The organism is Streptomyces sp. NPDC054842 (genome assembly GCF_053611025.1).
In genome coordinates, this window is the sequence record NZ_JBSGZN010000005.1 from 57,672 (window position 1) to 171,828 (window position 114,157).

Consider the following 114,157-nt stretch of genomic DNA (forward strand, 5'->3'; position numbering starts at 1 on the left):
AGTAATGAGCTACAACCAGCCGGGCCCGTACGGCGGGCAGCCTCAGCAGCCCGGACCGTACGGTCAGCAGCCCCAGCAGCCCGGGCCCTACGGTCAGCAGCCGCAGGCGCCGCAGCCCGGCTACGGCTACCCGCAGCAGGCTCCCCAGCAGCCCGGCTACGGCTATCCGCAGCAGGCTCCTCCTGGCGTTCCGCCCCAGCAGCCGTACGGCCAGCAGCCCTACGGCGCGCCGCAGCCGCCCGCCCCGGCCGGGGGCAAGAAGAAGACCGGCCTGGTCATCGGCGCGGTGGCGGTCGTGGCGGCGATAGCCGTCGGCGCGTACTTCGTGCTCGGGTCGGGCGGCGGCTCCTCGTCCGTCGCGGACGACGGCCCCCACAAGCTGACGACGCCGGCCAAGGTGCTCGACGGCTCGTACAAGAAGAGCAAGGGATCGTCCAGCCCGACGTCCGAGGAAGACCTCAAGGACTTCGAGAAGTGGGGCGTGAAGGACGCCAAGGACGTCAGCGCCGGCTACTCCAGCGGCAGCGGTCTGACCGGTAAGAACCTCTCGTTCAGTGGCGTGTACGGCACCATCGACGACCCGGAGGGGGTCGTCGACGCCATGTTCGCCAAGGCCAAGTCCGAGTCGGAGAAGGACCAGAGCGGCGACGCCAGCACGGGCAAGCTCCTCGGCAGCCCGCAGGAGTTCACCCCGGACGGTTTCAAGAACGGCATCCTGAAGTGCCAGGAGACCGAGATCACCAACAACGAGAAGTCGAGCACGAGCAGTACCCCGAAGACAGTGAAGATGCCGCTGTGCATCTGGGCCGACCACAGCACGGTCGCCTCCGTGTTCGCGCTCGACCTGAGCACGTTCGCCACCGGCAAGGGCGGCTCGATGGAGAACACGGCGGACCTCGCCGCGAAGCTCCGCAACGACGTGCGCGTCAAGATCTGACGCGCTCACCGCAGTGAAGAGGCCCCGGTCGTCCGACCGGGGCCTCTTCACTGCGCGTACCGCGGCGGACTACGCCGTCTTCTGCTCTCCCGGGCCGCGGCCGTTGCGCGCGTCCCTCGGGATCAGCGTCGGGTTCACGTTCGAGTGAACGACGTCCGCGGTGATGACGACTCGGGCCACGTCCTTGCGGGACGGGACCTCGTACATCACCGACATCAGGACCTCTTCCATGATGGCGCGCAGTCCGCGCGCGCCGGTCTGGCGGAGGATGGCCTGGTCGGCGATGGCCTCCAGGGCCTCGCGCTCGAACTCCAGCTCCACACCGTCGAGTTCGAAGAGGCGCTGGTACTGCTTCATCAGCGCGTTGCGCGGCTCCACCAGGATCTGGAGGAGCGCCTCGCGGTCGAGGTTGTGGACCGAGGTGATGACGGGGAGCCGGCCGATGAACTCGGGGATCATCCCGAACTTCACCAGGTCCTCCGGCATGACGGCCTCGAACTGGTCCTTGGACTCGATCTCGCGCTTGGAGCGGATCGTCGCGCCGAAGCCGATGCCCTTGGCGCCGGCCCGGGACTCGATGATCTTCTCCAGGCCCGCGAAGGCACCGCCCACGATGAACAGCACGTTCGTCGTGTCGATCTGGATGAACTCCTGGTGGGGGTGCTTGCGGCCGCCCTGCGGCGGGACCGAGGCGGTGGTGCCCTCCAGGATCTTCAGCAGGGCCTGCTGCACGCCCTCGCCGCTGACATCGCGGGTGATCGACGGGTTCTCGCTCTTGCGGGCGACCTTGTCGATCTCGTCGATGTAGATGATGCCGGTCTCGGCCTTCTTGACGTCGTAGTCCGCCGCCTGGATCAGCTTCAGCAGGATGTTCTCGACGTCCTCGCCGACGTACCCGGCCTCCGTCAGCGCCGTCGCGTCGGCGATGGCGAACGGGACGTTCAGCATGCGGGCCAGGGTCTGGGCGAGCAAGGTCTTGCCGGAGCCCGTCGGGCCCAGCAGCAGGATGTTCGACTTCGCCAGCTCGATGGCGTCGTCACGGCCCTGCGCCCCGCCGTTCTCCCCGGCCTGGACCCGCTTGTAGTGGTTGTACACCGCGACCGAGAGCGCCTTCTTGGCGGCCTCCTGGCCCACGACGTACCCCTCGAGGAACTCGTAGATCTCCCGCGGTTTGGGGAGCTCCTCCCAGCGGACCTCGCTCGTCTCCGCGAGTTCTTCCTCGATGATCTCGTTGCAGAGGTCGATGCACTCGTCGCAGATGTACACACCGGGGCCTGCGATGAGCTTCTTGACCTGCTTCTGGCTCTTGCCACAGAACGAGCACTTGAGCAGATCGCCGCCGTCACCGATGCGTGCCACGGTGTGCTTCCCCTTCGCCTGGGAGTCGCCTGGGTTCGACGGCTCCTGGTGCTGCCTTATGTCCGACGGTACCTTGCCGGGACCCCCGTTCGGGCCCCCCTTGGCACGGTTCACTTTGACGTGCTCCGTGCCAAGGAGCGGCAGACGATACAGCGTCGCGTCAGGCAACCGCCGAGTTGTTCATCTTCCGGGTGGAGATGATCTGGTCGATCAGGCCGTACGAGAGCGCGTCCTCGGCCGTGAGGATCTTGTCGCGCTCGATGTCCTCGCGGATCTTGTCGATCGGCGTGGTGGAGTGCTTGGCCAGCATGTCCTCCAGCTGACCGCGCATCCGGAGGATCTCGTTGGCGGCGATCTCCAGGTCCGAGACCTGGCCGCGGCCCGTCTCGCTGTACGGCTGGTGGATCAGCACGCGGGCGTTCGGCAGGGCCATGCGCTTGCCCGGCGTACCGGCGGCCAGCAGGATGGCGGCCGCGGAGGCGGCCTGGCCCATGCAGACCGTCTGGATGTCCGGCTTCACGAACTGCATCGTGTCGTAGATGGCCGTGAGCGCCGTGAAGGAGCCGCCGGGGCTGTTGATGTAGACCGAGATGTCGCGGTCGGGGTCCATCGACTCCAGGCACAGCAGCTGCGCCATGACGTCGTTGGCGGAGGCGTCGTCGATCTGCACGCCGAGGAAGATCACGCGCTCCTCGAAGAGCTTCGCGTACGGGTCGTACTCACGCACGCCCTGCGAGGTGCGCTCGACGAAGCGCGGGATGACGTAGCGGGACTCAGCACGAGGACCGGTGTACTCGGCCTGCGTGCGGGCGTAGATGCCGCTGCCGGGGAAGTCGTTCACTCTGTGTCTCCTGGAAGCCTGAAAGGGGCTGAGGCGTCGACTGGGGGGCTCGAGGGGCTCACGCGCCGGCGTACGGCGGCGGGTGCCGCGTACGTCGGCCCGCACCGGCCCGAGCCTGTTACGCCGCCCCGGTGCCGCCGCCGCCCGGCATGCCGGCTGCGGTGGGCATGATGTCGTCGATGAGGCCGTACTCCTTGGCCTCGATCGGGTCGAACCAGCGGTCACGGTCGGAGTCGCGGGTGATCTGCTCCACGCTCTGGCCGGTGTGGAAGGCGGTCAGCTCCGCCATCCGCTTCTTGGTGTGCAGCAGCCGCTCGGCGTGGATCTTGATGTCCGACGCGGAGCCCGCGAGGCCGGCGGAGGGCTGGTGGATCAGGATCTCGGCGTTCGGCAGGGCGAAGCGCTTGCCGGGGGTGCCGGCGCTGAGCAGGAACTGGCCCATCGAGGCCGCCATGCCCATGGCGATCGTCACCACGTCGTTCTTGATGTACTGCATGGTGTCGTAGATCGCCATGCCGGCCGTGATCGAGCCGCCGGGGCTGTTGATGTAGAGGTAGATGTCCTTGTCCGGGTCGGAGGCAAGGAGCAGCAGCTGCGCCGTGATCTTGTTGGCGATGTCATCGTCGACCGCCTGGCCGAGGAAGATGATTCGCTCGCCGAGCAGTCGGTTGTAGACCTGGTCGCCGAGGCCACCACCGATGGGGTCGCCGGCAGCTGTGGGCATCAGATTCGTCACGTATCCACCTGCTCGTCTTGCGACGGCGCCGGGCCGTCTCACGTCTTCTGCTCAGGCCTGGGGCCCCACCCGCACCGCCCCGGGGCGGCTTCGGGGACTCCCCTGCCCTCGTATTCATGGACCCTAACGCGCGGGTCCCTCCGGAGAATCCCGCAGACGGAACTGTTCGCTGTGAGCGCATGCGCTGCGCTGGCTTGATCGGGGGTTCGGTGGCCCTGGGGTGGGGGAACCGTCGGCCCCCTTCGGCGTCGCGGGGGTGTGTGCCGTGTGCCGGGTCGTCGGCGGGTGCGGGGTGTCCTGGGCGGGCGCCCAGTTTCTCTCCCGCGTGCCTGGAGGGGCCCTGCGGGTCCCCGCGGGGGCGTCTGCCGGGTCCGGTTCGTCGGCGAGTCCCGGCCGGACTGGGCTGGGCGCGCAGTTCCTCGCGCCCCTGGACGGCCCTGTGGGCCCTGCGGGCCCTCGGGCGCGCGTCTGCCGGGCTCGGGGCGTCGGCGGGTGCCGGCTGTACTGGGCTGAGCGCGCAGTTCCTCGCGCCCCTGAACGGGCCCTGCGGGCCCTCGGGCGCGTGTGTCGTGCCCTTTATGCCGCGACGGGCCCCCGGGACGTGGATGTCCTGGGGGCCCGGCTTGGTGTGCTGGTGAGGGTCAGGCCTCGGGCTTGTCCTCGGCGGGGGTCTCCGTGGACTCGGCGGGGGCCTCGACGGTCTCGGCCGTCTCGTCCTCGTCGTCCAGGTCGACGATCTCGCCGTTGGTGTCCTTGACCGTGGCGGCCTCGACGACGACCGCGAGGGCCTTGCCGCGGGCGACCTCGCCGACCAGCATCGGGACCTGGCCGCCCTCGACGACGGCCTGGGCGAACTGGTCGGGGGACATGCCGGAGGAGGCGGCGCGCCGCATGAGGTGCTCGGTGAGCTCCTCCTGGTTGACGTTCAGCTTCTCCTTGTTGACGAGCTCGTCGAGGACGAACTGCGTCTTGATGCCCTTGACCGCGGCTTCCTCGGTCTCGGCGTCGAACTCTTCCTCGGTCTTGCCCTGGATCTCCAGGTACTTCGCGAGGTCGAGGCCCATCTGGCCGAGCTGGTGGTGCTCGAGGTTGTGCTTGCGGGTCTGGATCTCGTCCGCGAGGAGCTTCTCGGGGACCGGGACCTCGACCAGCTCGAGCAGCTTCTCCAGGACACGCTCCTGGGCCTGCGTGGCCTGGTCGTACTGCTTCATGTTCTCGAGGCGCTTGCGGCTGTCGGCCTTGAGCTCGTCGAGGTTGTCGAACTCGGACGCGAGCTGCGCGAAGTCGTCGTCCAGCTCGGGCAGTTCGCGGGCGGCGACCTGAGTGACCTTGACGGTGACCTCGGCCTCCTTGCCGGCCGCCGAGCCGCCCTTGAGCTCGGAGGTGAAGGTGGCCTCGCCACCGGCCTCCACGCCCGTCACGGCCTCGTCGATGCCGTCGAGCAGCTCGCCGGAGCCGATGGTGTAGGAGACGCCGGACGCGACGCCGTCCTCCAGGATCTCTCCGTCGACCTTGGCCTCCAGGTCGAGGGTGACGACGTCACCCTCCTGGGCGGCGCGCTCGACCGGGGAGGTCGAGGCGAAGCGCTCGCGCAGCTCGGTGACGGCCTTCTCGACGTCCTCGTCGCTGACCTCGACGGCGTCGACCTCGACCTCGATGCCGGAGTAGTCCGGGATCTCGATGGTCGGGCGGACGTCGACCTCGGCGGTGAAGTTCAGCGTCTCGCCGTCCTTCAGCTCGGTGATGTCGACCTCGGGCTGGCCGAGGACGTTCAGCTCAGCCTCGTTGACCGCTTCGGTGTAGAACTTCGGGAGCGCGTCGTTGACGGCTTCCTCGAGCACGGCGCCACGACCGAACCGCTGGTCGATGACGCGCGCCGGGATCTTGCCCTTCCGGAACCCCTTCACCGTGACCTGCTGGTTGATCTTCTTGTACGCCGCGTCGAGGCTGTCCTTGAGCTCCTCGAAGGGCACCTCGACAGTGAGCCGAACCCGAGTCGGGTTCAGGGTCTCCACGGCGCTCTTCACGGTTCGGTCTCCTTGTGGCTGACTTCTTGGGGGTTCTGCGTGCCTCTGCCGGTCGGGCAGAGCCTCTGGGGATTCGCGGCCCTTGCGAGACATGACAGTGCAGACATACGGGCGCGCAGTTTGCATACTAGCCGCAGGCGGTACACGCCCCAAAAGGAGATCGCGGGATCCCCGGCGTTCCCTGCCGGAACCAGCCGTCCTGACGAAGATCCAGGTGGTCGGGGTGGCGGGATTTGAACCCACGGCCTTCCGCTCCCAAAGCGGACGCGCTACCAAGCTGCGCCACACCCCGTCGGTGCGACACGTAGGGTACATGCCCGCAGGCCCGGCGGCGGGCCCCTTTCCGCCGCGTGCGCGGCGCCGGCGGGAGAAGTGCGTGACGGGTGTGCCACGAGTGGGTGCGACCCGCTACGATGCCTTCTGTGCCGCGGTCACTGACCTGCGGCGCGAGCCGTGCGGGCGTAGCTCAATGGTAGAGCCCTAGTCTTCCAAACTAGCTACGCGGGTTCGATTCCCGTCGCCCGCTCCACATGACGCAGGGCCAGGCAGAGGATCACTCCTCGGCCTGGCCCTCTGTCGTGTTCCGGGTACCGTCCGTCGCCGCAGGGGGCTGCCGGGCGCGCGGATGCGTGAGCGGTGGTGCGGGACCGCGCCGGGAGCGGTGGCTCGGCGGCGGTCCCTTGGTTCGCGGGGGCTCCCGTGGTGTGGGGTCGCGGAGGGGGCGCTCGGCGTGACCCGCGCGGCGGTCACGGTGGGCGCGCGCCGCTCACCGGGGGTCCGGTCAGAAGCTGATCGAGTTGATGGTCTCCGCTATCGAGTTCAGGAACCGGTTGATGGACGGAGCCATCCCGGTCGAGGCGAGGAAGAAGCCGAAGAGCACCGCCACGATGGCGGGCCCCGCCTTGATCGATCCCCCCCGGATCAACACCACCAGGATGATCGCCAACAGCAGCACCACTGACAGCGAAATGGCCACAACTGATCACACCCTACGGTCGGTTCCGCTCTCCCGGCCCGGGAGCGCCAGCCCCGCGCACCCCCGCCAGGTCCATCGTGCCACCAACAGGCCCACGGTATGCGGCTGGTGAGGCAACGTCGGTCGAGGAGACCTGGAGGCCGCGTCGCCGCACGGGCCCCACGGGACCCGGCGCAGGCTGCCCGTACGGCAATTCGAGGATGACTCCGCATCAGGAATTGAGCGTGATCGTTTCCATGCCCACACATCCTGTTCGCAGGTAATTCGAATTGTCGGAGCGGGCACACCCGGAGCGCCGAACGCGGGCAAGGGAAGCAACCGGAAACGGACATTCCACAGGAGTCGGCCGCGAGTGTTATGCACCATTTAGTCAGGATGAAGCGGGACACAACGGGCGGACAGGTTCTGCCGATCGATGATCGGACTGTGTTCGGATTCGTATGTTGGCTTCGCCGAATCGGGGGTATGCGCAGGCGAAAGCAGTAATCACACCCAGGGGTTTTACGTAATCCCGCAGACAACGCTAGGGTGCCTCAGATGTTCCACGCTGCCTCGTCCCCCGCAAGTGCAGCGAGGTCACGGACCGACCCGCCGAGTTCCTGGTGGGAGGGCCTGTGACGAACTCGTTGCGTCCGCACGGCCACGACAGAGCGCCGCTCCCCCCGGCACAGCCGCCGGTGGACGGAGTGCCGAGTCCGCGCTCGCCCCACCCGGCACCGCCGGCCGCCCGTACCGCCTCCCCCGGCGGCCCGCCGGCCAAACAGCGCGACGCCTTCTTCGACAACGCCAAGTACCTGGCGATCGTCCTCGTCGCGATGGGTCACGCCTGGGAGCCGCTCACCGACCACAGCCGCGCCGCGGAGGCGCTGTACATGGTCGTGTACACCTTCCACATGCCGGCGTTCATCCTCATCTCCGGCTACTTCTCGCGCAGTTTCGACATGCGCGCCGACCGGCTCCGTCGGCTGGTCACGGGCGTCGCCGTGCCGTACGTGCTCTTCGAGGTCGCGTACTCCCTCTTCAAGCGGTACGCGGACGACGACCCGACGCACCCGATCAGTCTGCTCGACCCCTGGTACCTGACCTGGTTCCTGGTCGCCCTGTTCGTGTGGCGGCTGACCACCCCGCTGTGGAAGGTCGTGCGCTGGCCCGTACCGCTCGCGCTCGCCGTCGCCGTCCTGGCCTCGGTCTCGCCCGACATCGGTGACGACCTCGACCTGCAACGGGTGCTCCAGTTCCTGCCGTTCTTCGTCATGGGCCTGTTCATGAAGCCCGAGTACTTCCAGCTGATGCGGCGCCGCGAGGTCCGGCTGCTGTCGCTGCCCCTCTTCGCGGGCGCGCTGGCGGTGGCCTACTGGGTCGGGCCGAAGATGAACTCGGCCTGGTTCTACCACCGGGACAGCGCTCAGGAGCTGGGTGCGCCGTGGTGGGCCGGGGTCGTCATGACGCTCGCGCTCTTCGGCTGCTCGATGGTGCTCACCTCGTGCTTCTTCGCCTGGGTGCCGCGCCGGCAGACGTGGTTCACGGTGCTGGGCGCGGGCACGCTGTACGGCTACCTGCTGCACGGCTTCCTCGCCAAGGGCTCCCGCTTCTGGGGCTGGTACGACAGCTACGCCTGGCTGCAGAAGCCCTACGGCGAGATCTTCGCGACGCTCTTCGCGGCCGCGGTCATCACGGTGCTGTGCACGCCGCCGGTCCAGCGCATGTTCCGATGGGCGATGGAGCCGAAGATGGAGTGGGCGTTCAAGCGGGACGCCACGGAGCTCGCCCGCGAGCGCGCCAGGGCCAACTCGGCCCGGTAGCGGCCGCGGTGGCCCTCACGCGGGCGGCAGGCCGAGAAGCGCGCGCATCGTGGCGTACTTCTTGGCCAGCCTGGCCCGGGTGTGCTCGTCGAGGGCCGCGAGCCGGGCCGGGTCGCCGTTGTGCGCCAGGTCCGCCGCCTTCACCACGAGAGCCCCCGGGGTCGAGCGGACGCGTGCCGCGTACGACTCCGGGGGCTCGTCCTCGCCCTTGGTGAGCGCGAGGACGATGTCCTTCGTGCGCTGGGTCAGCGCGGCGCCGCTCAGCCACTCGTGGGAGAGGACGCCGTCCTCGACGGCGTCGTGCAGCCAGGCCGCCGCCATCTGCTCGTCGTCGCCGCCGCGCTCGCGCACCCCCTCCGCCACGGCCTGGAGGTGCTCTGCGTACGGCCGGCCCGCCTTGTCGCTCTGCGCGGCGTGCGCCGTGCGGGCGAGGGCTTCGACTTCGGCCAGGGTCAGGAGAGTCTGCGTCACGCCCCCAGTGTCTCCCAGGGCCCGCCCGCCCCGCCGGGGCAGTGCTTAGCGGGCCGCCGTGGGCCCGTCGCGGCAGATCAGCAGCAGCGCCCGGTCGTCGTTGACGTCCTTGGCCACCGCCTCGATGAGGTGCCAGGCGGCTCCGTGGAAACCGCCCGCGACATAGCGGTCCGCCTCGCCGGTGAGGCGGTCGATGCCCTCCACGATGTCGCGGTCGGCGGTCTCCACCAGCCCGTCCGTGAACAGCATCAGGACGTCCCCGGGACGCAGCGAGCCCTTCACCGGGTCGAACTGGGCGCCGTCGTACACCCCGAGGAGGGGTCCTTCGGCCACCTTCTCCTCCCAGCGGCCGCTGCCCGCGCTGAGCTGGAGGCCCGGCGGGTGCCCGGCGGAGAACAGCTCGTAGTCGCCGGAGTCCAGGTCGAGGACCAGGTGGATGGAGGTCGCGAAGCCCTCGTCCCAGTCCTGGCGCAGGAGGTAGCCGTTGGCCGCGGGCAGGAAGGCGTGCGGCGGCAGCGAGCCGAGCAGGCCGCCGAAGGCGCCCGACAGGAGCAGCGCGCGCGATCCGGCGTCCATGCCCTTGCCGGAGACGTCGGTGAGGACGACCTCCAGGGTCCGCCCGCCGTTCGTGCGGGCCGCCACCACGAAGTCGCCCGAGAAGGACTGCCCGCCCGCGGGCCGCAGCGCCATCTCCCGGTGCCAGCCCTGCGGCAGCTGGGGCAGCTTGCTCTGCACGCGGATGCGCTCGCGCAGGTCGAACAGCATGGTGCCGCCGCGCCGCCAGGGCACACCGACCCGGCTGCGGAACTGGGCGATGAGCAGCCCGAAGAGGCCGCACGCCGCGACGACGAGCACGACGCCCGGCGTGACCCGGGACGGACCCTGGGTGTACGGGCCGAGCTTGACGGACTCCACGATGAGGGCCGTGGCCGCGGCGGCGTACAGGCCGAGCAGGCTGGCGGGCCGCAGCAGCAGCCCGCCGGCGACGATCGGCAGGACGAGCGCGGACGGCGAGCACCACACCGAGTCGACCATCGTGGTGGCCGCGATCACCGGGATCATCAGGAGCAGGCCGACCAGCGCGATCCAGTCCGAACCGTCTCCGCGGAAGTAGTCGACGGCGGATCTGCGCAGGGCGGTGCGGGCCCGGTGCCACTGCTTCTTCAACCGGGCCGGGAACGTCTCGGCGGCCGTGCGCCGCTCTCGTCCTGCTGCCATTGCTCGGGACCCTATCCATCGGACCAGCCCCTTGGCACGGGAGGTCCCACTTGTCCCCCGTCCGAGCGCTCAAGTTCACAGGGAACTTCACGGAAGAACGGTTCCGGTAACCCGGGCGAAATTCCCTCGCTCGCACCGCATTGTCCTGATAGGCATGGCCCATGACGACTGACGTGCGGGTGCTGCGGAAGAACGAGTGGGACGCCTGGTACGGGAATCTGCTGCGCGCCTTCGGCGGGGTGGACGAGTCGTCCGAGGAGCGCGAACTGTGGAGCGTGCTCACCGAGTACGACCGTTCGCTCGGCGCCTGGGACGGCGACCTGTGCGTGGGCACCGCGGGCGCGTTCACCTTCCGCCTGTCGGTCCCCGGCGGCTCCTGCGTGCCCGCCGCGGGCGTCACGATGGTGAGCGTGGCGGCCACCCACCGGCGGCGCGGGGTGCTCACGTCGATGATGCGGCGCCAGCTGGACGACGTGCGCTCCTGGGGCGAGCCGGTGGCCGTGCTGACCGCCTCGGAGCCGGAGATCTACGGCCGGTTCGGCTACGGCATCGGCACGATGGCCCTCAACGCGGAGATCGACACCACCCGGGTACGGCTGTCGGTGCCGCCCGGCACCGACGACGTACGCCTGCGGTACGCGCGCCCCGCCGACGTGCTCGACGCCTGCGAGGCCGTGTACGCGGCGCAGGTGCCGCTGCGTCCGGGAATGCTGGCGCGCCGGCCCGGCTGGGAGCGGGTGGCGCTGCTCGACCCGGAGGGCGAGCGGCAGGGCGCCTCCCCGCTCCAGTGCGTGGTCGCGGAGCGGGACGGCGAGGTCGTCGGCTACACGCGCTTCCGGGTGAAGCCGGAGTGGACGATGGCCGGGCACGCCGGGACGGTCGTCCTGGAGGACCTGGAGGGGCTCGACCCGGTGGTGCGGGCCGCGCTGTGGCGGTTCCTCCTCGGCATCGACCTGACGACCACGCTGCGCACCAAGGGCCGTCCGACGGACGACGGCTGGCAGTACCTGGTGTCCGACGTGCGGCGCTGCGCGATGCGCACCAGGGACGCGATGCACGTGCGGCTCGTGGACGTCGGTGCCGCGCTGGAGGCCCGGACCTACCAGGCGCCGGTGGACGTGGTGTTCGAGGTGGAGGACGCGTTCTGCCCCTGGAACACGGGGCGTTGGCGGCTCACCGGCGACGCCAAGGGCGCGTCCTGCGCGCCGACCCGGGACGCGGCCGATCTCGCCCTCACCGTGCGGGAGTTGGGGTCTGCGTACCTGGGCGGGGTGTCCCTGGCGTCGCTCGCCGGGGCGGGGCTGGTGCGGGAGCTGCGCCAGGGCGCGGTGGCCGAGGCGTCGGCGGGGTTCACCTCGCCGGTCGCGCCGTGGCTGCCGCACGGCTTCTGAGGGTCAGCGGGTCTGGCAGGCCGGGCACCAGAAGAGATTGCGGGCGGCGAGACCGGCGGTGCGGATCTCGCCGCCACAGATGTGGCAGGGCAGGCCGGCCCTGCGGTACACGTAGACCTCGCCGCCGTGGTCGTCGACACGGGGCGGGCGGCCCATGGCCTCGGGGGTGTGCTCCGGGCGGACGGTGTCGATGCGGTTGTGGCGGACGCCCTCGCGCATGAGGGCGGTCAGGTCGGCCCAGACCGCGTCCCATTCGGCGGGCGTGATGTCCTTGCCGGGCCGGTAGGGGTCGATGCCGTGCCGGAAGAGGACCTCGGCCCGGTAGACGTTGCCGACGCCCGCGACGACCGTCTGGTCCATGAGCAGGGCGGCGACGGTCGTACGGCTGCGGGAGAGGCGCCGGTAGGCCCGCGCCGGGTCGGCGTCGGGCCGCAGCGGGTCGGGGCCGAGCCGGTCGTGCACGGCCTGCTTCCCCGCGTCGGTGATCAGGGCGCAGGTCGTCGGCCCGCGCAGGTCGACGTACGAGGTGTCGTCGGCGAGGCGCAGGCGGACGGTGTCCGTGGGCGGCGGGGCGGGGGCGGGGCCGAAGGCGACCCGGCCGAAGAGGCCGAGGTGGATGTGGATCCACTCGGACGCCCGGAAGCCGAGGAAGAGGTGCTTGCCGTGCGCGTCGGCGGACTCCAGGACGGTGCCGTCGAGCAGGGCGGCGGCGTCCGCGAACTTGCCCTGGGGGCTGGTGACGCGGACACGGCGCCCCCGGAAGGCGGCCGCGTAGTCCTCGGCCAGCCGGTGAATCGTGTGCCCCTCGGGCACGGGGTCCTCCCGCGTCGTACGTCCTGAGGGCGGCCGGGTGCCGCCCCTTCGCCGCTGCCGCTCCTGCGGCCGGGGGCGCGCCCCGGGCCGCCGTGTCGCGCGGCATGCTCGTCCCGGTACGCCGGACGGGCCGGGTCGGCCTCCGTCCGGCGCTCCGCGGGCGGGCTACTGCTGCGGGTGGTGGGCGGGGATCTCGGGGAGGTCGCCGGTGGTCTCGTAGGCCGAGAGCATGTCGATGCGGCGGATGTGGCGCTCGTCGCCCGAGAACGGGGTGCTCAGGAAGATCTCGACGAACTTCGTCGCCTCTTCGCGCGTGTGCATGCGGGCGCCGACCGACACCACGTTGGCGTCGTTGTGCTGGCGGCCCAGCGCTGCGGTCTCCTCGCTCCACGCGAGGGCGGCGCGGACGCCCGCCACCTTGTTCGCCGCGATCTGCTCGCCGTTGCCGGAGCCGCCGATCACGATGCCGAGGGAGCCCGGGTCCTCCGCCGTGCGCCGGGCGGCGCGCAGGCAGAACGGCGGGTAGTCGTCCTGGGCGTCGTAGATGAGCGGTCCGCAGTCGACGGGCTCGTGACCGGCGGCCGTGAGCCACTCGACGAGGTGGTTCTTGAGTTCGAAACCGGCATGGTCGGAGCCGAGATACACGCGCATGGTCCGAGTGTGACACGTCTGTTTCCGTCCGGCCTCGCGGGGTGCCGCCCGAGAAAAGTGCGGGCAACATCGCACAACCTCAGGGAAACCTCAAGTAACGATCCGGAATCAAAGGTTCACGAATTCCCTGACCTCCGTTTCACTGGACCGACTCGTACACCGCTCGTATGAGGCGCCGTACACCGCTCGTACGGAAGATCTGCACGCTCGGCACAAAGGAATTCGTCCCATGACCTCGCAGCCGACCCTGTCGAAGGCCGGACACGGCCCGGAGAGCCCCGGAGAACCCGGTGGCGGACTCCAGGCCGGACTGAAGAACCGCCACCTGTCGATGATCGCCATCGGCGGTGTCATCGGAGCCGGACTCTTCGTCGGCTCCAGCACCGGAATCGCCACCGCGGGCCCGGGCATCCTCCTGTCGTACGCCCTCGTCGGCACCCTCGTGGTGCTCGTGATGCGCATGCTCGGCGAGATGTCCGCCGCCAATCCCACCTCGGGCTCCTTCTCGGCGCACGCCGACCGCGCGCTCGGCCGCTGGGCCGGGTTCTCCATCGGCTGGCTGTACTGGTTCTTCTGGGTGGTGGTGCTGGCCGTGGAGGCCACCGCCGGGGCCAAGATCCTCGAAAGCTGGATGCCGGACGTCCCGCAGTGGGGCTGGGCGCTCATCGTGATGGTGGTGCTCACCGCGACCAACCTGGTGTCGGTCGGCTCCTACGGCGAGTTCGAGTTCTGGTTCGCCGGGATCAAGGTCGTCGCGATCGGCGCGTTCATCGTGGTGGGCGGGCTGGCCGTCTTCGGCGTACTGCCCGGGGCCGACGCGGACAAGGCGGGGCTCGGCAACCTGACCGAGCACGGCGGCTTCCTGCCGCACGGGCCCGGCGCGATCCTCACCGGTGTGCTGCTGGTCGTCTTCTCCTTCATGGGCAGCGAGATCGCCACCCTGGCCGCCGGCGAGTCCGAGGACCCGCAGCGCGCCGTCACCAAGTCCACCAACAGCATCATCTGGCGGATCGGCGTCTTCTACCTCGGCTCGATCCTCGTCGTGGTCTCGCTGCTCCCGTGGAACGACAAGTCCATCGCGGAGGACGGCTCGTACGTCGCCGCCCTGAACTCCCTCGGCATCGCGCACGCCGGCCAGATCATGAACTTCATCGTGCTGACCTCGGTGCTGTCCTGCCTCAACTCCGGCCTCTACACGGCCTCCCGCATGGCGTTCTCGCTCGGTGAGCGCGGGGACGCGCCCAAGGCGTTCGCGCGGACGACGGCGCGCGGTGTGCCGATGACCGCGATCGTCGTCTCGGTCGTGTTCGGCTTCGTCGCCGTCTTCTTCAACTACAAGTTCCCCGACTCGGTCTTCCTCTTCCTGGTCAACTCCTCCGGTGCGGTGGCCCTGTTCGTGTGGCTGGTGATCTGCTTCTCCCAGCTGCGCATGCGGAAGATCATCGAGCGCGAGGCGCCCGAGAAGCTGGTCGTGCGGATGTGGCTGTACCCCTACCTCACCTGGGCGACCGCCGCGCTGATCGTCTTCGTGCTCGGCTACATGCTCACCGACACGGAGCACGACGGACGCGAGACCGTTCTGCTGTCGCTCCTCGTCGCGGCCGTGGTCCTCACGATCGCGCTGATCCGCCAGAAGACGGGCGCCGGCCGGTCCGCGCACCCGGTGGCGGCCGCCCGCCCGCAGGACGAGGCACCCGGCGAGGCCGGTGCCTGACGCCGACCGGCGAGAGATGTGACGACGGGGCCCCGCGGCGCGTACCGCGGGGCCCCGTCTGTCGTGCGGGGCCTTCGCGGGTGCGGGGCCTTCGTGGGTGCGGTGCCGTGTGCGTGCCGTGCTTTGTGGGTGAAGTGCCGTGCGGGGCAAGTGCTTTCGCGGGTGCGGGGCCGTGGTGACGGCGGCGGTGCCCCCGTGCGGGTACCGGGCCGCGCCGGGCCGTGGTGCCGGCTGCGGTGCCCTGGGCGGGATCCGTCACAGCACGGTGAAACTGTCCTTGACCTTCTCGTAGGTCCGCAGTGCCCGGCTCTCGGCGGCGGGCTGGTACCAGGTGTTGATCTGGTACGACTTCCCGTCGGCGTCGAAGCCCAGCAGGCGCGCGTGCCAGTGCACGCCCTTCATCGTGAACGTGTACTCCCAGACCACCGCGGGCCGGCCGCGGAACGTCGTCCTCTCCAGGCGCACCTTCCGGTAGTCCCGCCCCTGCCGGGCGTTCTGCTCCGAGGTTCGCCACGTGCTCATCAGGTCGCCCCGGGCGAGGGCCGACTTGGCGACGAGTTCCTGGGTGCCGTCCGGCGAGGTGTAGTGCACCTCCGCGCCCGTCTTCAGGTCCCGGCGCCAGCCCTCGGGCGTCACCCACGCGAACCCGCCGGCCTCCCGGTGCGCTCCCGGCGGCAGGCTGGGCGGGCGCGAGGTGCCCTCGACGGTCGGCGTGGGGGACGCGTGCCCCCCGGTGCCGGTGCCGGCGGTGACGGACGGCACCGACGACGGGGGGAGCGCGCCGTCGCCGTGGCCGCCGAACGGGCCGTTCACGGCCGTCAGGACGAGGGCGGTGGCGGCGCCCGCGAGGACCGCGGCGGCACCGGCGAGCACCGTACGGCGACGGCCCGTCCGGGAGCCGGACGGCACGGCGGGACCCGGGAGTTCGCCCGGCGGCCCCGGGCGGGGTTCGTCCGTCCCCGGCGTCGGACGGACCTCCGTCGGCGCCTCGGAGAGCCCTCCGTCGGAGGCGCGCGCGGCCTGAGGAGAGGTTTCCGCGGAGGAGTGCGCCGGGGCGTCCGGCCCTTCCGGCGGGGCGGGCGCGGAGGCGGTCGCTTCCTCCGGTGGGGCTTGCGCGGGGGTGCGCGCCGGTTCGGTGGACGGAGCGGTGGTCCCGGCGTGCGCCGACCGGTCGGGTACCGGTACGGGGACGACGGTCGGGGTGGGTGCCGCCGGTACGGCGTCCCGCACGGGGGCCGTCGCGGGCGCGGGTCCCCGCTCGGTGCCGGTGCCGGTGCCGGTGCCGGTGCCGGTGCCGAGTCTGGGGTCGCGTTCGCTCCTGACCCTCGTGCCTGGTCCCGGTCCGGCTCCGCTGCCGCTCCCGGGCGCGGGGGCGGGGGCGGGTTCGCCGCCGGGCCCGGTGCCGGGGCCGCTCCCCGGTGCGGGCGTCGTCCCGGGCCCCGGCGCCGTCGCGGGCCCCGGCGCCGTCGCGGGTTCGGCCGGCGTTCCGGGTCCACGTGCCGGGGTCGGCCCCGGCGCGGGCAGGGGCGCCGGCGTCCGCACCGGGAACGCGAGCGGTGCCAGGGCCTCCTCCAGTTCCGCCAGGCCGGGGCGGACGGACGGCTCCTTCTCCAGGAGGACCGCCAGAATGTCCCGCAGTTCCCCCGCGGCTGCGGGCAGTTCGGGCTCCTCGTACAGCACCGCGTGCAGCGTCGCCAGCGTCGTCGAGCGGGAGAACGGGGACCGTCCGCCGAGGGCCGCGCACAGCGTCGCGCCCAGGGACCACACGTCGGACGGCGGGCCCTGCGGCTGCCCGGACACCCGCTCCGGCGCCATGTAGTCGGGGGAACCGACGAGCATCCCGACCATGGTCAGCGCCTTGGCGTCCTGCATCGCGGCGATGCCGAAGTCGGTGAGGACGATCCGGTGTCCGCGCCGTTCGACCAGGACGTTGCCCGGCTTGATGTCCCGGTGCAGCACTCCCCCGGCGTGCACCTGGCGCAGCGCCGCGACCAGGCCCAGCCCGAGCCGCGCCGCCTCCCGCACGGTGAGCGGCCCGTCGGTGGCCACGATCTGTTCCAGGGAGCGGCCGTCGACCAGCTCCATGACGATCCAGAGCCGCTCGCCCTCGTCCACGACGTCGTAGATGCGCACGACATTGGGATGGTCGATCCGGGCCGTGGCCCGCGCCTCGCGCAGCGTGCGTTCACGACGGGTGCGGGTGTCCTCCTGGTCGAGTCCGTCGATGCGCATCTCCTTGACGGCCACCGGCCGGTCGAGCATGTCGTCGGAGGCCCGCCACACCCGCCCCATTCCCCCCTGGCCAATACTTTCGACCAGCCGATATCGGCCCGTCACCCATAATCCCGGAACACCGCCGTACGCATTTCCCGGCAATCCCCTGCACCCCCTCCGCACCCGCCGCGAACGTCCGCAACAGCAGAAACACAATGGTCACACTTCAGGCCGTACAAGCATAGTGCGGAGAAATCTTGTGGTACCTCTTCAAGTACTGCGAATTCAGGCGCAGCCAAGGGGGACGAACATGAGTTCTCGTCATACGACGACCATCGCGGGATCGCTGCTCACGGCATCTTTCTCGGCCGTGATGATCCTTTCCTTCACCGCCGTCGCTGACGACACGGGACCGGAGAGCGGCAAGGGGGGAAAGGCGGTCGACAAGGCACCGGCGGGTGTACGACTGACCACGGAGCTGCCGGAGAGGATTTCGGTCGACAACAGTTCGAAGAAAGCGTCCATCACCGCCACGGTGAAGAACGGGGGAAGCAAGGAAAGCGACAGCATCCGCCTTTTGGTGGTCGGTTTCGACGGCCTGCGTGTCAAGAACGTCGAAGGCTGCACCGCCATTGCCGCCGGGGACCTTCCCGAGGGGTCGAACAGCGGTTTCAGTTGTGCCGTGGGAAAGCTCGCGGCCGACGCGTCGAAGTCGTACGACGTCGACGCGACGTTCGATCTGGGAAAGACCGGGAAAATCTGCCTTCCGGTCCAGGACGCCGCGGGAAAGAAGACGTTCTGGCAGCAAGGGCCGGTGCCGTTCGGCACGACCAACCCGTCACCCGACGCTCCCGCCACTCCGCTGCTGCTCGGCACCGACAACCAGCCGGCGGCACCCGGCGGCGACGAGCTGCCGAGGACCGGTGCCGGGGACGACGTCCTGCCGCTGGGCGCGGCCGGCGCGGCGCTCCTCGCGGCGGGTGCGGCGGGCCTGTGGTGGACCGGCCGACGGCGCCCGCGGCCGTGCTGAGCGGGTGAGCGACTGAGCTGGTGAGGGACCCGGCGGGGACCGTCCCCGCGCGCGGGGCGGGCCGGGTGGCGTGCGCGGCCCGCCCGGCGTTCACGGGAAGCCGGGTCCGGGTGCATGCCGGGTCACGGTGCGGCTTCGAAGCGTCAGGTCCCCGGAACGCGCGAGAGGCTCGCCGGGGTGACGTCGCGCTGCGACCCGGCGAGCCTCTTCGGCGGGGTGTGAGGGATCAGCGGTCGAGGAACTTCCAGGCGGTGGGCAGGACGCCCATCGCCAGGGCCGCCTTCAGGGCGTCGCCGATCAGGAACGGGGTGAGGCCCGCCGCGATCGCCGCGGTGAGCGACATGTCGGCCGCGAAGGCGAGGTACGGGACGCCGATCGCGTAGATGATCGCCTCGCCGAGGAGCATCGCGCCCGCCATGCGCAGGACCGAGCGGTCGGCGCCGCGGCGGGCGAGGGCACCCACGACGGTGGCGGCGAGGAGCATGCCGAGGATGTAGCCGAACGACACGGTGACGCCCGAGGCACCGCCGGCGAACCACGGGACCCCGGCCAGGCCCAGCAGCGCGTACAGGGCGAGGGAGAACAGGCCGCGGCCGGCGCCGAGCGCGGTGCCCACGAGGAGCGCCGCGAAGGTCTGGCCGGTCACCGGCACCGGGGAGCCCGGCACGGGCAGGGCGATCTGGGCGGCGAGCCCGGTGAGCGCGGCACCGCCGGCCACGAGCGCCACGTCCCGGACGCGGGAGGCGGGCAGCAGGTCGGCGAGGACCTGGCGGGGGCGGGCGGTCACGGCAGCGGTACTCATGGGGACTCCGGCGGCTTCTCACGATTCGGGACACGGTGACGCTATCCCAGCGCCGTCGGGCCGATCACCGTCAGCGCTCGACAAAGGGGGGAACGCGCGCTTGGTGCCCTTCCGACAAACGGTGCCGTGTACACCTGCCGCGGCGTGATGCTGGTCACTGCGGTGACGTCGGTTCGGCCACGGCCAGGGGTGCGCCGGGGACTGTAGGGTCCCGCCAAACGCGTCCGCGCCGAGGCCCGTCCGTGCCCGGTGCGGGGGCCTGGCCGGAAGGGGTGGGCAGGCTCTACGCTCCGGGCATGGTCGCCCAGTCCGAGAACTTCGCGTCGCGTCGCTATGTCGACCTGCGGCGCCAGGGCACGGCCACTTGTCGTCCGGACTGAGGCGGGCGGAGCGGATCCGGCTCGCCGACACGTCGAGCGCAGTGCCGGACCGACCCCCGAGGACGTTTTGCCATGCCCCGTTCCCTCACGCTCCCCCCTCCCCGCCAGACGGCGCCCGCGGCCGTCCGCCGCGCCGTCGACAGCGACCGGCGCAGGACCAGCGCCAGCGCGATCCTGCGGTCCGTGCTGGAGCACGGACCCGTCGCCCGCAGCACCATCGCCCGGCTGACCGGGCTCTCCCCGGCGTCGGTGACCGACTACTGCGCCCGGTTCACCGCGCTCGGCCTGATCCGGGAGGCGTCCGAGCCCCGGCGCTCGAACGGCGTCGGGCGCCCGCACGTGCCCGTCGACCTGGACGACTCCCGGTTCGTGGTGGGCGGGGTGCACGTGGCGGTGCCGTACACCACGGTCGCGCTGCTCGACCTGCGCGGCCGGGTGGTCGCGGAGCGCCGGCTGCGCCACCGGGGCACCGCACCGGACCGGGTGCTGGCGGACGCCGCCGACGGCCTGGACGCGCTGCTGGCCGCCGCCCCCGGAAGGACGGCGCTCGGGGTGGGTGTGGCGGCCGGGGGCTGGGTGGACCGGGACTCGGGGACCATCGTGGAGCATCCGCTCCTCGGCTGGCGCGACATCGCCGTGCGCGAGGCGGTCGGGGCGCGCACCGGGCTGCCGGTCCACGTGGACGGGCACGCGCGGGCGCTGGTCAACGCGGAGCGGCTGTTCGGGCGGGCGCGGGGGAGCCGGAGCGTGCTGCACCTGTTCGTCGGCAACGTGGTGGACGCCGCCTTCGCCACCCACGACGAGGTGCACCACGGCCCCCGTTCGCAGGCCGGGGCGATCGCGCATCTGCCGCTGGCGGGCGGTACCGAGCGGTGCGTGTGCGGGCGGAACGGGTGCCTCCAGGCCGAGTTGAGCGAGCGGACGCTGTGCGCGCGGGCCCGCGCCGAGGGCGTCGCCGACACGGACAACCCGATGCACGTGGTCGCCGCCGCGGCCGCCGGCGACCCGGTCGCCGCGCGGCTGCTGGTGGAGCGGGCCCGGCTGGTCGGCCGGGCGGCGGCGCTGCTGCTCGACGTGCTCAACCCGGACCTCGTCGTGGTCACGGAGATCGGCGCCATCCACCGGGAGGACTGCCTGGCGGCGCTGCGCGAGGAGGTGGGCGCGGAGCGGGCGGCGGCGGTCGTGCCGACGGGCTTCCCGGACTCGGTGCTGGCCGTGGCGGGCGGATCGGTGGCCCTCGACGTGCTGTACCGGGACCCGTTGGGCGCCTCACCCGGGGGGACTTAATTCAGAAACTCGGAATGTTGACAGGCGTCGGGCGCGGCCAGGACCATCCTTCTCATGAGCAGCGCGCAGGACTTCTCCCCGGTGTTCCGGTTGCGGCAGGGCCGCGACCGGGGCGTCGGCGGCGCGCTGTCACCGGTGCGGCGGGTCCCGCTCACCAGGTGCCGGGTCATCGACCTGATGCGGGTCGGCCGCACGCTTTGTTGCTGACGCGTTGACTCTCTGACGTTCCGTCAGCCTCACGTCGTCCGGCGGTCCTTGTGCTGCGCTCCGGCGTCCCCGCGGCCCGTCCCCTTCCGCTCCGCACGTCGCGCGGCCCTCTTCCGCCGCGCCGCGGGCGTGTGCCCTCTTCCCGTGCGTGACCTCCGCCCCGGGCTTCGCCCTGCCCGGCGTCTCCGCTCGCTCTCCGCCCCTTGAACTCATGGAGTCCTGCCATGCCACCACTGTCCGCGTCCGGTGCAGACCGACGGCGGTTCCTGTCCTCACTGCTCGGCGCAGCCGCCGCTGCCGGGCTCAGCGGCTGCGCCGGGAGCAGCGCCGCCGACACGGGCACCAAGGGGTCCACGTCCGCCCCGCTGAAGACCGAGGTGCCGGCCGGCACCCGCCTGAAGATCGCCTCCTACCAGGGCGTCCAGCAGCTCCAGTTCAAGCTGGCGGGCCTGTCCGACCTGCCGTTCGAGGTCACCGACTGGCCCAACATCGGCGCCGGCCCCGACGTCATCAACGCCTTCCGCGCCAAGTCCCTCGACCTCGCCAACAACGCGGGCATCCCGCCCATCCAGGCGCACTACCAGGGCTACGACGCGAAGATCGTCGCGATCAACGTCACCCGCAAGCCCAACTACCTGTTCGCCACCAAGCCCGGCAGCGACATCCGCGAGGTGCGGGACTTCAAGGGCAAGCGGCTCGCGTTCTCGCAGGGGCAGGCGCAGGGCGTCGTCCTGCTGCGCGCCCTGAAGGAGGCCGGGCTGAAGTACGACGAGGTGGAGCTGGTGCCGCTGACCAGCAACCAGTTCCTCACCGCGCTGCAGGCCGGCCAGGTCGACATCGCCCCGCTCGCCAACAGCCAGGCGCCGGCCTACCTCAAGCAGTACCGGGCCAAGGGCGCGCACACCATCACCACCGACGTCGTCGACCTGCTCAACCTGCTGTGGGCGCCCACCTCGGTGCTGGCCGACCCCGCGAAGGCCGCCGCCGTGGCCGCGTACATCCCGCGCTGGGCGAAGGGCCAGGTGTGGGCGTACGAGCACCCCGACCGGTGGAACGAGGAGTTCTACGTCAGGACGCAGAACCTGAGCCTCGCCCAGGCGCGGTCGATCACCGAGCTGGCCAACAAGCCGTACTTCCCGCCGAGCTGGGACGACGCGGTGGCGTGGGAGCAGGAGACGGCGGACCTGCTGGCCGAGGGCGGTTTCGTGAAGGCGTTCGAGGTCGGGTCCCTCTTCGACCGCCGGTTCGAGGGCATCGCCGCCAAGGCCGTACCGGCCGAGTACCGGAGGTGACCGCCGTGACCACCACCGCACCGGCGCCCGCCGCCGTCTCCCCCGCCCCGGCACCCGCCGAGGCCCCCGGCCGCAAGCGCCGTACCCGGCGCCGCGGGCTGGCTCCCGGCAGACGGCTGCCCGCCTCCCGGATCATCGGCCCCGCGCTGTTCGCCGCCCTGTGGGCCCTCGCCTCGGCCGCGGGACAGCTGGACCCCGGCGCGATCCCGGCCCCCTGGACGGTGCTGCGCACCGCCGGTCACCTGTGGACCGACGGCACGCTCCCGACCGACGTCCTGACCTCGCTGCGCCGTGCCGCCTACGGGTTCGCCCTCGGGCTGACCGCCGGGGTGGCGCTGGCCCTGGCGGCCGGGCTGAGCCGGGTCGGAGAGGCGCTGATCGACGGGACCGTGCAGCTCAACCGGGCGATCCCGACGCTCGGCCTGATCCCGCTGTTCATCCTGTGGCTCGGCATCGGCGAGACCTTCAAGATCGCGATCATCGCCATCGTCGTCTACATCCCGATCTACCTGAACCTGCACGCCGCGCTCTCCGGCATCGACCACCGCTTCGTCGAACTGGCCGAGGTGCAGGGCCTGTCGAGGGTCCGGTTCATCCGGCAGATCGTCGTCCCCGGCGCACTGCCCGGGTTCTTCGTCGGGCTGCGGCTCGGGGTGACCGGCTCCTGGCTGTCGCTGGTGGTGCTGGAGCAGATCAACGCCACCAGCGGCCTCGGCTATCTGATGTTCCAGGCCCAGAACTACGGCCAGACGGACGTGATCCTCGTCGGCCTGCTCATCTACGGAGTCTTCGGTCTCGTCTCCGACACCGCGGTCCGCCTCGTCGAACGGAGGGTGCTGTCATGGCGACGCACACTGAGCAACTGACCCGGCCGGCCGTCCGGCTGCGGGGCCTGACCCGCTCCTTCGAGGAGCGCACGGTCCTCGACGGCATCGATCTCGACCTGCCGCAGGGCCAGTTCACGGCGCTGCTCGGGCACAGCGGCTCCGGCAAGAGCACCCTGCTGCGCGCCATCGCCGGACTCGACCACGACGTCAGCGGAAGCGGTGAACTGACCGCGCCCGAGCGGGTGTCGGTGGTCTTCCAGGACTCCCGGCTGCTGCCCTGGCGGCGGGTGCTGGACAACGTGCTGCTCGGCACGGACGGCAGGGAGGCCGCCGAGCGCGGACGCGCCGCCCTCGCCGAGGTGGGACTCGCCGGGCGCGAGCGGGCCTGGCCGAACGAGCTGTCCGGCGGCGAGGCCCAGCGCGCCGCCCTGGCCCGCTCCCTCGTCAGGGAGCCCGAACTCCTACTAGCCGACGAGCCGTTCGGCGCCCTGGACGCGCTCACCCGGATCCGCATGCACACCCTGCTGCGGGAGCTGTGGGAACGGCACCGGCCCTCCGTCCTGCTCGTCACCCACGACGTGGACGAGGCGATCGTGCTCGCCGACCGGGTCCTCGTCCTGGACCGGGGCCGCATCGGCGTCGACCTGGCCATCGAGCGCCCGCATCCGCGCTCGTACCGCGATCCGCTGCTCGGCGAGTACCGCGAGCGGCTCCTGGAGGCGCTCGGCGTGACCGGGCACCACGCGGAGACGGAACCCCCCGAGCGGCACGACCGGCGGCAAGAGGTCCACGCGGACCCCGTACGAGAGCAGGAGACCACCCCGTGACCCGGCGCAGACTGCACCTGAACGCGTTCCTGATGAACACCGGGCACCACGAGGCGTCCTGGCGGCTGCCCGAGAGCGATCCGCACGCCAGCGTCGACCTCGCGCACTACCGCGGACTCGCCCGGATCGCGGAGCGCGGCACCTTCGACTCCCTCTTCCTCGCCGACGGCCCGGTGCTGTTCAACAGCGTCGGCCAGCGCCCCTCCGGCGCCCTGGAACCGATCACGCTGCTCACCGCGCTGGCCACCGCCACCGAGCACATCGGTCTGATCGCCACCGCGTCGACCTCGTACAACTCGCCCTACAACCTGGCCCGCAGACTCGCCTCCCTGGACCATCTCAGCGGTGGGCGCGCGGGCTGGAACATCGTGACCACCGCCGGCGCCGAGGCCGCGCGCAACTTCGGTCTCGACGACCAGCCGGCCCACGCCACCCGCTACGAGCGCGCCGCCGAGTTCCTGGACGTGGCGCTCAAGCTCTGGGACAGCTGGGAGGACGACCTGGTCGTCGCGGACAAGGCGGCGGGGGTCTGGGGCGACGCGCGCAAGATCCACCCGCCGCGGCACCAGGGGACGTACTTCAGTGTGGAGGGCGCGCTCAACGTGCCCCGCTCACCGCAGGGTTACCCGCTGCTCGTCCAAGCGGGCTCCTCGGAGAACGGCAGGCGCTTCGCCGCACGGTACGCGGAGGCGGTCTTCACCGCCCAGCAGACCCTGGGCGACGCGCAGGCGTTCTACGCCGACCTCAAGTCCCGTACCGAGCGGGCCGGACGGGACCGCGACCACGTCAAGATCCTGCCCGGGATCGTCCCGGTCATCGGGTCCACCGAGGCCGAGGCCCGCCGGCACGAGGCCGTCCTGGAGGACCACATCGTGTACGAGCACGGCCTGGACCGGCTCGCGCACCTGCTGCGCGTGGAGCCGGGCACGCTCGAACTCGACGCGCTCCTGCCCGCCGACCTCCCCCCGGAGAGCGCCATCGAGGGCGCCAAGAGCCGCTACACCCTGGTGGTGGAACTCGCCCGGCGCGAGCGGCTCACCGTCCGCGAGCTGATCGGCCGGCTCGGCGGCGGGCGCGGTCACCTGACGTTCGCCGGCACTCCCGAGCAGGTGGCCGACGCCATCGAGGACTGGTTCCGGCTGGGAGCCGCCGACGGCTTCAACATCATGCCCGCCGTGCTGCCGTCCGGCCTCGAACTGTTCGTCGACCACGTGGTGCCGCTGCTGCGCGCCCGCGGCCTGCTCCGCACCGAGTACGGCCCCCGGCAGACCCTGCGCGAGCGCTACGGGCTGCCGCGGCCCGCCAACCAGTACGCCCCCGCCCCGGTCCTCGCCGCCCACTAGGGCCCGTAGCCCGGATCGAGCAGGCGTCGCGCCGGACCACCCGTCCGTCGCACCCGGCCCGGTCCGGACCGCGCGCCCTCACGCCACCGCCGCGTGCTCCCGCCGGGAGCCCCCGCCCGAAGCCTGTCCCCCTGAGTCATCCGCCGAAAGGACCGCCGCACATGCCCGAGATCGAGATCCGCAAGGTCACCGCCCGCATCGGCGCCCAGGTGTCCGGCGTCGACATCGCCAAGCCCCTCGACGAGGAGACCGTCGCGACCCTGCGCGAGGCCCTCAACCGCCACAAGGCGCTGGTGTTCGACGGCGTCGACCTGGACGACGCCGGCCAGCAGGACTTCGCCCGCCACTTCGGCGACCTCACCACCGCGCACCCCACGGTGCCCGCCGTCGACGGCGCCCCGAACGTGCTCCCCGTCGACAGCGAGAACGGCCGCGCCAACCACTGGCACACCGACGTCACCTTCGTGCTCAACCCCCCGCAGGCCAGCACCCTGCGCAGCATCACCGTGCCGCCGTACGGCGGGGAGACGCTGATCGCGGACTCGGCCGCCGCCTACCGCGACCTGCCCGAGCCGCTGCGCCGGCTCGCCGACACCCTGTGGGCGGAGCACACCAACGACTACGACTACGCCGTGCCCGCGGAGGACATCGACGAGCAACAGGCGGCGCAGCGCGCCCAGTTCACGTCGATCCAGTACCGCACCGCCCACCCGGTGGTCCGCGTGCACCCGCTGACCGGTGAACGCGGCCTGTTCATCGGCGGTTTCGCGCAGCGGATCGTCGGGCTCTCGGTGGCGGAGTCCCGCAAGCTGCTGGAGCTGCTCCAGTCGTACGTGATCCGGCCGGAGAACATCCTGCGGTGGCGCTGGTCGCCGGACCAGCTCGTGCTGTTCGACAACCGGATCACCCAGCACTACGCCGTCGACAACTACGACGGTCTGCCGCGCCGGCTGCACCGGGTGACCGTCGCGGGTGACGTGCCGGTCGGCGTCGAGGGCAAGGAGAGCTACGCGATCACGGGCGACGCCTCGCACTACACGCCGCTCGCGGCCTGAGCCCCGCCGCCCGGGACGCCCGGGGCTCCGGTCACCGCCGGGTCAGCCGCCGGTGACCGGAGCCGCACGTTCCGTAGTGCGGGCGTCCGCATCGTGGGCAGCCTCCCCGGACCGGCGGGGTGGCCGCCCAGAATGTGGGCGTTTTTGCCCGCCTCACGTAACGGACCCCCCACGCGCATGTCTCGGACCGCTTCCGACACCGGCGTCGACCGACCGGACGACGCCACCGCCGACCCGGCCCCGCCGCTCACGCACGGACTCAAGCAGCGCCATCTGTCGATGATCGCCCTCGGCGGGGTGATCGGCGCGGGCCTGTTCGTCGGGTCCGGTGCGGGCATCGCCGCCGCCGGCCCGTCGATCGTCGCCGCGTACGCCCTCTCCGGACTGCTCGTCATGCTGGTGATGCGCATGCTGGGCGAGATGTCGGCCGCCCACCCCTCGTCCGGCTCCTTCTCCGCGCACGCCGAACGCGCGATCGGCCCCTGGGCGGGTTTCGCCTCCGGCTGGTCGTTCTGGGTGCTGCTGTGCACGGCCGTCGGGCTGGAGGGCATCGGCGCCGCCGGGATCGTCGCCGGCTGGCTGCCCGGCACGCCCGAATGGGCCTGGGTGGCGCTGTTCGTGGCGGTCTTCTGCGCGGCCAACCTGGCCGCCGTGAAGAACTTCGGCGAGTTCGAGTTCTGGTTCGCCGCGCTGAAGGTGGGCGCGATCACCCTGTTCCTGGTGCTGGGCGTCCTGGCGATCGCCGGACTGCTGCCGGGCACCGACTCCCCCGGCACCGCGAACCTCACCGGCGAGGGCGGCCTCCTGCCCAAGGGCGGCGAGGGGCTGGTCGTCGGCCTGCTCGCGTCCGTCTTCGCGTACGGCGGCCTGGAGACGGTGACCATCGCCGCCGCCGAGTCCGAGAACCCGGTCCAGGGAGTCGCGCGGGCCGTGCGCACCGCGATGTGGCGGATCGCGCTCTTCTACGTCGGCTCGATGGCGGTCGTCGTGACGCTCGTGCCCTGGGACTCCGAGGAGGTCGTCGAGCGGGGCCCGTACGTCGCCGCCCTCGACCGGCTCGGGATTCCGGGCGCCGCGCCGCTGATGGACGTGGTGGTCCTGGTGGCCCTGCTCTCGGCGATGAACGCCAACGTCTACGGCGCCTCGCGCATCGCGTACTCGCTGGTCGAGCGGGGGCAGGGGCCGAAGGTGCTCGGCCGGGTCTCCGGCGGGGTGCCGCGGGTCGCGGTCCTCGCCTCCTGCGTGTTCGGCTTCGGCTGCGTGCTGCTCAGCCGCTGGCGGCCCGACGACGTCTTCCCCTGGCTGCTGAACGTGATCGGCGCGGTGATCCTGGTCGTCTGGATCTTCATCGCGGTGTCGCAGCTGCGGCTGCGGCGCACCCTGGAGCGGGAGGCGCCGGAGCGGCTGACGGTGCGGATGTGGGCGTTCCCGTACCTGACGTGGCTGGCGCTGGCGGGGATGGCGGCGATCTTCGTGCTGATGGCCCGGCAGCCGGCCACCCGGGTGCAGCTGTACTCGACGGGCGGGATGACGGTGTTCCTGGCGGCCGTCGGCTACCTCTGGCAGCGGGCGCGCGCCCGCGCCTGACCCCTCGTTCCACAGGGCCCCCGCACGGACGTTCGGTGCGGGGGCCCTTCGCGTGTCCCGGCACCGCCTCCGACTCCTCTTGCTGCTAGCGTGCAGTTGCAAGTAAGTTGCAATAACGAAACCGGAGGGGACCCCGGCATGGCCGCCTACACACTTCCCGAGCTGCCGTACGACTACGCCGCGCTCGCTCCCGTGATCAGCCCGGAGATCGTCGAGCTGCACCACGACAAGCACCACGCGGCGTACGTGAAGGGGGCCAACGACACGCTGGAGCAGCTCGCCGAGGCGCGCGACAAGGAGCAGTGGGCGGCGCTGAACGGCCTGGAGAAGAACCTGGCCTTCCACCTGTCCGGGCACATCCTGCACTCGGTCTACTGGCACAACATGACCGGTGACGGCGGCGGCGAGCCGCTGGCCGCGGACGGCGTGGGCGAGCTCGCCGACGCGATCGCCGAGTCCTTCGGCTCGTTCCGCGCCTTCAAGGCCCAGCTGTCGAAGGCCGCGGCGACGACGCAGGGATCGGGCTGGGGAGTCCTCGCGTACGAGCCGCTCAGCGGCCGGCTGATCGTCGAACAGGTCTACGACCACCAGGGCAACGTCGGCCAGGGCTCCACGCCGATCCTGGTCTTCGACGCCTGGGAGCACGCCTTCTACCTCCAGTACCGGAACCAGAAGGCCGACTTCGTCGAGGCCATGTGGCAGGTGGTGAACTGGCAGGACGTGGCCCGGCGTCTCGCGGCCGCGCGGGCGCGCACCGACGTGCTGCTGCTCGCGCCCTGACTCCCCATGACCCCTGCCACGTGATCGTCTTCTCACCCGGCACGCGGCAGGCGCACAGGAAGGCCCCCGTGAGGACGTGACTCACGGGGGCCTCTCCCTTCCGGCTCCCGGCGCGGCCGGTTCGGGTCTCACCGCCAAGGCACCGGGCGGCCTAGGGTCATCGGTCCCGGCCCGAGGAGGCAGCCGTGTTGTCCGAGACCCGATGTCCCAACCCGACCTGCCGGGGCCCCCTGCGCCTCTTCAAGGACCTGAACGGCGCGGAGGCGGCGGCCACCAGGGCCGTGGTGAGCACGTACCCGGGCGAGCGGGACGAGAGGTTCCGCCCGCAGGCGTACCACCGGTGCACCACGGAGGGCTGCCGCCGAGTCCAGCGCAAGGACAACTGGCGGGTGGGCGGCAACCTCCCCGAGGGCTTCTGAACCCCCCGCCGGAGTCCTACAGGTTGCTGAAGTCGGGACCCGCCGTACGCGTGCGCTTGATCTCGTAGAAGCCCGGGATCGAGGCGACCAGCAGCGTGCCGTCCCACAGCTTGCCCGCGTCCTCGCCCTTGGGCGCCGGGGTGACCACCGGGCCGAAGAAGGCGATCTGCTCGCCGTCCGCGCCCGGTACCGCGATCACCGGCGTGCCGACGTCCTGGCCGACCTTGTCGATGCCCTCCTTGTGGGAGGCGCGCAGCTCCGCGTCGAACTCGAAGTCCTCCTGGTCGGCGTAGTCGATCAGGTCCGCCGGCAGGCCCACGTCGGCGAGCGCCGCCGCGATCGCGTCGCGGGTCGCGTCCTCGCCCTTGTTGTGGAAGCGGGTGCCGAGCGCGGTGTAGAGCGGGCCCAGGACGTCGTCACCGTGCTTCTGCCAGGCCGCGGTGACCACGCGGACCGGGGCCCACGCCTTGGTCGTGAGCAGCTCGCGGTACTGCTCGGGGAGCTCGTCCAGCTTCGGCTCGTTGAGGACGGCGAGGCTCATCACGTGCCAGCGGACCTCGATGTCGCGGATCTTCTCCACCTCCAGCACCCAGCGCGAGGTCATCCAGGCCCAGGGGCACAGCGGGTCGAACCAGAAGTCGACAGGGGTCTTCTCGGACATGGCTCTCCTCGTGAGGTCTGTTTCCGTGGGCAACACCGCCGCGCGCCCCGCCCATTCCCGGGTGTCCGCCGTCAGGAGCACATGGCAGGATCGGTCCTGTTCACACGTACCGATCACGCCACGAAGGAGTGCCGCCCGTGCCCGGTGAGAATCTGTCCCGCGACGAGGCCCGGGAGCGGGCCGCGCTGCTGTCCGTCGACGGGTACGAGGTGTCCCTCGACCTGCGGTCCGCCGTGGGGGACGCCGGGAGCGAGCCGCGCACCTTCCGGTCGGTGACCACCGTCCGGTTCCGCTGCGCCGAGCCGGGTGCCGGCACCTTCGCCGACCTGATCGCCCCGAGCGTGACCGCCGTCTCGCTCAACGGCAAGGACCTCGACCCGGCCGCCGTCTTCGACGGCGCGCGGATCCGGCTGGACGGCCTCGCCGCCGAGAACGAGCTGGTGGTCGACGCGCAGTGCGCCTACTCCCGCACCGGCGAGGGCATGCACCGCTTCGTCGACCCGGAGGACGGCGAGGTCTACCTGTACACCCAGTACGAGCCCGCCGACTCCCGCCGCGTCTTCGCCAACTTCGAGCAGCCGGACCTCAAGGCGCCCTTCCGTGCCGAGGTGCGGGCCCCCGAGGGCTGGACGGCGTGGAGCAACGGCGTCGGCGAACTGACCGACGGGGTGTGGAGGTTCGCCGAGACCGAGCCGATCTCCACGTACATCACCGCGTTCGTCGTCGGCCCGTACCACTACGTGAGCGACCGCTACTCGCGCACCCTGCCCGACGGCACGACGCTGGAGATCCCGCTCGGCGCGATGTGCCGCAAGGGCCTCGCGCCGCACTTCGACGCGGACGACGTCTTCCTCGTCACCAAGCAGGGCCTGGACTTCTTCCACGACCACTTCGACTACCCGTACCCCTTCGGGAAGTACGACCAGGCGTTCGTGCCCGAGTACAACCTCGGCGCGATGGAGAATCCCGGACTGGTCACGTTCCGGGAGGAGTTCATCTTCCGCGGCAAGGTGACGCAGGCGTCGTACGAGCGGCGGGCCAACGTCGTCCTGCACGAGATGGCGCACATGTGGTTCGGCGACCTGGTCACCATGCAGTGGTGGGACGACCTGTGGCTCAAGGAGTCCTTCGCCGACTTCATGGGCACCTTCTCGATGGTGGAGGCGACCCGCTTCACCGACGGCTGGATCACCTTCGCCAACAACCGCAAGGCGTGGGCCTACCGCGCCGACCAGCTGCCGTCCACGCACCCGATCACGGCCGACATCCGTGACCTGGAGGACGCGAAGCTCAACTTCGACGGGATCACGTACGCCAAGGGCGCGTCCGTCCTCAAGCAGCTCGTGGCCTACGTCGGCCGGGACGCCTTCCTCGAAGGGGCCCGCCGGTACTTCAAGCGCCACGCGTACGGCAACACGCGCCTGAGCGACCTGCTGTCGGCGCTGGAGGAGACCAGCGGGCGCGACCTGACCGCCTGGTCGCGGGCCTGGCTGCAGACCGCCGGCGTCAACGCCCTCACCCCGCAGGTGATCCTGAGCGCCGAGGGCCGCGTCACGGAGCTGGCGATCGTGCAGGAGGCGCCGGAGTCGCACCCCGAGGTCCGGCCGCACCGGGTGGCCGTCGGCCTGTACCGGCGCTCGCCCGGGGGCGCCCTGGAGCGGTACGCGCGCGCCGAGGTGGACGTCGAGGGCCCGCGCACGGTCGTCGGCGAGCTGGCCGGCGCCGAGGCGCCCGACCTGGTCCTGGTCAACGACGACGACCTGACCTATTGCAAGATCCGCTTCGACGAGAACTCGCTGGTGACGCTGCGCGAGCGGCTGGGCGACATCGCCGACCCGCTGGCCCGCGCCCTGTGCTGGTCGGCGCTGTGGAACCTCACCCGCGACGGGCTCATGCCGGCCCGGGACTTCATCGGCCTGGTGCTGCGGTTCGCGGGCCGCGAGTCCGACATCGGCGTCCTGCAGATGCTGCACGCCTGGGCCAACTCGGCGCTCACCCACTACGCGGCGCCGGTCTGGCGCGAGGAGGGCGGGCGGCTGCTCGCGGACGGCGCCCTCAAGGAGCTGCGCGTCTCCGCGCCCGGCAGCCAGGAGCAGCTCACCTGGGCCCGGTTCTTCGCCCGGGTCGCGTCCGGCGCGTCCGACCTGCAACTGCTCAAGGGGCTGCTGGAGGGCACGGCCAGGATCGACGGCCTGGACGTCGACCAGGAGCTGCGCTGGGCGTTCCTGGAACCGCTCGCCGCGGCCGGGGAGGCCGACGAGCAGGCGCTGGCCGCCGAACTGGCCCGGGACGACACCGCGTCCGGCAAGCGGCACCAGGTCCGCTGCCTGGCCGCCCGCCCGTCGGCGGCCGTCAAGGCGCAGGCGTGGGCGTCCGTCGTGGAGTCCGACGCGCTGTCCAACGCGCTGGTCGAGGCGACCATCGCGGGCTTCGGCAGGGCCTCCCAGCGGGAACTGACCGCGCCGTACACCGCGAAGTACTTCGAGGCGATCGAGCGCGTCTGGGCGGAGCGGTCCATCCAGATCGGCATGGACGTGGTGCGGGGCCTGTACCCGGCGCTCCAGGACTCGCCCCGGACGCTGGACGCGACGGACGCGTGGCTGTCCGCGCACGAGGGGGCCCCGCCCGCGCTGCGCCGTCTGGTGCTGGAGGCACGGGACGACCTGGCGCGCTCCCTGCGCGCCCAGGCGTGCGACGCGGCGGCCGGCTGACCGCGCCCGGCCCGGTGACGGGGCACCGGCGGACGCCGGTGCCCCGTCACCGTGAAGAGTGGTTACTAAATTCAGGTATGCCCGGCCGTGACTCCGATGGCCCCCTGCGCGGACCTGCCGCTTTCGGCAGTCGAACGCCCGTACTTTAGGGCGGGCTTGTGCGGATTTGTCGACGGGCGTGTAACAGCGGTTAGGGAACGGATCACAGGCGGGAAGCTCCGGGTCATGACCCACGACACCCCGCTCTCCCCCCGCCCCCTCCGCCACCTGTCCGAGGTCCAGCGGCGCGTGCTGACCACCGCGCAGCTGCGGGCCCACGGCGTCGGCGCCGCCGAGGTGAACGAGCAGTGCCGTCCGGGCGGCCCGTGGCAGCAGATCCTCCCCGGGGTCCACCTGCTGCACCCCGGCCCGCCGACCGGCGAGGAGCGGCTGCACGCGATCCTGCTGTACGCGGCCCGGACCCCGCTCGGCGAGCGGGCGTCCGCCGTCCCGGCCCAGCCGAGCGCGGAGCAGCCGCACCGCCCGGCGTACCAGGACGCGATGATCACCGGCCTGGCCGCCCTCACGCTGCACGGCTTCTCCTCCGCGCCCCCGCTGCTCTCCCTGGACCGGATCGACGTCCTGGTGCCCCGGTTGCGCAGGCTGCGCTCGACCGGCTGCGCGCGGATCGTGCGCACCGCCGCGCTGCCGGTCCCGGAGCAGGTCGCGGGCGTCCCGGTGGCCCCGGTGGCGCGTGCCGTGGCCGACGCCGTGGCGGACCTGGTGGACGCGGGCGTGGTGCGCCGGCTGTTGACGGAGGCGGTGCGCGGCGGCCACTGCGAACCGGCCACGGTGGTACGGGAACTGACGCAGGCGCGGCTGCTGAGCCGCCCGCACGTGGTGGACGCCGTGGACTCGCTGCTGGCGGAGGGCCGGGCGATCGCCGAGGAGCGCCTCTACCGCATGGTCCGCGAGCACGGCCTGCCCGACCCGGTGTGGAACGTGGACCTGCGGCTGCCGGGCGGCCCCCACCTCGGCGGGCTCGACGCGTACTGGCCGGAGCAGGCGGTGGCGCTGGAGCTGGACACCCGGGCGCCCCGGCAGGACGACGACGCCCTGTGGTCCGAGTACGCCCGTAAGCGCGAGCACCTGGAGCGGCTCGGCATCACGGTCGTCCACGTCACGCCGCGCAAGCTGCGGGACGCGATGGAGCAGCAGGCGGCGGTCGTGCGCACCGCCCTGATGGCGGCGAGCGACCGCGATCCGGCGGCGTACGTCGTGGTGCTCCCTCGGTAGTGACGGACCGGGGACACCAGGAGGGGAGAGGAGGGGCCGCCGCACCGGCGGCCCCTCCTCGTGCGTGCCGTGCGCGGGCCTTGCGCGGGGCCCGCGCGGGGCTACTCGCCGCAGTACTCCGCCTCGATCACGGCGTCGCTGTCCCCCGACCAGTCGCCGTTGAAGTTGAAGGCGAGGGAGTGGCGGCCGTCGGCGGTGGTGACGGCCTCCGAGTTCGAGCCGTGGATGCCGCCGCCGTGGCCCCAGACGTGGACGCCGCAGCTCAGTTCACGGTCGATCAGGCCCAGGCCGTAACCGGCGCCCGGGATGTCGTCGACCCGCACGGTGGTCTTCATCTCCGCGAGCTGCTTCTCCGGCAGCAGCCGGCCGCGCAGCAGCGCCGAGTAGAAGCGGTTCAGGTCACGGGAGTCGGCGATCATCTCGCCCGCCGAGGAGGCGAGGGAGGGGTTGAGCTCCGTGACGTCGTACGTCGGTCCCGTCGTCGTCCGCGCGAGCTTGCCGTAGGCGCGGCTGCTCGGCTTCGGCATCGTCGAGCGGGTGCCGGGCACGAGGGTGGCGCGCAGGCCGAGGGGTTCGACGACGCGGCGGCGGATCTCGGCCGCGTACGGGTGCCCGGTGGCCTTCTCGATCACCATGCCGGCGAGCACGTAGTTGGTGTTGGAGTAGTGCCAGGAGGCGCCGGGGGCGAAGTCCGGTTCGTGGGCCATGGCGATCGCGACGAGCTGTCCGGGGGTCTTCGTGTCGTAGCGGTGCTGGAGGAAGCCCTCCTTGCCGAAGTACGTGCGGACGAAGTTCTCGTCCTCCGTGACGTTGTAGACGCCGCTGGTGTGGTTGAGGAGCTGGCGCAGCGTGATCCGGCGGCCGTCGTGGCCGTGGCCGCGCACCACGCCGGGGAGCCATGTCTCGACGGTGTCGTCCAGCGAGAGCCGGCCCTCCGCCTCCAGCTGGAGCAGGACCGTCGCGACGAAGGTCTTGGTGATGCTGCCGACGCGGTAGCGGTCCTCGGTGCCGCGGGCTTTGCCCGTCCTGAGGTCGCCGGTCCCGGACGCCGCCTTCCAGGTGCCGTGCCTGTCCTCGGCCCGGGCGGTGACCCCCGGGACGCCGTCCCGCACGGCGGCGTCCATGGCCCGCCGGGTCGGGGCGTGGTCCCGCCCGCCGGGCGCCGCCGCCGCGGGTGCCGCCAGTGCGACCGCCGCCGCCACCGCGGTCGCCGCCACCAGTCCCGTACGTACTGACATGTGTTTCCCCCATCGTCTGGAACGCGTGCACCGTCCGTGCCGGGGGGAGGGACCCGGCGGGCACCGGGACGGTTGACCGCCGCCGGTCCGGTTGAGCCGGTTTCAGCCCTTCTTCAGCACCAGTTCGGTGTTGCGGTCGCCCGGTGCGCCCGTCAGCTCGCTGCGGGCGCCGGGCGCGTTGAAGGACAGCTCGCGGTAGAGGGCGGCGAGGCCCGTCTGCGACAGGTCGGCGTAGTCCGTGCGGTGCGGGGCGGCGGACTCGATGAGTGTGGTGAAGAGGGAGAGCGTGCCGTCCTGGTTGTCCACCACCTCGATCACACGGGCGAGTTGGGGGAAGTCGACGTGCGAGGCGGTGGAGATCTCCCAGAAGGAGCCGCCACCGGACGCCCGGTGCGGGGTGATGTCGTTCTTGTGGCTGTGGCCGTTGACCCAGGCCAGCACGTTGCGGTGGCCGGCGAGCACGGCGAGCAGCTCGTCGCCGCCGTGACGCCTCTCGCCGGGGTGCGCGGGGTCGGCGCGCAGGTTGCGCATGGTCCTGCTGGTGTGATGGCTGAAGACGATGACGTGCGCGTCCTTGTTGTCGCGCAGGGTCCGCTCCAGCCAGCGGAGCTGGGCGGTGCCGATCGAGCCCTCGTAGTGGCCGCCGGGGTCGGTCGAGTCGAGGCTGACGCCGAGGACGTCGTCGGCGATGCGGAAGGCGTAGTACTGGGTGCCCGCGGCGAGGTTGGCCTGCGAGTAGCCGTGGCCGACCGGGCCGGGGCCGGTGTGGGCGGGGTCCAGGTGCGCCCGCACGTACTCGGCCGGGGTGAAGGGCGCGCGGGCCTCGTCGGGGGTCACCGAACGCATGTGGCGCGCCTGGGACTTGAGCATCGCGCGGAAGTCGGTGCCCTTGGGGTCGCCGCCCTTCTTCACGTTCTTCCAGAGAGCGGCGCCCACCGCCTCGTCGAGCGTCATCAGCTTCTTGCCGCCGACGGCGAACTCCGCGAAGAAGGAGTCGCCGGGCGCGTAGCAGCCGCCGGGCAGGGCGTCGTGGTTGCCGACCGTGGAGTACCAGGGCAGGCCGAGGCCGGGGCTGCGCAGCTCGCGGACGGCCGCGTCGAGGAAGCCCTGGATGCGCGGGAAGCCGCGCTGCTTGTCGGCGTCGCGCAGGGCGGTGTCGGGCTGCCAGTACAGCTTGAGGTCGCTGTTCTGGACGCCCTCGTAGTGGCGGGGGTCGCCGGAGTTGGGGGTGACGCGCCCGCCGCTCATCACCTTCAGGAACCAGTCCAGTTCGGTCCTGGAGTTGTTGTCGGTGTTGTCGCCGGTGGTCATCACGAAGTGCAGCGGGGAGCCGGTGACGGGGGCTCCCCGCAGGCTGTTGACGCGCTCGACGAGCGAGACGGCGCCGGCCACGGACAGCGCCTCCTGGGGGCGCCAGGCGCTGGCGGTCTGGGAACGCAGGTACTCGTAGCGCAGCGGGTGCTGGACGTCGACCAGGTGCAGGTCGGTGAACTGCACGAAGGAGGCGAGCGCGGTGCGCCGGCCGGCCCGGCCCGCTCTCGGCGCGGCCAGGTCGCCGCGCACCACCCGCTGCCAGGCGGGGCCGTCGCCGAGGCGCCGGTAGCCGGTGCCGCCGCGGGGCGCGGCCACCGAGCCGAGTGTGGTGCCGCGGGTGTAGGGGGCCAGGGGCGCGGCGGGCGCCCGGCGGGACATGGCGACGGGTGCCTGCGCCGCCGCGGCCGGTGCCTCCCCGGCGGCGGCGTGCGCCTCGGCGCCGGGACGCAGCGCGTAGCCGACGCCCGCGGAGAGCGACACCGCCCCGGCGGCGGCGAGCAGGGCACGGCGGTCGAGGGAGGCGGTGGCGGAGCTGGCGGCGGCTGTGGCGACAGAGCGTATGCGCGACATGGCGCGATCTCCCCGAGTACGAACGCGTCGGCGGTGTTCGCGGGGACTCCTCTGCTGGAATCCCCGCCCACACTGGATCGTTGGCACCGGGAATGACCTGCGCGTTAACTGGACGGCAACGGGCAGCGCCGATCACCGTACGTGGATCTCCGCCTGCCCTGCGTGGCCACGGACCCCTTCCCCGACGGCCGGGAGGCGGTCACTCCGTGTTCATCTTGCGGGGTACACGGCCTAGGATCCGGCGTCGGCGGCCCGTCCGTCGGCCGGGCGCCGACGCCACAGGGTGAGGCCGACGTCGACGAGTCCGACCCGGTCGAGGCCGGTCACCGACTCCAGGGGGTGCCAGGCGGCCATGTCCGTCGAGCCGTTCGTCTCGTGGCGGAGTTCGCCGCCGGTGACCTCGGCCTCGTAGACGATGCGCAGCCCGTGGAAGTCGGCGGTCTTGCCCAGCCGGCGCGGGTAGGTGCGGCGGATGGAGTCCACGCCGAGGAGGGTGACCGGGCGCACGGCGTAGCCGGTCTCCTCCTCGGCCTCGCGGACGACGGTGTCGTAGGGGTCCTCGCCGTGGTCCATTCCGCCGCCGGGCAGCGTCCACCGCCTGCTGCCGTCCCCCGCGACCCACCGGGCCAGCAGCATCATCCCGTCCCGTACACACACGGCGTAGGCCGCCACCCGCAACTCCTCATGCATGCACAGACGTTACGGCAGGGAGGGGTTGGCGGGTGAGTAGTCGGGCGGCGACCAGCGCAGCGGACTGCCCCCGGCGGTCTCGACGGCCTCGGCGAGGGTGAAGTGGACGCGCCGCTCCCCGTCGGGGCCGTAGCGGGTGCGGGCGGTGCCCGTGAGCTGGAGCAGCGTCCCCGACGACCAGTCCAGGAAGAGCAGCCCGGCCCGCGGGTCCGCCTCCAGGTTGCCCAGGGAGAGGAACATGGAGTTGCCCGGATAGTCGCGCCAGCTCAGCTCGCGGGGTGAATCGGCGCGCACGAAGCCGGGGTTGCCGCCCCGGTGGCTGACGTCGGCACCGTGCGCGTGCACGCTGGCCAGGAAGAAGGTGTCGGCGGCGGTGACGAACTCCCGCTGTCCCGGCGTGAGTTCAGTGCCCCGTCCGGTCTCGTGGGGGGTACGGGCGAGCGTCTCGTAGGTCTCCCTGCGCTGGAGGTACTTGGGGCAGTTGGCGAAGACCTGGTCGGCCTCGACCGCGAGGCCGCGGGGCGTGGGCCGCGCCCGGCCGTTGAGCCGCATGCGGCGGCGGGTGCGCGGGTCGAGGGCCAGGGTGCCCACGGCCGTGCCCTCCGCGGAGAGCGCGGCCGCGAGCGCGTCGCCCGCGCGGACCCGGCCGGCGACGGAGATCCCGCGCGGCCCGGTGGCGCGCACGAAGCCCGGCCGTCCGGTGACCGGTGACGCCCACACCGCGCCGTCCGCCGGGTCGGCGGCGCCGAGCACGAGCATCGGCTGCTGTTCCAGGAAGGCCGCGGCGACGGGCCTGATGCCCTGGCCGATGGACTGACCCACGTGGTCGGCGAGGTCGCGGACGCCGACCCGCTCCTGCACGGCGCGCGAGCCGGCGTGATACGTCACGAGGTGCCCCTTCGCCTAGAAGAAACCGCAGGTCGGAGCGGAGGACGAGGGTACGGGGGCGTCCTCGGCCCCGTGCGGCGCACAGATCTCCAGGCGGATGCCGTCGGGGTCGTGGAAGAAGATGCCGCCGGAGGCCGCTCCCTCGCCGTGGGCGACCAGGCCCTCGTACGCGAACTCCACCCCGTAGGCGCGCAGCGCCGCCTCGTACTCCCCGACCCGCTCGACCGAGTCCGCCTCGAACGCCAGGTGGTGCAGTCCGGCACGGCCGCCGTCGTAGGAGCCCTCGGCCTGCTGCCACAGCGTCAGCACGGGGCTGCCGCCCTCCCCGAGGAACGCGTACCTGCGGCCCTCCTCCTTGCCCTCGCCGATCAGGCCGAAGCCGAGGACGTCCCGGTAGAAGCCGAGCGAGCGGTCGAGGTCCGTGACGCTGAGGCCGATGTGCCCGGTGCGCGGTGTCATGACAGTCCCCTCTGTCGATGGGGCCCCCGATGCGGGGGCTAACCCTTGTACATGAGGTTAGTGGTTAGTTTCGGCGGGTGCAACCGGTCACGTACTCTTGACCGGTTAGCAGTGAAGGAGCCCCCATGTCCCCCGCGCCCCACGCCTCCGACGCGCACTCCTCGCCCTCCACGCCCGACGCGCCCTCCGTGTCGGCCGCGCCCGATCCGCGTCCGCTCACCGGCGAGCCCGTCTCTCTCGACCTGCTCAACACCCGTTGGATGCGGGAGGGGGCCGTGCAGGACCTGCTGACGGACACCGCCGGCCTGGCGGTGTGGCTGCGGGCCAACGGCCTGGACTTCCCCGCCGGGGACGCCGTCCTTCGGCACCTCCTGGACGCCCGCGACGCCCTGCGCGCCGTCGTCGACGGCTCCCTGGAGGACGGGGCGGAGCGCGTCGACGCCGTCCTCGCGCACGGGCGGGTCAGGGTGACCCTGACGCCCCAAGGGCCCGGTGAGAGCTTCGAGTTCGAGGACCCGGCGTGGGGGCCCGCCTGGCTCGCCGCCCGCGACTACCTGGACCTGCTCGCCACCGCTCCCGACCGCATCCGCCGCTGCGCCCACGCGGCGTGCATCCTGCACTTCTTCGACACCTCGCGGAACGGCACCCGGCGCTGGTGCTCGATGGCGGCGTGCGGTAACCGCGCGAAGGCGTCCCGCCACTACGCGCGCACCAAGGAGAGCTGAAACACCGCCGACGCGGCGCACGGCGTCGGGAATGCCCCCTCCTGGAGCACTTTGGCCGCCGTGACGTATGGCGGAAGTACGCCATGCCTCCAACCCGCCCCGGCCAACTCTCCCCAAACAACTGTCCCCTGGGTAAAGCTGAGCGGTCTTCCGGGTTCACATACCGGACTGACGCGACCGGCCCGACTCATCCCGGGCCCGGTCGCTCCACGCTCGTTCCTTTACCTACAAGGGATGCTGATGACCCCCGAACCTCAGCGCGCTCCGATATCGGGCGCGAGACGCGTGGCCCGCGTAGCCGTGGCCGCGGGCCTGGTGGCCGCGCTCTCCGCGGCCGGGCCGATACCCATGGCCTTCTCCGCGGACCACGCACCCGCCACACCGGACCCGGGCACCAAGTCCGCGAGCGCCAAGCTCGGTTCGGCCGACGCCGACCTCCTCACGGAGGCCAAGGCCGAGGGCGCCAAGAACGTCACGATGATGATCGCCACCGCTCCCGGGCAGACCGAGCAGGTCGCCGGCCAGCTGGACGCGGTCAAGGGCGGCTCCGTCGGCCGCACCTACGACAAGCTCGGCTACGTCCGCGCGACGGTCCCGACGGCCAAGGCCGACGCCGCGATCGCCGCCGCCGCGAAGCTCGGCTCCGTGCACGGCATCGACCTGCGCCAGGAGATCGCGCTCGACGACCCGACCCCGAGCGCCGACACGGCCAAGGGCGCCACGGAGCGTGCCACCGCCACGACGTCCTACCCGGCACCCTCCAAGAGCACGCCGGCCGAGAACCCGTACAACCCCTCCTTCGAGACGGGCGCCGTCGACTTCGTCGAGGACCACCCGAAGGCGGACGGCCGGGGCATCACCATCGGCATCCTCGACTCGGGCGTCGACCTGGGTCACCCCGCGCTGCAGAAGACGACGACCGGCGCGCGCAAGATCGTCGACTGGGTCACCGCTACCGACCCGATCACCGACGCCGACGCGACCTGGCGCCGGATGACCAACCCGGTCACCGGCCCCGTCTTCACGTTCGGCGGCGCCACCTGGAAGGCCCCCGCGGGCGACTACCAGGTCAACCTCTTCCGCGAGTCCGCCACCGCCGGCGGCGACGCGGCCGGCGACGCGAACCGCGACGGCGACACCACCGACGTCTGGGGCGTCCTGTACGACGCCAAGGCCGGCACGGTCCGCGTCGACCTGAACAACAACCAGGACTTCGGCGACGACGAGCCGATGAAGCCGTACAAGGACGGCTTCCAGATCGGCTGGTTCGGCACCGACAACCCGGCGACCGACGTCGCCGAGCGGCAGCCGTTCGTCGTCGAGATCCGCAAGGACGTGCCGACCGACCCGTACGGCGGCGACTGGGTCGGCAAGAAGGCCGACTTCGTCAACATCGGCGTCATCGAGTCCGAGCACGGCACGCACGTCGCGGGCATCACCGCCGCGAACGGCCTGTTCGGCGGCAGGATGAACGGCGCGGCCCCGGGCGCGAAGCTCGTCTCCTCGCGCGCCTGCACCTGGACCGGCGGCTGCACCAACGTCGCGCTCACCGAGGGCATGATCGACCTCGTCGCCAACCGCGGCGTCGACATCGTCAACATGTCCATCGGCGGTCTGCCGGCACTGAACGACGGCAACAACGCGCGCGCCGAGCTCTACACGCGTCTCATCGACACCTACGGCGTCCAGCTGGTGATCTCCGCGGGCAACTCCGGCCCCGGCGCCAACACCATCGGCGACCCCGGCCTGGCCGACAAGGTCATCTCCGTCGGCGCGACCATCTCCAAGGCGACCTGGGCCTCCAACTACGGCTCCCAGGTGGAGAAGTCGTACGCGATGATGCCCTTCTCCTCGCGCGGTCCGCGTGAGGACGGCGGCTTCACGCCGACGATCAGCGCGCCCGGCGCGTCGATCAACACCACCCAGACCTGGCTGCCCGGCGGCCCCGTCGCCGAGGCCGGCTACAAGCTGCCCGCCGGCTACTCGATGCTCCAGGGCACGTCGATGGCGTCCCCGCAGGCCGCGGGCGCCTCGGCGCTGCTGCTGAGCGCCGCGAAGCAGAAGGGCATCGACCTCACCCCGGCCACCCTGCGCACGGCGCTGAACTCCACCGCCGACCACATCAGGGGTGTGCAGGCGTACGAGGAGGGCGCGGGCCTCATCAACATCGGGGACGCGTGGGAGTCCATCAAGGACGACGCCACCGCGCACACCTACGAGGTCAAGGCGCCGGTCGACACCGCGATCGACTACGCCCTGAAGACGCCGGGCTTCGGCACCGGCCTGTACGACCGTGAGGGCGGCCTCAAGGCCGGCCAGTCCAAGACGTACGACGTGACCCTCACCCGTACCTCGGGCCCGGACCGCGCGCTCCGCCACGAGCTGCACCTGGAGAACAACGCGGGCGGCACCTTCCGCATCGCGAGCTCCGACGAGGTGTCGCTGCCCCTGAACAAGCCGGTCACCGTCAAGATCGCCGCCAAGCCGTCCTCGGCCGGCATCAAGAGCGCGATCCTGGAGGTCGACGACCCGCGCACCGAGGGCATCGACAAGCAGGTCCTGTCGACGGTCGTCGTCGCGGCGCCGGTCAAGTACACGTACTCCGCGTCGGGTTCGGTCCAGCGCAACAGCAGCAGGTCGTACTTCGTGACCGTCCCCGAGGGCGCCAAGTCCCTCGAGGTCGCGATGAGCGGGCTGAAGGACAAGAGCCAGACCCGGTTCATCGCCATCCACCCGTACGGCGTTCCGGTCGACAACACCTCGACGCCGTACTGCTACAACAACTACCTCGACGGCAACGGCTGCAAGCCCGACGTGCGCGCGTACGCGGACCCGCAGGCCGGCGTCTGGGAGATCGAGGTCGAGTCGCGCCGTACGTCGCCGCTGCTCGACAACCCGTACAAGCTGGACGTCGCCGTGCTCGGCGCGGCCTTCGACCCGGCCGTCGTCACGGTCCCCGAGGCCAAGGTCGGCACCCCGACCGCCGCCTCGTGGAAGGTGACGAACAAGTTCGCGGCGCTGGACGGCACCCTCAAGGGCGGCCCGCTCGGCTCCTCGAAGACGGCGCGGCCGACCATCGCCGACGGCGCGACGCAGACCACCACGGTCGAGGTGCCCGCGGGCGCCAAGTCTCTCGACGTCGTCATCGGCAAGGTCTCCGACACAGCCGCCGACCTGGACCTGACGGTGTACGACGCCGCCGGCAACACGGTCGGGTCGTCCGCGGACGGCGACTCGGAGGAGGCCGTCTCCGTGCCCTCCCCCGCCGCCGGGACGTACACCGTCGAGGTCGCGGGCTACTCGGTCCCGTCCGGCTCGACGGCGTACGACTACCAGGACGTGTTCTTCTCGACCGCGCTCGGCGAGGTCACGGTCGACGGATCCGCGCCGGTGAAGCTCGGCACGGGTGACTCGGCGACGGTGTCCGCCTCGGTCACCGCCGCGGCTCCGGCCCCCGAGGGCCGCGAGTTCTTCGGCCAGGTCCAGCTGGTGAACGCCCGCGGCACGGTCGCGGGTCTCGGCAGCGTCAAGATCGAGAAGGTCACGCCGTAACCGACGGTTCACGGCAGCAGGGGCGGGCGTCCGTACGGGCGCCCGCCCCGTCCCGTTCCCGGGCCCGCCCGCCGTGTCCCGGGCCCGCCCGCCGTGTCCCGGGCCCGCCCGCCGTGTCCCGGGCCCGCCTCGCCTTGTGCCAGGCCCGCGCCGCCTTGTGCCGGGCCGGGCCTGCCTTGAACCGGAGGCGCCCTGCGTGTCCCGGGCCCGCCCCACCCCGGACCCGCCCCGCCTCGGGCCGGACGCCACCGCCTCGTCCCGGGCCCGCCCCGGCCGGCCCCCGTGGCCGTCCCGCCCCGCCGGTCAGTCCTCGCCGTCGTCCCGCTCCGAAGCGGGGCAGGTGAGGTGCTCGGCCTCGGGCAGCGCCCGCAGGATGTCCTCGCGCGCGTCGGCGACCCCCGGGCCGACCTCCCAGTCCTGCCGGTCCTCCGCGCGCACCGGGAGCCGGACCAGCGTGTGGACGCCGGGCTCCAGGTCCTGCCGCGCGCTGCCGTCCAGGGTGACGGCGACCGTCGGGTGGTCCTTCACCGACTCCCGGGGCCGGTAGTAGCGCTCGACCTCGATCACGACCCGGACGGTGCCGTCGCGCCGGGGCGTGACGCTCTCCACGGTCCCCTCGACGAGGACCCGGGAGCAGGCGATGTGCGTCGCCGGCCAGTGGTCCGACTCCGGCGCACCGGCCTTGGCGTCGGAGGCCGCCGACTTGCCGCTCGCCGCCGAGTCGTCGGCGCCCATGCCCCCGCCCTGCGTCACGAGCCAGCCCATCCCGGTCACGACGGTGGCCGCGACGGCCGCGGCGAGGGTGCCGAGAGCCAGGTGCAGCGGGCGACGGGTGCGCCGGGCGGGGGTCCGCGTCCTGACCGGCTCCCGGGCCCGCTCCGGCTCCGGTACCGGCACCGGCTCGTCGTCGGCCAGCGCGTCGCCGATCGCGGTCAGCTGCCGGCGCAGCAGTGCCACGTCCGCGACCGCCGAGCGGTGCTCCGCCAGCAGTCCGGCGTCCCGCCGCGCCTCCTCGGGCAGCGGCTCGTCCGTGATGGCGGCCAGCAGCGCGTCCACGGCCGCGCCTCCCGGCTCGCCTTCGTACCCGGCCACGTCACACCACCTCGTCCTCGTGCAGGCGAACGCGCAGCGCGCGCACCGCCGAGTGCAGCCTGCTCTTGACCGTGCCCTCCGGGATGCCCAGTTCCTCGGCTATCCCGCGCACCGGCAGATCGGCGTAGAAGCGCAGCACGAGCACCTGCCGGTGGGCGTCGGGCAGCTCGTCCAGGCCCCGCGCAACGGCGAGGGACAGCACGCTGGAGTCCTCGTCGGAGGGGTACTCCAGCTGGCGCAGCCCGGCGAGGCGCTCGCCGAGCCGTTCCTGACGGCGCTTGGCGCGGTGCCAGTCCATCGCCAGGTTGGACGCGACGACCGCGGCCCAGGCCGACACGTCCCGCGGCGCCTCGTCCCCCTTGGCGGCCCGCTCCAGCAGCCGCAGGCGGACCTGCTGCACCCCGTCCGGCAGGTCCGCCTGCGGCACCCCGCCGAGCGCGAGCACCGCGCGCACCCGGCGTTCCTGGGCCGCGTCCAGGGGGTCGTCCACCCCCTGGGCGCGGCGCGTCCTTCTGCGCAGCACCGTCACCCCTCCCCTCGCCGCGTTTCCCCTACGACGCCGGCGCGGGCCGAAACGTTCGCCGAGACCTGGGTCACATCCGTGCGGGTGTCCGAGGGGTACGTCACAGGGGCCGTCCCATTCCGCGGGCAAAGGATTGGACACACGGGGCCTGGTGAGACGCATGATGGGTTCACTGGGACCTGTCGTCCGTACGCAGGAAAAGCACGCTAGGAGTCGTCGTGAAGGTAGGAATCGTCGGAGCCACCGGTCAGGTCGGCACGGTCATGCGCAGAATCCTCGTGGAGCGCGACTTCCCGGTCGAGACGCTGCGCCTGTTCGCCTCGGCCCGGTCCGCCGGTTCGACGATCGACTTCAAGGGCACGGCCGTGACCGTGGAGGACGCCTCCACCGCCGACTACAGCGGCCTGGACATCGTGCTCTTCTCGGCGGGCGGTGCCACGTCAAAGGCGCTGGCGGAGAAGGTCGCCTCGCAGGGCGCCGTCGTGATCGACAACTCCTCGGCCTGGCGCAAGGACCCCGAGGTCCCGCTGGTCGTCTCCGAGGTGAACCCGCACGCGGTCGCCGACCGCCCCAAGGGCATCATCGCCAACCCGAACTGCACGACGATGGCCGCGATGCCGGTGCTGAAGCCGCTGCACGAGGAGGCCGGCCTGCGGGCGCTGGTCGTCGCCACCTACCAGGCGGTGTCCGGTTCGGGTCTGGCGGGCGTGGCGGAGCTGCACGGCCAGGCGCAGAAGGTCGTCGCCGACGCCGACCGGCTGACCCACGACGGCGGCGCGGTCGACTTCCCCGAGCCGCAGGTCTACAAGCGCCCCATCGCCTTCAACGTGCTTCCCCTCGCGGGCAACGTCGTCGACGACGGCCTGAACGAGACCGACGAGGAGCAGAAGCTCCGCAACGAGTCCCGCAAGATCCTGGAGATCCCCGGGCTGAAGGTCTCCGGCACCTGCGTGCGCGTGCCCGTCTTCTCCGGCCACTCCCTCCAGGTGAACGCCCGCTTCGAGCGTCCGCTGTCCCCGGAGCGCGCCACCGAGCTGCTCGCAGGCGCCCCGGGCGTCGTCCTCTCCGACATCCCGACGCCGCTGGAGGCCGCCGGCCAGGACGCCTCGTACGTCGGCCGGATCCGCGGCGACGAGACGGCCGAGCACGGTCTCGCCCTCTTCGTCTCCGGCGACAACCTGCGCAAGGGCGCCGCGCTCAACGCGATCCAGATCGCCGAGCTGGTCGCGGCCGAGCTCAAGGACTGACGCCGGTCCCGGCCGCCCGGCCGGGCCGTGCCCGCGAGGGCCGGGACGCGCACCCCGCGCTCCCGGCCCTTCCGCCGTTCCGGGGCCGGGCCGCGCGAGGGCTCAGGGCCGCCGCACCTCGTAGTGGAAGCAGCCGTACTCGACGGCCCTGACGTGGACCAGGGCGACCGCCGGGTCGGCGAAGGCGTCCGCGAAGGCCGCGTCGAGAGCCGGTCCGGGCTCCCCGGGGAGTTCCAGCAGGCGCCCGCCCAGGATGTGCCCGTCCGCGGAGTAGCGCCGGAGGACCCGCAGGGCCCCGGGCCCGGCGAACGGATACCGCTCCTCGCCGGGGCCCTCGCACTCCTCGGCGTGCACGAACACCGGCCCCTGCTCGTCGTACGCCCCGGGACGGGCCCCCGTCGCGGCCGCCCACCGCCGCAGCGGCGCGTAGGAGACGAGGGCGATCCGCTCGCCGGTCCGGCTGCGGCGCAGACAGCAGCGCAGCGGCGCGCCGCCCTCCTCGTCGGTGAACGGCGCGAGGGGCCGTCCGGCGTCGTCCCGGTCCCGGAGTTCCTTCAGAACCGTCGGCTCGACGGCTCGTGCGGTGTAGGTCGTCATGCCCCAAGACTCACTCCGCCGCGGCGCCTTGACCGGCGGGAAACGGACATCGCGTTCCGCGCGGTTCCCATGGAAGGATGACGCAACCCACACATAACGAGGAGATGACCGCGTGCCTGGCACAAACCTGACCCGCGAAGAGGCACAGCAGCGGGCGCAGCTGCTCAGCGTTGACTCGTACGAGATCGATCTCGACCTCTCCGGCGCGCAGGATGGGGGCGGCACCTACCGGTCCGTGACCACGGTGCGCTTCGACTCCGCCCGCACCGGCGCGGAGTCCTTCATCGACCTGGTGGCCCCGGCCGTCCACGAGGTGATCCTCAACGGTGACCCGCTGGACCCCGCCGAGGTCTTCCGGGACTCGCGGATCGCGCTGCCCGGCCTGCTGGAGGGACGCAACGTCCTGCGGGTCGTGGCCGACTGCGAGTACACCAACACCGGTGAGGGCCTGCACCGCTTCGTCGACCCCGTCGACCAGCGGGCCTACCTGTACACCCAGTTCGAGGTGCCGGACGCCCGCCGGGTCTTCGCCTCGTTCGAGCAGCCCGACCTCAAGGCGACCTTCCAGTTCACCGTGAAGGCGCCGTCCGGCTGGACGGTCGTCTCCAACTCGCCGACGCCGGAGCCCAAGGACGACGTCTGGGTCTTCGAGCCGACGCCGCGCATCTCGACGTACATCACCGCGCTGATCGCGGGTCCGTACCACAGCGTCCACAGCGTGTACGAGAAGGACGGGCAGTCGGTGCCGCTCGGCATCTACTGCCGCCCGTCGCTGGCCGAGTTCCTCGACTCGGACGCCATCTTCGAGGTGACCCGGCAGGGCTTCGACTGGTTCCAGGAGAAGTTCGACTACGCGTACCCGTTCAAGAAGTACGACCAGCTCTTCGTGCCGGAGTTCAACGCGGGCGCGATGGAGAACGCGGGCGCCGTCACCATCCGCGACCAGTACGTGTTCCGGTCCAAGGTGACCGACGCCGCGTACGAGGTGCGCGCGGAGACGATCCTGCACGAGCTCGCCCACATGTGGTTCGGCGACCTCGTGACCATGGAGTGGTGGAACGACCTGTGGCTCAACGAGTCGTTCGCCACCTACACGTCGATCGCCTGCCAGGCGTACCACCCCGACTCGCGCTGGCCGCACTCGTGGACGACGTTCGCCAACTCCATGAAGACGTGGGCGTACCGGCAGGACCAACTGCCGTCCACGCACCCGATCATGGCGGACATCAACGACCTGGACGACGTCCTGGTCAACTTCGACGGCATCACCTACGCCAAGGGCGCCTCCGTCCTCAAGCAGCTCGTCGCCTACGTGGGCATGGACGAGTTCTTCCGGGGCGTGCAGGCGTACTTCAAGGCGCACGCCTTCGGCAACACGCGGCTGTCGGACCTGCTGGGCAAGCTGGAGGAGACCAGCGGCCGCGATCTGCAGACCTGGTCGAAGAAGTGGCTCCAGACCGCCGGCATCAACGTCCTGCGGCCGCGGATCGAGACGGACGCCGACGGGGTCGTCACGTCCTTCGCGATCAGCCAGGAGGCACCCGCGCTGCCGGCCGGCGCCAAGGGCGAGCCGACGCTGCGCCCGCACCGGGTGGCGGTCGGCCTGTACGACCTCGACGCGAACGGCAAGCTGGTGCGCGGCGACCGGATCGAGCTGGACGTCGACGGTGAACTGACCGAGGTCCCGCAGCTGGTGGGCAAGCGCCGCCCGGCCGTGGTGCTGCTCAACGACGACGACCTGTCGTACGCGAAGGTGCGGCTGGACGAGCAGTCGCTGGCGTTCGTGACGGAGCACCTGGGCGACTTCGAGTCGTCGCTGCCGCGCGCCCTGTGCTGGGCGTCGGCGTGGGACATGACGCGCGACGCGGAGCTCGCGACCCGCGACTACGTCTCCCTCGTCCTCGCCGGCATCGGCAAGGAGTCCGACATCGGCGTGGTGCAGTCGCTGCACCGCCAGGTGAAGACGGCGATCGAGCTGTACGCGGACCCGGCCGCCCGCGAGACGCTGCTCGCCCGCTGGACGGAGGCCACGCTCGCCCACCTGCGGACCGCGCCGGCCGGCGGCGACCACCAGCTCGCCTGGGCGCGCGCGTTCGCCGCGACCGCCCGCACTCCGGAGCAGCTGGACCTCCTGGAGGCCCTGCTCGACGGCCGGGAGACCGTCGAGGGCCTGTCGGTGGACACCGAGCTGCGCTGGGCGTTCGTGCAGCGGCTCGCCGCGGTGGGCCGCTTCGACGAGGCGGAGATCGCGGGCGAGTACGAGCGCGACCGGACGGCGGCCGGTGAGCGGCACGCCGCGACCGCCCGCGCGGCCCGTCCCACGGAGGAGGCGAAGGCGGAGGCCTGGGCCTCCGTCGTGGAGTCCGACAAGCTGCCGAACGCCGTGCAGGAGGCGGTGATCGGCGGGTTCGTGCAGACCGGGCAGCGGGAGCTGCTGGCCCCGTACACGGACAAGTTCTTCGCCGTGCTCAAGGACGTCTGGGACTCCCGCTCGCACGAGATGGCGCAGCAGATCGCGGTGGGCCTCTACCCGTCCGTGCAGGTCTCCGAGGACACCCTCGCCAAGACGGACGCGTGGCTGGCCTCGGCCGAGCCGAACGCGGCCCTGCGGCGACTGATCTCCGAGGCCCGCTCGGGCGTCGAGCGGGCGCTGAAGGCGCAGGCCGCGGACGCGGCGGCTTCCTGACGCCGACCGTACGCCGTACGGGAGGGGGCGCCCGGCTCTGTGCCGGGCGCCCCCTCTTCACGTCCGGCCCCACCGCGTACCGCCGGGGTGTCGGCGCGCCCGGTCACGCACCCCCGAAGCCGGGCCTGCCTCCGGCCGCCTCCCCGCCCGGGTCACCGGTGGCTGGGCGGGGCCGGTCAAGAGGCCGGTCGCGCCGCGGCCTCGCGCAGGGCGTCGAGGACCCGGCCGACGGCGGCACCCTCGTCGGCGCCCCGCCGTACCGCCGCGACGACGTGGCGGTGCGGACGGTCCGCGTCGAGCCGGCGCATGACGACGCCGTCGCGCGGTACGGACGCCATCCGCGGCACCAGGGCGACGCCCATGCCCGCCTTGACCATGGCGAGGATGGCCGTCCAGCCCGCCGCGGAGTGCCCCTGGTGGGGGCTGAACCCGGCGCTCTCGCAGGCGGCCCGCGTGATGTCCGACCAAGGCCCGCTGCCGCCGAAGATCCACGGCTCGGCGGCGCAGTCGGCCAGCCGGACCTCGTCGGCGCGGGCCAGCGCATGGCCCCGGGGCAGCGCGAGGTCGAGCGGGTCGGCGAGCAGCGGCACCCGGCTGAAACGCGGGTCGGCCGCCGTGGGTGCCTGCGCGGCCAGGGAGAGGGCGAGGTCGACCGCGCCCGCGGCGAGCAGCTCGTACGCCTGTGCCGCCTCGGCCTCCCGCACCTGTACGCGGATCCCGGGACGCGTCACCCGCAGCGCCCGCACCGCCGGGACGACCAGCGCGGGCACGGCCGTCGAGAAGGCGCCGACCCGCACCTCGCCCGCCTCGCCGTGCAGGTAGGCGGTCAACTCCGCGTCGGCGCGCTCCAGCTGCTCGAAGACGGCCGCCGCGTGCCGCAGGACGAGTTCGGCCGCGTCGGTGAGCCGCACCCGCCGCCCCCGCGCCTCCAGCAGCGGCACGCCGAGCTGCTTGGCGAGGTTCGTCAGCTGCTGCGACACGGCGGAGGGCGTCAGCGCCAGCGCCTCGGCGGTCGCGGTGACGGTGCCGTGCTCCCGCAGCGTCCGCAGGATCCGCAGCTTCTTGATGTCCCACCTGTCGTACTCGGCCATGGCGGCAACCTATCCACCTGTGTGTCCCGCCCGGCCGGGGGCGGCCGTGCCGAGGACGACGCCGCCGAGGACGAGGACCGCGCAGGCGGCCTGCGTCCAGCTCGGGCGTTCACCGAGCAGGATGTACGACAGGCCGGCCACACACAGCGGCTGGAGGTGGTAGACGGCTCCCGCGCGGGCCGCGCCGACCAGGGCGACGGCCCTGTTCCAGGCGAGGAAGGCGAGCGCGGAGGACAGGACCCCGATGTACAGGAGCGGGCCGACGGTGGCGGGCGTCGCGGTGAAGGTGCCCTGGACGGCGACGCTGAGCGCGCACGCGGGCAGGAGCATCACGGTGCCGAGGGCGAAGGTCGTGAACAGGAAGGCGGGACCGGCGAGTTCGGCGGGACGGCGGCGCAGCAGCGCGCTGTACGCCGCGAAGCTCGCTGCCGCGGCGAGCATCCAGAGGTCTCCCGCGGCGAACCCCGTGGCCCCGGAGCCGGTGCCGATCAGGAGCAGCACCCCGGCGCAGGCGACCAGCATCCCGGTGGTCCGCCGCGCCCCGAGCCGTACGCCGCCCAGCCGTTCAAGGGCGGCCATCAGGACGGGCGCGGTGGCCATGATCATGCCCATGTTGCCCGCCGAGGTGGAGAGGGCGGCCTGGTTGACCAGGGTGTTGTAGACGGTGACTCCGAGGAGGGCGGCGAGGAGGCACTGACCCAGGTGCCGGCGCAGGACCGCGCGCCGCCGCCAGGCCCCGCGCGCCGTGAAGGGGGCGACGACCAGCAGGGCGACGGTCCAGCGCCAGAACGCCTGCTGGACGGGCGGCACGCTGTCGTGCAGGGCGCGGGCGGCGACGAAGCTGCCCGACCAGACGAGGGTGGCGACGGCGGCGAGGGCGATACCGGGACCGGCCGCCCGCCTCCCCGCCGCCTCGGTCTCCCGGTGCGTACGCGTCCGGTCCAGGACCGCCATGGACATCCCTGCCTCTCGATGGTGGGTGCGGTTGCCCGCCCACCGTCGCAGCGGCGGAACCGTCACGTCCATCGAAACTTTTCGTCGTTTCCGTTCAGGAGAACTGAAAGGTCAGGGGGCTACGAGGCCCGGGAGGCCGGGGTCACGGGGACCGCCGGGACGGGCGCGGGAGCGGGGATCGTGGTCGCGGGGACGGGCGTGGACGCCGGCGTCGTCGCGGGGGTCCCGGCCGCCGGGGGTGCCGTGACGCGGGGCGGGCGGCGCTGGCCCACCACGGTCGCGGTGAACGCCAGCGCCATGCCGGCGAGCTGGAGCGGGGTGAGCGCCTGGCCGAGCGCCGCCCAGCCGATGACCGCCGCGGTGAGCGGTGACAGCGGTCCGAGGAAGGTGACCTGGGTGGCGGAGAGCCGGCCGATCCCGCGGAACCAGAGCCAGTACGCGACCGCCGTGTTGGCCAGCGCCAGGTAGAGGTAGCCGCCGGCCGCCCGGCCGTCGAGGGCGGGCGGGGCGCCCTCGGCGAGGAGGGCGACCGGGGCGATGAGCAGCCCGCCGGCCGTCAGCTGCCAGGCGGTCAGCGCCAGAGGGCCGACGCCCTCGGGGCGCCCCCACCGCTTGGTGAGCACCGTCCCGGTGGACATCGAGGCGGTCGAGGCGAGGGCCGCGAGAACTCCCAGGAGGTCCAGTGCCCCGGCCGCCTGGAGCACGACGAGGCTCACCCCGAGCGCGGCGGCGATTCCGGTCAGCAGGGTGCGTACGCTCGGCCGCTCCCCCAGCAGCAGGGTGGCGAGCCCGGCCACGAACAGGGGCCCCACCGAGCCGACGACGGCCGCCATCCCGCCGGGCAGCCGGTACGCGGAGAGGAAGAGGAGGGGGAAGAACGCGCCGATGTTCAGCGCGCCCAGGACCACCGACTTCCCCCACCAGGCACCGCGCGGCAGCACGCGGGCCAGTGCGAGCAGCAGGAGCCCGGCGGGCAGGGCACGCATGAGCCCGGTGAACAGGGGGCGGTCGGCGGGGAGGAACTCGGTGGTGACGGCGTAGGTGCTGCCCCAGGAGACGGGGGCGAGCGCGGTCAGGAGGACGGTGACGGAACGCCGTCCGGTGGTGCCGGTGGGGTCGTGGGTCGCGTCCGCCATGACGGCGCCCTCCGTAAGTGGGCCGGCGCCGGCGCCGGTGACGCGTCGGCGGCGAGGTGGGCCGGCCCGGACCAGGTCGGCAGTAATAGCTTAGCGCTAAGCAACTTAGCGTCAAGCGGCTTAGCGCAAAGCGGCTTACTCGCGAGCCACTTTCTTGCGACCGGCCGACAGGCGGCCCGATACTCCTCCCATGACCGGGAACCCACCGAGCAAGGACGCCGTCGACGCGATCATCGAGCAGTGGGCCGCAGCGCGGCCCGACCTCGACACCGCGGCGATGGAGGTCTTCGGCCGCATCTTCCGTCTCTCACGGGCGATGGGCGACCGCATGGAGAAGGCGTACACGCGGTTCGGGATCTCAAGGGGCGAGTTCGACGTGCTGGCGACCCTGCGCCGGTCCCGGGAGCCCTACGCGCTCTCGCCCCGCCAGCTCTCGGCGACGCTGATGCTCACCACGGGCGGGATGACCGGCCGCCTCGACAAGCTGGAGCGCGCGGGACTGCTGCGCAGGTCGCCCGATCCGCACGACCGGCGCGGACTCCAGGTGACCCTGACGGACGAGGGGTACCGCCTGATCGACGAGGCGGTGGGCGCGGGCCTCGCCGTCCAGACGGAGGCACTCGACGTCCTGGACCCGGATCAGGCGGGTCAACTGGCCGATCTGCTGCGCCTGTTGCTCGCGGGCACGACGCCCGCGTGAGGCCGGGCCCGGTGCGGGGGCCGGGGCGGGACCGGTCACGGGGCCAGGGCGGCCGGTGCGCCGGGGCGCCCGGGACCGGCTGGTGCGCCGGGGGCTGCGCGGGACCGACGGGCGCGCCGTGGGCGAGGGCGGAACCGGAGGGTGCGCCCGGGGCTGCGCCGGACCGGCTGATGCGCCCGGGGCTGCGCGGAACCTGCCGGTGCGACGCTGCCCTACGGCCCGCTCGCGGAGCGGGCCGTCACGGCCGCACGGCGACGGAGCGGCGGGGCTCGCGAAGGGCAAAAACGCGTCGAGGGAGTCCGCACCCCACTCGGGCGCGGACTCCCTCGACGACATGACGTCGGGCGGCGGAAGCCGGAAGGGCCGGCCTGGCCGTCCGAACGGAGACGTCCGGACGCGGCGGGTCAGCCCTGCTTCTGCTGCTACGGCTGCTTCTGGGACTTGTCCAGGACCATCACGAGACCGGCGATGACCAGGAACAGCACGATCGGCGCCACGACGTAGAGACCCAGCGTGTCGATCACGCTCAGTCCGTTGCCGGGTTGGTCACCGTCGTCGCGGGTCAGCGCGAGCGCGGGGGACGACATGAGCAGCATCATCAGCGTCGTACCGGTAGCCAGGGCGCCGGCGCGCAGGGCGTTCTTCTTGTCCACGGTGCAAACGTAGCGAACGCCCGGCGGGGCCGCGCGTCCGGGGTGCCGTACGAGGAATCGCGCGCCGGGCGCGGGGGCCGCCCCCGTGGTGCGCGCGGGCGCACCGCCGCCGTCCGGACGCCCGCGGACGCAGCGGGCGCCCGAACCGGCCGTCACCTCACCGGGTCCACAGGGCCGCCCCGGGCACCCCGCGTCCCGCGCATGCAGGGGCCTCGGGGCGTCCGGGCTCCGGAACTCCGGGCTCTCGGGCTCCGGAACTCCGGGCTCCGGGGCTCCGGGCTCCGGGCTCCGGACTGCGGGGCTCCGGACTGCGGGGCTCCGGACTGCGGGGCTCCGGACTGCGGGGCTCCGGACTGCGGGGCTCCGGACTCCTGAACTCCGTGGTCCCGGAGCTCCCGTACTCCTAGTCGCCCGACCTCGCCGGGCTACCCGGCTCGCCCGGCTCCGGTCGCAGGACGTCCATCAGGGCGTGCAGCCGGGGTGACGCGGCGAGGTCCTCCAGCGTCACCGGGCGGCCCTCGGCGTCCGCGATGGGCAGCCGCCAGTTCGGGTACTGGTCCCAGGTGCCGGGCAGGTTCTGCGGGCGGCGGTCGCCGACCGTGTCGGGCAGCCACACGCCCACCATCCGGGCCGGGGTGCGCAGCAGGAACCGGTGCACGGCCTGGATCGCCGCCTCCTCGGACGCCGGTGCGAGGTCGCCGTCGGCGCCCTCCAGCAGTCCCAGGCCGGTGAGCAGCGCCAGCCATTCCTTCGTGTCGGCCGCCGCCTCGGCGCGCTCCTCCGACAGCGGCCGGGTCAACAGGCCCAGACTGTCGCGCAGTTCGACGTGCTCGCCGGTGAGGCGGGCCGCGGTGGACGGCAGGTCGTGCGTGGTGGCGGTGGCGAGGCAGTCGGCGCGCCAGCGTTCGGGCGGCAGCGGAAGTCCGTCGCCGGCCCAGTCCCGCTCGAACCACAGCACGGAGGTGCCGAGCACCCCGCGCTCCTGGAGAGCCTCGCGCACGCCGGGTTCGACGGTGCCGAGGTCCTCGCCGATCACCAGGGCACCGGCGCGCGAGGCCTCCAGGACCAGGACGGCGAGCATGGCTTCGGCGTCGTAGCGGACGTACGTCCCCTCCGTGGGGGCCTGCCCCTGCGGGATCCACCAGAGCCGGAACAGGCCCATGACGTGGTCGATGCGCAGGGCGCCCGCGTAGCGGAAGAGGGCGCGCAGGAGGCTGCGGAAGGGGGCGTAGCCGGACGCGGCCAGACGGTCGGGGCGCCAGGGCGGCAGGCCCCAGTCCTGGCCCAGGGCGTTGAAGGCGTCGGGCGGGGCGCCCACGGTGGTGCCGGCCGCGAAGTACTCCTGCTGGGCCCAGGCGTCGGCCCCGCCCGGGTGGACGCCGACGGCGAGGTCGTGGACCAGGCCGACCGGCATGCCGGCGTCACGGGCGCCGCGCTGGGCGGCGGTGAGCTGGGCGTCGGTGAGCCAGGCGAGCCGGGTGTGGAAGTCGACGCGGTCCTTCAGTTCGGCGCGGGCACGGGCGGTCTCGGCCGAACGGGGGTCGCGCAGCCCGGCGGGCCACCGGTGCCAGTCGGAGCCGTGCACCTCCGCCAGCGCGCACCAGGTGGCGTGGTCCTCCAGGGCGGCGCCCTCCTCGGCGGCGAAGGCGTCGTGGGCGGCCTGCCGGCCGGGGCCGAGCGGCACCGTGCCGACGAGTTCGAGTGCGGCGCGCTTGAGTTCCCACACGGCGTCGCGGTCGATGAGCGCGCCCTTGTCCAGGACGGCGTCGCGCAGTTCCCCGGCGCGCCGGCGCAGGGCGTCGAGCCGCTCCCGGTCCTCGGCGTAGGCGAACTCGGGCACGTCCTCGACGCGCAGGTGCACCGGGTCGGGGAAGCGGCGGGAGGAGGGCCGGTAGGGGGACGGGTCGGTGGGCGCGCCCGGCACGGCCGCGTGCAGCGGGTTCAGCTGGACGAATCCGGCGCCGAGCGTCCGGCCCGCCCAGCCGGCCAGCTCGCGGAGGTCGCCGAGGTCGCCCATGCCCCAGGAGCGCCGGGACAGCAGGGAGTAGAGCTGGACGAGGAGTCCGTGCGTGCGTCCGGGCGGGGCGGGCAGCCGGTCCGGGGCGACCACGAGGTGGACGTCGGCGGTGCGGCCGTCGGGCGCCGCCGCGTGCAGCCGGTGGACGCCGGGCGGGAGGTGGGCGGCGTCGGCGCGGGTGTCGCCCTGCTCGGTCTCGACGCGCAGCCGGGTGCCGTCCGGCAGGCCGGCCAGCGCCGCGGGCAGGTCGCCGCCCCAGGACACGACCGTCGGGGGCAGCAGCCGTTCGCGCAGTTCGGCCTCGCGGTCGGCGAGGGCGGCGTCGACGGCCCGCGGAGTGCTCGCGTCGACGCCGAGGGCGGCCAGGGCCGCGGTGACCGCGGTGTCGGTGGCGGGGACCGTGCGGTCCGGGGAGGGGCTGTAGGAGGTGGCCACGCCGTGCAGCGCGGCGAGCCGGGACAGCGGGGACCCGGCGGACTCGGCCGGCCGGGCGGGCGCGGCCCCGGAGGGGGGCCGGTCGGCGGACTCGGCCGACGGGGACGGTGCCATCTAGACTCCCGCGGCGGCGCCGGTCGAGGTCGGCTCGCTGGTCAGGTGGGCGGCGTCGGAGAGCGGCGGTTCGCTGGTCAGGGGCTCGGCGTCGGGCAGCGGGGGCTCACTGGTCAGCGGGGTCTCGCCCCAGGAGCCCTCGGCGCTGTCGCCCTGCGCCGGCGGGAATCCGAGCGTGTCCCATTCGGGGACGCGGGCCGGCCGTCCGTCCCGTTGCTTCGGGGCCAGGCCGGGGGTGCGGGAATCGGCGGAGGACTCCGCCGAGGGTTTGGAGAGGGCCGAGAGAAGAAGGTGCGCCGAAGCGGCCACGGGGGTCTCCTTGTCGTCGTACGGCTGGACGCGGGTTCTGCCAGCCCTACCCAGTGAGCGCGGGCGCAGACGTGCACGAACGCCCAAGGTGTCCTTGGTCACATTCTGTTCCAGGGGCGGCCACCGCACCAGAAGGCAGCCGGGTGACGCCCGTGCGGCCGCGCACCGGATGCCGGGGGGTTCGCCACGCGGGGCGCACGGGGCACGTGGGTCCCTTCCGTTGACACCGCGACCGCGCGGATGGTGGGCTCGATGCCGCCCCGACCGAGCCGTGCGGGGTGCGGGTGAAGGCGCGGAGGACGACGAGGGAGGGGCTGTTGCGGCTCCGGGGCGGGTGGGGAACGGTGCTGCTGCGGCGGGGACGGCGGGCGGAGAAGCGCGTGCGGGGGCCGGGTGACGTGACGCCCCGCCGGGGTACTGGCGCGGCCGTGCTCGCGCTGGTGCTGGCGGCCGGTGCTCTGGGCGTCGTGCCCGGGGCCGTCGCCGGGCCGGCGCACGCCGCCGCGGACGCGCCGGACTCGGGTGCCCCGCCGGCGGTCTGGCCGCGCCCGCAGTCCCTGGAAGCCGGGGGCACCGCCGTCGCGGTCACCGGCGAGGTGGTTCTGGTCGCCGACGCGGCGGCCGATCCGTACGCCCTGGACGCGCTGCGGTCGCTGCTGTGGCAGGCCGGCGCGCGGAAGGTCACGACGGTGCGCGACGGCGATCCGATCCCCGGAAGTGCCTCGCGCGCGGGCGCGCTGGTGGTGCGCGCGGGCGTGGAGAGGGCGCACGACAAAACGGCGCAGGGCACCGGCGCGAAGGGCGCCGACGGGACGGGCGGCGGGAGCGCGTACCCCTTCGGCGGCCACGCCGGCAGCGCGGCGACCGACGGCGCGCACGCGCTGGGCGGCCGCGCGGCGACCTCGCTGGACAGGGCCCTGGCCGCGCTCGGCGCCCCGCCCCGCGCCGATCTGCCGTCCGGGGGCTACCGGCTGGCCGTCGGACGGGTCGCGGGCCGCGCCACCGTCGCCCTCGCCGGGGCCGGCGAGGACGGCCTGTTCCACGCGGTGCAGACGCTCCGCCAACTCGTCGACGGCCGCGGGCGGATCGCGGGCGTCCTGGTCCGCGACTGGCCGGGAACCGCCGTCCGGGGCACCACCGAGGGCTTCTACGGCACCCCGTGGACCCACGAACAGCGGCTCGCCCAGCTGGACTTCATGGGCCGCACCAAGCAGAACCGCTACCTGTACGCGCCCGGCGACGACCTCCACCGGCAGGCGCGCTGGCGCGAGCCGTACCCGGCACGGCAGCGCGCCGACTTCCGGGAGCTGACGGACCGGGCGGTGCGCGACCACGTCACGCCGGCCTGGGCGGTGGCGCCGGGGCAGGCGATGTGCTTCTCGTCGGACGCCGACACGGCGGCCCTGACGCGCAAGCTCGACGCCATGTGGGCGCTGGGATTCCGTGCCTTCCAGCTCCAGTTCCAGGACGTCAGCTACAGCGAGTGGCACTGCGGGGCGGACGCGGAGGAGTTCGGTTCGGGTCCGGGGTCGGCGGCGCGGGCGCAGGCGCGGGTGGCGAACGCGGTGGCCCGGCACCTGGCCGGCCGGCACCCGGACGCGGCCGCGCTGTCGCTCATGCCGACCGAGTACTACCAGGAGGGCGTGACCGACTACCGGCGGGCGCTCGCGGACGCGCTGGACGAGGGCGTCGAGGTGGCGTGGACGGGCGTCGGCGTCGTGCCCCGCACCATCACCGGGCGTGAACTGGCCGCCGCCCGGGACGCGTTCGGGCATCCGCTGGTCACCATGGACAACTACCCCGTCAACGACTACGCGCAGGACCGGATCTTCCTCGGCCCGTACCGGGGCCGCGAGCCCGCCGTCGCCACGGGTTCGGCGGGCCTGCTGGCGAACGCGATGCAGCAGGCGGAGGCGTCCCGGGTCCCGCTGTTCACCGCCGCCGACTACGCCTGGAACCCCCGCGACTACCGCCCCGAGGACTCCTGGCGGGCCGCGATCGACGACCTCGCGGGCGGCGACGCGCGAGGCGGGCGGGCGCTGGGCGCGCTGGCCGGGAACGACGCCTCGTCGGTGCTCGGCGGTGACGAGTCGGCGTACCTGCGCCCGCTCGTCGAGGCGTTCTGGAAGGGCCGTACGGCGCCCGGCGGCGTGGCGGACGACCGGGCGGCGCGGCGGTTGCGGGCCGCGTTCGCGGTCATGCGGGACACTCCCGGGCATCTGCCGGGCCGTTCGCTGGCGTCCGAAGTGCGGCCCTGGAGCGAGCAGTTGGCGCGCTACGGCACGGCGGGCGACACGGCCGTCGCCATGCTGAGCGCCCAGTCGGACGGCGACGCCACGGCGGCCTGGGACGCCTACCGCTCCCTGGTCCGCCTGCGCGCCGGCCTCGCGTCGAGCCGGGTGACGGTGGGCAAGGGCGTGCTCGGCCCGTTCCTGGCGCGGGCGTCGAAGGCGTACGAGACGTGGGCGGGCCTCGGCCACGAGCCCGAGGCGGACCGCGCCGGGGCCGGGCGCGGTGGCGAGGGGCGCCCGGTCGCCCGCGCCGTCCGCCTGGCGCGGACCCGCCCGCTGTCCGCCGTCACCGTGCTCACCGAGCCGGGGACGGCCGGCACCGTCGAGGCGCACGTCCCCGGCGAGGGCTGGCGGCGCCTCGGCGACCTCGCGCCCGGCGGGGCCACCGAGATCACCGCGAAGGTCTCCGCGGACGCCCTGCGGGTGACCGGACCGCGGCCCGCGCGGGTACGGCACCTCGTGCCCTGGTTCGCCGACTCCCCCGAGGCGAAAGTGGAGTTGGCGCGGGCGGAGACGGACGTGGCGATCGGCGGCACGGGGTCGGCGACGGTGCGGCTGGCCCCCCTGCGTCCCTCCGACGTCCGCGGCCGGCTCACGGCGCGGGCGCCCGAGGGTGTCCGGGTGCGCCTCCCGGCGGCGCCGGTGCGCCTGAGGCGCGGCACGGACCTCTCCGTCCCGGTGCGGATCGAGGTCCCGGCGAGGACGCCCTCGGGGACGTACACCGTGCGGATCGCCTTCCGGGGGGAGATCCGCACGCTCACCGTCCGCGCGTTCCCCCGCACGGCGGGACCCGACCTCGCCCGCGGCGGGCGGGCCGCGTCCTCCGGTGACGAGACGGCGGAGTTCCCGGCGCCCGCGGCGAACGACGGCGACCCGGGGACCCGGTGGTCCTCCCCCGCGCGGGACGACGCCTGGTGGCAGGTGGAGCTGCCCCGGCCGGTGCGCCTGGGCCGGGTGGTGCTGCGCTGGCAGGACGCGTACGCCTCGGCGTACCGCGTCGAGGTCTCCGCGGACGGCCGCGCCTGGCGTACGGCGGCGGAGGTGCGGGACGGGCGGGGCGGCCGGGAGTCGGTCCGCATGGACGAGCCGGACGTGCGCTTCGTGCGCGTACGGGGAGAGGAGCGGGCGACCCGGTACGGCTACTCGCTCTGGTCGGTGGAGGCGTACGGCGTCGCCGGCCGGGGCGGCTCCCGAGGACCGGGTGCCGGACGGTGAACCGTCGGCGCCCCGGGGGTCGATAGACGGGGTGTGAGACTGTTCCGCCCCATGGGGGGCCACCGGGAGGACGTCACGGACGCGGCGCTGCTGCGGGCCGTCGCGGACGGGGACTCGGCGGCGATGGCCGCCCTGTACGACCGGCACGCCGGCTGGCTGCACACGCGGCTGACCCGGCGCTGCGCGGACCCCGAGGTCGTGCGCGAGGTGCTCCAGGACACCTTCGTGGCGGTGTGGCGGTCTGCCGCCTCCCACCGGGGCGAGCAGGCCGGCGGCTGGCTGTGGACGCTCGCGGCCCGGCGGCTGGTGGACGCGCGCCGGGTGCAGGAGCGGGCCGCGCGGGTGGAGTACGAGGCCCCGGTGGCGGCGGCCTCCGCCGAGGAGCGGGTGCTGGCGGGCCTGGAGTACGGCGACGTGGGCACGGCGCTCGACCGCATCTCCCCCGAACTCCGCGAGGTGCTGCGGGCCACGGTGGTCGACGGGCTCACCACCCGGGAGACGGCCCGGCTCCTCGGCATCCCCGAGGGCACGGTCAAGACCCGCGCCATGCGCGCCCGCGCCGAACTGCGCGCCGCCCTCGCCCCATTGCATCCGTCCGGGGCCCCGGGCCCGTCCCCGCTGGGAGGTCCGGCATGACCGGCTGGCACGCACCCGACGACCTGATCACCCGTTACACGGACGGCGGCCTGCCGGAGCCGGACGCCTGGTCCCTGGAGAAGCACCTGGAGGGCTGCGGCGCGTGCGCCGTACGGGCCTCGCGGGCGGCGCGGGCCGGAGCCGCGGGGGCGGTGCTGGCCGAGGTGCGGGACGCGGTCCTGCTCGCCGCCCCGGCCCCGGCACCCGCCCCGGCACCGGCGCCCGTGCGGGTCCGGGCCGTCGGGGGGCGGCTCGGGCGCGTCCTGTGGGCCGCCGGGCCCGCGCTGCGCGGGGCCTGGGCCGCGGCGGTGGTCCTGGTGGCCGCGGGGGCGCTGGCCCTCGCGTACGGCGGCGGGTTCGACGGTGTGCGCCCGCTGCTGCCGGCCGTCGCCCCGGTCGTCCCGGTCGCCGGGGTCGCCCTGTCCTACGGGCGGCACGCCGATCCGCTGCACGAGATCGCCGCCGCCTCGCCCTCGGGCGGGCTGCGCCTGCTGCTGACGCGGACGGCCGCCGTCCTCGCGCTGAGCGTCCCGCTGCTGACCGCGGCGGGGTTCCTGCTGCCCTCCGCCGGTCCCGGCGCCCCGGAGGTGCCGGCGGCGGCCGCCTGGCTGCTGCCCGGGCTGGCCCTGACGCTGGCCACCCTGGCGCTGTCGGGGTTCGTGGGCTGCCGTGCCGCGTCGGCGGCGGTCGGCGGCGGCTGGCTGCTCGCGCTGGCCGCGCCCGTCCTCGCGGACTCGGGCGCAGGTGTCACGGTCCGGCTCGGCCGGCAGCTCTCTCTCTACTTCACCGGCGCCCCGCCGCAGTGGACCTGGGCGGCGGCGTGCGCGCTCTGCGCCCTGGTCCTCGCCGCGCGCCGCACCGCGTACGACCGTCTGGAGACGATGTGAACCTCCCCGGCACCACCACACCGCCCGCGCCCCGGACCCCGGACGGCACCGGCACCGCGGCCGACTCCCGGGCCGTGCGCGTCCGGGGGCTGACCGTCCGCCACCGCAGGACACTCGCGCTGGACGCCGTCGACCTGGACCTCGGTCCCGGGGTCCACGGGCTGCTCGGTCCGAACGGGGCCGGCAAGACGTCCCTCGTCCGCGTCCTCGCGACGGTCGCGGAGCCCGCCGCCGGCCGGGTGGAGATGCTCGGCAGCGACCTCGGCCGGCACCGGGAGCGGACCGCCGTACGCCGGGAACTGGGCTATCTCCCGCAGGAGTTCGGGTACTACCCGGGCTTCACCGTGCGGGAGTTCGTGGCGTACGTGGCCTGGCTGAAGGAGATGCCGCCGGCCGCCGTGCCGGACGCGGTCGAGCACGCGGTGACCCGGGTGGGACTCGCCGACCGCATCGACGCGAAGGTCAGAACGCTCTCCGGTGGCATGGTCCGCCGCGTCGGCATCGCGCAGGCGATCGTGAACGAGCCCCGCGTCCTACTGCTGGACGAGCCCACCGCGGGCCTCGACCCCGAGCAGCGCGTCGAGTTCCGCGCCCTGCTGCGGGAGCTGGGCCGGGCCGCCACCGTCGTCGTCTCCACCCACCTGGTCGAGGACGTGGCCGCCGCCTGCACGGACGTCACCCTGATCGAGGCGGGCCGGGTCGCCTACCGCGGGACCCCGCGGTCGCTGGCCGACCTCGGCGCGGACGGCACCTCCGCCGACGGCAACGCCATGGAGCGCGGCTACACCGCGGCCCTGCGCGCCCACCGCGCCGGCACCCCGGCGGAGGCCGGCCGATGAGCGTCCGCACCCGGCCCGACGAGGACCGCGCCGCCGCCGTCGCGCCGGACCGGAGCACCGCTCCCGTATCCCGTGGCCGCCGCGCGCGCCCGCCGCTGCGCACCGAGTTCCTGCGCGGGTTCGCCCCCTGGGCGGGCGCCGCGCTGCTGGTGGCGCTGGCGTGGCCCCTCGCGGCCACGGCCGCGCAGTGGCAGGGCAGCTGGGGTGAGACGACCACCTCGCTGGGCTACGCGGCGGGACTGGTCGGCGCGCCCTTCGCGCTGGCGGCGGGCGCCTGGCAGGGCGGCCGGGAACGCCGGCTGGGGACGGCGGACCTGCGCGTCTCCGCCGCCCGCGGTCCGCTGGCCCAGCTCCTCACGGCGGCGCTGCCGCTGGGCTGCTGGCTGACGGCCGCCTACGTGCTCGTGGTGGCCGGGGCGCTGGCCGCCTGCGCGCCCTACGCCTCGGCGGGCGCCCCGGTCCCGACGGTCTTCGCGGGCACCGCCGTCTCGCTCACCGCGTGCACGCTGCTCGGCCACGTCGCCGGCCGGGTGCTGCCCTGGCGGCTGACCGCCCCGGCGCTCGCGATCTGCGGTTACGTCCTGTTCGGCGTCGTGGGCACCTCGCACGACGGCCTGCGCCTGCTGGCGCTCGCGCACGTGCGGGGGAACGGCGACCAGGCGCTGCCCCTGTGGTGGTACCCGCTCCTCGCGGCCCTGTGGACCACCGGGCTCGCCGCCGCCGCGGTCCTGGCCCTCACCGCGCGCCGCCGCCCCGCCGCGCTGCTGCCGCTGGCCGCCGCGCTTGCCGCCGCCGTCCTGCTCGTCCGCACGGGTGACGGAGTGCTCGCCGACAACCCGCGCATCCACCGGCAGGTGTGCGCCACCTCGGTCACCCCGCACGTGTGCGTCAACGCCACCCAGCCCGGTCTGCTGCCGGAGGTGACCGACGCGCTGTCCGGTCTCACCGGCCGGCTGGCGGGCGTACGGAACCTGCCGGTGCGCTTCGAGGACCTGGGGCGCCGCCCGCACGGGGACGAGGCCCAGATGCCGATGCTGACGCCGTTCGGGCACAGCGTCGTACGCGGTGAGGTCACCGATCCCCCGCGGTACGCCTGGGAGGCCGCGCAGATGCTGGTCCGGGCGGACTGCGAGGAGACCCCGTCGTCCCGGCGGGTGCGGCTCACGGACGAGGCCGTGCTGCGCTGGCTGGCGCCTGACCCCTTGTCCCGTGACCTGCGCCGACAGTTCGAGAAGGCGGCCCGGAAGAGCGGCGACGAGGAGACACTCGCCCGCTACCGCGCCGAGGACGAGGCGTACGCCCGCCTCGCGGGGATGACCGGCGAGGAGCGCCGCGGCTGGCTCGGCCGCTATTTCGCGACCGCCGGGGACTGCACCCCGGACGCGAGAGAGGTCCCGTCCCTGTGAAGACGCCCTGCCCGCCCGCTCCGCTCGTCCTGTACGCCCGTTCCCGGGCCCTGCCCATGACGGTGGCCGTGCTGGTCTGCGCCGCGCTGCTGACCCTGTGGGCGGCGAGCCGGCCGGCGACCTACCTGGACCCGTACCGCAGGATCCCGCTGCTCTCGCTCGCCCCGGTGGCGGCGTCGGCGGCGATCGGGGCGAGCCTGCACGCGTACGCCAGGGAGCTGGACGACACCGCCGTGCGGCCCTGGTGGCCCCGGCGCCTGGCCCACCTGCTGGTCCTCGGCGTGCTCGCGGCGCTGCTGCTGGCGCTCGCCGTGCCCGGGCGGGCGGAGGTGTTCGGGGCGGCGGCGATGGTCCGCAACACGCTCGGCGCGGTCGGTCTCACGGCGGCCGCGGCGGTCGTGACCGGCGCCCGGGCGAGCTGGCTGCCGACGACGCTGTACTTCAGCTCGGTGTACCTCTCGGCCTCCTCGCCGCGTGTGAGAAAGGAGACAGTCCTCGCCTGGCCGCTGCAGACGGGCCCGCAGCCGGCCGCCTGGGCCGTCGCGCTGGCACTCTTCGTGTGCGGTCTGGCGCTCTGCGCATGGCGGGGCGCCCGCCCCGAAGGACCCCGCGGCTGAGGCGGGGCCGTGCGGGACGGGCAGGGGTGCGCGAAGGCCCGGATCGTCAGGCGGAGATGCCGTCGATCCGGGCCATCGCGTCCTCGGCGCCGTACGGCTGGAGGTAGGGCAGCCACCGCGGGTCGCGATGGCCGGTTCCGATGATGCGCCAGGCGAGCCCCGTCGGCGGGGCGGGTTTGTGGCGCAGGCGCCAGCCGATCTCGACCAGGTGGCGGTCGGCCTTGACGTGGTTGCAGCGGCGGCACGACGCCACCACGTTGTCCCAGACGTGCTGACCCCCGCGGCTGCGCGGGATGACGTGGTCGACGCTGGTTGCGACGCCACCGCAGTACATGCACCGGCCGCCGTCGCGGGCGAACAGCGCTCGCCTGGTCAGCGGGACCGGGCCCCGGTAGGGCACCCGGACGAACCTCTTCAGCCGGACCACGCTGGGTGCGGGGACAGTAACGGTCGCGCTGTGCATGAAGGCGCCGGATTCCTCGAGGGAGACGGCCTTGTTCTCCAGGACGAGGACGAGCGCGCGGCGGAGCGGTACGACGCCGAGTGGCTCGTACGACGCGTTGAGGACCAGGACATGCGGCACGGATGCCTCCTTGTACGCCGGCGGCGCGTGGCTCGCGCCGGGACGATCTGTGGTCAGTGTCCCCTCATGCCTGGTGGAAGCGCCACCATGTCCCGGTAACGGGCTGGGAGTGTTTTCGACCACACCTGCTTCTTCCCCGGGTGAGCACAGTCTCTCCCCCGGAGACGGCAACGATCCACACACGATGCCCCGTTAGTGTGGTGGGTCTGCCCGACGGTGTCCCCTTCGTGATTTCCGGCCGCGGGCGGACCGCTACGCCTGGAGGTACACCCCGTGTTCTTGTCCGTCCTGTCGGCCGCCGCGACCCCGTCGCCGTCACCCTCGACGACGGCCGACCCGCTCCAGGACGCCCAGGAGAGCGCGACCAACGCCGCCAGCTGGGTCGAGCAGAACTGGTCCACCTGGCTGAGCATCGGTCTGCGGGTCCTGCTGATCGTGGTCATCGCGGTGGCCCTCAGGATCGCGGTGCGCCGGGCGATCACCAAGTTCATAGAACGGATGAACCGGACCGCACAGGCCGTCGACGGCACCGCGCTCGCCGGGCTGCTGGTGAACGCCGAGCGGCGCCGGCAGCGGTCCCAGGCCATCGGCTCGGTCCTGCGCTCGGTGGCGTCCTTCCTGATCGTCGGCACGGCCGCGCTGATGGTCCTCGGCACGTTCGAGATCAACCTCGCGCCACTGCTCGCCTCCGCGGGAGTGGCCGGTGTGGCGATCGGTTTCGGCGCCCGCAACCTGGTCACGGACTTCCTGTCCGGCGTGTTCATGATCCTGGAGGACCAGTACGGGGTCGGCGACACCATCGACGCGGGCGTGGCCTCCGGCGAGGTGATCGAGGTCGGCCTGCGCGTCACGAAGCTGCGCGGCGACAACGGCGAGATCTGGTACGTCCGCAACGGCGAGGTCAAGCGGATCGGCAACCTCTCCCAGGGCTGGGCCACGGCGGGTGTCGACGTCACCGTCCGCGCCTCGGAGGAACTGGACCACGTCCGGTCCGTGCTCAACGAGGTCGCCGAGGCCATGAGCAAGGCGGAGCCCTGGAACGAGCTGCTGTGGGGCCCGATCGAGGTGCTCGGCCTCGACAGCGTGCTGCTCGACTCGATGGTGGTCCGCGTCTCGGCGAAGACCATGCCGGGCAAGGCCCTGACGGTGGAGCGCGAGCTGCGCTGGCGCATCAAGCGCGCCTTCGACGCCGCCGACATCCGGATCGTCGGCGGTTCCACGGTCCAGCCGGAGGAGACGCCGGCCCCGGACCCGACGGCCGCGGTGGCGGCGCCCTCGGTGTACGCGAACTCGGCGTCCCCGCAGTCGGAGGCCGCGTCCCCGATCGCCCCGAGGCCCCCGCAGAGGTAGCCCCGGCGCCTTCCGCAGACCCACCACGACCGCCCCCGCGGGTAACGACTCCGTTGCCGCGGGGGCGGTCTCTCTTGACGCCCTGACGGCACCGCGCCTACGTTCCTCCCATCGAACAGGAAACTTTCCTAACAGTGATCTCGCGGCGGGGTCTCCCCGGCCCCGCGTGGACGGCGCCGCCGCGGCACTGGAAAGCTGGGCAGCCGAGAGGCAGGTGGGGACGACATGGCCGGATCAGCCGGTACGCCGGGCACTCCGCGCGTCCTGCGCGCCATGAACGACCGCGCCGCACTGGACCTGCTCCTGGAGCACGGCCCGCTGTCCCGCACCCGGATCGGCAAGCTGACCGGGCTGTCCAAGCCCACCGCCTCCCAGCTCCTCGCCCGGCTGGAGGCCGCGGGGCTGGTGCTGGCCACCGGGACCAGCGAGGGCCGCCCGGGCCCCAACGCCCAGCTGTACGCCGTCAATCCGCACGCCGCCCACGCGGCCGGACTCGACGTCACCCCCGAACGCATCCGGGCGGCCGTCGCCGACGTCACGGGCCGCACGGTCGGCGAGTTCGAGCTGCCGACACCCGGCCGGCGCCCGGCGCAGCCCGTCGTCCGGCAGGTCACCGACGCGCTGGACGGGGCGGTGAAGGCCGCGGGGCTCGCCCGGGACGACGTGCACCGGCTCGTCATCGCGACGCCCGGCGCCTTCGACCCCACCACCGGACGGCTGCGCTACGCCTCGCACCTGCCCGGCTGGCACTCCCCCAGCCTCCTCGACGAGCTCGCCGCGGCGCTGCCGATGCCCGTCGAGTACGAGAACGACGTGAACCTGGTCGCCGTCGCGGAGCAGCGGCTCGGCGCGGCCCGCGGTCACGAGGACTTCGTCCTGCTGTGGAACGAGGGCGGTCTCGGCGCCGCGCTCGTCCTCGGCGGGCGGCTGCACCGCGGCTGGACCGGCGGCGCCGGCGAGGTCGGGTTCCTGCCGGTGCCCGGCGCGCCCCTGGTCCGGCAGGTGACCCGCGCCAACAGCGGCGGCTACCAGGAGCTGGCCGGCTCCCAGGCGATCCCGGCGCTGGCCCGCGAGCTGGGCATCCGGCCGGTGCCCGGCGGGCCGTACGCCGAGGCGGCCGCCGCCCTCGTCGCCCGCGCCGCCGCCGTGAACGAGGGGCCGCACCTGCGGCTGCTCCAGACGTACGCGACCGGGCTGGCCACCGGTCTGGCCTCCCTCGTCTCCGTCCTCGACCCCGAACTCGTCGTGCTCAGCGGCGCCTCCCTCACCGCCGGCGGTGAACCGCTGCGGGCCCTGGTCCAGGCGGAGCTGGAGGAACTGGCCGCGTCCCGTCCGCGGCTCGTCGTCGGCGACGTGCGTGAACACCCCGTGCTGCGCGGCGCGCTGGAGAGCGCGCTGGCGGCCACCCGCGACGAGGTCTTCGACACCTCGCGCTGACCCCGCCGCCTCCCGGCACCGCCCCCCTCTCGCCCACCCCCCGCGTCCCCTGCAGTCCCGCCCGTCCTAGGGAGACCCCGTCATGCCCGGAATGTCCCGGAAAGCGGCCGTCGTGCTGGCCGCGTCCGCCTCGATAGCCCTCCTCGCCACCGCCTGTACCGGCCAGTCCGACTCCGGTGCGAGCGACGACGCCTCGAAGGAGACGACGCTCAACTTCTGGCACGCCTGGAGCGCGCCCGGTGAGGTCGAGGCCGTCAAGTCGCTGGTCGCGGGCTTCGAGAAGAAGCACCCCAACATCCACGTGAACGTCGTCGGCAACATGACGGACGACAAGATCAACCAGGCACTGCGCGCGGGCGGCGACAAGGCCCCCGACGTCGTCTCCTCCTTCACCACCAACAACGTCGGCAAGTTCTGCTCGTCCGGCGCCTTCGTCGACCTGAACCCCTTCTTCGAGAAGGCGCACATCGACCCGGAGAAGACGTTCCCGAAGGCGATGAACGAGTACACCCAGTTCGAGGGCAACCGCTGCGCGGTGCCGCTGCTCGGTGACGCCTACGGGCTCTACTACAACAAGACCGCCTTCGAGAAGGCCGGCATCACGTCGCCGCCGAAGACCTGGTCGGAGTTCGAGAAGGACGCCAGGAAACTCACCGTCGCCAAGGGCGACTCGTACTCCCGGCTCGGCTTCATGCCGAACTACCACGGCTGGGAGTCGACCACCGAGCACTACTTCGGGCAGTTCTCGCCGACGTACTTCGACAGCGAGGGCAAGTCGAACATCGCCAAGGACCCGGCGTTCAAGCAGGGGTTCACCCTCCAGAAGCGGCTGGTCGACGCGCTCGGCGGCTACCGGAAGCTGGAGAAGTACCGGTCCAAGCTCGGCGACGAGTGGGGCCCCAAGCACCCCTTCCACACCGGCCAGGTCGCGATGCAGCTGGACGGCGAGTGGCGGCTCGGCATGGCCGAGGAGGCGAAGCCCGGCTTCGAGATCGGCGTGGCACCGCTGCCCGTGCCCGACGACCAGGCCGACCAGTACGGCAAGGGCTACATCACCGGCACCATCGCGGGCGTCGCCGCCACCAGCAAGAAGCAGAACGCCGCCTGGGAACTCGTGAAGTACATGACCACGGACACGGACGCGGTGGTCGGCTTCGCCAACGCGATCCACAACGTGCCGTCCACGCTGGCCGCCCTCAAGTCCCCGAAGCTGAAGTACGACCCCCGCTTCAAGACCTTCCTGGACATCGCGTCGAACCCGCACTCCACGACGACTCCCGCCTCGGTCAACGGCGGCACCTACCTCGTGACGATCCAGCAGTTCGGCTACGACTACGAGAGCGGCAAGGCGCGGGATCTGGAGGCGGGTCTGCGGAAGACCGCCGCCCAGATCGACACGGACATCGCCCAGGCGAAGTGACACGTCCATGAGCGCCACGTACACACTGCGCGCCAAGCGCCGCCGGGCGGCGCTGCGCACGGCCGCCTTCATGTCGCCCTGGCTCGTCGGGTTCGCGGTCTTCTTCGCCTACCCGCTGCTCTCGACCGTCTACTTCTCGTTCATGCACTACGACGGCTTCAAGCCGCCGACGTGGAACGGCACGAGGAACTGGGTCTACGTCTTCCAGAACTACCCGCTGTTCTGGCCCGCGTTGCGCAACACCCTGTGGCTCGTCGTCGTCATGGTCGGTCTCCGGGTCCTGTTCGGACTGGGCGTCGGGCTGCTGATCACGAAGATCAGGACGGGGACGGGCGTCTTCCGGACCCTCTTCTACCTGCCCTACCTGGCGCCGCCCGTCGCCGCCACGATGGCGTTCGCCTTCCTGCTCAACCCGGGCACGGGACCGGTGAACTCGATCCTGGAGGGCATCGGCATCCCGGCGCCCGGCTGGTTCAACGACCCGGCCTGGTCCAAGCCCGCGCTCACCATGCTCGCCCTGTGGGGCGTCGGCGACCTCATGGTCATCTTCATGGCGGCGCTGCTCGACGTGCCGAAGGAGCAGTACGAGGCCGCCGAGCTGGACGGCACCTCCGCCTGGCAGCGCTTCCGGTACGTGACCCTGCCGAACATCTCGCCGATCGTGATGTTCGCCGTGGTCACCGGCGTGATCCAGACCATGCAGTACTACACGCAGCCGCTGATCGCCGGGAAGGTCGCGTCGGGCGTCATCCAGGGCGCGGGCACGCAGTTCGAGCCCGGCTACCCGGACAAGTCGACGCTCACCCTGCCGCAGCTCGTCTACAACCTCGGCTTCCAGCGCTTCGACTACGGCTCCGCCTGTGTGGTCGCGCTCGTGCTGTTCGCCCTGTCCATGGTGTTCACCGCGTTCCTGATGCGGCGCCGGGGCGGTCTCATCCAGGCAGGTGACTGACCATGACCCAAGTACTCGACAAACCGCTGGAGTCACGACCGCGGCCCGTCTCGCCGGCCGAGCGCACCGCCCGCCGCAGGGCCTTCCTGGAGTGGATCGCGGTGCACGCGCTGGGCGTGGCGGCCGCGCTGTTCTTCGTGCTGCCCTTCGTGTTCGTGTTCCTCACCTCGCTGATGAGCGACACGCAGGCACTCAGCCGGGACCTGGTCCCGCACACCTGGGAGTGGGGCAACTACCGCGAGGTCTTCGATACCCCGGGGTTCCTGACCTGGTGGAAGAACACCCTGCTCTACGCCGGGGCCGGCACCGTCCTCACCGTCGTGTCGTCGATCCCGGTGGCGTACGCGCTCGCCAAGTTCCGCTTCCGGGGCCGGAACCTGTCGCTGATGCTGGTCATCTCGATGATGATGCTGCCGCCGCAGGTCGTCGTCATCCCGATGTACCTGTTCTGGGCGAAGCAGCTGGACCTGTCCGGCACGCTGTGGCCGCTCATCGTCCCGATGGCCTTCGGGGACGCGTTCTCCATCTTCCTGCTGCGGCAGTTCCTGACGACCATCCCGAACGAGTACCTCGACGCGGCCAGGGTCGACGGCTGCGGGGACCTCAGGACACTGCTGCGGGTCGTGCTGCCGATGGCGAAGCCCGGCATCGCGGCGGTCGCGCTCTTCCAGTTCTTCTACGCCTGGAACGACTACTTCGGGCCGCAGATCTACGCGTCCGAGAACCCCGCCGCGTGGACACTGAGCTACGGCCTGGAGTCGTTCAAGGGCGCGCACCACACCGACTGGAATCTCACCATGGCCGCGACCGTCCTGGTCATGGCCCCCGTGATCCTCGTGTTCTTCTTCGCGCAGAAGGCGTTCGTCGAGGGTGTCACGCTCACCGGAGTGAAGGGCTGACCATGAAACTCGCAGTAGTGGGCGGGGGCTCCACGTACACCCCCGAACTCATCGACGGCTTCGCGCGGTTGCGGGACACCCTGCCCGTCGAGGAGCTGGTGCTCGTCGACCCGGCCGCCGACCGGCTGGAGCTGGTGGGCGGCCTGGCCCGCCGGATCTTCGCCCGGCAGGGGCACCCGGGGCGCATCGTCACCACGTCCGACCTGGACGCGGGGGTCGAGGGCGCCGACGCCGTGCTGCTTCAGTTGCGCGTCGGCGGGCAGGCCGCCCGCAACGAGGACGAGACCTGGCCGCTGGAGTGCGGCTGCGTCGGGCAGGAGACGACGGGCGCGGGCGGCCTCGCCAAGGCGCTGCGCACGGTGCCGGTGGTGCTGGACATCGCCGAACGGGTCCGCCGCACCAACCCGGACGCCTGGATCATCGACTTCACCAATCCGGTCGGCATCGTCACCCGCGCCCTGCTCCGGGCGGGCCACAGGACGGTCGGGCTGTGCAACGTGGCGATCGGCTTCCAGCGGAAGTTCGCCGGACTGCTCGGGGTCGCGCCGGCGGAGGTGCACCTCGACCACGTGGGCCTCAACCACCTCACCTGGGAGACCGGTGTGCGTCTGGGCGGCCCCGAGGGCGAGAACGTCCTGCCCAGGCTGCTCGCCGAGCACGGCGGGGCCGTCGCGGACGACCTGCACCTGCCCCGCAGCATCGTCGACCGGCTCGGCGTCGTCCCGTCGTACTACCTGCGCTACTACTACGCACACGACGAGGTGGTCCGGGAGCTGGGGACGAAACCCTCCAGGGCCGCCGAAGTGGCGGAGATGGAGCGGGAGTTGCTGCGGATGTACGGCGACCCGAAGCTCGACGAGAAGCCGGAGCTGCTGGCCCGGCGCGGGGGCGCGTACTACTCGGAGGCGGCCGTGGACCTGGCGGCCTCGCTGCTCGGCGGGGGCGGCAGTCCCTACCAGGTGGTCAACACCTACAACCGGGGGACGCTGCCCTTCCTGCCGGACGACGCCGTGATCGAGGTGCAGGCGGCGGTCGGCACGAAGGGGCCGACGCCGCTGCCGGTGCCGGACGTCGACCCGCTCTACGCGGGCCTGATGGCGAGCGTGACGGCGTACGAGGACCTGGCGCTGGAGGCCGCGCTGCGCGGGGGTCGCGACCGGGTGTTCCGCGCCCTGCTCGCGCACCCCCTGGTGGGCCAGTACGCCTACGCCGACGCCCTCACCGACCGGCTGATCGCGCACAACCGGGAGCACCTCGCGTGGGCGTGAGCGCAGGCGTCCTCGCCATCGACGCGGGGAACAGCAAGACGGACGTCGCGGTCGTGTCCACCGGCGGGGAGGTGCTCGCCACGGCCCGCGGCGGCGGGTTCCGCCCCCCCGCGGTGGGCGTGGAGACGGCCGTGGACGCGGTCGCCGCGGCGGTCGGGCGGGCGTACGACGCGGCGGGCGTGACCTCCGTCGCCCATGTCTCCGCCTGTCTCGCCAACGCCGATCTGCCGGTCGAGGAGGAGCAGTTGGCGGCCGCCCTGAAGGCGCGGGGGTGGGGCGCGAGCGTGGACGTGCGCAACGACACCTTCGCGATCCTGCGGGCGGGGGTCGCCGAGCCGCGCGGCGTCGCCGTGGTGTGCGGCGCCGGCATCAACTGCGTGGGCATGCGGCCCGACGGCCGCACCGCCCGCTTCCCCGCGATCGGCCGGATCTCCGGCGACTGGGGCGGCGGCTGGGGGCTGGCGGAGGAGGCCCTGTGGCACGCGGCGCGCGCCGAGGACGGCCGGGGCGGACCGACGGCCCTCGCCCGCACCCTGCCGGCCCACTTCGGCCTCGGCTCGATGTACGCGCTGATCGAGGCGCTGCACCTCGGGCACATCGGCAACGCCCGGCGGCACGAGCTCACCCCGGTGCTGTTCGCCACCGCCGCGGACGGCGACCCGGCGGCCCGCGCGCTGGTCGACCGGCTCGCCGACGAGGTGGTCGCCATGGCGGCGGTGGCCCTGACCCGCCTGGAACTGCTGGACGAGGAGGTGCCGGTCCTGCTCGGCGGCAGCATCCTCGCCGCCCGGCACCCGCAGCTCGACGACCGGATCGCCGAACTGCTCGCGGACCGCGCCCCCAAGGCGGTCCCGCGGGTGGTCACGGCGAGCCCCGTCCTCGGCGCCGCGCTCCTCGGCCTGGATCACCTCGGGGCCCCGGACGAGGTCCACGCGCGCGTGCGGGCCGCCTACGAAGGGACCGTGACCGCCGCGCGCGACGGGGCGTGAACTCCCGCGCGGCGGGGGGCGCGATCCCTCCGCCGCAGGCCGGGAACCGAACGGAACCGGCGCGCGTATTCATGGGCAGGGGGGTGGCGCGGGGAGTCGCGCGCCGTGCTGGAGTCCGACGGGTGTGCCGCGATCCGAACAAGATCGAGTCAAGGCCTGTGCGGATGTCCGCCGCGGCGGCGATACTTGCGCCCGTGCACCTCCGCCCGCGCCCTCGGCGCGGTGGGCGGGGGTGACCGACGAAGGACCATGGGGGAGGTCACGTGACGTATCGGCAGCAGGGCGGTGCGGCGCCACCGGCGCCGGCCGCGCCCGCGGTCCCGGCCGTGCCGCCGCAGGCCGGGCCGCCCGCGCCGGTGCCGCCCGCGCGACCGCAGCCCGCCGTGACCGCGCCGCGCCGTACGGCGTGGTCCGAGGGCGTCGACCGGCTGCGGGCGGGCGCGACGACCGAGCCGGGCCGGCTGCGGATCATCGGCGCGCTCCTCGCGCTGCTGGTCGTCGCCTTCGGCTCCGTGACCGCCTGGCAGATGGCCGACCGCGCGGCCGCCGCCGACGACGTGCTGCACAAGAGCCAGCCGCTGAGCTCCGACGCCGCCGACATCTACCGCTCCCTCGCCGGCGCCAACACGGCCGCCTCCAGCGGCTTCCTGGCGGGCGGTCAGGAGCCGAAGGAAACCCGCGAGCGGTACGAGAAGAACATCAGGACGGCCGCCGCCAAGCTGGTCACCGCCGCCGCGAACTCCGAGCCGGGCTCGGAGTCGGCGGCCACCATCACCAAGCTGAACAAGCTCCTGCCGCAGTACAAGGGCCTGGTCGAGCGGGCCCGCGCCAACAACCGGCAGGGCTTCCCGCTCGGCGGCGCCTACCTTCGGTACGCGAACGACAAGATGCAGAAGGAGATGCTCCCGGCCGCCGAGAAGCTCTACACCTCGGAGAACCGCCGGCTGCGCTCCGACTACGCCGCCGCGACCCCCTACCCCTGGGCCGCCATCGCGCTGGGCCTCGTCGTGCTCGGCGCCCTCGCCTGGACCCAGCGGCGCCACTACCGGCGCACCAACCGCGTGCTGAACCAGGGCCTCGCCGCCGCCACGGCCGCCGCCGCGGTGGTCCTGCTCTGGCTGGTCGTCGGGCACAGCGTGGCCCGGGCCGGGCTCGACTCCTCGTACGACCACGGCGTCCGCTCCCTGAACGTGCTGCACGACGCGCAGATCGCCTCCCTCAAGGCCCGCGGCAACGAGACGCTCACGCTGGTGAGCCGCGGCGCGGAGACCGTCGATGTCGGCGGCAAGTCCAAGGACAGGTTCGACGTCGACTTCCAGAAGGCGATGAGCGACCTCACGAAGGGCCTGGCCCAGGCGGGTTCGCTGGCGGACGACACGGCGGGCGAGAAGCCCGTCACGACCGCCACCGGCAACATGAAGGTGTGGAAGTCCCGCCATCTGGAGGCCCGCCGGGCCGACGACGCGGGCGACTACCAGGGCGCCCTCGACCGGATCATCGGCACCGCGGCGCAGAAGCCGACCGGCGAGTGCTTCGACGGCGTCGACGACAATCTGGACCTGGCGCTGCGGCACGAGGAGCGGGAGTTCCGGCAGGCGGCGGGTGACGGGCTCGGCGCGATGACCGGCCTGCCCCTCGGTGCGGCCGTCCTCGCGGTGCTCGGCGCGGCGGGAGCGGTGCTCGGCATCGGGCGCAGGCTGTCGGAGTACCGGTGAGAGGAGGAGCGGCCATGACCGTACGACGGCTGAGGGCGAGCCTGCGGGGCTGGGGCGGAGTGGGCGCGATGGCGCTCGCCTGCGCCCTCACCGCGGCTCTCGCGCTGCTGCTCCCGCTGACCGACGCGCGCGGGGACGGCAGCACCGGCATCGGCGGCCGGGGCGTCGCCGACGGCCGCCAGACCAGGGCCGAGGACTGCACCGACCCGCAGGACCTGAGCCCCTCCCCGTCCGGCGACGAGAGCGGCGCCACGGTCAAGGCCATCAAGGAGCGCGACTACCTGACGGTCGGCGTCGACCAGAACAGCTACCGCTGGGGCTACCGGGACCCGAACAGCACCAAGGACAAGGTCGAGCTGGAGGGCTTTGACATCGACCTCGCGCGGCGGATCGCCGAGGCGATCCTCGGCGACCCGAACAAGATCCGCTTCAAGGCCATACCCACCAACGAGCGCATCCCGGCCATCCAGGAGGGGCGGGTCGACATGGTGGTGCGCACGATGACGATCTCCTGCACGCGCATGAAGGACGTCGCCTTCTCCGCGCCGTACTTCATGACCGGTCAGCAGGTGCTCGCCCCCAAGAAGTCGGCCATCGAGGGCTACGACAAGACCCTCGCCGGCAAGCGCATCTGCACGGCGGACGGTTCCACCGCCTTCGAGACCCTGGACAAGGACCAGGACGCGGGCAGACTGCCCGCGTCCGTCGACCTGCGGACCGTCGTCCCGAACCAACTCGACTGCCTGGTACGGCTCCAGCTCGGCGAGGTGGACGCGGTGGTGACCGACGGCGCACTCGCCGCGAGCCAGGCCGCGCAGGACCCGACGGTCGAGCTCAAGGGCAGCACCTTCACCACCGAGTACTACGGTGTGGCGATGAACAAGGACGCCGAGGACCTGGTGCGCCGGGTCAACCAGGTCATCGAGGACTACCGCAAGAGCGGCTGGCAGGCGTCCTACGACACCTGGCTGTCCGCCACCCTGCCCGAGAAGTCGCCGTCGTCGAAGCCGCCGGTGGCCCACTACAGGTGACGGCCCCCGACCGGCGACAGGCAGCAACCGAGAGCGAGAGGTGATCGATGGGCGTCACGGGGCCCCCCGGGCCGGTGATGGACCGGGACGAGGTGGACCGTGCGCTGGCGCGGCTCGGCGCGGAGCACGAGGCCATCGAGACCTCCCTCCTCGCCCTCCAGGACCACGCGGGCCGCAGACTCCTCGAAGGCGCCGAGCTCACGGGCGTCACCCAGGAGCGCTGGACGGCCACCGAGGCGTCGATCACCCTGCTGTGGGCGTACTTCGACGCGTACGCGGACGCCCTGCGCGCGGCACGCGGCATCCGTGCGCGCCGGCGCTGGTCGAGCCGTGAGGACCTGGCCGAGCTGACGGAGTTGCTGCGCGGCGAGAGCGTCACCGTCGCCGGCAGCGCCACGGCCAACGCGCCCACGCTCGCCGGATCGGGCAAGCTCAGCGAACGGTTCTCGCTGGTCGCCCTCGTGGAGCGGATGAACGAGCTGTACGCGGCCTCCCTCGACATGGTCGTGGCGGCGGACGCCGTCTGGTCCGCGCTGCCGGCCCGGATCGATTTACTGGCCGCGGAGCTCCAGCGCACCCGCCGGCTGGCGCACTCGGTCGGCGTACGCCCCGGCGAGCACCCCTCGGGCGACGACCTGGAGCGGATCACGCGCACGCTGACGTCGATGCGGGAGCGGGTGATCTCCGACCCGCTGGCCTTCTGGCTGCCCGCACAGGGCAGTTCGGCGCCCGGCGGCGGCCGGCCGGACACGACCGCGTACGACCGCGAGGCGCGCGCCCTGGAGGACGTGCGCCGGGAGATCGACGCGGTGCTCACCGTGCGGCAGGACGCGGAGGCGCGGCTCGTACGGCTGCGGGACGTGCTCTCGCGCGCGGACCGCACCCTGGCGGAGGCCCGGTCCGCCCGCGGCGAGGTGCTGGCGAAGATCGCGGCGTCGGAGGTGCCCGCGGTGAGCGGCCCGCCGACCGCGCTGCACGAGCAGCTGGCGGCCGCCGCCGAGTACCGCAGGCACGCCCAGTGGCACCGGCTCTCCCCGCTCCTGGAGTCGCTGGAGCAGAAGGCGGAGGACGAACTGCTGCGCGCCCGTGAGTCGTTGACGGCCGTCACCGCGCCGCTCGCGGTCCGCGCGGAACTGCGCGGCCGGCTCGACGCGTACAAGGCGAAGGTCGCCCGGCACGGTCTCGCGGAGGACCCGTTCCTCATCGAGCGCTACGACGCGGCGCGCCGCATGCTGTGGAGCGCGCCCTGCGATCTGCGGGTCGCGGAGGAGGCGGTGCTGCGCTACCAGCGCGCGGCGTCCGAGCTGCTGAGCCCGCGGGCGCCCGGGCAGGACGGCGCCGGTGAGCCGGCCGACCAGAGGAGGCCCGGCACGTGAGGGGCAGGGGTGAGGCAGCGTGAGTGAGCAGTCCGTGAGCCGGGCGCGGGAGTGCCAGCGCCCCGGCTGCCCGGGGTCGTACGAGGACATGGGCGGCGGGGAGCTGTACTGCGACACGTGCGGTCTGGCGCCGGTGGTCTCCTCGGACGGCATGGTGGGTTCGCAGCCGACCGGGATCACGGCGGGCGGGGGCTCGCGCGGCTCCCGGGGCAGCAGTTCGCGGGCCAGTTCACGGGCGTCGTCGCGGTCCTCGCAGTCCCGGCGCTCGGTCTCGGGCCGTCTGTCGCGCTCCCTGTCGGGGAGTTCGGGCTCGCGGTCGGTGTCGGTGCGCAGCTCCGGCTCGACGACGGGGTCCTCCAGCCGCGGCCGGCTCGGCGCCGGCCTGGTGCAGGTGCCGGGGGTGCCGCGGCCCGACCCGCGCGAGATGGTCCTGGAGAACCCGGAGGTGCCCGAGCGCAAGCGGTTCTGCTCGCGCTCCGACTGCGGTGCCCCGGTGGGGCGTTCGCGCGGGGACCGGCCCGGGCGCACGGAGGGCTTCTGCACCAAGTGCGGCCACCCGTACTCGTTCGTGCCGAAGCTGCACGCGGGCGACATCGTGCACGGCCAGTACGAGGTCGCGGGCTGTCTGGCGCACGGCGGGCTCGGCTGGGTGTACCTCGCCGTCGACCGTGCCGTCTCCGACCGCTGGGTGGTCCTCAAGGGCCTTCTGGACACCGGGGACCAGGACGCGATGGCGGCCGCGATCTCCGAGCGCCGCTTCCTCGCCGAGATCGAGCACGCCAACATCGTGCGCATCTACAACTTCGTCGAGCACCTGGACCAGCGCACCGGCTCCCTCGACGGCTACATCGTCATGGAGTACGTGGGCGGCAAGTCCCTCAAGGAGATCGCCAACGGGCGGCGGACGGCGGACGGCAAGCGGGACCCGCTGCCGGTGGAGCAGGCCTGCGCGTACGGCATCGAGGCCCTGGAGGCGCTCGGGCACCTGCACAGCCGCAACCTCCTGTACTGCGACTTCAAGGTCGACAACGCGATCCAGACCGAGGACCAGCTCAAGCTGATCGACATGGGCGCGGTGCGCAGGATGGACGACGACGAGTCGGCCATCTACGGCACGGTCGGCTACCAGGCCCCGGAGGTCGCCGACACCGGCCCCTCCGTCGCCTCCGACCTCTACACGGTCGCGCGCACCCTGGCGGTGCTCAGCTTCGACTTCCAGGGCTACACGAACGTCTTCGTGGACTCGCTGCCCGACCCGGACACCATCGAGGTGTTCCGGCAGTACGAGTCCTTCTACCGGCTGCTGGTGCGGGCCACCGACCCCGATCCCGTCCGCCGCTTCGCCTCCGCGGAGGAGATGTCGGAGCAGCTGACCGGCGTCCTGCGCGAGGTCGTGGCCCTGCAGACGGGCCGTCCGCGTCCCTCGCTGTCCACGCTGTTCGGGCCCGAGGTCAAGGTCACGGACACGGAGTTGTTCGTGAGGCTGGACGGTGACGTCTCCCGGCTGGGGGCGCGCGCCGTGCCCGTACGGGGCGGGAAGCTGCCCGCCCTGCCCCGCCCGAGGTCCAACGGCACCCCGCCGCCGCCCCCGCGCCCCGGGACGTCCCTGGTCAAGCCGCTGAACACGGCCACCACCGCGCTCGCGCTGCCCGTCCCGCGCGTCGACCCGGGCGACCCGAACGCCGGTTTCCTGGCGGGTCTGCTGACGTCCGCGCCCGCGGAGCTGATCACGGCGCTCGCGGCGGCGCCCAGCGAGTCCGTGGAGACGCACCTGCGGCAGCTCCGGGCCCGCCTGGAGAGCGGCGACGCGTACACGGCGCTGGAGGTCCTGCGGAAGCTGGAGGAGCAGCGGCCCGACGACTGGCGGGTGGTCTGGTACCGGGGCGTGGCCGCGCTGGCGACCGGGGACCACGAGGGTGCGGCGCTGTCCTTCGACGCGGTCTACGACGCGTTCCCCGGCGAGCCCGCCCCCAAGCTGGCCCTGGGCGTCTGCGCGGAGGTGCTCGGCCAGCTGGACAACGCGGCGGAGTACTACCGCCTGGTGTGGACGACCGACCCGAGCTACGTGAGCGCGGCGTTCGGCCTGGCGCGGGTCCAGCTCGCGGCGGGCGACCGGCGGGGCGCGGTGCTGACCCTGGAGTCGGTGCCGGAGTCGTCGATCCACTACACGGCGGCGCGGGTCGCGGCCGTACGGGCGCGGCTGCGGCACCGGACGGCCGAGGAGGCCGCCGCGCCGGGCTTCCTGGACGAACTGACCGCCGCCGCAGGGCAGGTGGAGGCGCTGGACGGCTACGGTCTGGACGCCGTGCGACGCGAGCAGTTGTCCACAGAGGTCCTGGGCTGTGCGCTGGACTGGGTACTCTCCGGTAGCCGAGGTTCCGCTCCGGCCGGGGGCGGACGTGCGCTGCTGGGCAGCGAGCTGGACGAGCGAGGCCTCCGCTTCGGTCTCGAGCGTTCGTACCGGATGCTCGCCAGACTCGCGCAGGGCGGCGAGGAGAGGATCGACCTGGTGGAACGTGCCAACCGTTACCGCCCCCGGACGTGGGTGTGAGGATGTCCCAGATGCCCCAGCCGACGGCTCTTTCGAGGTGCCCCAGTTGCGAGGAGCCCCTGGAGTCGGGGGACCGTTTCTGCGGTGCGTGCGGGTTCGACCTGTCGGCGGTGCCCGCACCGCCCCAGGACACCCCCACGATCACGATGAACGGCGCGGCGCCACGCCCCCCTTCGGAGGTCTCGTCCGTGGACTGGCCCGACGCCCCCGAGCGGGGCAGTGCCGGCGCGCCCGCCCCGGTCCACCTGCCGACGGACATCCCCGGCACGGACTCCGGCGGCGCGGAACTCCCGGCCGCCCACCCGCCCGCCGGTCCGCCGTCCGGTCCCGGTCCCGCGGCGCCTCCCGGCGCGCGGCCGCCCGCCGCCTTCGGTGCCGTGCCCTCGCCCGCCCCGGCCCCGGGGCACCCCGCCGCCGCGCCGGGCGCCGAACAGCCGGACGCCGGGGGCGAGTCCGCCGCCGGAGTGCGGTTCGACAGGCCCGTGGAGCCGGACGAGTACCCGCTGGCCCCGCCCGGATCGGCGCCCGCCGATCCGCGCACCGCCGACCTCGGGACGCCGCCCGCCGGCACCAAGCTCTGCGTGGCCTGCCGCGCGGGCCACGTCGACCGGGACGGCTACTGCGAGAACTGCGGACACGCCCAGCCGCGCGAGCGCGACCACATGGAGCAGGAGCTCGCCGCGGTCGCCGCCGTGAGCGACCGCGGGCTGCGCCACCACCGCAACGAGGACGCGTTCACGCTCTCCTCGACCGCGCTGCCCGACGGTTCGCCCGCCGTCGTCGCGATCGTCTGCGACGGCGTCTCCTCGGCGACCCGCCCGGACGAGGCGTCCCTCGCCGCCTCCCGGGCCGCGGGCGAGGCGCTGCTGGAGTCGCTGCCGCTCGGCACGCACCCGCAGCAGGCGATGCACGAGGCGATCGTCGCGGCCTCGCACGCCGTCAACGCCCTCGCGGAGGACCCCGGTCCGGCCCGCGAGCACACCCCGCACCAGAACGCCCCGGCCTGCACCCTGGTCGGCGCCGTCGTCACCAGCAGTCTGCTGACCGTCGGCTGGGTCGGCGACAGCCGCGCCTACTGGGTGCCGGTCGACCGGAGTTCACCGCCGGCCCGGCTCACCGAGGACGACTCGTGGGCGGCGCAGATGGTCGCCGCGGGCCTGATGAACGAGGCCGAGGCCTACGCCGACGAGCGTGCCCACGCCATCACGGGCTGGCTCGGCGCGGACGCCTACGAACTGGAGCCGCACACCGCCTCGTTCAAGCCCGACCGCCCGGGCGTGGTGGTGGTCTGCACCGACGGACTGTGGAACTACGCCGAGGCCGCCGAACACATGGCCGAGGTGGTACCCCCCGACGCGGCGGCCCGGCCCCTGCACAGCGCGCGGGTGCTGGTCGGTCACGCCCTGGACGGCGGGGGCCACGACAACGTAACAGTGGCCGTCCTGCCGTTCCCCGCGCCCTCTCAGGGGGCAGGATCGGCCTGAGGCCACAGCACGGGAACGGGAACGGCCTCGGACCGGAGGGGACCGGTCCGCATATCGTCTTGGTTCCGCCCGCCGCGGGAAGCGGCGGCGCGGGACGCCTGGGGGGAGCAGAGAAGGCATGGCCAATTTCTCGAAGTCGAATGTGCCGCGGTTCTCGGTGGACGTGTACCAGAACGAATACCTGCCGGAGGGCGGCCGCGAGGTCAACGCGATCGTGACGGTGAGCGCGACCGGCGGCGGCACCGTCGGCAGCGCGGTCGCGGCCCCGCACCTGTACGCGGCCGGACAGGCCCCCGACGCCGCCGTGGCGATCATGGTCGACTGCTCGGGCTCGATGGACTACCCGCCGGCCAAGATGCGCGGCGCGCGTGAGGCGACGGCCGCCGCGATCGACGCGGTCCGCGACGGCGTCCACTTCACCGTGATCTCCGGCACACACGCCGCCCAGGAGGTCTACCCCGGAAACGGCGGGCTCGCGGTGGCGGACACCCGGACCCGCGAGCAGGCCAAGCAGGCGCTGCGCAGGCTCAGCGCCGGCGGCGGGACAGCGATCGGCACCTGGCTGCGCCTCGCCGACCGCCTGCTGTCCTCGGCCGACGTGTCGATCCGGCACGGCATCCTGCTCACCGACGGGCGCAACGAACACGAGTCACCGGAGGACCTGAAGGCCGCCCTGGACTCCTGCGCGGGCCGGTTCACCTGCGACGCCCGGGGAGTCGGCACGGACTGGGAGGTCAAGGAGGTCACGGGAATCGCCTCCGCGCTGCTGGGCACCGCCGACATCGTCGCCGACCCCGCGGCCCTGTCCGCCGACTTCACGCAGATGATGGAGACGGCCATGGGCAAGGAGGTCGCGGACGTCGCGCTCCGCCTGTGGACGCCCGTCGGCACGGAGATCAAGTTCGTCAAGCAAGTGGCGCCCACCGTCGAGGAACTGACGCACCGTCGCACCGAGGCCGGCCCGCGCGCCGGCGACTATCCCACCGGCTCCTGGGGGGACGAGTCCCGCGACTACCACGTGTGCGTGCAGGTCCCCTCCGCGGGCATCGGCCAGGAGATGCTGGCCGCCCGCGTCTCCCTGGTGATCCCGCAGAGCGACGGCAGCGCGCAGAACCTCGGCGCGCAGGGTCTCGTACGGGCCGTGTGGACCGAGGACATGGTGGCGTCGACGTCGATCAACCCCCAGGTCGCGCACTACACAGGACAGGCCGAACTGGCACAAGTCATCCAGCAGGGACTGGATGCGCGCAAAGCGGGGGATGTCGACGGGGCGACGGCCAAGCTGGGCCGTGCCGTCCAGCTCGCCAGTGCGTCCGGCAACGCCGATACTGCGAAACTGCTTGCGAAGGTGGTGGACGTCGTCGACGCGGCGGCGGGTACTGTGCGATTGAAGGCGCGGGTCGAAGAGGCGGACGAGATGACTCTCGAGACCCGGTCCACAAAGACTGTTCGTGTAAAGAAGTAGCGAGCCCGGCCCCTGAAGGGGACCGGAGAAACCCGGCCGAACCGGCCGGAAAAGGAGAGGGGGAAGCGCCGACATGCCGACCTGCCCGAACGGACACCAGTCGGGTTCCGACGACTGGTGCGAGGTCTGCGGTCACCGCATGGCCGGTGCCGTGCCCCCGCCTCCTCCCCCGCCGCCCGCCGGTTACGGCTACCCGCCGCCCGGCTCGCCCCCGCCGCCCGGCGCGGGCGGCCGACCCGGCGGCGGTCCCGGCGGCGGTCCCTTCTCCGCCGTGCCCGAGCACGAGCCGCAGCTCTGCCCGCAGTGCCGCACGCCCCGCGAGGGCGGCGCGCCCTTCTGCGAGGAGTGCCGGTGGAACTTCCTCACCAACACCGCGACCTCGTACACCCCGGCCGCGCCGCGCCCGCCCGCGCCGTCCTCCGGGGCACCGGGCGGTCCCGGCCCCGGTCCCGCACAGCGCTTCCAGCCGCAGCCCGGCCCGTCCTACGGTGGCGGCGGTGACGCGTACGACTACCAGAGCTCGCGTCCCTCGCAGATGAACCGCCCCGCCGAGCCGATCCCGCCCTTCGGCCAGGAGCCGTCGGGCCCCTCCGCCTTCGGCGACCCCGCACGTCCGGACCGGCCCGGCTTCCCCGGCGAGCCCTCCCGGCCCGCCCAGCCCGGTTTCCCGGGTGAGCCCTCCCGGCCGGCCCAGCCCGGCTTCCCGGGCGACCCCGCGCGGCCGGTCCCGCAGCAGTCCGGCCCGCCGTCCGGCGGTCCCGGCGCCCCGCAGGCGTTCCAGCAGCAGAGCCAGACGGCTCCGCCCGCGTTCCAGCAGCAGAGCCAGACGGCACCGCCCGCCTTCCCCGGCGAGCGGCAGCAGCCGCAGGGCCAGCCGCAGTCCGGTGGTCCCGCCTTCGGGGGCGACGACGACTGGGTGCTGCCTCCGCCCTCCGGCGGCCAGGGCGGCCAGGGCGGTCCCGACCAGGGCCGGCAACAGGGCGGCTACGGCTTCCCGCAGCCCGGCGCGACCCAGGCGCCTCCCGGCCCGGGCGGCGGCTACCAGCAGCAGCCGCTGACCTGGACCGCGACGATCGGTCCCGACCGCGCGTACTTCATGGCGATGATGCAGCGCTCCGGTCCCGAGGCCGCGGGTCTCAACCTGCCCGCGTACTCGCCCGAGCAGCAGCGCCCGCTCACCGGCAACCAGCTCACCATCGGCCGCCGCCGCCACTCCACCGGCGACACCCCCGACATCGACCTGTCGGTGCCGCCGGAGGACCCGGGCGTCTCGCACCAGCACGCGGTCCTCGTCCAGCAGCCGGACGGCAGCTGGGCGGTCGTCGACCAGAACTCCACGAACGGGACGACGGTCAACGGCGGCGAGGAGCCCATCCAGCCCTTCGTGCCCGTACCGCTCCAGGACGGCGACCGCGTCCACGTGGGCGCCTGGACGACGATCACCATCCGCCGGGGCTGACGGGGGCCTCCCCAACCTCCGGGAAGCCTCCTGGGCGGCCGACGAGGCTCGTACGGTGGCCTACGGGGCTCGTGCGGTGGCCGGCGGGGGCTCGTACGACAGCCGGCCTGGGCTCGGGGCTCGTACGGCGGCCCGGCCCGGGCTCGTACGGGCGCGGGTCAGCGCAGTGACCAGGCGTAGGGCCCCGCAGGGTCGTCCAGCCACGCCCAGGCGTCCGCGCCGCTGACCGTCACGCCGTACCGCTCCCGCGTCGGCTGGTGCTCGCGCTCCCACAGGACGTACGCCTCGTACGGGTCGAGACGGCCCGCCGTCAGCGTCAGCAGGAACCGGAACAGGTCGTCCGTCCTGGCCCGGTGCGGCAGCCCGTCGAGCTGCGGCGGCTCCGGCTCGGGCGGGGTGTCCCCGCGCAGCGGTACGAAGAAGGCGGGCGTGTGCAGGAAGTGCCCCTCGGCGTGCCCGCCGTCCCGTACCCGCAGGGCGATCAGGCCGGTGGCCAGCGGCGCCAGGATGCGGGCACCCGGGCCGCACTGCGGGAGCCAGGCCCGCGGGATCGAGGTCAGTGTGCAGGTCGCGATGATCCGGTCGAAGGGCGCGCGCTCCGGGACCCCGCGGGCTCCGTCGCCGGTGACGACGGCCGGGTGGTGGCCGGCGGTGGCCAGATGCCCCCGGGCCGAGTCCGTGATCTCCGGGTCGAGGTCGACGGTGGTGACGAGGTCGTCGCCCAGCCGGTGCGAGAGCAGCGCCGCGTTGTACCCGGTCCCGGCGCCGATCTCCAGCACGGTGTGCCCGTCCCGTACGGCCAGCTCGGTCAGCATCTTCGCCATCAGCGAGGGCTGGCTGCTGGAGGAGACCAGCTCCCCGTCCCGCACCCGCGTCGCCAGCGGTGCGTCGGCGTACGCCCCGCGCAGCCAGCGCTCCCGTTTCCGCCGGTCGGGGTCCTCCCCCCACATCCGCTCGTAGCCGCCCAGGACGCCGACGTAGTAGTACGGCACGAACAGGTGCCGCGGGACCGCCTCGAAGGCCTCCCGCCACACCGGGTCCGCGGCCCAGGCCCCGCTCGCCTCGATCTCCCGCACCAGCGCCGCCCGCGCGGACGCGGCGAGGTCGTCCAGGCCGTGGTCGAGAGCGTGGGCACCCATACCTCCACTGTGCTGCCGGACGGCTCCCGGCGCGAGTACCGGAGCCCTCCGGTCCGCACTTGGGCGGCCCCTCACCGGCCCGAAGCACCCGTCCGGTACCGGGGGACCTAGGTCTTGAGTCCTCCGTCGGCGCGTCTGAGACGATGGACGGGTGAATGAGATCCGGCGCGGCACGCTTCAGGAGCAGACCTTCTACGAGCAGGTCGGCGGCGAGGAGACCTTCCGCCGCCTCGTGCACCGTTTCTACGAGGGCGTCGCCGAGGACCCGCTGCTGCGGCCGATGTACCCCGAGGAGGACCTGGGCCCCGCCGAGGACCGTCTCACGCTGTTCCTGATCCAGTACTGGGGCGGCCCGACGACGTACAGCGAGAACCGCGGCCACCCCCGGCTGCGGATGCGCCACGCGCCCTTCACCGTCGACCGGGCCGCGCACGACGCCTGGCTCCGGCACATGCGCGTCGCCGTGGAGGAGCTCGGCCTCTCCGAGGAGCACGAGCACACGCTGTGGAACTACCTCACGTACGCGGCGGCCTCGATGGTCAACACCGCCGGCTGACCCACCGCGCGTCCCGATCCCCGTACCCCGGCCACCGGCCACCGGCCACCGGCCACCGGCCACCGGTAGGACCTTGGCCGGGTACGGAGGGGACGGTCAGCGGACGCTGACGTCGGTCCAGCGCGGTCAGCGGACGCTGACGTCCAGCGCGCCAAGTCCCGCCCTGCGTACGGCTATCGAGCCGTACGGCGTGCGCAGCCTGAGCCACGCCCCCGACGAGTACAGTCCCAGCGGCTCCTCGTCCGGCGCCGCCGCGCGCGCGGGACGCAGGAACCCGAGTGCCTGCGCGGCGTGCGCCGCCCGCACCGGAAGTCCGGTGTCGCCGACCGGCCGGGACCAGATCTCCCGCCCGATCCTGTCGAGTTCGGCGCGCGTCCGCCGGTCGGCCGCCAACTCCTGCGTGCGCGACCGGAATTCGGCGACCGCCTCGGCGACCGTCGCACGCACCGCGGCCGGTTCCGGAAGCCCGGGCTCCCGCCGCCAACCGCCGCGGGGCGGCAGCAGCCCGGCCCAGGGCGGTCCGGTGACGGCGGCCGGCACGGTGACGGTGGCCGCCGTGTCGTCGAGCGACTCCAGGAACTCACCCGCGGAGACGGTCACGTCCAGCGAGTCGTCGAGCCCGCTCTCGTACGGCTTGGCGAGCCGCGCCGCCCGGACGGCCAGGACCTCGAAGGACGGCGGCCGTCCGAACACCGCGAGTGCGGTGCCGGACACCTGGAGGCGCACCGCGGCGGCGCGGTCGTAGTGGATCAGCCTGGCCAGGAAGGCGGCGAGGTCCGCCGCCTCCCCCTCGTCGGCCAGATGCAGGACCGTCATGCCGCGACGGCCTCGGAGCGGTCGTCCTGGTACTCCATCAGGAACTCCCGCTCCTCCTCCGTGATGCGGCGCGGGCGCTGCGCCTCGAAGTCGAACGGCACTATGACCGTCTGGGCCCGGACGTACACCTGGTCCGGGTCCTTGACCTCGTAGGCGAGCGTGAACGACGCCGCCCTTATCTGCGTCACCCAGAGCTCGATGTCCACCGGCGCGTGCCGGTGGACGAGCTGGCGCTTGTAGTCGATCTCATGGCGCGCCACCACGGACCCCTGCTGGAAATCCTTGTCCGGCCGGAACAGGAAGTCGATACGCGCTTCCTCCAAGTAGCGGAGGAAGACCACGTTGTTGACGTGGCCGTACGCGTCCATGTCCGCCCAGCGCAGCGGGCAGCGGTAGATGTGCCGCAAGATCAGCCCCGCGTCAGCTTCTTGTAGGTGGCGCGGTGCGGACGGGCCGCGTCCGGGCCGAGCCGCTCGACCTTGTTCTTCTCGTACGACTCGAAGTTGCCCTCGAACCAGAACCACTTGGAGTCGCCCTCGTACGCGAGGATGTGCGTCGCCACCCGGTCCAGGAACCACCGGTCGTGGGAGACGACCACAGCCGCACCGGGGAACTCGAGCAGCGCGTTCTCCAGGGAGGAGAGCGTCTCCACGTCGAGGTCGTTGGTCGGTTCGTCGAGGAGCAGCAGGTTGCCGCCCTGCTTGAGGGTCAGCGCCAGGTTCAGGCGGTTGCGCTCACCACCGGAGAGGACGCCGGCCGGCTTCTGCTGGTCCGGGCCCTTGAAGCCGAAGGCGGAGACGTAGGCGCGCGACGGCATCTCGACCTGGCCGACGTTGATGTAGTCCAGCTCGTCGGAGACGACCGCCCACAGCGACTTCTTCGGGTCGATGTTCTCGCGGCTCTGGTCGACGTACGAGATCTTGACCGTGTCGCCGACCTTGATGGTGCCGGAGTCCGGCGTCTCCAGGCCCTGGATCATCTTGAACAGCGTGGTCTTGCCCGCGCCGTTCGGGCCGATGACGCCCACGATGCCGTTGCGCGGCAGCGTGAAGGAGAGGTCGTCGATGAGGACCTTGTCGCCGAATGCCTTGCTGAGGTTGTTGACCTCGACCACGATGCTGCCCAGACGCGGGCCCGGCGGGATCTGGATCTCCTCGAAGTCCAGCTTCCGCATCTTGTCCGCCTCGGCGGCCATCTCCTCGTAGCGGGACAGGCGCGCCTTGGACTTGGCCTGCCGGCCCTTGGCGTTGGACCGCACCCACTCGAGCTCTTCCTTGAGCCGCTTGGCGCGCTTGGCGTCCTTCTGGCCCTCGACCTTGAGTCGGGAGGCCTTCTTGTCGAGGTAGGTGGAGTAGTTGCCCTCGTAGGGGTGCGCGCGGCCGCGGTCCAGTTCGAGGATCCACTCGGCCACGTTGTCGAGGAAGTACCGGTCGTGGGTGACGGCGACGACGGTGCCGGGGTACTTCGCGAGGTGCTGCTCCAGCCACTGCACGGACTCGGCGTCCAGGTGGTTGGTGGGCTCGTCGAGGAGCAGCAGGTCGGGGGCTTCGAGGAGCAGCTTGCACAGCGCGACGCGGCGGCGCTCACCACCGGAGAGGTTGGTGACGGGCCAGTCGCCGGGCGGGCAGCCCAGGGCGTCCATGGCCTGCTCGAGCTGGGTGTCCAGGTCCCACGCGTTGGCGTGGTCGAGGTCGTCCTGGAGCTTGCCCATCTCCTCCATGAGCGCGTCCGAGTAGTCGGTCGCCATCAGCTCGGCGACCTCGTTGAAGCGGTGGAGCTTGCCCATGATCTCGGCGGCGCCGTCCTGCACGTTCTGCAGGACCGTCTTCGACTCGTCCAGCGGCGGCTCCTGGAGGAGCATGCCGACCGAGTAGCCCGGCGACAGGAAGGCGTCGCCGTTCGACGGCTGCTCCAGGCCGGCCATGATCTTCAGAACGGTGGACTTACCGGCGCCGTTCGGGCCGACCACACCGATCTTCGCTCCGGGCAGGAAGCTCAGGGTGACGTCGTCGAGAATCACCTTGTCGCCGTGCGCCTTGCGCGCCTTGCGCATGGTGTAAATGAACTCAGCCAAGAGAAACCGTCCGGACGCTTGAAATCGGCAGTGGGCAGATACACCCCATCTTGCCTGACGGCCACCCCTGGATGGAAACCAGTCTCATCGGGGGCCTGTGACGCGCGCCTCCCGGAGGGTGTTCCCTGTCCGATCAGCCGACCGCCCGCCCATTGTCGTCGGCATTGTGTCCTCTTTCGTCACAGTTTTCGATAGTTCTTGACACCTGTGAGGTGTCCGAGAAGCGTGGGGCGAGGACAAGCGACAGTCCGCAACGCTCTGCCGCACAGCACGAGAGACAGTCTGGAAGCTGAGCGATCATGACCAGCAGCACGACGACCAAGAGGCTCGGAGCGGGGTTCGCAGCGGTGGCCGCGGCGTTCACACTGGGCCTCGGCGCCGCCGGAGTGGCCGACGCCAAGATCGAACCGGTCGACATCTCCTGTACCAACCCGAGCGGGCACGAGCCCGGCGGGCAGCAGCCCACTTGCACGGGCGGGGCGCTGACGCAGGAGACCGAGAACCAGAACCCGGCGGGCCACGCCCCAGGTGGTCACAACAGGTAGCAGCCAGCACGTGAGGCAAGGGAAGGAGCCGTAGCTCCATCAGCACAAGCCCCCGCCGGCGAGGCTCTCGCGGGCCGGGGGCTTGACCACGCTCTGGGTGGAGCGGTGGCCACGTGGGGACATCGGCCTCGTGGGGACGTCGGCCGCATGGGCGCGGAGCGCAGGGGCGGGGATCACATGGGCGGGGAGGGCCGCAGGTCCCCCACCTGTCCCGACCCGCACATCGCATCCCACCCGCATCTGGATCCGATGCCGGTGTCCGACCGGCCGGGCGGCTCATCCCCACTCGCAGCCCGGGGCCCGTCTCACTGTCCAGGTGTCAAGGTGCCGTGTGCTCAGCCTCGCGCACGCTCATCCCTGCGTACACGCTCATCCCTGCGTACACGCTCAGCCCCGCGCACGCTCGCCCCGCGCCCGCTCAGTCCTGCGCGGGCGTCTTCTTGCGGAGGAGCAGCAAAGCCGTCCCGCCGATCACCAGGAGGCCGATGGCGGTGCCCGCGATCATCGGAGTGGCGCCGGAGCTGCCGGTCGCGGCGAGGTCCGTTCCCCCGGTGGTCGTACTGCCGCCCGCGGTCGCCGGGCTCGGCTCACTGAGCGTCTGGGTCGCGTCGCCGCCGGCGCCACCCTCGGTCTCGCAGTCGAGCACGCCCGTGAACCGCTTCTCGAAGCCGTTCGGCCCCTTGATCGTGAAGTCGTAGGCCTGGTCCTCCTGGAGCGGGATCGTCACCGTCTGCGAGGCCCCCGCCTCGATGGTGTGCTCCAGCCCCATCAGCTCGAAGGTGAACGCCTCGTCGCCCTCGTTGGCGGCCGTGATGTCCACACCGCCCTCGGCGCAGTTCTTCTCGGCGGACAGGGCGGGTATCGCGCCCTTCTCCGCCCAGTTGGCGCCGGCCGTCGCGGAGACCGTGGACTCGCTCGACCCCGCGAGTATCTGCGTCTGGCTCCGGGTGTCGGAGGTGAAGGCACGGCCGACCGGCACGGTCGTCGACGCCTGCACGTCCACGGCCGCGTACCCGTCCGGCGTGTCCTCCGGCACGTCGAAGTAGAGCCGGCTGCCGTTCCCGGCCGAGGTGACCGGCTTCCCGTCCTGGTCGACGACCCTCACCCCGGCGGCGTCCGCGTCCGCCGGCGGTGTCACCGTCACGCTGTCCGCGTTGGTGCGCACCGTCACCGGGCCGAGCCTCTCGCCGGCGCGACCGGAGACCGCGGGCGGATCGAGAGCCAGCGATGCCTTCGGCTCCGCGAGGTTGCGCGCGCTCTTGTGGAGGTAGTCCGCGAGCTTCTCGGCCCGCGGGCTCACCGCGTCCACGTCGGCGCCGTCCGAGTACCGCCAGATGGCCACCTGGGTGCCGGCCGCCGCGTCCTGCTCGGTGAGGCCGCTCGTCCCGGCCTTGCGGGCCAGCGCCGCGAGATCGTTGACCTGCGGGTAGGAGTTCTGGAGGATCCAGCGGATCCTGCCCGCGTCCGCGTTGCCGTTCAGCGAGGTGCCGCTCCAGGGGGTCTCCCGGTACTTGGCGTCCTTCTGCGTCGGGTTGTACAGGTCGACGCAGTAGGTCTGCAGCATCCCGCCGTTGTCGACGGACATCTCGAAGAGTCCCGCGGAGATCCGAAGGTCCTCGTCGCCGTCGTGGATCACGGCGTCGCCGTACGTCTTCAGGCCGCCTATGGTCGCGGTCGCGCCGCCCTGACCCTGCGGCGCCTCGTCGGCGACGGCCGCACCGGCGGTGGCCATCGCCCCCGTGGCGAGCAGCCCCGACACGAACGCCGCGGCGGTGAGGCGTGCGGCGCCCCGCCTTCGCGCGGACGACGCAGAGAACCGAGAAAACACAGAATTCCCCTCCGAGCAGGACCCGTTGATGTGGGGGAACGGTCCCACCAGCAGAATCAGAAGCCCCATGAGCTATGCCCGGCATCCTAGGGAGACGGCACACCGCTCTCCCCAGTCATGTGATCCGATAACCGATCCGACTCGGAATCGTTATCGGTTGGCAGAACCCTGTGAGCTGGGCTTATCGACAAATCCACCAGGACCGTACGGAAAGCGGACGCCGGTGGGCCGTCCACCGGTCAGCCGGTCCCACCTGACATCACGTCACCGCGGCAGGTTCCGGTTGCTCCTCGGCCGCCGCACCGCTCCGACTGCCGGGCTCCGTCTCCCAGTTGGGTTCCGGCCGGGCCGCGGCGGCCGCCCCCGCCTCCGCCTCCCTGGACGGACGCCGGAACGCCGACGTCCCCCGCGACAGGTCGTGGCCGACCGCCACCGCGTCGATGTCCGCCGACGTCCAGCTCTGGCCCTCCCGTACCTCGGTGCGCACCTTCAGCCGGCCCTGCACGATGACCGGGTCGCCCACCGAGAGGGACGCCCCCACGTTCGTCGCGAGCGCCCGGTTGGCCCACACCGTGAAGAAGTTGGTGTGCCCGTCCGTCCACGTGCTCTTCTCGCGGTCCCAGTACCGAGTCGTCACCGCCAGCCGGAACCTCGCCGACGCCCCCGACGCCGGCTCCCGGTACACGGGCTGCGTCGCCACGTTCCCCACCGCGCACACCATCGTCTCGTTCATCCCGAACCCCTCCCTCACCCCGGCTGCCGCGCCGGGCGGATACCCGTACGGGCCCGGCCCGTACGGCTGCGTCTGCCGCGGCGACCGCGTCGGTGCGATCGCCGCGGATCCAGACTGCCTCCGCCGGGCCGGGCCCGCTGAGAGCTGTGGGCCACCGGCCGATTGTGGACAACGGCGCCACCCGAACGAGCCCTTCCGCCCCCGGCCGCGCTCCCTGCCCCACGCACTCCCTGCCGGACGCGTCCCCCGGCGACGGACGCGTCCCCAGCCCCCGAACAGGCCCGGCCCGTACGGCGCCCCCGCCTCCACGCCCGCCCGGATCGCCTTCGTCTCCGCCTCCGCCTACGCCTACGCCCGCGTCCCCACGACCCTCCCGAACTGCTCCCGCACCTCGCGGTACCGCAGCAGTTCCGCCGCCACGGGATCGAGCACCCGGGCCCGTCCGCACCCGGCCGCCGCCTCCCGCAGTCGCCGTTCCGCCTCCAGCCCGTACCTGCGGGCCGGACCGCGCGCGGCCAGTTTGCTGCTCCACTCGACGACGGGACCGCCGACGATGCCCGCCACCATCAGCAGCACCGGCACACCGAGATTGGGCGACATGAATCCGATGATCTGACCCAGCAGCCAGAGGCCGCCGACCACCTGAACGATCGTCATCGACGCCTGCGCGAACACGGCGACGGGCCACCAGCCGGGACGGGGCGGCCGGCCAGGCGGCCCCCCGGCGCGCACCGCCAGCTCGTCGAGCGCCTCAGGGAGCCCCTGAGCGCCCCGTGCGGCCGCCTCGCGCACCGCCTGCGCCCAGGGGGCCGGAAGCCCGTACGCGGCCCTCTCGGCGACCGTACGCACCGCCTGCTCGACGCGCTGGCGTGCGGTGCACTCCTCGTCCGCGGGCGCCCGCACGGGCAGCCGCCCGGTGGGGGGCTCGCGCCGGTCCTGGTACCACCGCCACAGCCGCAGCCAGGGCGTGCCGCAGGCGCGGTTCGCGTTGCGCAGCCAGGCGCGCTCGGCCGCGTCCCCGGCGGCGGTCGCGCCCACCGCGTCCGCCAGCCGGTCGGCGAACTCGTCGCGCGCCTCCTCGCTGAGCCCGGCGCGCCTGCCGGTGGCGTAGACGGGCCACAGCCGGGCCGCGGCCACGTCCAGGTCGGCGGCGATCCGCCGGGCCGCGGCGCCCCGTTCGGCCACGAACTGGCCGAGCGCCTCGCGCAGTTCGCCGACCCCGTCCCCGGTCAGCCCGGACACCGCGAGGACGGTGGCGCCGGGCTCGCCGTACTCGCCCAGCGCGATGCCGTCCTCGTCGAGCAGCCGGCGCAGGTCGTCGAGGACCTGGTCGGCCGCCTCGCCGGGGAGCCGGTCCACCTGGTTGAGGACCACGAAGGTGACCTCCGCGTGCGCGGCCATGGGCCGCAGATAACGCTCGTGGAGCACCGCGTCCGCGTACTTCTCCGGGTCGACCACCCAGATGACCGCGTCGACGAGCGCCAGGATGCGGTCCACGTGCTCCCGGTGCTGAACGGCGGCCGAGTCGTGGTCGGGCAGGTCCACCAGGACGAGCCCGCGCAGCTGCGACTCGGCCTCCGGGCTCTGCAGCGGGCGCCGGCGCAGCCGCCCGGGGATGCCGAGCCGGTCGATGAGCGTGGCGGCGCCGTCGCTCCAGCTGCACGCGATGGGCGCCGCCGTGGTGGGCCTGCGCACACCGGTCTCCGAGATGGCCACCCCGGCGAGGGCGTTGAAGAGCTGTGACTTGCCGCTGCCGGTGGCGCCGGCGATGGCGACCACGGTGTGCTGCCCGGAGAGTTTGCGGCGGGCCGCCGCCTCGTCCAGGACCCGTCCCGCCTCCGCGAGCGTCCTGTTGTCGAGCCGGGCGCGCGAGAGGCCGACCAGCTCGCGCAGGGCGTCGAGCCGCGACCGCAGCGGTCCGTCGTACGCGAGAGGCTCGGGCGGTGCCTGGACGGAGGGCCGGATCTCGACGGCCGGCGCCTCCTGCGGGGTGTCGCTCTCCGACACCCGGCGGGCGATCAGCCCGTCGTCCCAGGCGGGCCCGGACTCCATACCGGCGGCCGGGTCGGAGCGGTCCTCAGCTGTCTTGCCGCCCTTCTCGTCCTTGTCGCCGCGGCCCCTCCTGGTGATGAACCTGATCGGCTTGATCGTCCTGCCGGAGCCGCCCGTGTCCGGGGACGCGGCGGGCCTGTCCGTCTCCGGGCGGGTCAGCAGCGGGCTGCCCTCCTCGCGCTCCACGCGCGCGTGGACGCCGTCGGAGGGGGCCTTCCCGGCGGACCCGTCCCCGGCGGGCTCGCGACCGGGAGGCTCGCCTCCGCCGGCCTCCGCCGGGGACCCGGCCTCGGAACGGACTTCCCCGGGGAGGCCGTTTTCTGACGTGCCGTCCCCGGAGGGGTCGTCTCCGGGACGGTCGGCGTGATCCGTGCGGTCAGTGACGGCGGTCACAGCGGTCACCTCTCCTTCTGCAGTACGGACAGCGCGGCGATGAGTTCGGCCTGGGGTTCCGGGTGGACGTCGAGTGCGTCGAGGGGCGCCAGGCGGCGTTCCCGCTCGGTGTGGAGCGCCTTGTCGAGGTAGTCGGTGAGGAGGCGGCCGCCCCGGTCCCGCAGCCGCAGGGCGCCGTGCGCGCCGATCCGTTCGGCGAGCCCCTCGCCCGCGGCCCGCGCCCGCCGGCCGCCCAGGAGCGTGGTGGCGACCAGCGCGGCCACCACCTCGGCGTCCGGCGCGACGCTCTTGTCGAGGTCGCGGACCTCCTCCTCCGCGTACTCCTCCAGGACCCGCCGCCAGCGCCGTACGGCCAACCCGATGCGGTGCTCGGCGCTCTCCAGGGTCGGATCACGGTCCGTCAGCCCGGGCGCGCCCGCGGCCGGTTCCCGGCGCCAGGCCTCGTCGATCCGCTCGTCGGCGGCGGTGACGGCGCACAGCACGAGGGCCGCGAGGCTCTCCACGAGCGCGTCGAGCAGTTCGCCGGCGGTGCAGTCCAGCGGGTACGCACGCCACCGCTTCAGCGCGTCCCCGGCGAGCACGGCGCCGGACTGCAGACGCCCCCGTACACGCGCGTACTCGCTGTCGTAGGCGCCGTCCACGGCCGCGGTGAGCCGCAGGGCGGCGGCGTACTGGGCGGCGGCCGCACCGGCCAGTTCGGGCATCCGGGACTTCAGCGAGTCGAGGACCCCGTAGGCGGTGCGGGCCATCGCCTCGTGCCGGGCCGCCGGGTCCTGGACGTGGTGGGTGAGCCAGGTCCGCAGCGGCGCGACGGCGGTGGCCGGAAGGAGCCCGCCGCCCCAGGCGGACTCGGGCAGTTCGGGGACGGTGAAGCGGGGCACGTCGCCGAGTCCGGCCTTGGCGAGCAGCGCGCCGTACTGCCGTGACACCTCGGACACCACCTGGTGGGGCACCCGGTCGAGCACGGTGACCAGGGTCGCCCGGTGCTCCTTCGCCGTCCGCAGCAGGTGCCACGGGACGGCGTCGGCGTACCGGGCGGCCGTCGTGACCATCACCCAGATGTCGGCGGCGCAGATGAGTTCGGCGGCGAGGACGCGGTTGTCGGCGACCAGGGAGTCGACGTCGGGTGCGTCCAGGAGGGCCAGGCCCGGGGGCATCGTGTCGGCGGTCTCGATCCGCAGCACCCGTTCACCGCGCTCGACCGGTGGGTGCATGTCGTCGCCCGGCTCCTGATGGGGCACCCACACGCGCGTGAGGTCGGGCAGCACCCGCATCCCGCTGAACCAGTGATGGTCCTCCGGGTGGCAGACGAGCACCGGGGTGCGCGTGGTCGGCCGCAGCACCCCCGCCTCGCTGACCCGGCGGCCCACGAGGGAGTTCACCAGGGTCGACTTGCCGGCCCCGGTGGAACCGCCCACCACGGCCAGCAAGGGCGCTTCGGGGTCTCTCAACCGGGGAACCAGATAGTCGTCGAGCTGTGCGAGCAGTTCGTCGCGGTTGGCACGCGCGCGTGGAGCCCCCGCCAGGGGCAGCGGGAAGCGTGCGGCGGCGACACGGTCGCGCAGGGCGGAGAGTGCGTCGAGCAGCTGAGGCCGTACGTCCAAGGTCACCACATGCGAAGAATGCCCAATTTTGGAGGCTTTCTGAAGCATATGGGTATGTCTGCGCGCCGACAGGACACAGGGGGCGGAAGGGATGACTGGGGCGCAGGCATAACGAGTGCACAACACCCGGCGCCAGAGAGGCCAAAAGCGGTGCACGATTCGTACCTGCCTGCGATTATCAGGACCGCTTCACCGAACCTCCACATCGAGCCACGGAGGGGAAGCACCAAGGGCAAGGACGCGGGAGCCCTATCCTTGTCCCCGGCAAGGTCACGGATCAGCCCACACCCGGGCAGCACCAGGACACAGGCCACCACACCCGGCCCCCGTAGCTCAGTGGATAGAGCAGGCGCCTTCTAAGCGCTTGGCCGCAGGTTCGAGTCCTGCCGGGGGCGCCACTGAGAGCCCTCCTCCCGGGAGGGCCTTTTTGCTGTTCAGGGCACGTGCCTCACGCCATGACGAAGCCCCGGACACTGTCCGACGATCATGGGCGGGTACCTGGGCCGTCCCGCCGTCACCGGGTTCCCGCGGGTGGCCCCGTCGCATACGAGTCGAAGCTTCCGGCGAGCGGCGTCAGCTCGCATCGGACGGGCTCGGGAAGATCCCCACGGCCTCCGAGCGCCGTCTCATGCCGGCCAGTCGCCCTTCGACGCACCGCGCGTAGGCGGCCACCGGTACCGGCACGCCGTCTCGGCCCATTTTCGGCCACCTGGACGGGCGGCACCCCGTCGTCGAGCCGCTTCGTGGGGCGCGGCTTTCAGCGGACCCTTGAGGACAATGGACGCGGTCGTCACCGCAGGCCCGCCGCGGGGTCGCCGTCACCGAGGCCGATCCACCAGTGCCCGTCATCCTTCACCAGCAGCAGATGCACCTTCCCTCAGTAACAGTGGGACTCGACGCGATAAACGAGGAGTCGGTTCCCGCGCAGTGAGATGGTCGGCCTGAATCCAAGGCACCCGCGCGATCGCCCAACGTCGCTCCCGGAACGGTGATCTACGCCGGGCAAGTGGGATCATCCCCGGATGGCCGACGCACGACTGCCCCAGGGGTGGACTCTTGAGCAGATCCGCGATGTCTCAGGGGACCGAGAGGCTGTCGCCCTGGATCCTGATCGGCCGGTGAAGTGGGTCAGCGTCGGTGGGGCACACCAGATGCCGCGCCCAGAGATCGTTCTCGGGTTCCACAGCCTGTGTCTTGTGAAGCCTGTCGAGGACGACGACTGGTACATGGGCAGTCTCTACGACGACGGCAGCATCGATTGCTGGGGAACCTACGGCGACCTGGACGAAGCGCTACGTGGTCTCTAGGAGCCTTGAGCCACGGCTCGGCAAGTGAGGCGCCCGAGTTTCGCCGCCAGCCGCGTCGTCCCCGTACATGCGGGCCTCACCGGTCCCCCACCACCGGCCCCCGCCGCGCTCCTCGCGACCGCCCCCGCCCCTCCCCTGGCCCATCCGCCCCGGCCTCCGGCCGGCCCCCTCCCCCGCCCGGCCCATCGGTCCGGCGCCTCCACCTGCGGGCTCTCCGGGAAGGGTGACGCACCGGTGATCGCCGTTACCCCGGGTGACCGGGCGCGTTGAAGGGGAGTGCGGCCACGCCCGTGCAGCCGCATTCACCGAGTAGAAGGAGAACGTGATGTCTCGCATCGCGAAGGCAGCCACCGTCGCTCTCGGCACCGGCGCCGTGGTGCTCAGCGGGGCCGGCCTGGCCACCGCGGACGCCGGTGCCGGCGCCGCGGCCGCGAACTCGCCCGGCGTCCTGTCCGGCAACGTCCTGCAGGTCCCGGTCCACGTGCCGATCAACCTGTGCGGCAACACCGTCGACGTCATCGGCCTGCTGAACCCGGCCTTCGGCAACTCCTGCGTCAACAAGAGCGACGACAAGCACGACGGCGGCTACGGTCGCTGAACCGGCCTGCATGTGTGCAACGACCCCCGGCAGCGGTACCGCCGGGGGTCTCGCGCGCCGGGCACCGGCTCGCCCCTCGCTACGCGTACCGGTAGATCCGGCTGATGTCCTCCAGCTGATCCGGCGTCACGTCCCAGGGCGGCAGCGCCTCGTGCCGGGCGACGATCCGTCCGTGCTGTGAACTGCCCAGGCCCGGCGGGCGCGCCGGCAGATAGCGCCCTCCCCGGTGCCTGCGCTGCCAGCGGGTCCAGACGAGGTCCACGAAGGCGTGGTGCAGCCAGAAGACGGGGTCGTTGACGGAGGCACCGCCGAGCATGTGCCCGCCGACCCAGCGGTGGACGCGGTTGTGGTTGCGCCAGGCGGCGCTGCCTCTGCCCGGCCCCCATCCCTCCAGCCTGTTCCGGAACCCCCGCTCCGAGGTCGAGTTCCAGGGCTCGGTGTCGTAGACCGGGTCGTCGAGCGCCCGGGCCAGCTCCGCCGCGGTCGGCAGGTGGATCGGGTCTCTCGGGCGACCGAAGTCGCGGGTGAGGTACTCGACGTCGGTCACCCCCTCCGTGATCTTCCACTTGCCGTGCCCGTAGGCGAACGGGCCGGTCATGACCCGGTGGTCGGAGGGCCGCCCGTTGCCGCCGAGCAGGTCGCTCGTCCAGGGGGCGGCGGACGGCGTACGGCTGCGGGTCCAGTCCCAGTAGGGCACGCTCACCGAGGAGTCCACCCGTCGCAGGGCGCGCTCCAGGTCCAGCAGGAACCTGCGGTGCCAGGGCAGGAAGGACGGCGCCATGTGGGCGGTGCGCAGGCCGTCGTCGCCGTCGGAGACGTAGTACTCGATGTGCGTGCGCACGAACTCGTCGTACTCGCCGCGGCGTTTGACCTCCAGCAGCGCGCCCACGAACCGCCGCCGCTCGGCGCGGGTCAGGGAACTGACGTCCCTACGCGTGTACACCATCGTGCCTCCCCCCTGCGGCGGGGCCGCGCAGCCGCTCGGAGGCGCCGAGCACGTCGACGGCGGCGCGCGCCGCGGCGAGCGGGGTGGGGTGGGACTCGTAGTGGTCGACCATGCTCAGATACGAGCCGTCGGCGCGCCGCATCAGATGCAGCGGCCGCCCGTCCACGGTGACCTGCCACTGCCCGCTGTCGTAGGCGGCGCGGCCCGCGACGGACCAGACACCGTGGATGCGGCGGCCGCGGTACGTCTCCTCGAAGGTGTCCGATACGTCGTGCGGGTCGGACACCACCTCGTCGCCCCCCGAGGCCCTGGAGGCCGCCACGACCGGGACCGCGGACACCGCGACGAGCGAGGCGAACAGCGCGCGCATCGCATGCCGGCGGGTTCTGCTCCCGACCTCCACCGGACCGGCCGTACTCACCGGCACTCTGCTGACGGACATCGTTCTCTCCTTGTCGGATCGTGGCGGTGGCCGCCCCGGTGGGACGCGGGCGCCGGGGCCCGGACCACGAACCCCCGGCCCGTCGTCGGGTTAGTCCCCGAGTCCGAGGTTCAGGCCCGGTGCCGTCTGCAGCAGCGGGGTGAGCACGGCCGCCTGGGGCAGCTTCGGGTCGGGCAGGCCGAGGTGGTCGGGGTTGGGCGCGGTCACCGGGGTGTCCACGGACAGGCCGGGGGTGAGGGTCCTGAGGTCGGACGCCGGGGCGTCGACCACCAGGTACTCGAATTCCTGTCCGAGGGCCTGCGGGAGCGGCGCCTGGACGTCCGCACCGACAAGTCCCGCGCTGATCGGCAGCTGCGGGAGGGTGCGCTCGGGCATCAGACGGCCCGTGACGAACCGCGGCCCGTTCGGGCTGCCCGGTACGGGGACCGGCAGTTCCCCGGCAACCTTGGGCAGCTCCATGCCGAGAGCGCGCTCTGCGCCGCCCAGCGGTACCGGGACGGGGACGACGGGAGCCGCGGCAGCGGGCGTCGCGGCGGCGCCGACCGAGGCCGCCACACCGGTCAGGACGGCGGCGAGGGTTGCTCGAGTGGTGGACTTCATCTCAGGTACGGTCCCTTTCAGGATTCGGGGCAATGGGTCCGTACCGCGTAACGATCCCGAGAACGGCATCAGCGAAAGATTCCCCCGACGGACGCAGTAATAGGACCGACGGCCATGCGGCTATCGGATCGGTACGACGATCAGCTCGTCCAGAAGTCCCACCAGCGGGTCAGGATCAGCATGCCGACGACGCCGATGTGCACCGTCGGCAGGACCCAGGTGAACTCGGTGAGGAACTGCCTCGCCCAGCGGGGTGCGGGCAGGAACCGGTTCCGTACGTTGAACGACGTCACGTACCAGAACATGAGGATCGTGGCGACCCACGCCAGACAGCACCACAGGCACAGCGAGTTGATCCGGTACAGCGACTCGAACTGCAGCCACGAGACGAAGCCGACGCCGAACAGCGTCCCCGCGTCCAGGAGCAGCCAGTACCAGCGGGGGAAGACGGCACCGGCGAGCAGGCTGACGCCGACGCAGACGACGACGCCGTAGGCGACCAGTCCGAGCATCGGGTTGGGGAACCCGAAGGCGGACGCCTGGTCGCTCTTCATGATGTTGCCGCAGGAGACGACCGGGTTGAGGCTGCACCCCGGTACGAAGCCCGGGTCCTCCAGCAGCTTGAACTTGTCGATCGTGATGACCCAGGCGGCGAGCAGACCGGCCGCACCGGTGATCACCAGCAGCAGGGCGAACGCACGGCCGCCGCCCACCGCCCGCAGAGGGGACCGGGCACCGGCACCGGTCGCCGGCCCGGAGGTGGCCGCCATCAGCCCTGGGCACCGCGCGCGGGCAGGAGCACGTGCGCCGCGCTGTCGAGGATGTCCTCGTCACCCGCGAAGGCGGCCAGGCTCTCCGGCGCCACGGGCTTGCCGGGCTCGGCGCCGGGCCACGGGCGGGTGGCGAACAGGAAGTAGGCGTAGCCGCGTCGGCCCACGGCGGCGAGCCACTCCGCGGGGACCACGCACCGGGCGTGGAGATACGGCATGTCGACCACGGCCTCACCCCCTTCGACGGCGAGGGTCAGCGGGAGGTCCGGCCGCTGGGAGCCGTCGATGATCTGGTCGCCCGCCAACAGGCCGTTGTCGCCGAGGAGTTGTACGACGGCGGCGGTGGAGGCCTCCGGTCCGCCCGCGCCGTCGCCCAGGGTGTAGGCGAGGAGGTAGGGCATGTCACCGTCGGGGGCCGCGCCGCTGAAGGCCATGACGACGAGCGTGCCGAGTTCTGCGGCGCTGAACGGGCGGGTACGGCTTGAGGCTGAGGTCACCGCAAGACCCTATCCAGGCAACGGAATTCGCCTCGCCGACTCCTCACTCGACAGGGTGACACCAAGGGGCCGACCACCCGAATGAGGGACTGCCGTCGAACAGGGGGAAAGGCCGGCTCCGAGAGTCCGGAACCGGCCCTTCGACGTCATCGTGCCGCCGGGTGCCGGCGCGTCACCTCACCCGCCGGCCGGCGACGTCACTTGTTGACGCACACGTTCCCGGCGGCCGGGTTGAGAACGCCGATGATGTCGACGGTGTTGCCGCAGAGGTTGACCGGTACGTGCACGGGGATCTGCACCACATTGCCGGAGAGGACGCCGGGGGAATTGACGGCGGCACCTTCGGCTTCGGCGTCCGCGAACGCGGTGCCCGCGGCGGCCCCCATGGACATTCCCACGGCGGCCACGAGCAGAGCGGCCTTCTTGACGGTGTTCATCGTCAGTCCTTTCTTGGAGGTTTGCTCCAGCCTATAAACGGCCCCGCAAAGCTTTCCGTAAGGACACGCAATAAAATGAACTGATTAACCGTTGACGGGAAGGCCGCCGAGCAGGGTGTCCGACGGGCTGCTGACCGTGTTCAGGGTCTTCGTCGCGCCGTTCACGGTGCTGAGCGCGGAGTCCTTGTTCTCGGTGTCGAGCGCGTCCGACTGGTGCTTCAGGGGCTGGAGGTCCTCGACGTCCAGCGAACGCTGGCTCGCGATGGTCTCCACTGCGCCGTTCAGGCCGCCGTTCAGGCTGGTGGGCGCGGCGTCGTACGCGAAGGCGGGAGCGGCGGCGCCCGCGGCGACAAGGGAACCGGCAATGACAGCGGCGGCCTTCAGGGGCTTCATCGTGTTCCTTTCTTCGGCAACTCGTGTCGCCAGGAGGAATTCCTTACAGGCACTGCTTATGCCTGGTCTCTCACTTCGCCTGGATAACGAGCCCCGTGGCACCCGGAAACCCCGCGACCGGTAAATTCCTGGACGCCACCCGAATGAACGGCGTGTCTCATTCTCATATAAAACAGCCGTCGGGCCGGGCCTCCCCGGCCCGCCCGACGGCTCGTGCCGCGGTGCTCGTCTCAGGCTCTCGTCCCAAGGCCCAGCATAGAGAGCAGGCCGGTCCGGGGAAGGCGGGAGGAGTCGGGGAGGTGCTGCATGCCCGGCATGCCCGACAGGTTCGACAGGCTCGGCACGTTCGACGGGTCCGAGGTGCTCGACAGGTCCGCCGACTGGACGGAGTCCGGCAGCGCGGACGTGTTCGGCTCCGTCGTGCTGTTCGAGACGACCGTGGAGACGACGACGTCGACGAGACCGGTCACCAGGCCCGTGGCCGCGGGGAGCACCTTGGCGAGGTCTCCCGAGGTGACCGCCTCCAGGAGCCGGTCCAGGCTGCTCCGCAGCTTCGCGAGCGAGCCGTCCGTGACCTTCGTGGCGTCCGCCGCGTCCGTGGCGTCTTCGTTCCCCGCGCCGTCGGCGTCCGCCGGGTCGGACTGCGCCGCGGCGGTGGCCTCTTGCGTGATCCGGGCGATCGCCGCCTCGGCCGCGGCACCGAGTTCCTCCGTCTGCTCGTCGGAGAGCCGGCCGTTGTCCGTCGTGAGCACGGTGTCGAGCAGGTCGGTGACCGGGGTCAGCGGACCGCCGAGTCCGGCGAGGGCCGTGACCTGAGGCAGGAGCCCGTCGGCGCCGGGGACGGGAGCCGCCGCACGGGCGCGCTCACGCGTCGGGTCGCCGTCGGCCGCAAGGGCGGTGGGAGCACCGATCCCGAGCAGGAGCGCGGCGCAGAGTGCGGAGGAGGCGATGCGCCGGGCGGGCATAACACGCATTGATGTTCCCTTCGATGGTCGCGAGAAGCTTGTGATCACCGTGGGATCGGTGATCTTCCCCGGCAACCGGTCCGCCCGCCACCGGTGCCCGCGTGTCGCCGCCCTCGCGGGCGTCGTCGCTGGTGAGGCGCCTTCTCGTCGCGCGGATACCCCCTCCGTCCATTCGGGGCAACGCGGACCGGCCGCCCTCCCGTTAGGGGAGAGCGGCCGGCAGAAGGGTCCGTATATCGGCGTCAGTCGTTGACGCAGACGTTGCCGAACGCGGGGTTCAGCAGGCCGATCACGTCGACGGTGTTGCCGCAGACGTTGACCGGGATGTGGATCGGAACCTGCAGGACGTTGCCCGACAGCACGCCCGGGGAGTTGGCGGCGGCGCCGTGTGCGTCGCTGTCGGCGGCGGCGATGCCGGCGGTGCCCGCCACAGCGGCGGCGGCAACGGAGGTCAGGGCCAGGCCCTTCGCGATACGCGACATGGAGAGGTGCTCCTTGGGGGTCGACACAACATCCGGGCGGATATGCCCGGCGTTGTGTCAACGCGTGGCGCACGCGCGGGTTGTGCCTCCAAAGGAGTGATGTCACAAGTGCCGGGCTTCACCATTCCGACACACTTGGCAGGTTTCACCGATAAATACGGACAAAGGCTAGAGTTGCGCTCCTCCCGAGGCCGCCCGGCACCACGGGACGGACGGGGGAGCCGACCGACACCAGTGCGATCCGCACGCGACAGTCCGTCCGCCGTTCCAGAACCTTCACAGCTCGGAAGGCAACGCCGATCTCATGCGCCATTCCCCGGGTTACCTCCTGCGCCGTGCCGTGGCGGGCTGTCTCGCCCTGACCTCACTGTGCGCGCCGGCCGTCCACGCGAGCACCGCGCCGCCCATCGCGGAGGCCGAGAGCCTCGCGTTCACGCAGCGGTACCACGCCCTCCAGCACGGCGGGATCGTCCGGGCGGCCAACTCGTCCATCAGCTGCCGTACGTCGCCCGCGCCCGGGCGGACCTCCACGCCGGCTCCCTCCGGCACGTCCGCGGGGTCGCCGTGCACGGCCGCGCGAGCGGGCCGGGCGGCCGCGAACGACGACTTCGACATGTTCTACATCGACGTCGACGACGACCCGAACACCTACAACTCCAGCCGGGGCGAGGTCCGTCTGCCGCGGGGCGCGCGGGTGTCGTACGCGCGCCTGTACTGGGGCGGCAACCTGCGCGTGGGTGAGCAGAAGCCGCCGAAGGACAACGCGCGCGTGCTGGTCGCCGAGCCCGGCGGGCGGTACAAGGCCGTGCTCGCGGACACCGTCGTCGGACACCGGGTGGCGCGCGGGGCGGACGCGTTCCAGGCCTCCGTTGACGTCACCGGGCTGGTGCGGGCGAGCGGTGCGGGGCTCTACACGGTGGCGCAGGTCAACGTGGCGATGGGCCGCTCGGCCGCCGGCGCCTGGGGCGGCTGGACACTGGTGGTGGCGTACGAACGGGAGTCGGAACCGGTGCGGCACCTCGCGATGTGGGACGGCTTCGCCCCGCTCGGGCCGGGCGCGGACCAGGTCGTCGGCGTCCGCGGGCTGCCGCTCGCGCCGGGAGCCGGCGGCCGGGCGGGACTGGTGGCCTACAACGGCGACGCCGGGCGTGGCGGGGATTCGCTCATGGTGTCGACCCGGCACGGACGGGTGACGGCGCTCAGCGACGGCGCGAACCCCGCGGACGACGTGCTCAACTCCACGATCAGCGAGCCGGGACCGGCCGTCGCCAGGCGGGCGCCGGCCTTCGTCAACACCCTCGGATACGACTCCGACGTCTTCGATCTGGGGCCGGCTCTGCGGCGCGGCGGTGACCAGTTGGCCTTCCGGCTCGTTGCGCAGCAGGACGCGGCCTGGGCCGGGGCGCTCTTCGTCGCTGTCGACGCCAAGCAGTGACGCGCTCCCGCCGGCGCCGTCCGTGAGCGAGGAACCGCGTATGCCAGTGTCATCGACCGACCCACCGACGCGGGTCCTGCATGTCACCCAGCCGGTCGACGGCGGGGTCGCGCGGGTGGTCACGGACCTGGTGCGGGCGCAGCTCGCCGCCGGACTGCACGTCACGGTCGCCTGCCCGGAGGGCGGCGGGCTCGCCGACACGCTCCGGATGCTCGGCAGTGACGTACGGCGGTGGCGGGCGACGCGTTCGCCGGGCCGCCGGCTGGCGTCGGAGCTGTGGCAGCTCGGCCGGATCGTCGACGAGACGCGGCCGGACGTGGTGCACGCGCACAGCGCCAAGGCCGGGCTCGCGGTGCGGCTCGCCCTGCGCGGCCGGGTGCCGACCGTGTTCCAGCCGCACGCCTGGTCGTTCGAGGCGGTCGGCGGGGTGACCGCCTCGGTAGCGCTGCGCTGGGAGCGGTGGGGGGCCCGCTGGGCGTCGCGGGTGGTGTGCGTCAGCGAGGCGGAGCGCACGACCGGGGCACGGGCCGGCGTGGCCGCCCCCTGGCGGGTGATCCCCAACGGGGTGGACTCGGCGCGCTTCCGTCCGGCGGACGCGCGCAGCGTGCGTTCCGGCATCCCGCTCCTCGCGAAGGCCGGCCCGGCCGGGCCGCTGGTGGTCTGCGTGGGGCGGCTGTGCCGGCAGAAGGGCCAGGACGTCCTGCTGGCGGCGTGGAGTTCGGTGGTCCGGCGGGTGCCGGGGGCCCGCCTGGTGCTGGTCGGGGACGGTCCGGACACCCCCGAACTGCGCGCCGCCGCACCCGACTCCGTGCTGTTCGCGGGGGCCGCCGCCGACGCGGTGCCGTGGTACCAGGCCGCCGATCTGGTGGTGCTGCCGTCCCGCTGGGAGGGGATGGCCCTGGCGCCGCTGGAGGCCATGGCCTGCGAACGCCCCGTCGTGATCACGGATGTCGACGGCGCCCGCGAGAGTCTTCCGCCGGGTCTGAAGGACCGGTGCCTGGTGCCCGCCGAGGCGCCCGGGGCACTGGCCGACGCCCTGTGCGGCCTGCTGTCCGATCCACCGCTGCGGGAGTCGCTCGGCCGTCGCGGCCGGCGCCACGTGCTGGCCACCCACGACGTCCGGCGCACGGCCGACGCCGTCGCCGCCGTGTACGGCGAGCTGCTCGTCGCGGAGCCGTCCCGGCGCCGCAGGGCGTCCGCCGCGGAGCCCGCCGGGCACGCCGAGCGCGCGGAGTTCGCCGCGCGCGGGGCACACAACGAGTGCAGGGAGTCCATCCACACGTGACTGCGGAAAGCACCGTTCCCTCCCCCGGCGGACAGCCACGGGAGCACGGATTCTCGCCCGTCTCGGTCATCCCTCCGCGCGAGGCCGCCGACGGCTTCAGATTTCCCGCCGGCCGGCGGACCTCCGTACGGCGGACCGCGCGGTGGCCGCTGCCCGCGGTGGACGCCGGTGCGGCGGTACTCGCGTCACTGGCGCTCACCGGGACCCAGCGCCATCCGCTCCTCGTCGGCCTGCTGCTGGCCGCCGTGGTCGGCCTGAACGCGCGCGCGTCGCTGTACCGGCCGCCCGCCGTGCCCGCCGTCCTGGACGAACTGCCCGCCGTCTGCGGGCGGATCGTCGTGGGCTGGTGCGTGCTCGCGGCACTGGTCGCGGCGCTCTCGCCGGCCGACGCGCTGTCCGCGCGGACGCTCGCCGCGGGCTGCGCCGCGCAGTCGGCGGCGAGCTGCCTGGGCCGCGGCGCCGTCCACTGGCGGCGGCGCAGGGCCCTGCTCCGCCGCCCCGAGGCGGCCCTGGTGATCGGCCCCGCCGCCACGGCCCGGCGGGTGGCCGCGGCCTTCCTGCGCCACCCGGCCTGCGGGGTGCGGCCGGTCGGCATCGTGGACCGGCAGCCGTCCGGCGGCGAAGGGCTGCCGGTGCTGACGACCGGCGAGGAGGTGCAGCGGGCGCTCATCCAGAACGGCATTCGGACCGTCCTCGTCGTCGGCCGCCGCGCCGAACACGCGCCGCTGCTGCGCGCGTTGGACGAGTCCGGCTGCGCGCTGTGGGAGGTCGACGCCGAATCGCCGTCGTACGACGTGCACGGCGAGCGGCTCGCCGGGTTCTCCTGCCGGCGCGTCAGCGTGGGCGGGCCCCGGGGCGACGCGGGCAAGCGGCTGCTCGACGTGCTGGTCTCGGGGGCGCTGCTGCTCGCGGTCAGTCCGCTGCTGCTGGTCTGCGCGGTGGTGCTGCGGCTCGCCGACGGGCCGGGGGTGGTCTTCCGGCAGGAGCGCATCGGCAAGGACGGACGGCCCTTCACGCTGCTGAAGTTCCGCACGCACCGCCCCGTCGACGCGCACGAGGCGGCGACCCGCTGGAGTGTGGCGAACGAGCACGAGATGAACCCGTTCTGCCGCTTCCTGCGGCGGACCTCGCTGGACGAGCTGCTCCAGCTGTGGAACGTCTTCTGGGGCGACATGAGCCTGGTCGGGCCGCGCCCCGAACGCCCTTACTTCGTCGCCCAGTTCAGCCAGACCTATCCCGGTTACGCGACCCGCCACCGGATGCGGACCGGCATCACCGGGCTCGCCCAGGTGCACGGCCTGCGCGGCGACACCTCCATCGAGGACCGCTGCCGCTTCGACAACGCCTACATCGACAACTGGTCGCTGTGGCAGGACGTCTGCATCCTGCTGCGCACCGCTGTCGCGCTCGTCCGTCCGACGGGGAGCTGAGCAGGTGGCCGTCAGGTGGACGCCCGTCGTGCCGGTGCTGGCGGTGGTCGCGATGCTCGCGCTGCCGGTCGCGCCCGGCGGGGAGGGCGGCGCGACCGTCGCCGACGCCGTCTCCGGGCTCATGGTGGCGTACTGCGTGCTCCGTCTCGTACGGCGGCGGCGACGGCCCCTGACACCGGCCGCCGCCGTGATCCTCGCGCTGCCCGTGGCCGGTTTCGCGGTCGCGGCGGTCGGCGCGGTGTCGCCCGGGGCGGGGCTCACCGGGTTCGCCCGCTACGTACAGATCTTCGTGCTGGTCCCCGCCGCGGTGGTGCTGCTGGTGCGGGACCGGCGCGACTTCCGGCTGCTCGCCTGGTCGTTCGTGGCGCTGGCCCTGTGGCAGGGCGCGATCGGGGTGCGCCAGTACGCGACCGGCACCGGGGCCTCGTACATGGGCGAGGAGATCCGGGCCGTGGGCACGTTCGGGGCGGCGGACGTCATGGGGATGGCGACCGTGGTGGCCTTCGGGCTGGTGTGCGCGGTCGCGATGGCGCTCGGGACCGGGCCCGCCCGGCAGCGGGCCGCCGCGGCGGCCTGCGCGGCGGCGCTGCTCGCGCCGCTCGCGCTGTCCTTCAGCCGCGGCGCGTGGATCGCCACCGCCGTGGCGGTCGGGGCGCAGCTCGTCCTGGCCGGGATGCGGCGCGCGATGAAGGCGGCTCTCGTCGTCACCGCCGCCGCGGTGGTCCTGGTCGGCGGGGTCGGCGTCGGTACGGCGATGCTCCAGGAGCGCATCAGCAGCATCACGCAGGTCACGGACGCGCCCGACCGCTCGGTGACCGACCGCTACACGATGTGGGCCGCCGCCACCGACATGTGGCGGCAGCACCCGGTGAGCGGCGTCGGGCTGAAGGGCTTCCCCGAACACCGGGACGGGCACGCCTCGTTGGCGCTGTCCTCGGGCAGCGACACGGAGGGCGCGGGCGCCGCGTTCCGGCGGCAGCCGCTGCTCTCCCCGCACAACATGTACCTGCTGGTGCTCAGTGAGCAGGGACTCCTGGGACTTCTCGCGCTGGCCGGGAGCTGGCTGGCGCTGCTGGTCTGCGCGGTGCGGGGGCTCGTACGCGTACGGCGCGAGGAGCCGGGCGGTACCGCGGCCGGCGGCGGGAACGGCCTCGACTGCGCGCTCGTCGCGTGCGGGCTGCTCGTCTGGCAGCTGGTGGACTTCGTGTACGGCGACATCGGCGGGCCCTCGACGGTGCTGACGGCCGTCTGCTTCGGGCTCGTGGCCTGGTGGGCGCTGATGGATCCGGCCTCCGCGCGGCCGGCCGGACACCGAGCCGGTCCCGGTGGCGCGGCCGACCGGCTCGGCTCGACGGTGGGCTGCCGCGGGGAGGCGGCGGCGCGATGACGGTGACCCCTCGCCGGGCCGACGACGCGGCGACGCTGCCTCCGGCTCGCACCGGTGCGGACACGGACGCGGCTCCGCAGGGCACGGGTGCCGGTGGCGACACGGCGCCGAGGAGCACGGGTACCGGTACCGGCGCGGCTCTGAACAGCACGAGTACCGGTACCGACGCGGCGGGGCTGAGCACGGGTCCCGGTACCGGTACTGCCGACACGCCCCCGCACAGCACGGCTACCGGTACCGGCGTGGCCCCGCAGAACCCGGGTCCCGGCACCGACACCGGTACCCGCAGGGACGCGGGCGCGGCCGACGGCGCCGGCTCGGCGGGCGGTACCCGTACCGGCGAAGTCGATCCCGCTGGTGCCCGTACCGGTACGGGTGCCAACGAGGTCGGCCCCGCCGGCACCCGTACCGGCACCGGTACCAAGGAGGTCGATCCCGCCGGTACCGGTATCACCGGGGCGTCCTCGCGGCGCTTTCTGGCCAAGGCCGCTCTCGTCACCGTCGGGCTGTCGATCGTGGGCGCCCTGCTGGGCCTCGGCCGGGACCAGGCGCTCGCGCACCTCTTCGGGGCCGGGAGCGAGACGGACGCCTTCCTCGTCGCCTGGACCGTGCCGGAGTTCGCGGCGACGCTGCTCATCGAGGACGGGCTCGCCTTCGTCCTCGTACCGCTGTTCAGCCGGGCTGTGGCGCTGCGGGCCCAGCGGGCCACCGGCGATCCGGTGCGCTCGCTGGTCGCCACCACCCTGCCCCGGCTGGCGCTCGCCTTCGTGGCGGCGGCGGCCCTGCTGATCGCGGGGGCGCCGTACGTCGTCCAGGTGCTGGCGCCGGGACTGCCCGACCCCGCCCCGGCGGTGGACTGCACCCGGCTGACGGCGACCTGCGTACTGAGCTTCGGGCTCGCCGGGTACTGCAGCGCGGCGCTGCGGGCGCACCGCCGGTTCGTCGCGCCCGCCGCCATCTACGTCGCCTACAACACCGGCATCATCGCGACGATGTTCGTCCTCGGCGGGCGCTGGGGGGTGCGGTCGGCGGCGGCCGGGGTCGCGGTGGGCGGCGCCCTCATGGTCGTGACCCAACTGCCGTCCCTGTGGCGGCAGATCTGGGGCCGCGCCCGCGAGGAGCGGCCCGCGACGGCCGACGGCTCCGCGACCGCCGGCGGCACCACCGGCACCACCGGTGGCCCCGGGGCCGGGGACCGGGCGGAGCGCTCGATGGACCTGGTCCTCGTGGCGACGGTGCTCCTCTTCGCGCTGTTCCGGCAGTCCCAGGTGCTCGTCGAGCGGTTCCTCGCCTCGTCGCTCCCGGCGGGCGCCATCTCGCATCTGAACTACGCCCAGAAGGTCGCCCAGATGCCGATGGTGCTGTCGCTGATGCTGTGCACCGTCACCTTCCCGGTGGTGGCGCAGGCGCTCGCGGAGGGCGACACCCGGCGTGCCCGCGACCGGGTGGAGCGCGACCTGGCCCTCGTGTCCTGCACCGTGCTCCTCGGCGCGGCGGCGGTCGTGGCCTGCGCGCCGCAGATGATCCAACTGCTCTTCGAACGCGGCGCGTTCGGCGCCGGTGACACCGCGGCCACCGCCGCCGTGATGCGCGTGTACGCCCTCGGCCTGCTCGGCCACACCCTCGTGGGCGCGCTGGTGCGCTCGTACTTCTCGGCGGGCCGGCCCACCTGGTACCCGATGGGCGCGATGGCGGCGGGGATCGTCACCACCGCCGGCGCCGGGGCGTGGGCGGTCGGCCCCTGGGGCGTGTGCGGGATCGCCGCCGCCAACGCCCTCGGCATCACCCTGTCCGCGCTGCTCCTGCTCGCCGGGATGGGGCGGCACGGCGTGCCGATCCGCACCCGGCGGGTCGTCACCGAGATCGGCCGCCCGGCACGCGCGGCGGTCGCCGCGGCGGCGGCGGGCGCGTTCTGCGCGAGCCGCACCGACTCCGCCCCGGCCGGTCTGGCCGCCGGCGGCACCGCCGTCGTCGTCGTCTTCGTCCTGGTGGCCTGGGCCCTGAACGCCCAGGCCGTCGCACCCGCCCTCCGTTCCGTGACCCGAAGGCTTCCCCATGTCCGTTTCCGTTGACACGGCACGAGCACGACGTGCCACCAGACGCCCCGGCACTCCCCCGTGGGTGGCGATGTACCACTCCGTGGGCGACTGCTCCGACGACCCGTACCGCATCACCGTGACGCCCGGCCGTCTCGACCGGCAGCTGGGCCTGCTGCGCCGGCGCGGTCTGCGGGGCGTGAGCATGGCCGACCTGATCGCGGCGCGCGCCCGCGGCGAGGGACGGGGCCTGGTCGGCCTGACCTTCGACGACGGGTACGCCGACTTCGTGGAGCACGCCCTGCCGGTGCTGCGCCGCCACGACTGCGGGGCCACCCTCTTCGTGCTGCCCGGCCGGCTGGACGGCGACAACGCGTGGGACCCGCTCGGCCCCCGCAAGCCGCTGCTCGGCAAGCAGGGCATCCGGGTCGCCGCCGCGACGGAGGGCATCGAGATCGGCTCGCACGGGCTGACCCACGTCGACCTGACCGCGGCCGACGACGCCGTCCTGCGGGCCGAGGTGGCCGAGAGCCGGGCGCTGCTCGCGGAGCTGATCGGCACCGGCGTCGACGGGTTCTGCTACCCGTACGGCACGGTGGACCAGCGGGTCGTCGACGCCGTACGGGCGGCCGGGTACCGCTACGCCTGCGCGATCGACCCCGGTCCGCTCACCGGCCCGTTCGCGCTGCCCCGCGTCCACGTCGGGCAGAACGACACCGCCGTGCGGCTGCTCCTCAAGCACCGGCTCCACCGGCTGCGCCGCCGCCCCGCCGAGGGGGTCTGATGAAGGCCCTGCACGTCATCACCGGCCTCGGTGTCGGCGGCGCCGAGCAGCAACTGCGACTGCTGCTGCGGCATCTGCCGGTCGACTGCGACGTGGTGACCCTCACCAACCCGGGCAGTGTCGCCGACGGCCTCGCCGACGACGGCGTACGCGTCTTCCACCTGGGGATGACCGGCAACCGCGACCTGTCGGCGCTCCCGCGCCTGGTGAAGCTCATCCGGGCGGGCGGCTACGACCTCGTCCACACCCACCTCTACCGGGCCTGTGTGTACGGCCGGATCGCCGCGCGTCTTGCGGGGGTGAAGGCCGTCGTGGCCACCGAACACTCCCTGGGTGACTCGCAGATGGAGGGGCGGGCGCTCACCACGGGTGTCCGCGCGCTGTACCTCGCCAGCGAACGGCTCGGCAGCGCCACGGTCGCGGTCTCCCCCACCGTCGCCGACCGGCTGCGGCGCTGGGGTGTGCCGGGGCCGCGCATCGAGATCGTGCCGAACGGCATCGACGTGGACCGCTTCCGCTTCGACCCGGTGCTGCGCGAGCGCACCCGGCGGCGCCTCGGACTGCCCGAGGGCGCGTACGTCGTCGGGGGCGTCGGCCGGCTCACCGCGGGCAAGCGGTTCGACGTCCTGGTCCGCGCGCTGGCCGAACTCCCGGACGACTACTGGCTGCTGCTGGTCGGCGGCGGTCCCGAGGAGAGCGTCCTGCGGCGGGCCGCCCAGCGCGCCGGCGTGTCCGACCGTGTCCTGCTCACCGGGGAGCGTCCGACGGGCGGCTTCCCCGGCGCCGACCTGCCGTCGCTGACGGCGGCGATGGACGCGCTGGCCTCGCCGTGCGCGGAGGAGGCGTTCGGGCTCGCCGTCGTCGAGGCGCTGGCCGCCGGACTGCCGGTTGTCTACGTGTCCTGCCCGGCGATCGAGGACCTGCCCCCGGGCGCGGCGCTCGGTGCCCGGCGGGTGCAGGGCGGCGCGGAGTCGTTCGCCCGGGCGCTGGTGAAGGTCCGCGCCGAGGGCCCCCGGCCCCGGACGGCACCCGAGGCCGCCCACCACTACTGCATCACCCGCAGCGCCGCCCAGCTCATGGACGTGTACGCGGCAGCGGTCTCCTGCACCTCATTGGGAGTGAGTTCCTCATGACCGACAACCACACCGGACACCACCGCCCGGCCGGCCGGCCCGGCTCGGCCCTGTCCCGCGCGCGGAGCCTGCCCCCCTGGGGTCTGCTCGCGGCCGGCGCCCTGCTCGGCGGCCTGGCCGGCGGCGCGTACGGAGTGCTGACGCCGCCGACGTACACGGCGACCAGCTATGTCGTGGTCGTACCGGCACCGAAGGCGGACCCGGCGGCGGCGCTCGGCTTCGCGCAGGCGTACGGGCGGGTGGCCACGCAGGTCGCGGTGCTCGGCGACGCCCAGGTGTGGGCCGGGGTGCCCGTCGCGACGCTCCAGGAGAGCGTGCGGACCGCGACCTCGCCGGACGCCCCGATGGTCTCGGTGACGGCGACGTCCCCGCGCCCGGACCTGGCCGCCGACATGGCCAACGCCGTCTCGCGCTCGCTGACCCGGCACGCGAACGACACCAAGAGCAGCACGCACGTGGAGCTGCTCCAGTTCTCGCGCGCGGTGAAGCCGGCCGAGCCGTCGTCGGCGTCGCCCGCGGTGACGGGTCTGGTGGGCGTCGCCGCGGGCGGACTGCTCGGCGGGCTCGCGCTCCTCGTACGGCCCCGGCGGACGGCGGACGATCCGGCCCGCGCCGCGTCCGTGCCCAGTCCGGCCGTCGCCGCCGACGCGCACGGACAGCTGTGAGCACCGAGCGGGCCGCCGGCACCGGGGTCACCGAGGGCACCGCCACCGTCCCGGCGCCCGCCCCCACCCCGGAAGCGGGCCCCGGCACACGGGCGGACGGCACCGGGAGCGCCCTGGTCGCCGAACTCGTCACGGACGTGACCGAGTTCGCCGAGCTGGGTCCGGCCTGGGAGCGCCTGTACCGGCGGTGCTCGGCGGCCACCCCGTTCCAGAGCCACGCCTGGCTGCACTCCTGGTGGCTGTCGTACGGCACCCCGGGCGCGCTCCGCCTCCTCGTGGTCCGCGAGGGCGGCGAACTGCGGGCCGTGGCACCGCTGATGCGGGTGCGCCGC

At 73.1% G+C, this 114,157-nt stretch carries 99 protein-coding genes and 3 tRNA genes (1 of these 102 running past the window's edge); 57 read left to right on the top strand and 45 right to left on the bottom strand.

Translation table 11 applies throughout. The annotated features are described in order from the left end of the window. Positions 1–4: 4 nt before the first annotated feature. Complete coding sequence (locus ACWGIS_RS05710) at positions 5–937, top strand: hypothetical protein (RefSeq protein ID WP_453361135.1); 933 nt, start codon at positions 5–7, stop codon at positions 935–937. Between the two features lie 69 nt (positions 938–1,006). On the opposite strand, the gene clpX is transcribed toward ACWGIS_RS05710, so the two are convergent. The 5 genes from clpX to ACWGIS_RS05735 form a co-directional block, all read right to left on the bottom strand. Then, positions 1,007–2,296 (bottom strand): ATP-dependent Clp protease ATP-binding subunit ClpX, encoded by a 1,290-nt coding sequence (clpX, locus tag ACWGIS_RS05715; protein ID WP_358849941.1) that lies wholly within the window; start codon positions 2,294–2,296, stop codon positions 1,007–1,009. A 160-nt stretch (positions 2,297–2,456) separates the two neighbouring features. Then, complete coding sequence (locus tag ACWGIS_RS05720; protein WP_453361136.1) at positions 2,457–3,137, bottom strand: ATP-dependent Clp protease proteolytic subunit; 681 nt, start codon at positions 3,135–3,137, stop codon at positions 2,457–2,459. A gap of 118 nt (positions 3,138–3,255) precedes the next feature. Continuing rightward, positions 3,256–3,861: an ATP-dependent Clp protease proteolytic subunit gene (locus ACWGIS_RS05725; protein ID WP_183116939.1), complete on the bottom strand. Its 606-nt coding sequence runs from the start codon at positions 3,859–3,861 to the stop codon at positions 3,256–3,258. Between the two features lie 653 nt (positions 3,862–4,514). Next, positions 4,515–5,900: a trigger factor gene (gene tig, locus ACWGIS_RS05730; protein WP_453361137.1), complete on the bottom strand. Its 1,386-nt coding sequence runs from the start codon at positions 5,898–5,900 to the stop codon at positions 4,515–4,517. A gap of 215 nt (positions 5,901–6,115) precedes the next feature. After that, positions 6,116–6,192: transfer RNA gene (locus tag ACWGIS_RS05735), tRNA-Pro, on the bottom strand. A 163-nt stretch (positions 6,193–6,355) separates the two neighbouring features. On the opposite strand from ACWGIS_RS05735, the gene ACWGIS_RS05740 reads away from it, so the two are divergent. After that, positions 6,356–6,429, top strand: a tRNA-Gly gene (locus ACWGIS_RS05740). A gap of 252 nt (positions 6,430–6,681) precedes the next feature. On the opposite strand, the gene ACWGIS_RS05745 is transcribed toward ACWGIS_RS05740, so the two are convergent. Continuing rightward, a complete protein-coding gene (locus ACWGIS_RS05745) occupies positions 6,682–6,876 on the bottom strand; it encodes a hypothetical protein (protein WP_016435177.1) in 195 nt (64 codons plus the stop codon). A 614-nt stretch (positions 6,877–7,490) separates the two neighbouring features. On the opposite strand from ACWGIS_RS05745, the gene ACWGIS_RS05750 reads away from it, so the two are divergent. Then, positions 7,491–8,678, top strand: coding sequence for an acyltransferase family protein (locus ACWGIS_RS05750; RefSeq protein ID WP_453361138.1), 1,188 nt, complete (start codon positions 7,491–7,493; stop codon positions 8,676–8,678). Positions 8,679–8,693: 15 nt separating this feature from the next. Here the strand turns inward: ACWGIS_RS05750 and ACWGIS_RS05755 are convergent, their stop codons facing one another. Beyond that, entirely contained in the window at positions 8,694–9,149 is a 456-nt protein-coding gene (locus tag ACWGIS_RS05755) for an HD domain-containing protein (protein ID WP_453361139.1), read from the bottom strand. A gap of 45 nt (positions 9,150–9,194) precedes the next feature. Continuing rightward, positions 9,195–10,367, bottom strand: a complete 1,173-nt coding sequence (locus ACWGIS_RS05760; RefSeq protein ID WP_453361140.1) for a PP2C family protein-serine/threonine phosphatase — start codon at positions 10,365–10,367, stop codon at positions 9,195–9,197. Positions 10,368–10,528: 161 nt separating this feature from the next. Here ACWGIS_RS05760 and ACWGIS_RS05765 point away from each other — a divergent pair, with 161 nt between their 5' ends. After that, positions 10,529–11,758: a GNAT family N-acetyltransferase gene (locus tag ACWGIS_RS05765; RefSeq protein WP_453361141.1), complete on the top strand. Its 1,230-nt coding sequence runs from the start codon at positions 10,529–10,531 to the stop codon at positions 11,756–11,758. A gap of 3 nt (positions 11,759–11,761) precedes the next feature. Here ACWGIS_RS05765 and ACWGIS_RS05770 read toward each other — a convergent pair whose 3' ends face one another. Together ACWGIS_RS05770 and ACWGIS_RS05775 are read right to left on the bottom strand one after the other, a co-directional pair. Then, positions 11,762–12,571, bottom strand: a complete 810-nt coding sequence (locus ACWGIS_RS05770; RefSeq protein ID WP_453361142.1) for an Fpg/Nei family DNA glycosylase — start codon at positions 12,569–12,571, stop codon at positions 11,762–11,764. Positions 12,572–12,736: 165 nt separating this feature from the next. Next, positions 12,737–13,222 (bottom strand): ribose-5-phosphate isomerase, encoded by a 486-nt coding sequence (locus tag ACWGIS_RS05775; RefSeq protein ID WP_453361143.1) that lies wholly within the window; start codon positions 13,220–13,222, stop codon positions 12,737–12,739. A gap of 229 nt (positions 13,223–13,451) precedes the next feature. Between ACWGIS_RS05775 and ACWGIS_RS05780 the strand changes: the two genes are divergently transcribed. Beyond that, positions 13,452–14,936: an amino acid permease gene (locus ACWGIS_RS05780; RefSeq protein ID WP_453361144.1), complete on the top strand. Its 1,485-nt coding sequence runs from the start codon at positions 13,452–13,454 to the stop codon at positions 14,934–14,936. 255 nt (positions 14,937–15,191) lie between these two features. Here ACWGIS_RS05780 and ACWGIS_RS05785 read toward each other — a convergent pair whose 3' ends face one another. Then, positions 15,192–17,228 carry a protein kinase domain-containing protein gene (locus ACWGIS_RS05785; RefSeq protein WP_453361145.1) on the bottom strand — a complete coding sequence of 679 codons (2,037 nt, stop codon included), beginning with the start codon at positions 17,226–17,228 and terminating at the stop codon, positions 15,192–15,194. Positions 17,229–17,460: 232 nt separating this feature from the next. Here ACWGIS_RS05785 and ACWGIS_RS05790 point away from each other — a divergent pair, with 232 nt between their 5' ends. Next, positions 17,461–18,180: an LPXTG cell wall anchor domain-containing protein gene (locus ACWGIS_RS05790; protein ID WP_453361266.1), complete on the top strand. Its 720-nt coding sequence runs from the start codon at positions 17,461–17,463 to the stop codon at positions 18,178–18,180. 226 nt (positions 18,181–18,406) lie between these two features. Here ACWGIS_RS05790 and ACWGIS_RS05795 read toward each other — a convergent pair whose 3' ends face one another. Continuing rightward, a complete protein-coding gene (locus ACWGIS_RS05795; RefSeq protein WP_453361146.1) occupies positions 18,407–18,982 on the bottom strand; it encodes a biotin transporter BioY in 576 nt (191 codons plus the stop codon). Positions 18,983–19,434: 452 nt separating this feature from the next. On the opposite strand from ACWGIS_RS05795, the gene ACWGIS_RS05800 reads away from it, so the two are divergent. From ACWGIS_RS05800 to ACWGIS_RS05845, 10 genes are all read left to right on the top strand, one after another. Beyond that, positions 19,435–20,649, top strand: a complete 1,215-nt coding sequence (locus tag ACWGIS_RS05800) for an ROK family protein (protein WP_453361147.1) — start codon at positions 19,435–19,437, stop codon at positions 20,647–20,649. 54 nt (positions 20,650–20,703) lie between these two features. Next, the gene (locus ACWGIS_RS05805) at positions 20,704–20,856 is read left to right on the top strand and encodes a hypothetical protein (RefSeq protein WP_453361148.1); all 153 of its coding nucleotides are present in this window, start codon (positions 20,704–20,706) and stop codon (positions 20,854–20,856) included. Positions 20,857–21,080: 224 nt separating this feature from the next. Further along, positions 21,081–22,148: an ABC transporter substrate-binding protein gene (locus ACWGIS_RS05810; protein ID WP_453361149.1), complete on the top strand. Its 1,068-nt coding sequence runs from the start codon at positions 21,081–21,083 to the stop codon at positions 22,146–22,148. Then, positions 22,145–23,014, top strand: coding sequence for an ABC transporter permease (locus tag ACWGIS_RS05815; RefSeq protein WP_453361150.1), 870 nt, complete (start codon positions 22,145–22,147; stop codon positions 23,012–23,014). The genes ACWGIS_RS05810 and ACWGIS_RS05815 overlap by 4 nt, the downstream gene beginning before the upstream one ends. After that, positions 22,990–23,802 carry an ABC transporter ATP-binding protein gene (locus ACWGIS_RS05820; protein WP_453361151.1) on the top strand — a complete coding sequence of 271 codons (813 nt, stop codon included), beginning with the start codon at positions 22,990–22,992 and terminating at the stop codon, positions 23,800–23,802. The genes ACWGIS_RS05815 and ACWGIS_RS05820 overlap by 25 nt, the downstream gene beginning before the upstream one ends. Further along, positions 23,799–25,145, top strand: a complete 1,347-nt coding sequence (locus ACWGIS_RS05825) for an LLM class flavin-dependent oxidoreductase (protein ID WP_453361152.1) — start codon at positions 23,799–23,801, stop codon at positions 25,143–25,145. The genes ACWGIS_RS05820 and ACWGIS_RS05825 overlap by 4 nt, the downstream gene beginning before the upstream one ends. A gap of 161 nt (positions 25,146–25,306) precedes the next feature. Continuing rightward, complete coding sequence (locus ACWGIS_RS05830) at positions 25,307–26,200, top strand: TauD/TfdA dioxygenase family protein (protein ID WP_453361153.1); 894 nt, start codon at positions 25,307–25,309, stop codon at positions 26,198–26,200. 177 nt (positions 26,201–26,377) lie between these two features. Continuing rightward, entirely contained in the window at positions 26,378–27,787 is a 1,410-nt protein-coding gene (locus ACWGIS_RS05835) for an amino acid permease (RefSeq protein ID WP_453361154.1), read from the top strand. Positions 27,788–27,925: 138 nt separating this feature from the next. Next, a complete protein-coding gene (locus ACWGIS_RS05840; protein ID WP_453361155.1) occupies positions 27,926–28,567 on the top strand; it encodes a superoxide dismutase in 642 nt (213 codons plus the stop codon). Positions 28,568–28,752: 185 nt separating this feature from the next. Beyond that, positions 28,753–28,986: a hypothetical protein gene (locus tag ACWGIS_RS05845; RefSeq protein ID WP_453361156.1), complete on the top strand. Its 234-nt coding sequence runs from the start codon at positions 28,753–28,755 to the stop codon at positions 28,984–28,986. A gap of 16 nt (positions 28,987–29,002) precedes the next feature. Here ACWGIS_RS05845 and ACWGIS_RS05850 read toward each other — a convergent pair whose 3' ends face one another. Continuing rightward, entirely contained in the window at positions 29,003–29,647 is a 645-nt protein-coding gene (locus tag ACWGIS_RS05850; protein WP_453361157.1) for a mycothiol-dependent nitroreductase Rv2466c family protein, read from the bottom strand. A gap of 137 nt (positions 29,648–29,784) precedes the next feature. Here ACWGIS_RS05850 and pepN (ACWGIS_RS05855) point away from each other — a divergent pair, with 137 nt between their 5' ends. Further along, a complete protein-coding gene (pepN, locus tag ACWGIS_RS05855) occupies positions 29,785–32,358 on the top strand; it encodes an aminopeptidase N (protein ID WP_453361158.1) in 2,574 nt (857 codons plus the stop codon). Between the two features lie 225 nt (positions 32,359–32,583). Next, the gene (locus ACWGIS_RS05860; protein WP_453361159.1) at positions 32,584–33,633 is read left to right on the top strand and encodes a hypothetical protein; all 1,050 of its coding nucleotides are present in this window, start codon (positions 32,584–32,586) and stop codon (positions 33,631–33,633) included. A 101-nt stretch (positions 33,634–33,734) separates the two neighbouring features. Here the strand turns inward: ACWGIS_RS05860 and ACWGIS_RS05865 are convergent, their stop codons facing one another. The 5 genes from ACWGIS_RS05865 to ACWGIS_RS05885 all read right to left on the bottom strand — a co-directional run bounded on the left by ACWGIS_RS05865 (position 33,735) and on the right by ACWGIS_RS05885 (position 38,792). Then, the gene (locus ACWGIS_RS05865; protein ID WP_453361160.1) at positions 33,735–34,871 is read right to left on the bottom strand and encodes a serine hydrolase domain-containing protein; all 1,137 of its coding nucleotides are present in this window, start codon (positions 34,869–34,871) and stop codon (positions 33,735–33,737) included. 102 nt (positions 34,872–34,973) lie between these two features. Continuing rightward, positions 34,974–36,755 carry a TIGR03767 family metallophosphoesterase gene (locus ACWGIS_RS05870; protein ID WP_453361161.1) on the bottom strand — a complete coding sequence of 594 codons (1,782 nt, stop codon included), beginning with the start codon at positions 36,753–36,755 and terminating at the stop codon, positions 34,974–34,976. Positions 36,756–36,986: 231 nt separating this feature from the next. Further along, positions 36,987–37,445 (bottom strand): NUDIX hydrolase, encoded by a 459-nt coding sequence (locus ACWGIS_RS05875; RefSeq protein ID WP_453361162.1) that lies wholly within the window; start codon positions 37,443–37,445, stop codon positions 36,987–36,989. 9 nt (positions 37,446–37,454) lie between these two features. Then, positions 37,455–38,333 carry a pyridoxamine 5'-phosphate oxidase family protein gene (locus tag ACWGIS_RS05880; RefSeq protein ID WP_453361163.1) on the bottom strand — a complete coding sequence of 293 codons (879 nt, stop codon included), beginning with the start codon at positions 38,331–38,333 and terminating at the stop codon, positions 37,455–37,457. 15 nt (positions 38,334–38,348) lie between these two features. Next, positions 38,349–38,792 (bottom strand): VOC family protein, encoded by a 444-nt coding sequence (locus ACWGIS_RS05885; protein ID WP_453361164.1) that lies wholly within the window; start codon positions 38,790–38,792, stop codon positions 38,349–38,351. Positions 38,793–38,980: 188 nt separating this feature from the next. Here ACWGIS_RS05885 and ACWGIS_RS05890 point away from each other — a divergent pair, with 188 nt between their 5' ends. Both ACWGIS_RS05890 and ACWGIS_RS05895 read left to right on the top strand, forming a co-directional pair. Beyond that, the gene (locus ACWGIS_RS05890; protein WP_453361267.1) at positions 38,981–39,517 is read left to right on the top strand and encodes a CGNR zinc finger domain-containing protein; all 537 of its coding nucleotides are present in this window, start codon (positions 38,981–38,983) and stop codon (positions 39,515–39,517) included. A gap of 240 nt (positions 39,518–39,757) precedes the next feature. Further along, the gene (locus ACWGIS_RS05895; RefSeq protein ID WP_453361165.1) at positions 39,758–43,069 is read left to right on the top strand and encodes a S8 family serine peptidase; all 3,312 of its coding nucleotides are present in this window, start codon (positions 39,758–39,760) and stop codon (positions 43,067–43,069) included. Positions 43,070–43,372: 303 nt separating this feature from the next. Here ACWGIS_RS05895 and ACWGIS_RS05900 read toward each other — a convergent pair whose 3' ends face one another. Continuing rightward, a complete protein-coding gene (locus tag ACWGIS_RS05900; protein ID WP_453361166.1) occupies positions 43,373–44,161 on the bottom strand; it encodes a hypothetical protein in 789 nt (262 codons plus the stop codon). A 1-nt stretch (position 44,162) separates the two neighbouring features. Then, a complete protein-coding gene (locus ACWGIS_RS05905) occupies positions 44,163–44,690 on the bottom strand; it encodes an RNA polymerase sigma factor (RefSeq protein ID WP_453361167.1) in 528 nt (175 codons plus the stop codon). Positions 44,691–44,902: 212 nt separating this feature from the next. On the opposite strand from ACWGIS_RS05905, the gene ACWGIS_RS05910 reads away from it, so the two are divergent. Further along, positions 44,903–45,931, top strand: a complete 1,029-nt coding sequence (locus tag ACWGIS_RS05910) for an aspartate-semialdehyde dehydrogenase (RefSeq protein ID WP_453361168.1) — start codon at positions 44,903–44,905, stop codon at positions 45,929–45,931. Between the two features lie 102 nt (positions 45,932–46,033). Here ACWGIS_RS05910 and ACWGIS_RS05915 read toward each other — a convergent pair whose 3' ends face one another. Further along, on the bottom strand, positions 46,034–46,528 hold the full coding sequence (locus tag ACWGIS_RS05915) for a DUF1203 domain-containing protein (RefSeq protein ID WP_453361169.1): 495 nt from the start codon (positions 46,526–46,528) through the stop codon (positions 46,034–46,036). A gap of 112 nt (positions 46,529–46,640) precedes the next feature. Between ACWGIS_RS05915 and pepN (ACWGIS_RS05920) the strand changes: the two genes are divergently transcribed. After that, positions 46,641–49,214, top strand: coding sequence for an aminopeptidase N (pepN, locus tag ACWGIS_RS05920; protein WP_453361170.1), 2,574 nt, complete (start codon positions 46,641–46,643; stop codon positions 49,212–49,214). A 176-nt stretch (positions 49,215–49,390) separates the two neighbouring features. On the opposite strand, the gene ACWGIS_RS05925 is transcribed toward pepN (ACWGIS_RS05920), so the two are convergent. The 3 genes from ACWGIS_RS05925 to ACWGIS_RS05935 all read right to left on the bottom strand — a co-directional run bounded on the left by ACWGIS_RS05925 (position 49,391) and on the right by ACWGIS_RS05935 (position 52,395). After that, positions 49,391–50,305, bottom strand: a complete 915-nt coding sequence (locus ACWGIS_RS05925) for a LysR substrate-binding domain-containing protein (protein ID WP_453361171.1) — start codon at positions 50,303–50,305, stop codon at positions 49,391–49,393. 9 nt (positions 50,306–50,314) lie between these two features. Further along, positions 50,315–51,259, bottom strand: a complete 945-nt coding sequence (locus tag ACWGIS_RS05930) for a DMT family transporter (RefSeq protein ID WP_453361172.1) — start codon at positions 51,257–51,259, stop codon at positions 50,315–50,317. A 119-nt stretch (positions 51,260–51,378) separates the two neighbouring features. After that, positions 51,379–52,395, bottom strand: coding sequence for an EamA family transporter (locus ACWGIS_RS05935; protein WP_453361173.1), 1,017 nt, complete (start codon positions 52,393–52,395; stop codon positions 51,379–51,381). Positions 52,396–52,585: 190 nt separating this feature from the next. Here ACWGIS_RS05935 and ACWGIS_RS05940 point away from each other — a divergent pair, with 190 nt between their 5' ends. Continuing rightward, on the top strand, positions 52,586–53,095 hold the full coding sequence (locus ACWGIS_RS05940) for a MarR family winged helix-turn-helix transcriptional regulator (protein ID WP_453361174.1): 510 nt from the start codon (positions 52,586–52,588) through the stop codon (positions 53,093–53,095). 422 nt (positions 53,096–53,517) lie between these two features. Here the strand turns inward: ACWGIS_RS05940 and ACWGIS_RS05945 are convergent, their stop codons facing one another. From ACWGIS_RS05945 to ACWGIS_RS05955, 3 genes are all read right to left on the bottom strand, one after another. Beyond that, positions 53,518–53,748, bottom strand: coding sequence for a hypothetical protein (locus ACWGIS_RS05945; protein ID WP_453361175.1), 231 nt, complete (start codon positions 53,746–53,748; stop codon positions 53,518–53,520). 403 nt (positions 53,749–54,151) lie between these two features. Then, positions 54,152–56,314 carry a 4-alpha-glucanotransferase gene (malQ, locus tag ACWGIS_RS05950; protein WP_453361176.1) on the bottom strand — a complete coding sequence of 721 codons (2,163 nt, stop codon included), beginning with the start codon at positions 56,312–56,314 and terminating at the stop codon, positions 54,152–54,154. Further along, on the bottom strand, positions 56,315–56,623 hold the full coding sequence (locus tag ACWGIS_RS05955) for a hypothetical protein (protein ID WP_453361177.1): 309 nt from the start codon (positions 56,621–56,623) through the stop codon (positions 56,315–56,317). Between the two features lie 428 nt (positions 56,624–57,051). On the opposite strand from ACWGIS_RS05955, the gene ACWGIS_RS05960 reads away from it, so the two are divergent. The 6 genes from ACWGIS_RS05960 (at position 57,052) to ACWGIS_RS05985 (ending at position 64,514) form a co-directional block, all read left to right on the top strand. Then, positions 57,052–60,129, top strand: coding sequence for a beta-N-acetylglucosaminidase domain-containing protein (locus ACWGIS_RS05960; protein ID WP_453361178.1), 3,078 nt, complete (start codon positions 57,052–57,054; stop codon positions 60,127–60,129). Between the two features lie 51 nt (positions 60,130–60,180). Further along, a complete protein-coding gene (locus tag ACWGIS_RS05965) occupies positions 60,181–60,765 on the top strand; it encodes an RNA polymerase sigma factor (RefSeq protein ID WP_453361179.1) in 585 nt (194 codons plus the stop codon). After that, positions 60,762–61,652 carry a zf-HC2 domain-containing protein gene (locus ACWGIS_RS05970; protein ID WP_453361180.1) on the top strand — a complete coding sequence of 297 codons (891 nt, stop codon included), beginning with the start codon at positions 60,762–60,764 and terminating at the stop codon, positions 61,650–61,652. The genes ACWGIS_RS05965 and ACWGIS_RS05970 overlap by 4 nt, the downstream gene beginning before the upstream one ends. A gap of 74 nt (positions 61,653–61,726) precedes the next feature. Then, the gene (locus tag ACWGIS_RS05975; protein ID WP_453361268.1) at positions 61,727–62,491 is read left to right on the top strand and encodes an ABC transporter ATP-binding protein; all 765 of its coding nucleotides are present in this window, start codon (positions 61,727–61,729) and stop codon (positions 62,489–62,491) included. Continuing rightward, positions 62,488–63,897 carry a hypothetical protein gene (locus ACWGIS_RS05980; protein ID WP_453361181.1) on the top strand — a complete coding sequence of 470 codons (1,410 nt, stop codon included), beginning with the start codon at positions 62,488–62,490 and terminating at the stop codon, positions 63,895–63,897. Before ACWGIS_RS05975 ends, ACWGIS_RS05980 begins: the two co-directional genes overlap by 4 nt. Beyond that, the gene (locus tag ACWGIS_RS05985) at positions 63,894–64,514 is read left to right on the top strand and encodes a hypothetical protein (RefSeq protein WP_453361182.1); all 621 of its coding nucleotides are present in this window, start codon (positions 63,894–63,896) and stop codon (positions 64,512–64,514) included. Before ACWGIS_RS05980 ends, ACWGIS_RS05985 begins: the two co-directional genes overlap by 4 nt. Positions 64,515–64,560: 46 nt before the next feature. Here ACWGIS_RS05985 and ACWGIS_RS05990 read toward each other — a convergent pair whose 3' ends face one another. Further along, on the bottom strand, positions 64,561–65,097 hold the full coding sequence (locus ACWGIS_RS05990; protein WP_388908986.1) for an HNH endonuclease: 537 nt from the start codon (positions 65,095–65,097) through the stop codon (positions 64,561–64,563). Positions 65,098–65,370: 273 nt separating this feature from the next. Between ACWGIS_RS05990 and ACWGIS_RS05995 the strand changes: the two genes are divergently transcribed. The 14 genes from ACWGIS_RS05995 to ACWGIS_RS06060 all read left to right on the top strand — a co-directional run bounded on the left by ACWGIS_RS05995 (position 65,371) and on the right by ACWGIS_RS06060 (position 84,493). After that, complete coding sequence (locus tag ACWGIS_RS05995; RefSeq protein ID WP_453361183.1) at positions 65,371–66,447, top strand: mechanosensitive ion channel family protein; 1,077 nt, start codon at positions 65,371–65,373, stop codon at positions 66,445–66,447. Positions 66,448–66,672: 225 nt separating this feature from the next. After that, entirely contained in the window at positions 66,673–67,884 is a 1,212-nt protein-coding gene (locus ACWGIS_RS06000; RefSeq protein ID WP_453361184.1) for an ROK family transcriptional regulator, read from the top strand. Positions 67,885–67,966: 82 nt separating this feature from the next. Further along, complete coding sequence (locus tag ACWGIS_RS06005; RefSeq protein WP_453361185.1) at positions 67,967–69,304, top strand: ABC transporter substrate-binding protein; 1,338 nt, start codon at positions 67,967–67,969, stop codon at positions 69,302–69,304. Positions 69,305–69,311: 7 nt separating this feature from the next. Further along, positions 69,312–70,256 (top strand): carbohydrate ABC transporter permease, encoded by a 945-nt coding sequence (locus tag ACWGIS_RS06010; RefSeq protein WP_453361186.1) that lies wholly within the window; start codon positions 69,312–69,314, stop codon positions 70,254–70,256. A 2-nt stretch (positions 70,257–70,258) separates the two neighbouring features. Further along, positions 70,259–71,155, top strand: coding sequence for a carbohydrate ABC transporter permease (locus tag ACWGIS_RS06015; protein WP_453361187.1), 897 nt, complete (start codon positions 70,259–70,261; stop codon positions 71,153–71,155). A gap of 2 nt (positions 71,156–71,157) precedes the next feature. Beyond that, positions 71,158–72,423 carry a 6-phospho-beta-glucosidase gene (locus ACWGIS_RS06020; protein WP_453361188.1) on the top strand — a complete coding sequence of 422 codons (1,266 nt, stop codon included), beginning with the start codon at positions 71,158–71,160 and terminating at the stop codon, positions 72,421–72,423. Then, the gene (locus ACWGIS_RS06025) at positions 72,414–73,412 is read left to right on the top strand and encodes an N-acetylglucosamine kinase (RefSeq protein WP_453361189.1); all 999 of its coding nucleotides are present in this window, start codon (positions 72,414–72,416) and stop codon (positions 73,410–73,412) included. The genes ACWGIS_RS06020 and ACWGIS_RS06025 overlap by 10 nt, the downstream gene beginning before the upstream one ends. Before the next feature lie 263 nt (positions 73,413–73,675). After that, positions 73,676–75,127, top strand: a complete 1,452-nt coding sequence (locus ACWGIS_RS06030) for a hypothetical protein (protein WP_453361190.1) — start codon at positions 73,676–73,678, stop codon at positions 75,125–75,127. A 14-nt stretch (positions 75,128–75,141) separates the two neighbouring features. Next, entirely contained in the window at positions 75,142–76,158 is a 1,017-nt protein-coding gene (locus ACWGIS_RS06035) for a glutamate ABC transporter substrate-binding protein (RefSeq protein WP_453361191.1), read from the top strand. 47 nt (positions 76,159–76,205) lie between these two features. Next, positions 76,206–77,534, top strand: a complete 1,329-nt coding sequence (locus ACWGIS_RS06040; protein ID WP_453361192.1) for a hypothetical protein — start codon at positions 76,206–76,208, stop codon at positions 77,532–77,534. Between the two features lie 88 nt (positions 77,535–77,622). Continuing rightward, positions 77,623–80,085, top strand: coding sequence for a tetratricopeptide repeat protein (locus ACWGIS_RS06045; RefSeq protein ID WP_453361269.1), 2,463 nt, complete (start codon positions 77,623–77,625; stop codon positions 80,083–80,085). A 2-nt stretch (positions 80,086–80,087) separates the two neighbouring features. Next, complete coding sequence (locus ACWGIS_RS06050) at positions 80,088–81,569, top strand: PP2C family serine/threonine-protein phosphatase (protein ID WP_453361193.1); 1,482 nt, start codon at positions 80,088–80,090, stop codon at positions 81,567–81,569. A 118-nt stretch (positions 81,570–81,687) separates the two neighbouring features. Beyond that, positions 81,688–83,034 carry a vWA domain-containing protein gene (locus tag ACWGIS_RS06055; protein ID WP_453361194.1) on the top strand — a complete coding sequence of 449 codons (1,347 nt, stop codon included), beginning with the start codon at positions 81,688–81,690 and terminating at the stop codon, positions 83,032–83,034. Positions 83,035–83,107: 73 nt separating this feature from the next. Beyond that, positions 83,108–84,493 (top strand): FHA domain-containing protein, encoded by a 1,386-nt coding sequence (locus ACWGIS_RS06060; protein WP_453361195.1) that lies wholly within the window; start codon positions 83,108–83,110, stop codon positions 84,491–84,493. Between the two features lie 158 nt (positions 84,494–84,651). On the opposite strand, the gene ACWGIS_RS06065 is transcribed toward ACWGIS_RS06060, so the two are convergent. After that, positions 84,652–85,632 (bottom strand): methyltransferase domain-containing protein, encoded by a 981-nt coding sequence (locus ACWGIS_RS06065; protein ID WP_453361196.1) that lies wholly within the window; start codon positions 85,630–85,632, stop codon positions 84,652–84,654. Positions 85,633–85,783: 151 nt separating this feature from the next. Here ACWGIS_RS06065 and ACWGIS_RS06070 point away from each other — a divergent pair, with 151 nt between their 5' ends. Then, positions 85,784–86,188, top strand: coding sequence for a globin (locus ACWGIS_RS06070; RefSeq protein WP_355785306.1), 405 nt, complete (start codon positions 85,784–85,786; stop codon positions 86,186–86,188). Positions 86,189–86,314: 126 nt separating this feature from the next. Here the strand turns inward: ACWGIS_RS06070 and ACWGIS_RS06075 are convergent, their stop codons facing one another. Genes ACWGIS_RS06075 through ettA form a run of 3 tightly spaced genes read right to left on the bottom strand, consistent with a single transcriptional unit; the run spans position 86,315 to position 89,078 of the window. After that, positions 86,315–87,004, bottom strand: coding sequence for a hypothetical protein (locus tag ACWGIS_RS06075; RefSeq protein ID WP_453361197.1), 690 nt, complete (start codon positions 87,002–87,004; stop codon positions 86,315–86,317). After that, the gene (locus ACWGIS_RS06080; protein ID WP_453361198.1) at positions 87,001–87,411 is read right to left on the bottom strand and encodes an acyl-CoA thioesterase; all 411 of its coding nucleotides are present in this window, start codon (positions 87,409–87,411) and stop codon (positions 87,001–87,003) included. Before ACWGIS_RS06080 ends, ACWGIS_RS06075 begins: the two co-directional genes overlap by 4 nt. Positions 87,412–87,413: 2 nt before the next feature. Continuing rightward, a complete protein-coding gene (gene ettA / locus ACWGIS_RS06085; protein ID WP_453361199.1) occupies positions 87,414–89,078 on the bottom strand; it encodes an energy-dependent translational throttle protein EttA in 1,665 nt (554 codons plus the stop codon). Positions 89,079–89,377: 299 nt separating this feature from the next. Between ettA and ACWGIS_RS06090 the strand changes: the two genes are divergently transcribed. Further along, positions 89,378–89,623: a hypothetical protein gene (locus ACWGIS_RS06090; protein ID WP_453361200.1), complete on the top strand. Its 246-nt coding sequence runs from the start codon at positions 89,378–89,380 to the stop codon at positions 89,621–89,623. A gap of 418 nt (positions 89,624–90,041) precedes the next feature. Here ACWGIS_RS06090 and ACWGIS_RS06095 read toward each other — a convergent pair whose 3' ends face one another. The 4 genes from ACWGIS_RS06095 to ACWGIS_RS06110 all read right to left on the bottom strand — a co-directional run bounded on the left by ACWGIS_RS06095 (position 90,042) and on the right by ACWGIS_RS06110 (position 96,242). Continuing rightward, on the bottom strand, positions 90,042–91,451 hold the full coding sequence (locus ACWGIS_RS06095; protein WP_453361201.1) for a TQXA domain-containing protein: 1,410 nt from the start codon (positions 91,449–91,451) through the stop codon (positions 90,042–90,044). Between the two features lie 259 nt (positions 91,452–91,710). Continuing rightward, positions 91,711–92,184, bottom strand: a complete 474-nt coding sequence (locus ACWGIS_RS06100; protein WP_453361202.1) for a single-stranded DNA-binding protein — start codon at positions 92,182–92,184, stop codon at positions 91,711–91,713. A 348-nt stretch (positions 92,185–92,532) separates the two neighbouring features. After that, a complete protein-coding gene (locus tag ACWGIS_RS06105; RefSeq protein WP_453361203.1) occupies positions 92,533–94,629 on the bottom strand; it encodes a GTPase in 2,097 nt (698 codons plus the stop codon). 5 nt (positions 94,630–94,634) lie between these two features. Beyond that, complete coding sequence (locus ACWGIS_RS06110) at positions 94,635–96,242, bottom strand: dynamin family protein (RefSeq protein ID WP_453361204.1); 1,608 nt, start codon at positions 96,240–96,242, stop codon at positions 94,635–94,637. A 313-nt stretch (positions 96,243–96,555) separates the two neighbouring features. Between ACWGIS_RS06110 and ACWGIS_RS06115 the strand changes: the two genes are divergently transcribed. The 3 genes from ACWGIS_RS06115 (at position 96,556) to ACWGIS_RS06125 (ending at position 98,138) form a co-directional block, all read left to right on the top strand. After that, a tRNA-Arg gene (locus ACWGIS_RS06115) sits at positions 96,556–96,631 on the top strand. 624 nt (positions 96,632–97,255) lie between these two features. Next, a complete protein-coding gene (locus tag ACWGIS_RS06120) occupies positions 97,256–97,540 on the top strand; it encodes a hypothetical protein (RefSeq protein WP_453361205.1) in 285 nt (94 codons plus the stop codon). Between the two features lie 325 nt (positions 97,541–97,865). Next, positions 97,866–98,138 (top strand): chaplin, encoded by a 273-nt coding sequence (locus ACWGIS_RS06125; protein WP_453361206.1) that lies wholly within the window; start codon positions 97,866–97,868, stop codon positions 98,136–98,138. Positions 98,139–98,217: 79 nt separating this feature from the next. Here the strand turns inward: ACWGIS_RS06125 and ACWGIS_RS06130 are convergent, their stop codons facing one another. The 9 genes from ACWGIS_RS06130 to chpG all read right to left on the bottom strand — a co-directional run bounded on the left by ACWGIS_RS06130 (position 98,218) and on the right by chpG (position 103,670). Next, positions 98,218–99,084 (bottom strand): tyrosinase family protein, encoded by an 867-nt coding sequence (locus ACWGIS_RS06130; RefSeq protein WP_453361207.1) that lies wholly within the window; start codon positions 99,082–99,084, stop codon positions 98,218–98,220. Next, positions 99,068–99,526 carry a tyrosinase family oxidase copper chaperone gene (locus tag ACWGIS_RS06135; protein WP_453361208.1) on the bottom strand — a complete coding sequence of 153 codons (459 nt, stop codon included), beginning with the start codon at positions 99,524–99,526 and terminating at the stop codon, positions 99,068–99,070. Before ACWGIS_RS06135 ends, ACWGIS_RS06130 begins: the two co-directional genes overlap by 17 nt. 90 nt (positions 99,527–99,616) lie before the next feature. Next, entirely contained in the window at positions 99,617–100,126 is a 510-nt protein-coding gene (locus ACWGIS_RS06140; RefSeq protein ID WP_453361209.1) for a hypothetical protein, read from the bottom strand. Between the two features lie 140 nt (positions 100,127–100,266). Then, positions 100,267–100,896: a vitamin K epoxide reductase family protein gene (locus tag ACWGIS_RS06145; protein WP_453361210.1), complete on the bottom strand. Its 630-nt coding sequence runs from the start codon at positions 100,894–100,896 to the stop codon at positions 100,267–100,269. Next, entirely contained in the window at positions 100,896–101,393 is a 498-nt protein-coding gene (locus tag ACWGIS_RS06150) for a DUF5949 family protein (RefSeq protein WP_453361211.1), read from the bottom strand. The genes ACWGIS_RS06145 and ACWGIS_RS06150 overlap by 1 nt, the downstream gene beginning before the upstream one ends. Before the next feature lie 197 nt (positions 101,394–101,590). Further along, entirely contained in the window at positions 101,591–101,830 is a 240-nt protein-coding gene (locus tag ACWGIS_RS06155; protein ID WP_453361212.1) for a chaplin, read from the bottom strand. Positions 101,831–101,914: 84 nt separating this feature from the next. After that, positions 101,915–102,223 carry a hypothetical protein gene (locus ACWGIS_RS06160; RefSeq protein ID WP_453361213.1) on the bottom strand — a complete coding sequence of 103 codons (309 nt, stop codon included), beginning with the start codon at positions 102,221–102,223 and terminating at the stop codon, positions 101,915–101,917. Between the two features lie 230 nt (positions 102,224–102,453). Next, positions 102,454–103,197, bottom strand: coding sequence for a hypothetical protein (locus ACWGIS_RS06165; RefSeq protein ID WP_453361214.1), 744 nt, complete (start codon positions 103,195–103,197; stop codon positions 102,454–102,456). A gap of 233 nt (positions 103,198–103,430) precedes the next feature. Then, a complete protein-coding gene (gene chpG, locus ACWGIS_RS06170; RefSeq protein WP_121402990.1) occupies positions 103,431–103,670 on the bottom strand; it encodes a chaplin ChpG in 240 nt (79 codons plus the stop codon). A 304-nt stretch (positions 103,671–103,974) separates the two neighbouring features. Here chpG and ACWGIS_RS06175 point away from each other — a divergent pair, with 304 nt between their 5' ends. The 9 genes from ACWGIS_RS06175 to ACWGIS_RS06215 all read left to right on the top strand — a co-directional run. Then, on the top strand, positions 103,975–105,105 hold the full coding sequence (locus ACWGIS_RS06175; RefSeq protein ID WP_453361215.1) for a DUF3344 domain-containing protein: 1,131 nt from the start codon (positions 103,975–103,977) through the stop codon (positions 105,103–105,105). Positions 105,106–105,145: 40 nt separating this feature from the next. Continuing rightward, on the top strand, positions 105,146–106,390 hold the full coding sequence (locus ACWGIS_RS06180) for a glycosyltransferase (protein WP_453361216.1): 1,245 nt from the start codon (positions 105,146–105,148) through the stop codon (positions 106,388–106,390). Next, a complete protein-coding gene (locus tag ACWGIS_RS06185; protein WP_453361217.1) occupies positions 106,387–107,820 on the top strand; it encodes an exopolysaccharide biosynthesis polyprenyl glycosylphosphotransferase in 1,434 nt (477 codons plus the stop codon). Before ACWGIS_RS06180 ends, ACWGIS_RS06185 begins: the two co-directional genes overlap by 4 nt. A 52-nt stretch (positions 107,821–107,872) precedes the next feature. Beyond that, positions 107,873–109,207 (top strand): O-antigen ligase family protein, encoded by a 1,335-nt coding sequence (locus ACWGIS_RS06190; protein ID WP_453361270.1) that lies wholly within the window; start codon positions 107,873–107,875, stop codon positions 109,205–109,207. A gap of 242 nt (positions 109,208–109,449) precedes the next feature. Further along, positions 109,450–111,279 (top strand): murein biosynthesis integral membrane protein MurJ, encoded by a 1,830-nt coding sequence (gene murJ / locus ACWGIS_RS06195; protein ID WP_453361218.1) that lies wholly within the window; start codon positions 109,450–109,452, stop codon positions 111,277–111,279. Next, a complete protein-coding gene (locus tag ACWGIS_RS06200) occupies positions 111,263–112,027 on the top strand; it encodes a polysaccharide deacetylase family protein (RefSeq protein ID WP_453361219.1) in 765 nt (254 codons plus the stop codon). The genes murJ and ACWGIS_RS06200 overlap by 17 nt, the downstream gene beginning before the upstream one ends. Beyond that, complete coding sequence (locus tag ACWGIS_RS06205) at positions 112,027–113,160, top strand: glycosyltransferase (protein WP_453361220.1); 1,134 nt, start codon at positions 112,027–112,029, stop codon at positions 113,158–113,160. The genes ACWGIS_RS06200 and ACWGIS_RS06205 overlap by 1 nt, the downstream gene beginning before the upstream one ends. Next, a complete protein-coding gene (locus ACWGIS_RS06210) occupies positions 113,157–113,825 on the top strand; it encodes a lipopolysaccharide biosynthesis protein (RefSeq protein WP_453361221.1) in 669 nt (222 codons plus the stop codon). The genes ACWGIS_RS06205 and ACWGIS_RS06210 overlap by 4 nt, the downstream gene beginning before the upstream one ends. A gap of 113 nt (positions 113,826–113,938) precedes the next feature. After that, on the top strand, positions 113,939–114,157 hold the 5' end (the start) of the coding sequence (locus tag ACWGIS_RS06215; RefSeq protein ID WP_453361271.1) for a GNAT family N-acetyltransferase. Its footprint extends 873 nt past the window's final position; only the first 219 of its 1,092 coding nucleotides appear in the window; its start codon is at positions 113,939–113,941; its stop codon lies beyond the right edge, outside the window.

Bases quoted from the DNA above. Each gene is read 5' to 3' on its own strand.
- ACWGIS_RS05800 (WP_453361147.1), top strand. From the start codon at position 19,435: ATGCCCCGTTCCCTCACGCTCCCCCCTCCCCGCCAGACGGCGCCCGCG.
- ACWGIS_RS05765 (WP_453361141.1), top strand. From the start codon at position 10,529: ATGACGACTGACGTGCGGGTGCTGCGGAAGAACGAGTGGGACGCCTGG.
- ACWGIS_RS05965 (WP_453361179.1), top strand. From the start codon at position 60,181: ATGGGGGGCCACCGGGAGGACGTCACGGACGCGGCGCTGCTGCGGGCC.
- ACWGIS_RS05915 (WP_453361169.1), bottom strand. From the start codon at position 46,528: ATGACGACCTACACCGCACGAGCCGTCGAGCCGACGGTTCTGAAGGAA.
- ACWGIS_RS06020 (WP_453361188.1), top strand. From the start codon at position 71,158: ATGAAACTCGCAGTAGTGGGCGGGGGCTCCACGTACACCCCCGAACTC.
- ACWGIS_RS05780 (WP_453361144.1), top strand. From the start codon at position 13,452: ATGACCTCGCAGCCGACCCTGTCGAAGGCCGGACACGGCCCGGAGAGC.
- ACWGIS_RS05885 (WP_453361164.1), bottom strand. From the start codon at position 38,792: ATGACACCGCGCACCGGGCACATCGGCCTCAGCGTCACGGACCTCGAC.
- ACWGIS_RS05835 (WP_453361154.1), top strand. From the start codon at position 26,378: ATGTCTCGGACCGCTTCCGACACCGGCGTCGACCGACCGGACGACGCC.
- ACWGIS_RS06000 (WP_453361184.1), top strand. From the start codon at position 66,673: ATGGCCGGATCAGCCGGTACGCCGGGCACTCCGCGCGTCCTGCGCGCC.
- ACWGIS_RS05805 (WP_453361148.1), top strand. From the start codon at position 20,704: ATGAGCAGCGCGCAGGACTTCTCCCCGGTGTTCCGGTTGCGGCAGGGC.
- ACWGIS_RS05875 (WP_453361162.1), bottom strand. From the start codon at position 37,445: ATGCATGAGGAGTTGCGGGTGGCGGCCTACGCCGTGTGTGTACGGGAC.
- ACWGIS_RS06060 (WP_453361195.1), top strand. From the start codon at position 83,108: ATGCCGACCTGCCCGAACGGACACCAGTCGGGTTCCGACGACTGGTGC.
- ACWGIS_RS05775 (WP_453361143.1), bottom strand. From the start codon at position 13,222: ATGCGCGTGTATCTCGGCTCCGACCATGCCGGTTTCGAACTCAAGAAC.
- ACWGIS_RS06135 (WP_453361208.1), bottom strand. From the start codon at position 99,526: ATGTCCGTCAGCAGAGTGCCGGTGAGTACGGCCGGTCCGGTGGAGGTC.
- ACWGIS_RS06175 (WP_453361215.1), top strand. From the start codon at position 103,975: ATGCGCCATTCCCCGGGTTACCTCCTGCGCCGTGCCGTGGCGGGCTGT.
- ACWGIS_RS06120 (WP_453361205.1), top strand. From the start codon at position 97,256: ATGGCCGACGCACGACTGCCCCAGGGGTGGACTCTTGAGCAGATCCGC.
- ACWGIS_RS05850 (WP_453361157.1), bottom strand. From the start codon at position 29,647: ATGTCCGAGAAGACCCCTGTCGACTTCTGGTTCGACCCGCTGTGCCCC.
- ACWGIS_RS06015 (WP_453361187.1), top strand. From the start codon at position 70,259: ATGACCCAAGTACTCGACAAACCGCTGGAGTCACGACCGCGGCCCGTC.
- ACWGIS_RS05810 (WP_453361149.1), top strand. From the start codon at position 21,081: ATGCCACCACTGTCCGCGTCCGGTGCAGACCGACGGCGGTTCCTGTCC.
- ACWGIS_RS06090 (WP_453361200.1), top strand. From the start codon at position 89,378: ATGACCAGCAGCACGACGACCAAGAGGCTCGGAGCGGGGTTCGCAGCG.
- ACWGIS_RS06010 (WP_453361186.1), top strand. From the start codon at position 69,312: ATGAGCGCCACGTACACACTGCGCGCCAAGCGCCGCCGGGCGGCGCTG.
- ACWGIS_RS06190 (WP_453361270.1), top strand. From the start codon at position 107,873: ATGCTCGCGCTGCCGGTCGCGCCCGGCGGGGAGGGCGGCGCGACCGTC.
- ACWGIS_RS06130 (WP_453361207.1), bottom strand. From the start codon at position 99,084: ATGGTGTACACGCGTAGGGACGTCAGTTCCCTGACCCGCGCCGAGCGG.
- ACWGIS_RS06040 (WP_453361192.1), top strand. From the start codon at position 76,206: ATGGGCGTCACGGGGCCCCCCGGGCCGGTGATGGACCGGGACGAGGTG.
- ACWGIS_RS06125 (WP_453361206.1), top strand. From the start codon at position 97,866: ATGTCTCGCATCGCGAAGGCAGCCACCGTCGCTCTCGGCACCGGCGCC.
- ACWGIS_RS05980 (WP_453361181.1), top strand. From the start codon at position 62,488: ATGAGCGTCCGCACCCGGCCCGACGAGGACCGCGCCGCCGCCGTCGCG.
- malQ (WP_453361176.1), bottom strand. From the start codon at position 56,314: ATGGCACCGTCCCCGTCGGCCGAGTCCGCCGACCGGCCCCCCTCCGGG.
- ACWGIS_RS05870 (WP_453361161.1), bottom strand. From the start codon at position 36,755: ATGTCGCGCATACGCTCTGTCGCCACAGCCGCCGCCAGCTCCGCCACC.
- ACWGIS_RS05970 (WP_453361180.1), top strand. From the start codon at position 60,762: ATGACCGGCTGGCACGCACCCGACGACCTGATCACCCGTTACACGGAC.
- ACWGIS_RS05840 (WP_453361155.1), top strand. From the start codon at position 27,926: ATGGCCGCCTACACACTTCCCGAGCTGCCGTACGACTACGCCGCGCTC.
- ACWGIS_RS06155 (WP_453361212.1), bottom strand. From the start codon at position 101,830: ATGAACACCGTCAAGAAGGCCGCTCTGCTCGTGGCCGCCGTGGGAATG.
- ACWGIS_RS06200 (WP_453361219.1), top strand. From the start codon at position 111,263: ATGTCCGTTTCCGTTGACACGGCACGAGCACGACGTGCCACCAGACGC.
- ACWGIS_RS06065 (WP_453361196.1), bottom strand. From the start codon at position 85,632: ATGGGTGCCCACGCTCTCGACCACGGCCTGGACGACCTCGCCGCGTCC.
- ACWGIS_RS06145 (WP_453361210.1), bottom strand. From the start codon at position 100,896: ATGGCGGCCACCTCCGGGCCGGCGACCGGTGCCGGTGCCCGGTCCCCT.
- ACWGIS_RS06210 (WP_453361221.1), top strand. From the start codon at position 113,157: ATGACCGACAACCACACCGGACACCACCGCCCGGCCGGCCGGCCCGGC.
- ACWGIS_RS05830 (WP_453361153.1), top strand. From the start codon at position 25,307: ATGCCCGAGATCGAGATCCGCAAGGTCACCGCCCGCATCGGCGCCCAG.
- ACWGIS_RS06165 (WP_453361214.1), bottom strand. From the start codon at position 103,197: ATGCGTGTTATGCCCGCCCGGCGCATCGCCTCCTCCGCACTCTGCGCC.
- ACWGIS_RS05760 (WP_453361140.1), bottom strand. From the start codon at position 10,367: ATGGCAGCAGGACGAGAGCGGCGCACGGCCGCCGAGACGTTCCCGGCC.
- ACWGIS_RS05725 (WP_183116939.1), bottom strand. From the start codon at position 3,861: ATGCCCACAGCTGCCGGCGACCCCATCGGTGGTGGCCTCGGCGACCAG.
- ACWGIS_RS05820 (WP_453361151.1), top strand. From the start codon at position 22,990: ATGGCGACGCACACTGAGCAACTGACCCGGCCGGCCGTCCGGCTGCGG.
- ACWGIS_RS06100 (WP_453361202.1), bottom strand. From the start codon at position 92,184: ATGAACGAGACGATGGTGTGCGCGGTGGGGAACGTGGCGACGCAGCCC.
- ACWGIS_RS05790 (WP_453361266.1), top strand. From the start codon at position 17,461: ATGAGTTCTCGTCATACGACGACCATCGCGGGATCGCTGCTCACGGCA.
- ACWGIS_RS05865 (WP_453361160.1), bottom strand. From the start codon at position 34,871: ATGTCAGTACGTACGGGACTGGTGGCGGCGACCGCGGTGGCGGCGGCG.
- ACWGIS_RS05860 (WP_453361159.1), top strand. From the start codon at position 32,584: ATGACCCACGACACCCCGCTCTCCCCCCGCCCCCTCCGCCACCTGTCC.
- ACWGIS_RS05940 (WP_453361174.1), top strand. From the start codon at position 52,586: ATGACCGGGAACCCACCGAGCAAGGACGCCGTCGACGCGATCATCGAG.
- ACWGIS_RS06035 (WP_453361191.1), top strand. From the start codon at position 75,142: ATGACCGTACGACGGCTGAGGGCGAGCCTGCGGGGCTGGGGCGGAGTG.
- ACWGIS_RS06050 (WP_453361193.1), top strand. From the start codon at position 80,088: ATGTCCCAGATGCCCCAGCCGACGGCTCTTTCGAGGTGCCCCAGTTGC.
- ACWGIS_RS05895 (WP_453361165.1), top strand. From the start codon at position 39,758: ATGACCCCCGAACCTCAGCGCGCTCCGATATCGGGCGCGAGACGCGTG.
- ACWGIS_RS06055 (WP_453361194.1), top strand. From the start codon at position 81,688: ATGGCCAATTTCTCGAAGTCGAATGTGCCGCGGTTCTCGGTGGACGTG.
- ACWGIS_RS05795 (WP_453361146.1), bottom strand. From the start codon at position 18,982: ATGAGTACCGCTGCCGTGACCGCCCGCCCCCGCCAGGTCCTCGCCGAC.
- ACWGIS_RS06180 (WP_453361216.1), top strand. From the start codon at position 105,146: ATGCCAGTGTCATCGACCGACCCACCGACGCGGGTCCTGCATGTCACC.
- ACWGIS_RS06140 (WP_453361209.1), bottom strand. From the start codon at position 100,126: ATGAAGTCCACCACTCGAGCAACCCTCGCCGCCGTCCTGACCGGTGTG.
- ACWGIS_RS06045 (WP_453361269.1), top strand. From the start codon at position 77,623: ATGGGCGGCGGGGAGCTGTACTGCGACACGTGCGGTCTGGCGCCGGTG.
- ACWGIS_RS05785 (WP_453361145.1), bottom strand. From the start codon at position 17,228: ATGGGGCGGGTGTGGCGGGCCTCCGACGACATGCTCGACCGGCCGGTG.
- ACWGIS_RS05925 (WP_453361171.1), bottom strand. From the start codon at position 50,305: ATGGCCGAGTACGACAGGTGGGACATCAAGAAGCTGCGGATCCTGCGG.
- ACWGIS_RS06205 (WP_453361220.1), top strand. From the start codon at position 112,027: ATGAAGGCCCTGCACGTCATCACCGGCCTCGGTGTCGGCGGCGCCGAG.
- ACWGIS_RS05930 (WP_453361172.1), bottom strand. From the start codon at position 51,259: ATGGCGGTCCTGGACCGGACGCGTACGCACCGGGAGACCGAGGCGGCG.
- ACWGIS_RS05710 (WP_453361135.1), top strand. From the start codon at position 5: ATGAGCTACAACCAGCCGGGCCCGTACGGCGGGCAGCCTCAGCAGCCC.
- ACWGIS_RS06005 (WP_453361185.1), top strand. From the start codon at position 67,967: ATGCCCGGAATGTCCCGGAAAGCGGCCGTCGTGCTGGCCGCGTCCGCC.
- ACWGIS_RS05935 (WP_453361173.1), bottom strand. From the start codon at position 52,395: ATGGCGGACGCGACCCACGACCCCACCGGCACCACCGGACGGCGTTCC.
- ACWGIS_RS06160 (WP_453361213.1), bottom strand. From the start codon at position 102,223: ATGAAGCCCCTGAAGGCCGCCGCTGTCATTGCCGGTTCCCTTGTCGCC.
- chpG (WP_121402990.1), bottom strand. From the start codon at position 103,670: ATGTCGCGTATCGCGAAGGGCCTGGCCCTGACCTCCGTTGCCGCCGCC.
- ACWGIS_RS06075 (WP_453361197.1), bottom strand. From the start codon at position 87,004: ATGACGGTCCTGCATCTGGCCGACGAGGGGGAGGCGGCGGACCTCGCC.